Below are 111390 nucleotides of genomic sequence, written 5' to 3'. Positions count from 1 at the left end.
GAGCACGTAGAGGTACATTTCGTTCTTGCGGGGGCTGCGATAGATCGAGCAGATGTGTTTCAAGGCTGTTCTCCGGCAGTCGCCAGGCTGTCGAGCAGGGCCTGGCCCAGCAATTCGCGGCGCCAGCCACGCAGCGAATCGGGCAATTGATAGGGTCCGTCAGGGAAGCCGCTCTTGATCAGCGCTTCCAGGGTTTTCTTGCGCAGCATCAGCTCCGGCACGATGTTCATGCGCTCGGCCGCCGCCTGGCCCACCGCCCGCAGGCGCTTGACCAGCGCACCGGCCTCGATCGGCAAGGGTTCGGGCACCGCGGGCGGCCACTGGTCCATCGGCAGGCTGGCCGCACGCTTGATCAGCCCGAGCAGGAACTCGCCATCCTGGCGCACGGTGCGCGGGTGCATGTCCTCGATACGGGCCAGGGTCACCAGGTTATCCGGCTGGCTCTTGGCCAAGGGCCACAGCGAGTGCTCGCGGATGATCCGGTTGCGCGGCAGATCGCGGGCACGGGCCTCACGCTCGCGCCAGGCGCAGAGTTCACGCAGTACCGCCAGTTGTGCCCGGGACAGTTTCCAGGCCAGCTTGGCGTCGCGATAGATCTCGTTGGGATCGACCTCACGGCGCAGGTTGGCGACCAGTTCGGCGCCATCTTCCAATACCCAGGCGTACTTGTCGTCCGACAGTTGCGGGCGCAACCGGTTGTAGACCTCGGCCAGATGCAGCGCATCTTCGGCGGCATAACTGACCTGGGTCTCCGACAGCGGGCGCTGCAGCCAGTCGGAACGGGTTTCGCCCTTGGGCAACTCGATACCGAGGACCTCCTGGACCAGCCGCGAATAACCCATGGAAAAACCGAGGTTCAGGTAACCGGCGGCCAGTTGGGTGTCGAACAGCGGTGCCGGCAGGCTGCCGGTCAGGCGCAGCAGGACTTCGAGGTCCTCGCTGCAGGCGTGCACGACCTTGACCACCGCCGGGTTGTCCAGCAGCGCAGCCAGCGGTTGCCAGTCGTCGATGGTCAGCGGGTCGATCAGGTAGGCGCGGGCGCCATCACCGATCTGGATCAGCCCGGCGATGGGGTAAAAGGTGTCGACCCGCATGAATTCGGTGTCGAGGGCAACGAAAGGTAGTTGCTGCCATTCAGTGCAATGCCGACCGAGGCTATCGTTGTCGCGAATCCAGTGAATATCGATGGCCACACGGCTCTCCCTTGAAGAATGGCGCGCAGTATATATCGCCGCAGGCGATTTCCGAGCATCCGCGCTGCAAGTGCGTAGGCGAATGCCCCGCTGCGGTGAAAGAATAGTCTTACTCGTCAAGTTCGCAGGGGCCGACAGGTGTCAGCTGTCCTTACGCAGGACATAGACCCGACGCATGGCATACCCCGGCAGGAGATCGCGGTGGCCGACGATCTCGAAGCCGGCCTCCTGAAACTCGGCCTCGATCTGCGTCTTGCCCACTATCGCTGGCTGGCCATCCTGGTCCGACGGAAGGAGCCGATTGCGACGGTGCCAGGCCATGAGGTTGCCGCTCAGGTACACGGAGATGATCACCGTGTCGCGAGTGACCCGGTGAAACTCGCCAAGGATCGCCAGCCGATGCTCCCGCTCGGCGACATGGGCGAAGAACGGCAGGCAGAAAATGCAGTCCACCGAGTTTTCCGGCAAGCCGATGACGAATGCCGAACTGTGGAAAATCCTGACTCGCTTGAACAGCTCGGGCGGATGATGAACCGCACAGTGGTCGAGCATTTCCCGCGACGAATCCGCCGCCAGGACCACCCGGTTGCCACGCTGCGCCAGCACCGGCCAGAAGCGGCCCGCACCACAGGGCAGGTCCAGCACCAGGCCCGGCTCACCCGCCAGTTTCAGCGCCTGGCGCACCAGGCACTCCTCGCGCCAATGCGCAAGGCGCGCCAACAGCCCCTGGGGTTGAGCATTGCGGCACACCTGGGCATGCTCGCGCGCATGCTGGCGGGCGAACTCAAGCTCGACGAGTGAAGGCGATGGCGCTGACATGTCTGACGGACTCTGCTGCATTGACCGACGATCGGAAGCGCTGCCGCAAGCATGAATACAACTCCCGACAGCACTTGAACCTTAGTCAGGTGCGCATCAACATTTCGTGAAAAAAACGCCGCCGCCGCATCAAGCCGGCCCATTCAGGCCTGGTGCAGATACCAGCGCCAGTCCTGCTCGCCGACTTCGCCCATGAACTGCCGGTACTCCGCGCGCTTGACCGCCAGGTAGACCCCGAGGAATTCGCTACCGAACGTATCGCGGGCCCAGGCGGACCCCTCCAGGGCCCTCAGGCTGGTCAGCCAGTCCGTGGGCAGGCGCTCGCCGGCCTGGGCATAACCGTTGCCCTCGACCGGTGCGCCGGGGTCCAGTTGCCCGACGATGCCGCGATGAATACCGGCCAGGATCGCCGCAGCCGCCAGGTACGGGTTGGCATCGGCACCACAGATCCGATGTTCGATATGCCGCGACGTTGCCGGCCCGCCCGGCACCCGCAGGCTCACGGTACGGTTGTCGACACCCCAGGTCGCCGCCAGCGGCGCATAGCTGTTGCTCTGGAAGCGTCGGTAGGAGTTGGCGTTGGGGCAGAACAGCAGCAACGAATCGAGCAGGGTCGCGAGCAGGCCACCCACCGCCTGCTTCAGCAATGGCGTCCCCTCGGCCGCCTCGCTGGCGAACAGGTTGCGCCCTTCGCTGTCGGCCAGGCTCACATGCATGTGCATGCCGGTACCGGCCAGGTCGTCGAAAGGCTTGGCCATGAAACAGGCGATCATCCCGTGCTTGTGCGCCACGCCCTTGACCAGCCGCTTGTAGCGCACCGCCTCGTCCATCGCCTGCAAGGCATCGGCACGGTGTTCCAGGGTGATTTCCACCTGGCCGGGCGCGTATTCGGAAATCGCCGTGCGTGCGGGAATGCCCTGGAGTTTGCAGGCCTCATAGAGGTCGGCGAGAAACGGCTCGATCTGTTCCAGCTCGCGCAAGCCATAGACCTGCGTGGCCCGTGGCCGCCCGCCATCGGCATCGCGGGCCGGCTGCGGGCGACCGTTGCCGTCGCGCTGCCGGTCGAGCAGATAGAACTCCAGCTCCGCCGCCATCACCGGATAGTAGCCCTCGGCCTGGAGCTGCCCAACCACCCTGGCGAGCAACTGACGGGGATCGGCCACCGCTGCCGGCAACCCCTCGGTCGGGTGCATGCCGACCTGCACGGCCGCCGTCGGTATCAACCGCCAGGGCATGCGCTGCAGGCTCCCGGCAATGGGATAGGCACGGCAATCGATATCGCCGACGTCCCAGACCAAGCCGGAGTTTTCCACATCGTCGCCATTGAGGGTCAGGCCGAGAATCGTGCTCGGCAACGGCCGGCCGCTGGCATATACCGCCAGCAACTCGTCCCGGTGCAACAGCTTGCCCCGGGGCACACCGTTATTGTCGACGATGAACAACTCGAACATTTCGATATCCGGGTTCCGTTCCAGGAACGACCGGGCTTCTTCAAGGGCAGCGAAGGACTGGCAGGCAACGACACTCATGGTTTTTCTCATATTCCGCGTCAGGCAGGCGCAGCAACGCCCACCACTTCGACCCGGGTGACCGACAAGGGCCAACCAGGGTCAGTGAAATGACTCAACGGGAATAGGCAACATCCGGTGGCCGCGCATGGCGACAGTGCCACAGCGCCCAGAAGGCCAGCTCGCAAGGCAGCGCGACCGCGCTGGGGATAGCCGCCATCGACGAACCAGCGGCATCGGGAGCAGGCGCCTGGGCGCCGCTCGACACGTCATGACTGATCTCGTTGATGCGCGCGTCCATGAGCCTGCCGCAATGAACAGAAGAGTTGCAGACTCACACGCCGGGATAAGCCGTTAAATGCAGTTTTTACAACGCTCGGTTACCCGGCGACTAAACATTGCCCCATCAGAGCAGAGCTTTCCTGTAGGACTCGCGATCCAGGTCCACCACCTCGACCGACAACTGCACCTCGACCGATGACGGCCAGTTGCCCAGCTCCTGCAAGCCGGCCAGCAGGCTCTCGGAGAGTTGCGCCTTCACCTGTGGCGAGCGACCGCTCAACAGCGCCAGCTTCACATGCACGAAGCCGCGCACGGTCAGGCCGGTACCCACGCGAAAGGTCTCCACCCGGGTCGCCCGACTCTTGATATCGAACTCCGCCGCGAACTGACCGGATGCCACCAGCACATGGTTGATCCGCAACAGGGCGTTATCGGGCTCGAAATCGGTCAGGTTCGAGGTGTACTCCAGGAAAACGTGAGGCATGCAATGGCTCCGAACGGTCGGGGGAAGGCGCAAGGTATAACACGCAACCTGTCGAAACGGTCAGAAAAACCTTATACGGGCGCCGCTGGCAGGCGGTCGCTCATGAATTTCTCCAGCCGCGAACGCAACCAGCGTTCGGCCGGGTCGGTGTCGACGATCCCCAGCCAGACCATCGACAGGTCCAGGGTGGGTGCCTTGAACGGCAGCGGTTCGGCGAACAGTGAACCCGAGGCGGCCATGGCCAGCGCCGTATAGTCCGGCAGGCCGGCGATCAGGTCGGTGCCCGCCAGCAGGGCCGGCAAGGCACTGTACTGCGGCACTGACAGCACCACGTGGCGCTTGCGGCCGATTTCCGCCAGCCACTCATCGGCCAGGCTGCTGACATTCGCCGTATGGGACACCAGCACATGCGGGCGGGCGCAGTATTCATCGAGGCTCATGGGCGTGGACGAGGCATCGGCACGCAGCAGCATCGGCTGGATATGCCGCAGCAACTTGCGCTTGGCATTGGCCGGCAGGCCGCGGGTCTGGCTGATGCCCACCGTGATGTCGCCGGAAGCGAGCAGGTCCGGGATACGCCAGTAGTCGACGTGCTGGACCACGATCATTACATTCGGCGCTTCCTGGCGCAGGGCGCGCAGCAGGTTGGGCAGCAGACCGAATTCGACGTCGTCCGACAGCCCGATGCGAAAGGTCATGGTGCTGCTGGCCGGATCGAAATCGTGGGTCAGGCTCAGGGCATTGGACAGCGAGTCAAGGGCCGGCGACAGGTACTGGATCAGTTCCTCGGCGCGGGCGGTCGGCTCCATGCGGTGGCCGACGCGGATGAACAGCGGATCGTTGAACATCGCCCGCAGGCGATTGAGCGCCGAACTGATGGTCGGCTGGCCAAGAAAGAGCTTTTCCGCCACCCGTGTCACATTGCGTTCCAGCATCAGGGCTTCGAACACCACCATCAGGTTGATGTCGGCCTTGCGCAGTTCGTTGCGATTCATCCGTTGCCCCTGCTCCCCCAAACCCTGCAAGTGTAGAAAGATGTGACCACTGGCGTCTACGTGGATTGTGCGGGGATGGGAAAACCTCAGGAAGTTCGGGACATGGCATCCTTGCGCAGGATGAACGCACTGAACTGAAGAAAGTCACCCAGATGCTGCGTAATGATCGAAACCGTAATCGGCAGTTGCAGCACCTGATAGTCGTGCACCGCAATATTCCTGAAGCCCACCATGTTTTTCAGCGTCTTCAGTTGGGCCTCGACCACCCATCCGCCCTGAAACAGCAGCTCGAAGACGTCCCGTGCACTTTGCGGCACACCAAGGCGCTCTCGACGGATAAGGTGATGCCCCATATCCAGCGCAGCCTCGCACGCCCGCTGGATGTTCAAGATGGCGGCGTCCTGGCGTGTAAAATCAGTGGCGAAGGTCGCCGGATCCTTCTCGTACTCCTCACGCACCCTGGCGACACAGCGCTCAATGCTCGCGGCCTTGTTGACCAATACATCATCGACCATAGATGACTCCATCCGTCTGGATATCACTCAGCAGCCCGGCCCTGGCAGTGTCCAGCGCCAGCTTTTCACTGAGTATGAAGCTCTCGAACAATCCCGCCTGCACATCCTTCGCCCACAAGCGTTGCCCCCGCACCAGTATCTGGTACTGCATCACGGTAGACGCCGCACGCAAATCGACAAGGTCCACCGGGCAACCGGCAATGTCCGCAAGATCGCCGGAAAGCTGCCATAACGACACAGGATCGGCTTGTCCGGGCAACAACAATGCTACATCCAGGTCGCTGCCGGGACCGGCCGTACCTTGCGCATGGCTACCGAAAAGGTAGACGGCCAGCAAGTCCGGCAGGCTGCGCTGTAGATGATTCAGCAAGGCTTGAGTATTCATGGGGCTATCCTAACCGCTGAAACGGGCTTCGGACCAACGATTTGCCACGATTCTGCGTGACATTGCGTTCCAGCATCAGGGTTTCGAACACCACCATCAGGTTGATGTCGGCCTTGCGCAATTCGTTGCGATTCATCCGTTGCCCCTGCTCCCCCAAACCCTCCAAGTGCAGAAAGAGGTTACCTCTGGCGAGCCAGTTCAACAGGTTGCGAAATCGATGACATGTTCTATCAATCCACGATGAACAGTTTGGCGCCGCTGACGGTCGACGAGCGATGCGCTTCGGCCTGGTCGGCCACCTGGTAGCTCATGCCTGCGGTCAGCGTGAACACACGGCCATCTTCCAGTTCGGTGTCCAGTTGCCCTTCCAGGCAGAGCAGGATGTGGCCCTTGCGACACCAATGATCGGCCAGATACCCCGGACTGTACTCAACCAGCCGGACCCTTATGCCACCGAACTGGCAGGTGCGCCAATAGGCCGTGCCGGTTTCGCCCGGATGCGGAACGGGCTCGATCGTCGACCAGTCGGTCGTGCCAAATGGGATGCCGGTCAGTTCCATGATTGTTTCCCGTCGTTGAAGGAACTCGCACCGTACCGATGGGCCTGCGCGATCGATAGATACAGAGTGGGATGATTTTTTTCATACAGCGTGATCAGGGCTGAGGGCGGGAAATCAGTGACGGGGTCGCCGCATTCTGCTCGTACTGCTTGCGCATCCTGGCAACGAATGGAACATATAGAACGTAGCCGGTACTCGGACGTCACTCTGCAGAAGCCGGTATGCGATGTTGCAGAGCCTGCATGAACATGGTGACTTCCTTGAACGGCCTTGTCTTGACGGGTTACAAATGAAAAAGCCTACCAATCAATAAGACAAGTGCGTCTATTGCGTGGCAGATGCCTGACTATCAGACAGGCATTGCCGCCGCTAGCCTAGCCCCGCCACTACCGCGCCTCCTCCCTCCAGACAGCAGACGTCCTGCTGCGATACCAACAAAACACCTTGCCAAGATGCCAGCACTCAGTGGCTACCTCAGAGAATTGCGGTAGCGCATATAAAACACTACCCCACAAAATGTCTCTTTTAAGGTACAATCGTGATGTACGAAGTGGAACATCTATTGTCTGCCAATGGAGTGGACATTTACCAAGCCTGGCTCGATAGCGTGCGAGACATTCGAACCAAAGCAAGAATCACTGCCAGGGTCGACCGCGCCTCTCTCGGCCACTTTGGCATCACCGAGCCGGTTGGCGATGGTGTTTTTGAAATGAAGCTCGATTTTGGTCCCGGCTACCGCCTCTACTACGCATTGGAGGACCAAAAAGTCATTTTCCTGTTAGGTGGCGGGTCAAAGGACAGACAGCAAAACGACATCAATCAAGCCAAGGCGCTCTGGATAACTCACAAGGTGAAAAGAAAATGACAATTCGGACTCGCGCTCACGAAGATAGCGTTCTTGAAATGCTTCGAGACGACGAAACATTTGCCCTTGAGTATCTGTCTGTCGCGCTCGAAGAAATCGACGAGGTTGGCGGGGAAGACGCGTTCCTTATCGCCATCCGTCGCCTTGTAGAGGCGAGAGGTGGCATGAGCAACCTGTCTCAAAGCACCGGTTTGGCACGCCCGAATCTCTACAGGGCCCTGGCGACCGGTGGTGATCCGAGATTGTCGACTGTCTTGAAGGTATTGCAGGCCCTGGGAATCAGCATGTCCAAAGTGGTCTCCCACCGCACTCGCCCCGGAGCAGAAGAAGCTGCGCTTGAATAGGATGCATGGCGGGCACCAGGTGAATCCATGACAGCTCATGCCCCTAGCTGAAGGGCATAAACCTCGCATCCTTTGCACAACGAAAAGTCCTACAAAACAATAAGATCCACACTTCTATTGTGTAGCCGATGCCTGACTATTAGATTGGCATCGCCGCCACTAGCCTAGTCTCGCCACAGTCAATCCTGTGGTCGGGTGTGACAACCTGAAAGTGTTCGAGGCGCGGTATCGCGTCATGGCTGTTTAGCTGCCGCATCTTGGCGCCCGGCTAATACACCTATGGCGGACCGTGTGGGGCAGGCTTCGGCCTGGCCGGTTCCCTCGGACGCCGGTTTGTCACCCTCGCACGGTCTGCCTCCCTTATCCGCGTGACAACGGTGGGAGTAAGTTCCTTAATCGTCCGAGGAGACAAGGAGAATGGCCTACCCCCCTTTTACGCACGGGCACCGCCCCCTACGCCCAGCTTCGTTGCATCACGATCATGGAGACAGCGTCCATGATTGATCGCTCGCTACTGTCCCGCCTGCCGCCGTCCGACCTGATCCGGCTGGCCTCCCTGAATCCCCTGGAAGCCGCCGCACATTTCCGAGTCGCCGCCAGGTTCTGCCTGGACGGCGCCCGCTGCGTGGCCTTTCGTGACCCGGAACAGGAACGCCTGGCCCATCGCCTGATTGCCGACGGCATCGCGCTCTATACCCTGGCGCTTCAGCGACTGGAATCACCCCAGCCCCGCACCATCCAGGTACCCGCGACCCGCCGCGCCGCCAACGACACCCACGAACCACCGACGCCCTGGGACGACCACTACGCCCGGCAACTCGCCGAGGGGGCCCATGAAGCCGAACGCTGGTTGCAGCAGGCCGATGCCTCGCCACTCTGGGCAGAACTGGCCCGACGGCGCCGGCTTTATCTCACTGAGCAATGCAGAGAAGCTTTCGAGACAGGATTTTTGCGGCGGATTCAGGGCTATCTGAAGGCCTGAATTCAGCAACTACGAGGAGGCGGGAGATCTTTTGCACCGAGAATGAAAAAGCCCCTGAGTCTCGCGACTTCAGGGGCTTTTCATGTATGGCGGAGAGATAGGGATTCGAACCCTAGGTACCCGCGAAGGTACAACGGATTTCGAATCCGTCCCATTCGGCCACTCTGGCATCTCTCCAATGGCGCGCATCATACCAACACTTTTGCCGGAAGCGAACCCCCTGAAGCAAAAAAATTCCGTGCTATCAGATGCTTGCGTCGATTACAGCGGTACACCCAGGCGATGGGCGACTTCTTCGTAGGCTTCGATGACGTCACCGAGGCCCTGGCGGAAGCGGTCCTTGTCCATCTTCTTCTTGGTGTCCTTGTCCCACAGGCGGCAGCCGTCCGGGCTGAACTCGTCGCCCAGGACGATGGAACCGTCGCTGAACACGCCGAATTCCAGCTTGAAGTCGACTAGCAGCAGGCCGGCGTCATCGAACAGCTTGCTCAGGATCTCGTTGACCTTGAGCGACAGCTCCTTCATGCGCGCCAGTTGCTCGGCGGTGCCCCAGCCGAACGCCACGACGTGGGATTCGTTGATGAACGGATCGCCCTTGGCGTCGTCCTTCAGGAACAGTTCGAAGGTGTAGGGGTTGAGCTTCATGCCCTCTTCCACACCCAGGCGCTTGACCAGGCTGCCGGCCGCGTAGTTGCGCACCACGCACTCCACCGGAATCATGTCGAGCTTCTTCACCAGCGACTCGTTGTCGCCCAGCAGTTTGTCGAACTGGGTCGGAACGCCGGCCGCTTCGAGTTTCTGCATGATGAAGGCGTTGAACTTGTTGTTCACCATCCCCTTGCGATCGAGTTGTTCGATACGCTTGCCGTCGAACGCCGAGGTGTCGTTGCGAAACAGCAGGATCAAGCGGTCGGCGTCGTCGGTCTTGTAAACCGACTTGGCTTTGCCGCGGTAGAGTTCTTCACGTTTTTCCATGATGGGCTCCGCTTGTTAAGTTGTTGGGCCCGGCGATGTGTCGCCAGTCGAGCCCTGAATCTTGATCGGCCAGTTGCAGCCAGTCCGGGTCGCACCCGAGGGTGTCGACAAAACATTGCCGGGCCAGCTGCGGCAGGTTGTTCTTGCTGCTCAGGTGGGCCAGCACCAGGTGTTGCAAGCCCTGCCAGCCCAGCTCGGCCACCAGGCTTGCGGCCTGGTGGTTGTTCAAATGTCCTTCCGTACCGCCAACCCGCTGCTTGAGAAAATACGGGTAATGCCCCCGTGCAAGCAGGTCGCGGCAATGATTGGCCTCGATCATCAGCGCATCGAGACCGCTGTAGCTGTCCATGACGGTCGAGCAATACGAACCCAGGTCGGTCAGCAGGCCGAAACGCCGCTGGCCGTCGCTGAACACGTACTGCGTCGGTTCCTGGGCATCGTGGGCCACGGAAACGACGCCGATCGCCAACGAGCCGATCTGCAACGTATCGCCCCCGGCCACGAACCCCGCCGGGTCGACAGGCTTGCGCATCCCGCGCAAGGTGCCGCGACTGAGGTACACCGGTAGATTGTAGCGCCGGGACAGCAAACCCACGCCATGCACATGATCGGCATGCTCGTGGGTCACCAGGATCGCGCTCAGTTGCGCCGGGTTCACACCCAGGCGTGCCAGGCGCCGCTCGGTTTCCCGCAGGGAGAAACCACAATCGACCAGAACACAGGTATCACCACTGGCTATCAGCGTGCCGTTCCCTTGGCTACCACTGCCGAGAACGGCAAAACGCATCGTCTATCAGCCCAGGTTGTCCTGAATCACGCTCAGTACACGACGCGCGACATCAGCCGGCGCCACGGTGTTGATGTCCTTCTCGACGGTCACCTGCACGCTGTCGCCCACCTTGCTCAGGCGAACCTGGTAACGCTCGGCACGGGCTTCGATTTCTTCCTTGGCCGGCTTGCTGCCAAACAGTTTGCCGAAGAAGCCAGGCTCTTCGTTCTTGCGCTCGGCCTTTTCCGCCAGGTTGATGTAGTACAGGCCCAGGCTGCGGTTGATGTCTTCGACACGCCACTGGCCCTGCTCCAGGGCACGGCCGACGCTGGACCAGGCACGGTCGAGGTCTTCGCCGACGCTCAGTACCGGGTTGCCACTGCCGTCCTGGCTCAGGCTGACGCGGCTCGGGGTATCGAAGTCGCGGGCGGCCAGCAGGGAGACCGAACCGCCCTTCTCGGCGCTGCGGCTCATGCTCGAGAGCATTTCGTCGACCAGGGCCGAATCCACCCCGGTATTGACCGAACGCGCGGTGAAGTCGACGTTGGCCGTGCTGCCCACCGGGCGCTCGGCGCTGACCACGTAGATTTCGCTGGTGTTGCGCTGCACGCCTGGCTCGATACGGACCCGCACGCGGGTCTCGTTGCCGGCTGCGCCGCTGCTGCCCAGGCGCTTGGCCAGGCTCGCCGACAGTTCGTCGGAGTGCTGCCAGGCGGTGGTGAACTCACCGGTCTGCGGACGTTGCGAGTCGATACGGAAGCCGTTGTCCTGGAAGAACTGGGTAGCCACCGACCAGACCTCGGCCGGCGGATGCTGGCCCAGGATCCAGCTCGAGTCGCCGTTCTTCTGCAGGCTGTAGTCGCTGGCGCTGGCCGCGACCTGCAGCGGTTGCGGACGCGGAACCTCGTAAGGGCCCTTGACGGTTTCGCTGGCCACGTTGCGCGGGATCGGCAACAGCGGATCAAGGCGCTTGCTCGTGGAGACATCCGGCGGCAGCTGCATGGCTGGCGTCTGTTGCGCTTCCAGGTAATCGCTGCCACGGTCGCGGAAATAACCTTCCGGGCCCCAAAGCCAGCCGCAGCCACTGGTGCTGGAGATAATCAAGGCAAGTGCGGAAAGTCCGGCCAATCGCTTCATGCGGTGTGTTTCCTCAATTAAACCAGGACGCCGGACTGGCGCATGGCCTGCCGCAGCGGTTCGTGACAGGCGGCGCTGAGCCAGGTGAGCGGCAGACGGATACCGTCCGGCATCAGGCCCATCTCATGCAGCGCCCATTTCACGGGGATCGGGTTGGATTCGATGAACAGGGTCTTGTTCAGCGGCATCAGTTTCTGGTGGAGCGCGCGGGCGGTCTCGGCATCGCCACGCAGCGCGGCGGCGCACAGCTCGCTCATGTCGCGCGGGGCGACGTTGGCGGTCACCGAGATGTTGCCCTTGCCGCCGAGCAGCATCAGCTCGACCGCAGTGGCGTCGTCACCGGAGTAGACCAGGAAATCGCTGCTCACGCCGGCCAGGATGGCCTTGGCGCGGTCCAGGTCGCCAGTGGCTTCCTTGATGCCGATGATGTTCGGCACGCTCGACAGGCGGATCACGGTCTCGGCCTGCATGTCGCAAGCGGTACGGCCCGGTACGTTGTAGAGGATCTGCGGGATGTCGACCGCCTCGGCGATCGTGCGGAAATGCTGGTACAGGCCTTCCTGGGTCGGCTTGTTGTAGTACGGGGTCACCAGCAGGCACGCATCGGCGCCGGCACTCTTCGCGTTGGTGGTCAGCTCGATCGCTTCACGCGTGGAGTTGGCGCCCGTGCCGGCGATCACCGGAATGCGCCCGGCCACCTGGTCGACCACGCGACGAATGACTTCGATGTGCTCGTGCACGTCGAGGGTCGCCGACTCACCCGTGGTGCCGACCGCGACAATGGCATTGGTGCCGTTTTGCAGGTGGAAGTCCACCAGCTTGGTCAGGCTGTCCCAGTCAAGATTACCCTGTGCATCCATGGGTGTGACCAGTGCCACCATACTGCCCGCAATCATGCAACCGCTCCTGCCGGAAAAAGAGAGCGGTAATGGTACTGGCGCCATCAGCCTTGTACAAGCGAAGTACTCGCCATGAGCATTCCCCTTGGCGCCGGTTTTCGCTACCCTTCAGACTTTGATCGGTACTGAGTCAGTCATGTGCCGGGCTCCAGACTCCCTTTTCGCTGCCCGAAACCCGCTCCTGCCTTGCCGTCGCCCGCTCTCGCCCGTGCCTGAGGGGCCGATGCAGGGGGTTCGATGCGTTTCCCGACGGTCGAGAATCGTGCCGAGCAGGACCCGAACCATGACACCCCGACGTACCGACCGCTCATCGCTTTAGGAATGCTGCATGTCCACCCCCACTGTCCGCGAACAATTCCTTGTCATCAGTGCCCTCGGCGCCAATCCCATGGAGCTGACCAACGTCCTGTGCCGCGCCAGCCATGAAAACCGCTGCGCCGTGGTGACCTCGCGCCTGACCCGCCATGGCGAGTACAGCGCGCTGGTCCTGCAGATTTCCGGCAACTGGGACGCCCTGGCGCGCCTCGAGGCCGCCCTGCCGAACCTGGCGAAGAAGCACAACCTGACCCTCAACGTGGTGCGCAGCGGCGCCCTGGAGAACCGTCCCCAGGCCCTGCCCTACGTCGCCTATGTCAGCTCGGCCTACCGTTCGGACATCATCAACGAACTGTGCCAGTTCTTCATCGACCACAATGTCGAGCTGGAGAACCTGACCTGCGACACCTACCTGGCCCCGCACACCGGTGGGACCATGCTCAACGCCACCTTCACCGTGACCCTGCCGCCCGGCGTGCAGATCAGCTGGTTGCGCGACCAGTTCCTGGACTTCGCCGACGCGATGAACCTCGATGCGCTGATCGAACCCTGGCGCCCACAGAACCCCATGTAAGGAGCCCGCATGGCCGTCGTCCTCAATGAAGCCGTAACCGATTTCCAGGCCCCTGCCACCAGCGGCAAGACCGTCAGCCTGTCCGACTTGAAGGGCAAGCAGGTGGTGATCTATTTCTACCCCAAGGACAGCACTCCCGGCTGCACCACCGAGGGCCAGGGCTTTCGCGACCAGTACGCGGCGTTCCAGGCGGCCAACACCGAGGTTTTCGGTGTCTCGCGCGACAGCCTGAAGTCCCACGAGAACTTCAAGTGCAAGCAGGAGTTTCCCTTCGAGCTGATCAGCGACAAGGATGAAGCGGTCTGCCAGCTGTTCGACGTGATCAAGCTGAAGAAGCTCTATGGCAAGGAATACCTGGGTGTCGACCGCAGTACCTTCCTGATCGATGCGAAAGGCGTGCTGCGCCAGGAATGGCGTGGCGTGAAGGTACCCGGCCACGTCGATGCGGTGCTGGCAGCGGCACAGGCGCTGGACAAGGCCTGACCGGTTGGGCCGCTAGAAGCTTCGCGGGCAAGTCGGATCGCCGCACCGCCTGCTCCTACAGGTTGAATGTTGTGATCGACACCGAACTGTAGGAGCAGGGCTTGCCCGCGAAGAGGCCCGCAAGACCGCCAAACGCTTCGCGGGCAAGCCCGCTCCCACAAAAAAGCCAATCCCCCTACAGCAACGGCGCCACCACCGGTTCCTTGCGCGGCCAGGCATCCAGTACGGCCTTGAACAGCGTCGCCAGCGGAATGGCGAAAAACACGCCCCAGAAACCCCACAGCCCACCAAACAACAGCACCGCGCAGATGATCGCCACCGGGTGCAGGTTCACCGCGCCGGAAAACAGCAGCGGCACCAGCACGTTGCCGTCGAGCGTCTGGATGATCCCGTAGACCGCCATCAGGTAGATGAACTGGTCGCTCCAGCCCCACTGGAACAAGGCGATCAGCGTCACCGGCACGGTCACCACCACCGCGCCGACATACGGCACCACCACCGACAGTCCCACCAGCAGCGCAAGCAGGGCCGCGTAGTTGAGGCCCAGCGCAACGAAGGCGATGTAGGTGACCCCGCCGCAGATGATGATCTCGATCACCTTGCCACGGATGTAGTTGGCGATCTGCCGGTTCATTTCCTCCGCCACCCGGGTGATCAGCGCACGCTCGCGCGGCAGGTAGCCACGTACCCAGTCGCGGATCTTCGCCCGGTCCTTGAGGAAGAAAAACACCAGGATCGGCACCAGCACCAGGTAGATCATCATGTTGACCAGCAACGGCAGGCTCGACAACGAGAAGGTCAGCGCCCACTGGCCGAACTTGCCGATTTCGCCCCGCGCCACCTCGATCGCCTGCAGCACCTGCTCGTCGGACACCAGGTGTGGGTAACGCTCCGGCAGCAACAGCAGCAGCGATTGCCACTTGGCCAACATCCCCGGCAGCTCGTTGAACAGCGTGATCAACTGGTGCCAGAGCAGCGGCACCACCACCAGCATGAACAGCAGCAGGCCGCCCATGAACAGCGCGAACACCAGGCCGACCGCCGCCGCGCCGGGCAGGCGCAGGCGCTCCAGGCCAAACACCAGGCCCTGCATCAGGTAGGCCAGGACCATCCCGGCCAATACCGGGGCAAGCATCTTGCCGAGGGTCAGCACGGCAGTGAAAGCCAGGCACAGCAGGACTGCCAATACCACCGCTTCCTCATCGGAGAAATAGCGTTGGATCCAGTCTCGTAACACTTTGAACATCAATAATCCCTAACGATTTCAGTGCTGGAAATTCAGGCCTTGCGCAGCCAGTAGCGGTAGACCCCGGCCTCTTCCTCTTCGCGCAACAGCGCATGCCCGGCCAGCTTGGCGAAGGTACGAAAATCGCGTTGCGAGCCGGCATCGGTGGCGATGACCTTGAGTACCGCGCCACTGGCCAGGCGATTGAGCTCAAGCTTGGCCTTGAGCAGCGGCAGCGGGCAGTTCAGGCCGCTGGCATCCAGCTCGGCGTCGTACTCTACAGCGTCGGTCATTGCTTCACTCCTGGCGGCGCATCGGATTGGATGGTTGCAGCCGTCTAGGATACCCCAAGCGGTGCCACCTCTGGTCGTCGACGTGGTGTGCGGCTACAGTAAGGGTTTTGCCGAACCAGAGCCCCGTGCATGACATTTCTGCGCCCTACCCTGCTGACGCTCGCCTGCCTGCTCGCCTCCCCCGGCTACGCCGATGACCTGCCCTCGCTTGGAGACGCCAGCTCCGCCATCGTCTCGCCCCAGCAGGAGTACCAGCTGGGGCGCGCCTGGCTGAGCCTGCTGCGCAGCCAGGTCAAGCAACTGAACGATCCGCAGCTCAAGGACTACGTGGAAACCACGGTCTACAAGCTGGTCGAGACCAGCCAGGTACAGGACCGGCGCCTGGAGTTCATCCTGATCGACAGCAACCAGCTCAACGCCTTCGCCGCGCCGGGCGGGATCATCGGGATCAACGGCGGCCTGTTCCTAAATGCCCAGACCGAAGGCGAGTACGCCTCGGTACTGGCCCACGAACTGGCGCACTTGTCGCAACGCCACTTCGCCCGCGGCGTGGAAGCCCAGCAGCGCATGCAGTTGCCGATGATGGCGGCGCTGCTGACCGGAATCATCGTCGCCGCAGCCGGTGGTGGTGATGCCGGCATCGCGACGATTGCCGGAACCCAGGCCGCCGCCTTCCAGGAGAAGCAGCGCTTCTCCCGGCAGAACGAGCAGGAGGCCGACCGGATCGGCATTCTCAACCTGGAGAAGGCCGGCTACGACCCACGCAACATGCCGACCATGTTCGAACGTCTGATGCGCATCTACCGCTTCGATGCCAAGCCCCCGGAATTCCTGCTGACCCACCCGGTCACCGAGTCGCGGATCGCCGACACCCGCAACCGCGCCGAACAGGCCAAGCCCGGCGGCATCGAGGACAGCCTGCGCTATCAATTGATCCGTGCCCGCGTGATGCTCTCCTACGAGGACTCCCCGGGCCTGGCGGCCAAGCGTTTCCGGGCCCAGCTGGACGAGAACCCCAAGTCCGACATCGCCCGCTACGGCCTGGCCATTGCCCAGATCAAGGGCAGCCAGTTGAACGAGGCGAGGGAGAACCTCAAGTTGCTGCTGGCCAAGTCGCCCAACGAGATCATCTACAACCTGGCCCAGATAGAGCTCGACATCAGCAGCGGACGCCTTCCGGATGCAGTGCAACGGACCGACCGCATGCTGGCGCAGTACCCGGGCAACTACCCGCTGAGGCAGCTGCAGGTCGACCTGCTGGGCAAGCAGAACAAGCCGGCCGAAGCGGAAAAGGTCCTGGTCGATCTGCTCAAGACCCGTTCGGACGACCCGGACATCTGGTACCAGATCGCCGAAACCCGTGGCCAGTCCGGCAACATCATCGGCCTGCACCAGGCACGGGCCGAATACTTTGCACTGGTCGGTGACTACAAGCAGGCGATCCAACAGCTGGACTTCGCCAAGCGCCGGGCTCCGAATTTCCAGCTGGCGTCACGAATCGATGCACGACAGAAGGAAATGATCGACCAGGAGCGCCTGGTCAAGGACATGATGGGCGGCTGAGGCATCGCCCTCAAATGATCGTGCCCACGCTCCGCGTGGGAATGCAGCCCGTGACGCTCCGCGTCACCAGGGCGGACGCCGAGCGTCCTGGGAGGCGTTCCCACGCGGAGCGTGGGAACGATCGGTACAGGTTATTTTGCGTACGACACCGCCCACTCTAGGAGCTTGGCTTGTCGGGGCGCCGAACCGCCGCGAAGAGGCCGCCAAGCCTCACGCAAAGCCCGCACACCTCACAAAACCACTACGACTCAGGCGTTGCCGCTCAGCTTCATCCGCGCCGCCTGGGTGAAGTCCAGCATCCGCTTCAACGGTCGCACCGCCCGCGGAATGACCGACGGATCGACGAAAATCTCGTTACTGCCCTCACGCAGGCACTGCAGCGTACGCTCCAGGGTGTTCATCGCCATCCACGGGCAGTGCGCGCAGCTGCGGCAAGCCGCGCCGTTACCGGCCGTCGGCGCCTCGATGAACACCTTGTCCGGGCACAGCTGCTGCATCTTGTAGAAGATGCCGCGGTCGGTGGCGACGATGAAGGTCTTGTTCGGCAGGGTCTGCGCCGCCTTGATCAACTGGCTGGTGGAGCCGACCGCGTCGGCCAGGTCGATCACCGACTCGGGCGACTCCGGATGCACCAGGATCGCCGCATCGGGATACAGCGCCTTCATGTCCTCCAGCTGGCGGGACTTGAACTCCTCGTGAACGATGCAGGCACCGTCCCACAGCAGCATGTCGGCACCGGTCTGTTTCTGGATGTAGCGACCCAGGTGCTTGTCCGGCGCCCAGATGATCTTCTCGCCGTTGTCCATCAGGCTTTCGACGATTTCCAGCGCACAGCTGGAGGTCACCACCCAGTCCGCCCGCGCCTTGACCGCTGCCGAGGTGTTGGCATACACCACCACCGTGCGTTCCGGATGCTGGTCGCAGAAGGCGGAAAACTCGTCCACCGGGCAGCCGAGGTCCAGCGAGCAGGTTGCCTCCAGGGTCGGCATCAGGATGCGTTTTTCCGGGGTGAGGATCTTCGCCGTCTCGCCCATGAAACGCACGCCCGCCACCAGCACGGTCTTGGCCGGATGCGCGGCGCCGAAACGGGCCATTTCCAGGGAGTCGGAGACGCAACCACCGGTCTCCTCGGCCAGAGCCTGGATGATCGGGTCGCAATAGAAGTGGGCCACCAGCACCGCGTCCTGAGCCTTGAGCTCGGCGGCGATCTCGGCACGGAGCGTCGCCTCCTGCTCGGCACTCAACGGTTTGGGTTGCTTGGCGTCGAGATGGGCTTGAACCAGAAGGCGTTCGGAAATCTGCGTCATGTTCGCAAGACCTGCAGGCGCGTGAGCGCGAAAGTCGAGTATACCCCGGCCCCCGCCTCTTTCCGAAACGGGATATTAGGTGAAGCGCACAGCGACCGGGAGGGTGAATCCATCAGGCATGGAGTGCTTTTCAGCGCCGCAAGGCTACAGAATATCCAATGGATTCAAAAGATTATTCTGACCTTCGGACAGACAGGGGCAACTCGTTGGATAATCAGCCGATCGAACAAGACGTGGGACAACAACCGATGACCGCTGATGACTATCTGGTAATGAGCCGCACGGAGTGGGCCGGCCTGCGCGCCAGCACGCCGTTGACGCTGTCGGAAGACGACCTGGCGGCCCTGCGCGGAGTCAACGAGGACATTTCCCTCGAGGACGTTGCCAATGTCTACCTGCCGCTGTCGCGGCTGATCAGCCTGCATGTCGGCGCGGCCCGCAACCTGGCCGGGATCAAGGACACCTTTCTCGGCCGCGCCAGCCCGCGCGGCCCGTACATCCTGGCCATCGCCGGCAGTGTCGCGGTGGGCAAGAGCACCTTCGCCCGCGTGCTGCAGGCGCTGATGGCGCGCTGGCCGGACCACCCCAACGTGGCCCTGGTCACCACCGACGGCTTCCTCTACCCCAACAGCAAGCTGGTGGCCGACGGCATCATGCACCGCAAGGGCTTCCCGGAAAGCTACGATCGCCGGCAGATGGTCAAATTCCTCGCGGACATCAAGGCCGGCGAAGGCGAGGTGCGGGCGCCGGTCTACTCGCATATCAGCTATGACATCGTCGCGGACCAGTACCAGACGGTGAACTGCCCGGACATCCTGATCTTCGAGGGACTGAACGTCCTGCAGACCGACGGCAACGACGGGGCGCGACCGAACACCATCGTCTCCGACTTCTTCGACTTCTCGATCTACCTGGATGCCGACGAGCAGGATATCGAGCAGTGGTACGTCGACCGCTTCCTGCTGCTGCAGAAAACCGCGTTCCGGGCCCGCGGTGCATACTTCCGCAAACTGGCCGACCTGTCGCCCGAAGAAGCCCCGGAGGCCGCGCGGCAGATCTGGCACGACATCAACCGGGTCAACCTGCTGGAGAACATCCTGCCGACCCGCGAGCGGGCTGATCTGGTGGTGCGCAAGTCCCGCGATCATTCGGTCAGCGAGATCTGGCTGCGCTGACAGCCGCTCCCACAAGCACACCTATCAGGCTGGATGCGCAACCTGTGGGAGCTCACTGTCTTTAATTCCATCCCTGACCGCCTTCGGCGGTTCGCGGGCAAGCCACGCTCCTACAGTTCCGTGTCGAGCAGCACGGTCTGTGGGAGCCGGATTTATCCGCGAAACGCACTCAACGCTCCAGCGAAAGCGAGACCGTTGCGCCCTACAAGACAAACCGCGACACCGAAGCCCTCAGCCCCTGCGCCAGGCGCTCCAGCGATTGTACGTTGCTGTTGGCATGCGTCACCGACTCCGCCGTAGCCTCGACCATATTGGAAATGCGCTCGATGTTTTCCGCCACGCTGGCACTGGCCAGGCTCTGCTCGGTGGTGGAGGTGGCAACCTCGCGAACCTGAACCAGGGTGGCCGACGCCTCCCGGTTGATGTCACGCAAGGCATCCGCCGCCTTCTCGGCCAGTTGCACCCCTTGCATCACCTGCGGCGTGACCGCGTTCATGCTGACCACCACCGAACCGGTGTCATTTTGAATCGAGGTGATCATGCTGGTGATCTCCTCGGTCGCCAACGAGGTGCGTTGCGCCAGATTGCGCACTTCTTCGGCAACCACGGCGAAACCACGCCCCTGCTCGCCGGCACGGGCCGCCTCGATGGCCGCGTTGAGCGCCAGCAGGTTGGTCTGGCTGGCGATGTTCTGGATCACGCCGGCGATGCTGTCGATTTCATGCGTGCGCTTGACCAGCCCCTCGATCATCACCGAGGCATCCTCGACCTTGAGCGAGACATCCTGAATGGCCTTGGCCGCATCGTTGACCAGTTGTTCGCCATCGGCCGCCAGCTGGGTGGAGCTGGCCGAGTTCTTTTCGGTTTCCCCGGCGCTATAGGAAATGTGCTCGATCGTGACGGACATCTCCTCGATGGCCGCCGCAGTGGCGGTGGTCGCGTCGGACGTCTGCTGGGACGCCGAGTCGAGCTGACGCATCTGGCCTGACAGCCCCTCGGCGGCATGGCCCAGCTGTTCGGCGCCGTGCTGGATGGAGGTGATCATTTCCCGCAGATTGCTCTGCATCTGCGCCACCTGGGTGAGCAGGCTGCGCTGACCGGCGCGATGACTGATCGTCTGGCTCAGGTCGCCATTGGTGATACTGCCGACCACGCTGGCGGCGTAGGCCGGCTCGCCGCCAAGGCTGCTGTAGATGCTCCTGGAGATCCGCCAGGCGACGATCACCACGACGAGAATCACGATAATGCCGACGGCAATGAAGTTGAATGCCAGCTTCCAGTAGGCCTTGTCGATATCGGAGGTGAACATGCCGAAACCGACGAACCAGTTCCAGCCGTCGATACGGGTAATACCGTTGAGCTTCGGCGCCATGTCCCCGGTATCCGGGTTCTTGGTGAAGTCATCGTAGTAGTAGAACGGGCTATTGGCGGTGTTATCGATGTAGTTCTGGATGCTGGTCTTGCCGTTCGGCGCCTTGCCCAGGTCGATCTTGCCGACCTTGTCGGCGATGGCGTGCACCAGCCCCAGGCCCTCGATATTCCTCGCCCAAACGTAGGTGCTGGTGCCATAACGCATGTTCGAAAGTGCCTCGACCGCCTTGGCCTGGGCGTCGCCCCGACTGAGCTTGCCGCTTTTTTCCAGCGCCTGGTAATAGCCGACCTGCCTGGCCGCCATGGCCAGGACGGAGTGAATCTCGCTGCGCTTGTCCTCCTGCATGGTGGCATGCAGGGTGTTCAGAGCCAGGCCACCCACAATGGCGAGGCCGGCGATCGACGTCAGTACCAGGATAATCAAGCGATGGGAGAGCTTCACGTCCTACTCCGTTAAACACCCCAACCGGATTCCTTGAGGGGTGCTGGTTGTGTTTGTCAGATAATGGCTATCGGCCACCACCGGCAGGACTTGAGATTTTTGGATCCAAAAAAATGGATGGCTTGTTTGCGGACGCAAAGCCCAATCAGCGGACAATTCCCTTTCCCTCGCCTGAATGCTCCTGGAAAGTCCTTTCGGCTGGTACCTACCGGCTTCACTCACTAGCCTTCGCTTGTCGCTGCAAGATCAGCGCTCCAAGTGTGGAAACCTGAAACATCTCTGTAGGCGCAAGCGCCACATTGATCTAAAGACTAAAAATTTGTACATTTCAATCTATAGATCAAGAAATCGGAGTGCTAAACATGAGCCAAGCCACCACGGCCCCCTCCCCCTCCACAAAGGATGCCGGCGCAGTTGCGTTGCGCACCGCAGTCACGATCATGGAACGCTGGAAAGCGAGCCCCAGGGAGATCGAGAACACCCTTCGCATATCGCGCAGCACCTACTCGCGCGTCAAGGAACAAGGTCGCGCCGTGAGCCTGGACGATGACCAGATCGCCCGTATCAGCCTCATCCTGAACGTTCATGGTGCGCTTAGAACGATCTTCGACAACCCGGAAAACGTGTATGGCTTTCCACGGATGACCAACGACAACGATTTTTTTGAAGGCAGAACCCCACTGGAAATCATGGCCACCGGCTCGTTCATCAACCTGTACGAAACTTTCCGTCGAATTGACGCATTGCGAGGCGGCCAATGGTAAGCGCCGCTGATCTGAACGTGCTCCCCGGGGAGAGCAGCATCAAGTCGTATCGGCTGGTGAACTCCAAGTTTCCGCCTATCGCTCTGTTCGATGACGTGGCCAACGTTGACGAGTTCGATATCCTTTACCAAGTTCAGGCTTTGACGAATCCTCGCCTGCAGAACGAAGTAGGCGTCATCACGCTAATTGCGCTCAGCGAAATCCCTTTTGGCATCACCGGCTGTTCCTACGCCACCGCGCCATTTACGCACGTGAACCCTGATGGATCCCGCTTCAGCGATGGATCGTTCGGCATGCTGTACCTGGCTGACACCATGGATACGGCTATCGCCGAGGTTCGCCATCACCAAGAGGCGTACTGGAGCAAAGTGCAGGAACTGAACTACGAGCGCTTCGTCTTTCGTGGTCTTACTTGCCAATTCGATGAGGTGGGTGTACTGGACGCTACTGTGCTACCCATGACGGACCCAATTTACGCACCAGATGATTACAGCGCCTCCAGAGCGCTCGGCCGTGATGTGAAGAGGGCCAAAGCCTCAGGCCTGCGCTATCGCTCCGTTCGTTCGCCGGGCAATATCTGCTGGGCACTGACCACCCCTCGACACGTTGCCTCGATCACCCAATCGAGCCATTACGAAATGATCTGGAACAAGAAAATTACCAGCGTGAATAAACTCGTGTCCAGTACGTGATGCCGGATCTATTTCTTGACGCTCAATCTGTGTCCGAATGATCAGTAAGAAATAAATTCGTCACCTTTTCGTTTTCGCTCGTCCCCTTTTCGCTGTTCTAACTGAAAAATGGACGTCAGTGGCGCTGAGTTTTTTGCACCAGCACCAGAAAGCCCATACTTCGGAGGAACTCAGCCAGACACAATAAACCCCTTCCACCCCAACAACGCCTGCTCAAAGTCGTCAAGACTCATATCAACAAAATAATTTTCATCATAAAGAGAATATATCCTAACTCTCTCCACGCTAAGAATCGCACCCCAACAATCTCGCGCCCAGTCACCTTGCTTCGAGCCGCCATTTCGTATCTGCTGTATCAGTGAAAGACCATGATCAAGCCATGGGACAGTCTCAAAATACGGTATCCCACCGTCATCCATTAACAGGCATGCTAGCAAATCAATCCCAGCTTCATTACAGACATCGGAACTACAATGGGGAGCCATCCGCCCAAAATACTCCCCCCAAAAAAAATCTATCTTCATACTAAACCTACATCACTGGATAAACAGTTACATTGGGACTCAAACAACCTGTAACCTCCAGAAACGGGGACGCAGAAACGAGAAACGGGGACGGATTTATTTTTTCAGCAGGGTAAAAAATAAATCCGCCCCCGCTTCTCCAAACCAACTATTCATAGCGAAAATCAATAGAAAGCTTAGAACGCTCGACATTAAAGCTTAACTCACACCCCACCCAGACTGGAAAATCCCCAACCAACCCCTTTTCAGAGTATTCTTTCTTCAACAACAAACAATCAAACAAGTCACTATCAACCCTTGAGCTAGGAGGGCTAAACCAGTCCTTTTTCCCTTCTGCATCTATGTAATCGAACAAAAACTTGCAGTGATCATTTCCTTTCGAAATTTCAGCATCAACAACAACAAACTTTGCTTCATTAGGTGCAATTGAAAAAAGCATCTCACCTATTGCCAAATAAACTTCATCTCCGTTCATAAACTATGCCCCTCCAGGAGCATTAACAAAGGTTTCACGAACCTCTCGCCCACCATCAATCCGATAGTTTACATCAAATCGATCCAGAAACGGGGACGGATTTATTTTTTCAGCAGGGTAAAAATAAATCCATCCTCGTTTCTCGTGGCCAGCCAACGAATGTGGCTCTAGCGATGAAAGCCAATGTTGCCGTTATTCAAGCCGTGCGGTCTCAAGTGGATATCATCGAGGATCGCCTGCTGCATGAGGTTTCCTTACGTCCGGAGTTTTCGTCATTGAACACGATGCAGGGGATTGGCGAAGTTCTGGAAACCGTCATCATGCTGGAAACCGGAAGTATTGAGCGTTTGCCAGCGTTGGAAATTTTTCTTCTTATGCTCGATGCGTCAAAAGTGAGCATTACTCCAACGGCAAGAAAAAGAAGGGTGAAGGCAATGCCAAGAACGGCAACGCCTACTTGATCTGGGCCTTTATTGAAGCGGCTAATTTTGCCCAGCGATTCAGTGACGGCGCAAAACGCTTTTTCGAAAAATAAAAGGTCAGGACCAATTCCGTGCTCGCCACCAAGGCACTGGCTCACAAGCTGGCGCGGGCGAGTTACCGCATCCTGAAGGAGAAACAGCCTTTCGATGCCAAACGCTGTTTCGTCTAAAAGACAAGTTAAGGTGATGGCCGGCCAACCAAACGGGGGACTAGGCGTGAACCACAAAATCTGAGTGGAAGCCGGCTTTCACCGCCTGAGTGTGTTGTAACCCGGTCGTCTGCCAAGTGAGACCGTTGGGACTGGACGTACATTTGCACGAGCCATAGTTCTGCGACACGTTTTGGACATCTTGGCGGCACCAACGTTTCTCTGGAGCAGTTAGCTGCCAGGGCGGCGCGTGCAGTATCGCGACCGTTTGATCCAAATAGGTGTCAGGCACGACTCGGTCGTAGCCAATACTTGAGAAAACGGGTTCGATGGGTTCAACCGATCAGGTTGAGTTAAAGGACAAACCCTGCAGTTAAAAACAGCAGGGCGAGGTGGCTTTTGACCTTGACGCGAGACCGGCTAATGGGCGTCCCCGTTTCTCCTGAAGAGACTGAAGGGCTATTGGCGTGGCATCCTCAGCAGGGGGCGCATGGTCCATGCACACGGGGCAGCGAGTTTTTATTCATGAAGATCAAGAATGACTTTTCCGAAAATCCGTGAGAAACCTATTTTTATAAAGGTTCTCGGTATCGAGGGTCCTCCCGCATAACCCTTAAAACTTCAGACCACCCAAATAAAACTCCAGGAACGCGAGCCTCTGTAATAAGCTCCGCTCTTTCCGAAAGAGAAAAATCCTCCATTGCCTTCTCACAATACAAATAAAACAAATTAAAGCAATTCTCATCAACATAATCCAAGCTAATGAAGCTTTGCCCCTGCTCATCAAGCGGCGCGTAGATTGATTTCAGGCAAAACTGCTCATCATCCTTGAACAATTTTCTCGTCGCTTCAACAATACAATCAAAAACTCCGCCGGAAGCAGACCAGCCAGTACCCTCACCTATGGAAATATACATACCCATAACTCACCTCAAAATAAGTATCTTGCTCTGCTGCTCAGAAGTAAGATTTTTTATCCATGAATTTACCATGCTTTGGTTAGCAGAGGTTAAGTTCCTATAATCCAGCGGGACAATATCTGCCTTCCCAATATGATCATTTGGGAAGAAGCGGGAAGAAACGGGGACGGATTTATTTCCCAATAGAGTAAAAATAAGTCCACCCTGCTTCTCACGTCCCCGCTTCTCCTTTTCGAATACATCAGCATTTAAAATTCGTCACAACTTTTTTCTCCTCGCCGATAAGACATTACGAAAGACTTCCAATCTTCGCCACGCCCATCGGCACTTAACTTCAGTTTTTTTAGTAAATCATACAGAACCGCACCATTGAAATCAGTCTCCGCGTTTTCCGACTCAACACCGCCATTCTCCACAAGGAGTTCAGTTTCCACATAGCCCTCAAAAAACCTTGCTTCATAGCGAAAATAGTCATAGCCATTCACAATCCCGGACTCGACTAAAGAAAATATACCTTTAACCAACTCAAAATCTTTATCAATCATTCAATAATCCTTAGGATACTCTTTGCTTCATTTTAAAAAAATACGACCTGAATTTTACCATTCAACGTATAATTCAACTCCAAAGAATTAGACCTAATCGACCCCGGATCTTCTCGATTATATTTACGATTATTCTACCCACCACCTACTCAGGATTTTTTAAGCCACCCTAATTTTTATTTCATAAAAACCTTATAAGAAGAGTTATTAAAATCTCCATCTTGCGGAAACAAGTTATATTCATCACAAGTACCACCCTGGCTGCATACCTTGGCATGTCGACCAACTTCAGTATCTCGCCCTTTTTACCCATTGCGGTCCGCCTCGAACCCCTAGGTACTTTTACATTCTCTGGGGTAAACAAAAGCTCTTCCACCATACCCTAGAAACGGGGACGAATTTATTTTCTCAGCAGGGTAAAAAATAAATCCGCCCCGTTTCTCTAGTCCCCGTTTCTCGATTACTAAGTGGAGGGGCAGCCGGAGAGAATAAATTCTTTCCACTCCGACAAAGCGCTCTCAAAATTATCAATATTCATGTCTACAAAATAATTCTCGTCATAGTGAGAATATATTCTGACTCGATCCAAATTAAGATTTGCGCCCCAACAATCTCGCCCCCACTCCCCATCCCTAATTTCTCCTGAGCGCACCGAACTCACGACCAAAAGACCCTGATCAAGCCATGGGACAGTCTCAAGATACGGTATCCCACCGTCATCCATTAAGAGACACCCTAGCAAATCAACTCCTGCCGCATTACAAACATTTGAAACACAACGAGGAGCCAACTCATCAAAAGACTCTCCCCAAAAAAATATATCTTCATATTAAGCTTACATCAATGAATAAACATTTACATCTGAAGTCAAATAACCTTTGTAGTGGTCAAAAATTCCCGGACACAGAATTGAGTTTTTCTTCCGCAACAGCCGGCGGTACGAAACCGTTGCGCTGATGCGGCCTCGTCCAGTTGTACCGCTACATGAGATAGCAGCCGATGTCCTGCACGGCCAACGCTGTCGTCATGTAACCCACCGTCGGCGCCCACTCCGTTTTCAAGCTACGAAACAGCCGCTCCATGGGGGCGTTGTCGTAGCAATTTCTGCGTCGGCTCATGCTTTGGGTTATTCGATAGCGCCAGAGCCGCTGGCGAAAACTGCGGCTGCCATATTGGCTACCCTGGACGCCCTTCTAAGTGTCAAGCGGATACTGCGCTTTGGTTGATGATGCTATTTCGCCTCTGGATAATGCTGTAGACCTCCCGTGCGATGTAGCGCTTTAGGCAGGGGGTAGCTTCCAGCTTCGAATGTCCCTCTGCGAGACGTCGACTGACATAAGCCTGCGTTCGTGCATCAATACGACGCCGCCGGCGTCAGATGGGCGTAGATGCGGGCCTGAAGCTCCTGGATCGTCTGCTGCTCCGGTGTGAACGCCTTGGCAGTGGGCGTAACGCCTCCACGCTCCAGTTGCAACTGGGCGACCCAGCGGCGTAATAAGCTCTCATTCACGTCGAGGGATTTGGCGGCCTCAAGGCAACTGTGGACTTGGTCAAGCACCAGGTTGGCAGCCTCACGCTTGAAGGTCGGGGTGAAAGTAAGTCGTCGTCTGCTCATCGAACACCTCTGTATGGCGATTATTCTCGCCCAAAAAGGTGTCCGGGTTAGTAAACCACTACAGCCAGAACATGACGTTCGCCAGCAGGAAAGCGATCCCGCGTTTCGGCAATCCGAAGAAATGGTCACGGTTTTTCAGGGCCGCAGAAGGCTGCCCCGCCAGGAAGGCGAACTGACGAACGTCCATGTAGTGTCTCGATGCACGAAGGCGATTAGGAGTTCACAGCGCAGGACTCACCGTGAAGGTGAGCGAATGTCTGCGTGAGCGCTCGAAATAGAAGTGATATCAATATGATGTCGCGATAGTAGAGAGACGTATCTGTGGCGTCAACAAATCTTCAGCAATGTTTCGATACAGACACGTTTGGAATCGACACAGATCGATCGGGCTTGAGGCAATCGCCGAAACTGAACGTAAGGAGATATGAAGAGGCCATCGAAGGGCGATCGTGTCCCTAGAAGTGGTGTAACTGAACCAACCGAAGGCGCCCTGCGGGCGAAAGAGGTGGGTCATCGTGGTTCTTGGCTAACGTTGAGTTTGCGGACTTAACCTTCACCAGGAAACCACGATGACCAAGCCCACTATCGCATTGACCGAGTTGGTTGAGAAAGGGGCAGACGCTGATCTGCTCAAGCAAATGATCCAGTTTGTTGCCCAGCGCATGATGGAGTTCGACGTCGAGGGCTTGTGCGGCGCCGGTTTCGACGTCAAAAGCCCTGACCGAACAAACAGCCGCAACGGCTACCGCGATCGCCTCTGGCAAACTCGCGCTGGCGACGTTGACCTGAAGATCCCCAAGCTGCGCCAGGGCAGCTATTTTCCCGGTTTTCTCGAACCACGACGCACCGCCGAAAAGGCCATGGCAGCCGTGATCCAGGAAGCCTATATCCAGGGCGTTTCGACGCGCTCGGTCGACGAACTGGTCAAGGCCATGGGCATGTCCGGCATCTCGAAAAGCCAAGTATCCAGGCTCGCTGGCGAGATCGATGAGCGCGTCCACGCCTTCCTTGATCGACCGCTTGAGGGCGATTGGCCCTACCTGTGGATTGACGCTACCTACGTCAAGGTGCGGGAGGCCGGGCGCATCGTCTCGGTCGCCGTCATAATCGCTGTGGCCGTGAACACCAACGGCGGGCGCGAGGTGCTGGGTATGCGGGTTGGCCCGTCGGAAGCCGAACCGTTCTGGACGGACTTCCTGAGAAGCCTGATGCGACGCGGGCTGCGGGGTGTGAAACTGGTGATCTCTGACGCTCACGAAGGGCTCAAGGCCGCTGTTTCCAAGGTTTTCCACGCGACCTGGCAACGCTGTCGCGTTCACTTCATGCGCAATGCCATGGCCCATGTCGGCAAGGGCCAGCGCACCATGGTAGCGGCCTTGCTGCGCACGGTGTTTGCCCAGGACAGTCGAACCGAATGCCATCAGCAATGGCGGCTGGTGGCTGAACAACTTCGTGAGAAATACCCCAAGATCGCCACGCTCATGGACGGTTGCGAAGATGAAGTGCTGGCGCACATGGCCTTCCCGAAGGCACATCGACAGCAGTTGCACAGCACTAACCCGCTGGAACGGCTAAACGCTGAGATCAAGCGGCGTACCGAAGTGGTGGGCATCTTCCCCAACGATCCGGCGATTACACGGTTGGTTGGGGCGATGCTGCTGGAGCAGAACGACGAGTGGTGCCTGCAACGGCGCTATATGCAGTTGGAGGCCTTCGAGGCGGTCAGCGATAATCCGCAGGCCAAGCTGTCGGCCGTGATCAACTAAACGGCAAACTCAGTGGCCAGAGCGATGATGAGTTACACCACGTCCTGGGACACGATCCGAAGGGCTGCGAAAAGCAGCGCACCTGGCTTTTCCACAGACGAAAAAAAATCCGGAAATCCTCACTGTCGTGGGCCTTCCGGATTCTTCAAGTACTGCTGAATATGGTGGGTCGTGTAGGATTCGAACCTACGACCAATTGGTTAAAAGCCAACTGCTCTACCAACTGAGCTAACGACCCGCTGTGTGGTGGCGCGTATAATACTGATTTATAACGGGAATTCAACACCCTACACGAAAAAAATCAAAAATATTTCGTTGGGTCGTCGATTCCGGCCGCAGCGAAGCCCTCCGCACGCAGGCGGCAGCTGTCACATTTCCCACATGCAAAGCCGTCAGCATCCGCTTGGTAGCAGGATACTGTCAGCGAATAGTCGACACCCAGGCGCACACCTTCACGCACGATATCGGCCTTGCTCAGGTTCTGCAGCGGTGCCTGGATACGAAAACCATCACCCTCCACCCCTGCCTTGGTCGCCAGGTTGGCCAGGGTTTCGAATGCCTCGACGAACTCGGGACGGCAATCCGGGTAGCCGGAGTAGTCCACCGCGTTGACCCCGATGAAGATGTCCCGCGCGCCCAGCACTTCGGCCCAGCCCAGTGCCAGGGAGAGGAATACCGTGTTGCGTGCGGGCACATAGGTGACAGGAATCCCTTCGCCCGGCGTTTCCGGTACATCGATGGAGCTGTCGGTCAGCGCCGAACCGCCGATACCGTTCAGGTTCAGGCCGATCACCTTGTGCTCGATCGCGCCCAGGTCCCGGGCCACCCGTGCGGCGGCCTGCAGTTCGGCACGGTGGCGCTGGCCGTAGTCGAAGCTCATGGTGTAACAGCTGTAGCCCTGGGCACGCGCCATGGCCACCACGGTCGCCGAGTCGAGGCCGCCGGACAGCAGGATTACCGCTTTCTTTTCAGTGCTTGCTTGAGTGGTCATGTCAGCGCCCCGGCTCGTCATTCCAAAGATATTTGTGCAATTGCATCTGCAAGCGTACCGGCAGGTTGTCCGCAACGATCCAGTCCGCCAGCTCACGGGCAGGCAGATCATGGTGGCTCGGTGAGAACAGCACTTCTCCGGCGCGCTTCTCCAGACCGTACTGGATCAGCTTGGACACCGACCAGTCGTAGTCTTCGCGCGAACAGATGACGAATTTGACCTGATCGTTGGCGGTCAGTTGCTCGATGTTCTCGTAGCGGTTTCGGTGGACTTCCTTCGACCCCGGGGTCTTCAGGTCGACCACCCGGCTGACGCGGGTATCCACCGGCGAGATATCCATCGACCCACTGGTCTCGATGGACACCTCGTAACCGGCGTCACAGAGCCGCTTGAGCAGGGGAATGGCATTGGGCTGGGCCAACGGCTCGCCGCCCGTCACGCAGACGTAGCGCGGCCGGTAGCTGGCGACCTGTTCAAGGATGCTGTCCAGCGACATGAGGGTACCGCCGCTGAAGGCGTAGGCACTGTCGCAATACTGGCAGCGCAGGGGGCAACCCGTCAGGCGCACAAAGACCGTGGGCAGCCCAGCAGTCCGCGTTTCACCCTGTAACGAGTAAAAAACTTCGGTGATTCTCAATGTGTCTTGCATATCCGCCACGGGCGTAACAGCTAAACAGGCTGTCCGCCTCCGTCAGGCACCGCAATGAACCTGCAATCGCATAGTCCAGAACGGCGTGTTTCATAAAAAGGGCAACAATTCTAACGAAAAAACCCGCGACAAGCGCGGGTTTCTTGATTCGGGTCGACAACGCCTTACATGCGCTGCAGGTCCCGCTGGGCCAACTGGGCAGCCGAGGTGCCCGGATACTGGGAAACGACCTGCTGCAGGATGCCCTTGACCTTGTCGGTGTGACCCAGGCGACGCTCTACGTCAGCCAGCTTGTACAGCGAGTCAGGCACCTTGGCATGCTTGGGATACAACTGGCTGACCTTGGCAAAGGCCTGGCCGGCACCTTGCAGGTCGCCCTTGGCCAGGTTCACTTCACCCAACCAGTACTGGGCGTTGCCGGCGTACTGGCTGTTGGGGTACTTGCGCAGGAATGCGCCAAATGCCTGGCTGGCCTTGTCGAAGTCCTTGGCCTTGATCAGGTCGAAGGCAGCATCGTAGTAGAGCTTTTCCTTCGCCGGATCACCCGGCTCGCTGCTGGCCGCAGGGGCCTGGGCAGCCGGTGCTGCACCGGCGGCGGCATTCGTGTTGCCACCGCTGGAAGAATTATCAGGAGCCGCAGCCGCCGGAGCGACGCCACTGCCTATGCGCCGATCAAGATCCTGGTATCGCTCCAGGCTTTCCTGCTTCATGCGCGCTACATCATTTTGCAGAACTTCGATCACGCCCTGTTGCTGCGCAATCTGCTCCTGCATGCGTTGCAATTGGTTGAACAGTTCGCCCTGTGCCGAGACAGGAGCCGAAGCCCCTGACCCGGCATAGGCGCCGTTCGTACCGTAACCCGCTGGCGGATAACTTCCACCGCTATTGTTATAGCCGGAGTTGTCATCGACCACAGGAACCGCAGCAAATGCCGCAAGCGGCATGATGCTGAGAGCCAATACAGTTACAGCACGACGGCACGTTCGCATGACGAATTACTTACGCAGTTCGACGCGACGGTTTTGAGCCCAGGACTGCTCGTCGTGGCCAGTAGCGACTGGACGCTCTTTACCGTAGGAAACCAGCTCCAGTTGAGCTGGGGAAACACCTTGCAGAACCAGGTAGCGCTGAACGGCTTTCGCACGACGCTCGCCCAGTGCCATGTTGTACTCACGAGTACCACGTTCGTCGGTGTTGCCTTCCAGGACAACGCGGTTGCCGTTGGCTTTCAGGTCCTTGGCGTGAACGTCCAGAGCGCGCATGGCTTCTGGCTTCAGGTCCGAGCTGTCGTATTCGAAGTAGAAGGTGGTGATTGCGCGCAGAGCTGCTTCTTCGCTCAGGGAGCCGTCAACTGCACCGGTGTTTGCACCGTAGCCAGCGTTAGGATCAACAGCGCCTTGACCAGCGTTGTCGCCGCCTTTGGACGAGCAACCTACAGCTACAGCCATGGCCAGAGCCAGCGCAGCAAATTTACCAAACTTCAGCATTTCCATCGTGAAACTCCTAATGAACCCCAGTGTGTTAAGTAAAACGTATAGCGCCGCGTCAGTTCAGGTAAGGGGACCAGGAAGGTTCTCTGACTTCGCCTTGAGCGGTAGGAAGCGGGAGCCTTACGCGTCCGTTGATGGACACGAGCATCAAGACTCCCCGGCCCTGCTGGGCGGTGGCGTAGATTACCATGGTGCCGTTTGGCGCAACAGTAGCTGACTCATCAAGGTTGGTGTCTGTAAGGATTTTTACAGTACCGCGCTGCAAATCCTGAGCCGCCACCCGGAAGTTGGTGAAACCGTCCTGGCGATGGATCATCACCAGCGTCTTTTCATCAGCCGACAGTTTCGGGTTGGCGTTGTAGTTGCCGATGAACGTCACGCGCTCGGCACCACCACCATTGATGTTGGTCTTGTAGATCTGCGGCTTGCCGCCACGGTCGGAGGTGAAGTAGATGGTCGAGCCATCCTTGCCCCAGAACGGTTCGGTGTTGATGCCCTGGCCACTGGTCACGCGGCTGATCTGGCGCGAACCCAGGTTCATCACGTAGATGTCCGGGTTGCCGTCCTTGGACAGGACGAACGCCAGGCGGGTACCGTCCGGCGACCAGGCTGGCGCACCGTTCAGGCCTTCGAAGTTGGTCAGCTGTTCACGGCGACCGGTATCGATGTGCTGGATGAAGATGCGCGGACGCTTCTGCTCGAACGAGACATAGGCGATACGCTTGCCATCCGGCGCGAAACGCGGCGACAGGATCGGCTCGCGCGACTGCAGCAGGGTCACTGCACGAGCGCCGTCATAGTCGGAGCGCTGCAGGGTGTAGCGCGTGTTGTTCACCGAGAAGCGTTCGGCAGTCACGTACAGCATGCGGGTGGAGAACGCACCCTTGATGCCGGTGAGCTTTTCGAACGACTGGTCGGAGATGTAGTGCGCCATGTCGCGCAGTTGGTCGACGCTACCCGAGACGCTGCCGGTCAGCACTTGCTGCTCGGTGGCGACGTTGAACAGTGCGTACTGCACCTGCAGGCGGCCGCCGGCCGGCACGATGCTGCCAACCATGATGTACTGGGCGCCCAGGGCTTTCCAGTCACGATAGATGACTTCGCTGGCCTGGGTGGGCAGGCTGATCATGTTCTGGCGCGGGATCGGCGAGTAGTAACCGGAGTTACGCAGGTCGTCGCCGATGATCTGGGCCATGTCGTCGGGCAGCACGCTGCCGCCCTGGAAGCCGAACGGCACGACGGCGATCGGGGTCGCCCGATCGGTGCCGCTGGTGACCAGAATGTTCTTTTCATCTGCCACTGCCATCCCTGCCAGGCAGCAGATCAGGACAAGCATTCCTCGAAGAAGGTTTCTCACAAGGCTAGATCCTCAGGTGTAAATATCATCTTGAAGGAACGAGAGGGAGCCAGATCACTCGCTTTCATTCCCTGCATTTCCATCAGGCAATCAATACTCTTGACCACCACTACCGCCGATGCGTCGAACGGGTCATCGCTCCTGTCGCCAGAAGGCAACTCGGGAGCGATGCCCTTCGAAAAGCCCCTTACGGCGCCAGATCGTCAGGCGTGAAGGTCATCTTGAACGAGCGATATTGCGCAAAGTCGCTCGGTTTCATGCCCTGCATCTCCGTCAGGCGACCGATGTTCTTGACCGCTGCTACCGCAGAGGCGTCGAACGGACCATCACCGCTGCCCTTGACCACCGAAACCGTCGTCACGGTGCCGTCAGGCAACATGCCGATCTGCAGCGTCACCGCCATGCCCTTGCGTGCCGAAGGTGGACGCGTCCAGCCTTCCGCCGCCCGGATGCGAATCAGATCGTCGAAACTGCCCGCGGTGTCATCGCCCTGCTCATCCGCCAGGGCCTGCTGACGCTGCGGCGTGTCGGAAAGCAAGTCGGCCAGTGCCTGCGCCTTCTTCTCTTCAGCGGCCTTGCGTGCGGCGTCCTGCTTCTTCTTGGCCGCATCGGCTGCTGCTTTCTTCTTCGCGTCTTCGGCGATTTTCTTCTTCGCCTCTTCAGCTTCCGCTTTCTTCTTGGCGTCTTCCGCGGCTTTCTTCTTCGCGTCTTCGACTATCTTTTTCTTCGCTTCTTCAGCGGCCTTCTTCTTGGCCTCTTCTTCAGCGGCTTCCTTGGCTTCTTCCTCGGCCTTCTTCTTGGCTATGTCAGCCTGTTTTTTCTCTTCGGCCTTCTTGGCTTCGGCAGCCTTCTTCACGTCGTCGGCCTTCTTGGCTTCATCAGCCTTTTTCGCCTCTGCCGCCTTCTTGGCTTCTTCGGCCTTTTGAGCCGCCTCTTCTTTCTTTTGTTCCGCCGCCTTTATCTCTTCCTGCTCGACCTTCTTCTGCTCCAACTGCTCGACTTCGGTCTGGCGCGCGGCGGATTTCTTCGCCTCACCCGCAATCTTCTGATTGGTCTGGGTGGTTGCCTGGCTTTTCGATTTCAGTTGGTACAGGGTCGCCTGGACGAGCGGTTTGGCCGGGGGCAGTTCCGGAGTCATGGCAAAGCTGACGAACAGCAGGCCAAAGATCAGGACGTGCAGGCCAATCGCCCAGACGCTGGGCCAGAAGTAGCTTTCCGAGGCGGACGGCTCTCTCTGTTGGTGCATCAGGGCGCCTCGGTAATCAGACCGACGTTACCGACACCCGCTTTCTGCAGACCACCCATGGCACCCATCACGGCGCCATAGTCGACACTCTTGTCGCCACGAATGAAGACCTGGGTGTGCTTGCCGGCTTCGTTGCCGGCACGAATGATCTTGGTGACCGCATCGGTCATCTGCGGCAAGGTCATCGCCTTGTCCTGCTGCTTGTCGGTGTCGACTTCGCTGCCAAGGTTCCAGTAGTAGGTCTTGTCAGCCTTGATCGAAATGGTCAGGACCTGGGTGTTGTTGTCCTGCGGCAAGGCTTCACTGGAAACCTTGGGCAGATCGACCTTCACACCCTGGTTGAGCATGGGTGCGGTCACCATGAAGATAACCAGCAATACCAACATCACGTCGATGTATGGCACCACGTTCATCTCGGCGACCGGCTTGCGTTTGTGGCGAACTCGGGCCATGGGGATCTACCTGCTTACTCTTCGCTGGTATGCACTTTACGGTGCAGGATCGCCTGGAACTCATCGGCGAAGGTGTAGTAGCGACCGATCAGGTTTTCACCCCGGGCCGCGAAACGGTTGTAGGCGACAACGGCCGGGATCGCGGCGAACAGGCCGATCGCGGTGGCCACCAGGGCTTCGGCAATGCCGGGAGCCACGGTGGCGAGGGTCGCCTGCTGGACAGTGGCCAGGCCGCGGAAGGAGTTCATGATCCCCCACACGGTACCGAACAGACCGACGTACGGGCTGACCGAACCGACGGTAGCGAGGAACGGCAGGCTCTGTTCGAGCTTTTCCTCTTCACGGGAGATGGCTACGCGCATGGCACGGGCGACGCCTTCCATCACCGCTTCAGGCTCGACGCCTGGCTGCTGGCGCAGACGAGAGAATTCCTTGAAACCGGCACGGAAGATCTGCTCGACACCCGAATCCGGGTCCGGATTGCTGCCAGCCTGACGGTACAGCTTGGACAGGTCGATGCCCGACCAGAAGCGCTCCTCGAAGCTCTCCAGGGCACGACGACCGGCGCGCAGCAGATTGCTGCGCTGGAAAATCATGATCCACGAGGTGACTGAGGCAGCCACCAGAATCAGCATGACCAATTGCACCACGATGCTGGCATTGCTGACCAAACTCCACATGGAGGAATGGTCGACGACGTTAGCTTCCACGCTTTATCTCCTGCTCTAAGTGAGTACCCGCGCCGCTTGTGTCGGCAAAGGCCGATCGCAAGGCTTCTGGAATGGCCCGGGGTTTCAAACTGTCGGCGCGCACACAGGCCACCAGGAACTGCCCTTCGCAGAGCAGCGTTAAATCCGTTGCACGACGAACCTGCTGCTTGAAGCGCAGGCTCGCACGGTTCAGTTCAATGACATCCGCACTGACCAACAGCTCGTCGTCCAGTCGCGCCGGCACGTGGTAGCGCGCTTCGCTGGAATGCACGACGAACAACAGGTTCTCCCCCACCAGCTCGGACTGGGCAAAGCCCAGCTCCCGTAGCCGCTCGGTTCGAGCCCGCTCCATGAACTTTAGGTAATTGACGTAATACACGATGCCGCCGGCATCGGTGTCCTCGTAATAAACGCGACAGCGATGTGCGAACGACTGAAGCCCGTTTTGCGCGCGCATACTCTAGTGCTTACTCCTCAGGTTGCCAATCCGGCCAGGCAACTGTTTTTCATACTTATACGACTTTTCACATGAAGATTCGTGGCGCCAGCCCCTAGGACAGCAGTAACCACGAATAAATCAGTGCCAATCGCCCATTCAGCCATCCAATGCATCGAGAAACTCGTCTGCAACGGGTGTCTCGCCCAGTCGCGACGGCACGTTCAAACCGAAGTGCAGGTACGCATGCCGGGTTACGACCCGTCCACGGGGCGTACGCATGATGTAGCCCTGCTGGATCAGGTACGGCTCCAGCACATCCTCGATCGTGTGGCGCTCCTCGCCGATCGCCGCCGCCAGGCTGTCGACTCCCACCGGGCCACCGTCGAACTTCTCGATCATGGTCAGCAGCAGGCGCCGGTCCTGGTGATCGAAGCCGTGTTCGTCGACATCCAGCAGGTTCAGTGCCAGGTCCGCCACGCCCTTGGTGATATGCCCCTTGGCCCGCACCTCGGCAAAGTCGCGGACACGCCGCAACAGCCGGTTGGCGATCCGCGGCGTCCCCCGTGCACGCCGGGCGACCTCGAATGCGCCGTCGGCATCGAGCGGCAACCCCAGGATGCTCGCCGAGCGGCTGACGATCGTCGCCAGGTCCGCCGTGTTATAGAACTCGAGACGCTGGACGATACCGAAGCGGTCACGTAACGGGTTGGTCAGCATGCCGGCCCGGGTGGTCGCGCCGACCAGGGTGAACGGTGGCAGGTCCAGCTTGATCGAGCGCGCCGCCGGGCCCTCGCCGATCATGATGTCGAGCTGGAAGTCCTCCATTGCCGGGTACAGCACCTCCTCGACGACGGGCGACAGGCGGTGGATTTCGTCGATGAACAGCACATCGTGGGGTTCGAGGTTGGTCAGCAGCGCCGCAAGATCACCCGCGCGCTCGAGCACCGGCCCGGAAGTGCTCTTGATCGACACGCCCATTTCCTGGGCGATGATGTTGGCCAGGGTGGTCTTGCCCAGCCCTGGCGGACCGAAGATCAGCGTGTGGTCCAGCGATTCGCTGCGCGCCCGCGCCGCCTGGATGAACAGCTCCATCTGCTCCCGAACCGTGGGCTGGCCGATGTACTCGGCCAGGCTCAACGGGCGAATCGCCCGGTCCTGGACTTCCTCGCGGTCACGGCCGCTGGAAGCGGTTATCAAACGATCGGCTTCAATCACTTAAATCATTCCCCTCAGGGCGCGGCGAATCATCTCTTCGCTGCTCAGGCCTTTTTCCTTGATGGCGGAAACCGCCTTGCTCGCCTCCTGCGGCTTGTAGCCCAGGGAAATCAGCGCGCTGACCGCATCGGTCTCGGCACTGGCGACCGGCGCCGCCGGTGCACCATCGGGCTGGTTCGGCACCAGGGCGAAGATGCTCGGTACGGTTTCCCAGGCCTTGAAGCGATCCTTGAGCTCGACCAGCAGGCGCTCGGCGGTCTTCTTGCCGACGCCGGGCACCTTGACCAGCGCCGAAGCGTCCTGGGCTGCCACACAGCGCACCAGCTCATCGACCTCCAGGCTGGACATCAGTGCCAGCGCCAGCTTGGGCCCGACCCCATTGAGCCGGATCAGTTCGCGAAAGAAATCACGCTCGCGCTTGCCGACGAAGCCATAGAGTAACTGGGCATCCTCGCGCACGACCAAATGCGTGTGCAGCGTCAGCGGTTCGCCGACCGACGGCAGGCGGTAGAGCGTGGTCATCGGGACTTCCACCTCGTAGCCCAGGCCATTCACATCCAGGATAAGGTGCGGCGGCTGTTTTTCAGCCAGGGTGCCGCGCAAGCGTCCAATCACGTATCAGGTCCTTATGCCGGCCAGGCCGGTGGCTGATGAACAAGGCGATAGACCTGCCATCATCCGGCTAGAGGCTCTATCGACAAGCAAAATTGTTTAAGCTGATGATGCTATCAGAGACGCAGGCGACCGCCACGGGTCCGTGCCGCGCCCAAGCCGTGGGGCAGCAGGCTCGAACGGGTGTGGGCATGGCACAGGGCGATTGCCAGGGCGTCCGAGGCGTCGACCTGCGGCTTGCTGGTCAACTTGAGCAGGTGCATCACCATCAGCATCACCTGTTCCTTGTTGGCCCCACCGGTACCGGCCACCGCCTGCTTGACTTGGGTCGCGGTGTATTCGGCGATCTCCAGGTTCTCCTCGACGCCAGCGACGATCGCCGCGCCACGGGCCTGGCCAAGCTTGAGCGCCGAATCGGCGTTTTTCGCCATGAAGACCTTTTCGATCCCCATGGTCACCGGGCCGTACGTCTGGATCACCTCGCGCACGCTGCGGTAGACCACCCGCAAACGCTCGGGCAGCTCGCCGCTGCCGGTCCGGATGCAGCCCGAGGCCACATAGACACAACCACGCCCGGTATCACGTACCACACCGTAGCCGGTGATCCGCGAACCAGGGTCGATACCAAGAATAAGAGTCATAACGCCTGCGGTTTGATCGAGAAAGCCTGCCAATGACGCGCAGTATCTACTGTATATGCATGCAGGTCGATAGAGGACTGCCCGGAGGTCGGCGACTCCCTCCCGGACAGCGGGATGCAGCCCCTGCAAGGACAGGGGCCGCACCGATCAGCCGAGCTGTTCCAGCACTGCCTGGGGGATGTCGGCATTGGAGTAGACGTTTTGCACGTCATCCAGGTCTTCGAGCATGTCGATCAGCTTCAGGACCTTCTCCGCGCCCTCGAGGTCGAGTTCGGCACTGGTGGTCGGCAGCATGACGATTTCCGCGTCGCCCGCCTTGAAACCGGCTGCCTCCAGGGCGTTGCGCACGGCATAGAAGCCGGAGAACGAGGTAAAGACATCGATGGAGCCATCCTCGTTGGTCACCACGTCGTCGGCGTCGGCCTCCATCGCGGCTTCCATCAGCGAATCCTCATCGATGCCCGGCGCGAAGGAGATCTGCCCCTTGCGCTCGAACAGATAGGCCACCGAGCCGTCGGTACCGAGGTTGCCGCCACACTTGCTGAACGCATGACGCACGGCGGCGGCGGTACGGTTGCGGTTGTCGGTCATGCACTCGACCATCACCGCCACGCCGCCCGGGCCGTAGCCTTCGTAGCTCAGTTCGACCATGTCGTCGGTGTCGGCGTTGCCGGCACCGCGGGCCACCGCGCGATCAATGATGTCGCGGCTCATGTTGGCGCCCAGGGCCTTGTCCAGCGCCAGGCGCAGGCGTGGGTTGGAACCCGGGTCGCCACCGCCCTGACGGGCAGCGACGGTCAGTTCACGAATCCACTTGGTGAAGATCTTGCCCTTCTTGGCATCCTGACGTTCTTTGCGGTGCTTGATGTTCGCCCACTTGGAATGACCCGCCATAACTCGCTCCGATGCTCTTTGAAATATTGCCGTGAAACATTGCCCGCCGCGCCGTTGGCGCCGACCGGCAAACAGAAATTTCGAACCTTATAAAAGAAAGGGCGCATCCTAGGATGCGCCCGCAAGAGCCGGATTACTCGGCCTTGGGTGTTTCGCGCAGGCGAATGTGCAATTCGCGCAGGGCCTTGGCGTCCACCAGACCTGGAGCCTGGGTCATGACACAGGCCGCGCTCTGGGTTTTCGGGAAGGCGATCACTTCGCGGATCGACTGGGCGCCGGTCATCAGCATCACCAGGCGGTCCAGACCGAAGGCCAGGCCACCATGCGGTGGAGCACCGTACTTCAGGGCGTCGAGCAGGAAGCCGAACTTCTCTTCCTGTTCCGCTTCGTTGATGCCCAGCAGACGGAACACCGCCTGTTGCATTTCCTTGCGGTGGATACGGATCGAACCGCCACCCAGCTCGGTACCGTTCAGGACCATGTCGTAGGCACGCGACAGGGCGCCGGCCGGGTTGGCCTCCAGCTCTTCGGGAGTGCACTTGGGCGCGGTGAACGGGTGGTGCAACGCGGTGAAACTGCCGTCGTCGTTCTCTTCGAACATCGGGAAGTCGACGACCCACATCGGTGCCCACTCGCAAGTCAGCAACTTCAGGTCATGGCCGAGCTTGATACGCAGCGCGCCCAGGGCCTCGCTGACGATCTTGGCCTTGTCGGCGCCGAAGAACACGATGTCGCCATCGACCGCACCGACGCGATCGAGGATCACGTTCAGGTTCGCTTCCGGGATGTTCTTCACGATCGGCGATTGCAGGCCGTCAACACCGGCAGCGCGCTCGTTGACCTTGATGTACGCCAGGCCCTTGGCGCCGTAGATGCCGACGAACTTGGTGTAGTCGTCGATCTGCTTGCGCGGCATGCTCGCCCCGCCTGGAACGCGCAGTGCGGCGATACGGCACTTCGGATCGTTGGCCGGGCCGCTGAACACCTTGAACTCGACTTCCTTGAGCTGGTCGGCAACGTCGACCAGTTCCAGCGGGATACGCAGGTCTGGCTTGTCCGAACCGTAGCGACGCATGGCCTCTTCGAAGGTCATGTGCGGGAACTCGCCGAATTCCAGATCCAGCACTTCCTTGAACAGGTTGCGGATCATGCCTTCGGTCAGGCCCATGATGTCCTTTTCATCGAGGAAGCTGGTCTCGATGTCGATCTGGGTGAATTCCGGCTGGCGGTCGGCACGCAGGTCTTCGTCACGGAAGCACTTGGCGATCTGGTAGTAGCGGTCGAAGCCGGCCACCATCAGCAGCTGCTTGAACAGCTGTGGCGATTGCGGCAGGGCGAAGAAGCTGCCGGCGTGGGTACGGCTCGGCACCAGGTAGTCGCGGGCGCCTTCCGGGGTCGCACGGGTCAGGATCGGCGTCTCGACGTCGAGGAAGCCGTTTTCGTCGAGGAAGCGACGGATGCTGGTGGTCATGCGCGAACGCAGGCGCAGCTTCTCGGCCATTTCCGGACGACGCAGGTCGATGAAACGATAACGCAGGCGGGTTTCCTCGCCGACGTCGGAGTATTCGTTGAGCGGGAACGGCGGGGTTTCCGCTTCGTTCAGCACTTCCAGCTCGTAGCCCAGGACTTCGATCATGCCCGAAGCCATGTTGGCGTTGCCGGCACCGGCCGGACGCAGGCGCACCTTGCCGGTGATCTTCACCACGTACTCGCTGCGCACACGGTCAGCGGTGGCAAAGGTCTCGGCGCGATCCGGGTCGAAAACGACCTGGGCCAGGCCTTCGCGGTCACGGATATCGAGGAAAATCACCCCGCCATGGTCGCGACGACGGTGGACCCATCCGCAAAGGGTGACTTCCTGGCCTTCCAGGCTCTCGTTCAGTTGGCCGCAATAATGGCTGCGCATCATGGTCGTGGTTTCGCTTCTCGTAATTCGAATTCGGTGGAGGTCTGACACACCGTAGTGCCGGTGGCTTGCCAGAGCCCGCTCGTGTCGCTCATTTTCAGTCGGCTTTGTCGCCACCGGCCAGGTTTTTCTTGGCGCCGGTCTTGAAATCGGTCTCGTACCAACCGGTACCGCTGAGGCGGAAGCCCGGCATGGACAGCATCTTTTTCAGCTCTGGCGCCTGGCAGGCAGGGCAATCGACCAGAGGCGGGGCGCTGATTTTCTGAATGGCTTCCAGCTGATGACCGCAGGAAGCGCATTGGTAGTCGTACATGGGCATGGGGCGTCTCGACAATCAGATAACGACATCACTGCTGCCCGTGCCCAGAGTCGGGCCATGCAGCAAAGAGCGGGATTATATCTGTTAAATCGAGGCTTTGCAGCCGCAACACCGGCCATTGCGCTCCCTCCAGTCGCCTGCCTGCCACGACCGGCGGCTCGCGACCCAAGCGTGGCATGCTCAGCGCGAATGCTGCAAACCGCCCAGCGTCAGCAGGTGCACCATACAGACCACGCGGATCAGGCCACTGAAGTTCTTCACCCCGCCGTAACGCAGGTGCACTTCCATGTCGACATTCGACAGCAGCGCATTGACCGTGCACTGATGGACCCCGGCCATATCGGCCAGGACTTTCCAGTAGACCTCCTCCAGGCGCAGGCAGGTCGCGAATCCGTTCAGGCGAACGGATCGTGAAACCGGCTTGGCCAATCCGATATCAAATTCCAGCAACATGGGATCGGGCCGGGTCTTGCGCAGCAGACCGGACTCCCTCCCACACTGTTTCAACTGCACCATCTTCCTCGCACTCCGTCGCTGCACGCCCTTGAACAAGGGCGCTCTTGGAAAATCTCGCTTACATAAAACCGCAAGCAAAATTCCTTATCCAGCAGACCGGACCATGGCCTGCGTAGGATGAAGCGACCAGAAAACGAGGAACGCCGGCGCCCAGCGGCAGGAACGCAACCGGCGCACGCCACACGCAGGCAGCGCCGGGGACCGCACGAGCGGGTCGGCCGCCCGTGCGCAATCGCCCTAGCCTTCCAGCAGGGCGCGCAACATCCAGGCGGTTTTCTCATGCACCTGCATGCGCTGGGTCAGCAGGTCCGCAGTCGGCTCGTCGCTGACCTTGTCCAGCAGCGGAAAGATACCCCGCGCGGTACGGGTCACCGCTTCCTGCCCCTGCACCAGTTGCCGGATCATCTCCTCGGCGCTCGGCACACCCTCCTCTTCCTTGATGGAAGACAGCCGGGCATAGGTCGAATAGGTGCCGGGCGCCGGAAAACCGAGCGCGCGGATCCGTTCGGCGATCAGATCCACGGCCAGCGCCAGCTCGTTGTATTGCTCTTCAAACATCAAGTGCAGGGTCCGAAACATCGGGCCGCTGACGTTCCAGTGGAAGTTGTGGGTCTTCAGATAAAGCACATAGGTATCCGACAACAGGCGGGAAAGCCCCTCGACGATGGACTTGCGGTCTGCTTCGCTGATACCGATATCAATAGCCATATGCATCCCCTTGACGTGATTGAAGTCACACCCTGAAGGTGTAGGAGCACTCTAGCAAGAGTCGCCGCCCCGTGCAGCACCGGGGAAGTGCGTTCCAGAGCCCTCCCCGCACCCCGCCAATACCGCTCAAGCCGTTGATTTGAGAAGGTTCCGGCTTTGCTGTTAAATTGAGGGCGTGTCGTCGTGCCGCACCCCGGCACGACGCATAGGCTGGTAGAACACGTGCCCACCGCCTCACCTTTCTTTTGTCAGAAGCGAACCGTGGGCTGCCAGCTCTTCCTTGCGATCAATCTTGAGTGAGTCAATCAAATGTTGAAAATCGTCCACCTGCTAACGGGCGCCGTCGCCCTGCTGCTTTCCTTTATACCCAGCCTGCGATCCGAAGCGCTGCCTTACCTGCAACAACCCGATGCGCTGTACCTGGCATTCTTCGGCTTGCTCAACCTGATCCTCGCACCAGTGATCCCCTACTGGAACAAGGGTCCTCGCCATCAACTGCAAAACCTGGTCAGCGTCCTGCTGATCCTCGCAGTCGTCCTGCAGACCCTGGTGCTGCTCGCCCCGCTGTCGATGATCGCCGGCCAGCCTGCCGTACTGCTGAGCCTGGCAGCCGCGGTAGTTGCCGTCCTGCTGCACCTGGCGGTCAGCTTCTACAAGTCCTCGCCGTCCACCGCCTCGCACAACTACGACATGAGCAACCGTGATACCGGTACCGTGAAGTGGTTCAACACCTCCAAGGGCTTCGGCTTTATCTCGCGCGATTCCGGCGATGATATTTTCGTGCACTTTCGCGCCATTCGTGGCGAAGGCCACCGCGTCCTGGTCGAAGGCCAGCGCGTGGAGTTCTCGGTGATGAACCGGGACAAGGGCTTGCAGGCCGAAGACGTGGTTGCAGCATCGCCACGCCGCTGAGTCGTTTCCAGGCTCAAAAAAACCGCGAGGCCGTCACCCGGCTCGCGGTTTTTTCATGCCTGGCGATTTACCGGCCAGCTTCAGTAATGGGGCGGTGGCGCCTCATCTTCGGAAATGCCGAATTGCCCGACCATTTCCTCATGACGCTTGATCAGGGCGGCCATCTGCAACTGCAGACGCTCGACCTCGCGCTGCTGCCCCACCAGCACATCGTTCAGCGCCTGGATGGTGTCATCCTGAAAGGCCAGGCGGGTTTCCAGCTCGGTAACACGCTCTTCAAGGTTCATGGCTGCGCCTGTACATAGGAGAAACCCTCGGCCAACACCGCGCCCAGCCGCTCGCGAATCGCCGCGACCTGCGCCTCGGCATAGGGCTTGGCCGGATGCCTGCCCCAGACTGGCGCAGGCCAGGCCGCATCGCCCTGATGGCGAACAATGACATGCATGTGCAACTGGCTGACCACGTTACCCAGTGTCGCGACATTCATCTTGTCAGCCGCGAAAACCTGCTTGAGCACCTGCGCCAGGGCACTGGTCTCCTGCCACAACTGCGCCTGATCCGCCGCGTCCAGCTCGAATACCTCGCTGATATCCGCACGCCGTGGCACCAGGATGAACCAGGGGTAGTTCGAATCGTTGGACAACAGCAGGCGACACAACGGAAAGTCGCCCATCGGCAAGGTGTCTTGTTGAAGACGCGAATCGAGAACGAACACCGTAAACACTCCTGCTTAACTGAATGACCTGCCCGGAAGCGCAGCCCACCCACGACCACACCCGAAACAGAACGACGAGGATACCCGCCTTCGCGCATCAGTTCACCGTGCAGCTTCAACTGCCGCAAGCTAATGGGCTACCTGGCCCTCACGCCCCATTACGGACCAGGCCCGCACCGTTCTCGGCCAACCTTGTGGCCTGCGTGAAAAGTCGTGGCCGCATAATCAAAACGTCATCCTTTCCTGAAAAGCTGTGCCGAGCCGTCATGCCAGCCTTGTGCAACCTCTCGTCGGAAAGGTTGGCTGTACAACCGGCAACAGGCAATGGACATCGCTGCACCAAAACCACACAGAGCGACTATTCTTGGTGCACCTTTTATCCACCGGTTACTCACCCAAGGGTGTGAAGCGGTAACGTTTTTGGCTTTTTGCACGTAATCAATGGATTAGCAGCACAAGGGAAAGTAATACGTCAAGCACCATGCCACACGGTGCTGACCCCAGGTTTCATAAGGGTTTCAGCGTGACCGAACAGTCAGGGAAATATTTTCTGGCGATTTTTCAACTTTGTGCATGCTTGTTGCATTGAGTTACGTCACAGTCGCTACAGAGGGCCTGATCGGACGCTGAAGCTCCGCGACACGGTAACAACGCTGGACGGGACGACGCTTGAACATATGTGTTTTCTTTCTATGCTCAGGTGTTCGACAACCGCACTGAAGTTGTACAGTTAATAAAAAAGGCTGCGTATTTGCGACATGGAGCGAGCTTTTTGCGACACGCTCGTAAAGAAGCCGCAAGGATAGGTGAGCAAGTATCGCCAAGTTTGTCAGCGTGATATAAGTTTGCGCCGACACAAAAAGAAAGAGCCGCCCAGATAAAAATACAGGTGGGACGGCAGTACTCTTCCTAAAACCAAAGGAGCAAATCACGATGCGCGTGATGAAGTGGAGCATGATCGCCCTGGCTGTTTCGGCAGCAGGCACTCAACTGGCAATGGCCGAACCTTTCGTGACCGACCAGGCTGATGCCAAGGGTTTCGTTGAAGGCGCTTCGGCAGGTGTGGTTCTGAAGAACTACTACTTCAACCGTGACCGTAAAAACACCGCCCAGGACCAGGAAGACTGGACTCAAGGCTTCCTGGGCAAGTTCAGCTCGGGTTACACCCAGGGCACCGTTGGTGTAGCCGTTGAAGGCTACGGCAACGCAGGCTTCCTGCTCAGCGGCCAGGACAAAGAATCCGGCTCGGGCAATATCAGCCGCAGCATCGCTGATGCCAACGGCATTCGCGACAACAACAACAGCTTTGGCAAAGCGGGTGCGGCGATCAAATTCCGCATCTCCAAAACCGAGCTGAAAATCGGTGACTTCCAGCCAAGCACCGCCCCCGTGTTTGCAGTCGGCGGTTCCCGCCTGTTCCAACAAACCGCCAGCGGCCTGCAACTGCAGAGCAGCGAAGTCAAAGATCTCGATCTCGAAGCCGGTCACTTTACCGGTGGCAGCAGCCAGGACCAGACTCGTCACAACGGTGACTTGTTCGCAACCTACGCTGGCGTTGCAGCCAAGAGCATCGACTACGTCGGTGGCAAGTACGCAATCACTCCTGACCTGACTGCTTCGCTCTATGGCGCCAAGCTCGAGGACATCTGGAACCAGTACTACACCAACGTGAACTACACCCTGGGCCTGGGCTCGGATCAGTCCCTGAACTTCGACTTCAACCTGTATCGCACTACCGATACCGGCAAGAGCCTGGCAGGTGACATCAGCAACACCACCTACTCGTTCGCAACCGCCTACTCGTTCCTGAAGGCCCACACCATCACCCTGGCGTACCAGAAGGTTCACGGCGACACCCCGTTCGACTACATCGGCGTGGGTCAGAACAACCGTGGCGGCGACTCGATCTTCCTGGCCAACTCCATCCAGTACTCTGACTTCAACGGCCCAGGCGAGCGTTCGATCCAGGCTCGTTATGACATCAAGATGGCTGAGTATGGCGTCCCAGGCCTGAGCTTCATGGCTCGCTATGTTCACGGCCAAGGCATTGACGGCACCCACCTCGCCGACAACAGCCGGTACCGTGACAGCAACGGCAATCCTTTGTACGGCAGCGATGGCCGTCACCATGAAACCAACCTGGAAGCCAAGTACGTAGTCCAGGCTGGTCCTTTGAAAGACCTGTCGTTCCGCGCTCGCCAATCCTGGCACCGTGCTAACGCCGACGAAGGCGAAGGCAACATCAACGAGTTCCGCCTGATCACCGAGTACCCACTCGACCTGATGGCTATCGCCAAGAAGTAATTAGCGATACTCGCTTGAAGAAAGGCCCATCCCAGTGATGGGCCTTTTTTATTGTGCGAAGAACCCGCAAATCATTGCAAATTACTGAATAGCTAGCTAACAAAAAGAACCCATTGAATTCAAAGATAATTTCTACAAGTTGTACCAATCGGTACAAAGCCAAGACTATCAAAAACACTTCAAGTGTCGGACATCATTAAAATGCTAACAATAAAAAAGGGACCCTCTCGGGCCCCTCTCATTAATATCTGACCGCTCAGCCAGATAGGGACCGGTTTATTTAACCGGTGCGTCCTGCATTACCCGGATCACTCGCTGTGGAAACGGAATATCGATTCCGGCCTCCTTCAGACGATCACGGGCCAGTTCATTGAACTTGAACGTCAGGTCGCCGCAATCGGCAGTCTTCGCCCACACACGCAGGGAAACGGTGATGGAACTGTCACCCAGTGCCGAAACCACTGCGGCCGGAGCCGGATCAGGCAGGACTCGCTCATCCTTGGCCAGCTCCAGCAACACTTCACGCGCCTTCTGCAAGTCGGCCTCGTAGTCCACCCCTACATCGAACACCACCTTGCGCGTCGGCTGGCGGTTGATGTTGGTGATGATCCCGTTCGACAGGCTGCCGTTGGGCATGATGACCGTCTGGTTGTCGCCGGTACGCAGGATGGTATGGAAGATCTGGATATTGTCGACAGTACCGGTAACGCCCTGCGCGGTGATCGTGTCACCGATGCGGAACGGCCGGAACATCAGGATCAGCACGCCACCGGCGAAGTTCGCCAGGCTGCCCTGCAACGCCAGGCCGATAGCCAGGCCGGCCGCACCGATCGCCGCCACGAACGAGGTGGTCGCCACGCCGATCATCGACGCCACGCTGATGCTCAGCATGATCTTGAGGGCGATGTTCGACAGGCTGCTGATGAAGCCCTGCAACGCCAGGTCCGCATTGCGCAGCGCCAGCAGCTTGCCCAGCTTGGCGGTCAGCTTGTTGATCAGCCACCAGCCCACGGCCAGGGTGACGATCGCCAGCAGCACGCGACTACCGTATTCCATGATCATCGGAATCCAGGCCTGGGAGGCCTTGATGAGATGATCCATTTCTGCGTTCAGATCCATTGTTCTCTCCTGTTATCGTGCGATTGCCCGGCAAAACGATCGATCCCCGCAGGCTCAATCGTTTCTGCCGTGCCTGGGCCCTCCGACGCCGATAACTTCCAGAGGTTCCCTGGCGGACCGGATCAGTCGCGGAAGTTGTTGAATTGCAGCGGCAGGTCGAATTCCTTGGCGCGCAGGTTGGCAATGGCTTCCTGCAGGTCGTCACGCTTCTTGCCGGTCACGCGGACCTGCTCACCCTGGATGGCCGCCTGCACTTTCAGCTTGGAATCCTTGATGTGGGCGACGATCTTCTTCGCCATTTCCTTGTCGATGCCTTCCTTGAAAGTCGCGTCCTGCTTCATCAGCTTGCCGGAAGCGTAGGCATCCTTGACCTCGAGGCATTTCACGTCGATCTTGCGCTTGACCAGGGCCATGCGCAGGATCTCCAGCATCGCTTCCAGCTGGAACTCGGCTTCGGCCGTCATGCTGACGGTCTGTTCCTTGTCCTTGAACTCGAAGGAGCCCTTGCCCTTGAGGTCATAACGACGGTCCAGCTCCTTGACGGCGTTCTCGACGGCGTTGGTGACTTCGTGTTTGTCCAGTTCGGATACCACGTCGAACGACGGCATGCGATTTCTCCAAATTTAATCTTGGCGCGCCCAATACCGATGGAGCGCGCCGGGTTTGACGGTTAAAATCCGCCAGCATTATAACGGTTCTTCCAACCACTCATTCACTTAAGAGCCCCCCATGCCTAACCCGGATCTGAGCATTTTGCTGGTGAGTGATGGTCATCTGGTGAGCAGCGCCTTCGGCAGCAGCCTCCAGCGTGCGGGATACCAGGACATCCGCCAGGCCAACGACGCGGTCCTGGCGCTGGAGCAGATCGACCAGCGCGCGGCCAGCGTGGTGGTCTGCGTCGGCGAGGCCGGGCTGAAACTGGCGGAGAAGGTCAGGCAGCGCGACGAGATGAACGATCACTACACCTACATGTTGCTGATCAGTTCCGAAACGCCACTCAGCCTGCTCGACGATACGTCGGACAACGACATCGACGACCTGATCGCCCCCGAGGACATCGAACGCCTGCTGCTGACCCGGGTCCTGGCCGCTGATCGCCAATGCAGCACCCTGCAGCGGCTGCGCCAGGAAAACCGCCTGCTGCGCCAGAACATCGCCAGCCTCGAGCAGCGCAACCTCGTCGACTCCCTGACCGGCCTCGGCAACTCCCGCTACCTGCGCCAGAAGCTGACCGACAGCCTGCGCCAGGTCCAGGCGCGTGGCGGTGCCATCTGCTACCTGCTGATCGGGGTCCAGCAGGCCAGCGAACTGCAACGCGAGTACGGCAACGATTTCTACGACGAACTGCTGCAAGGCGTCGCCCGTCGCCTGCAACAGCTGGTCCGCCCGCTGGACGTGCTGGCCCGCCTGGACGACCAGCATTTCGTGCTGATGACCATGCCGCCCGACCTGCGCGATTGCGCCCCGAGCAGCTTCAAGCGCCTGTATGACGGCCTGAACCTCAAACCATTCATGACCAACGTCGGCCCCGTCGAATTGAAGGCGGGGATCAGCCTGGTGGGCCTGGACAGCAAGTGCCTGCCCCTGGACCAGCAGACCCTGTTCGACGAGGCCGCCCAGTTGCTGGCCCAGTCCTATGCCGACGGCGTGGTCAGCGCCAAGCGCCTGCCGGCCCGCGACTGATGAGCAGCACCTGGCATGTCCTCGGCGCCGGCAGCCTGGGCAGCCTGTGGGCGACACGACTGGCGCGCGCCGGACTGCCGGTCAGGCTGATCCTGCGCGACGCGGCCCGGCTGGCCGCCTATGAGGCCAGCGGCGGCCTGACCCTGGTCGAACAGGGCCAGGCCCACCGGTTCGCCATCCCCGCACAGACAGTTGATGCCGCCGAACCGATTACCCGCCTGCTGGTAGCCTGCAAGGCCTATGATGCGCATGCCGCTGTCGCCCAACTGCTGCCACGCCTGAGCGCGGATGCCGAACTGATCCTGCTGCAGAACGGTCTCGGTAGCCAGGATGCCGTCGCCGCACTGCTACCCTCTGCCCGTTGCATCTTCGCCTCCAGTACCGAAGGCGCATTCCGCGAGGCAGACTGGCGAGTCGTCTTCGCCGGCCATGGCTTCACCTGGCTGGGTGATGTTGCCCAACCATTGCCGCCGCCCTGGCTGGAGGACCTGGCCCAGGCGGGAATTCCCCACGAATGGAACACCCAGATCCTGACCCGGCTATGGCGCAAGCTGGCGCTCAACTGCGCCATCAACCCGTTGACGGTACTCTACGACTGCCGCAACGGCGGCCTGCTGGATCACCACTGTGAAGTGGCCACGCTCTGCGCCGAGTTGACCGAGCTGCTGCAATGCTGTGGCCAGCCGGCGGCCGCCGAAGAGTTGCACAACGAGGTGCAGCGAGTGATACAGGCTACGGCGGCGAACTACTCCTCCATGTACCAGGATGTCGCCCAGGGCCGGCGTACCGAGATCAGCTACCTGCTGGGCTACGCCTGCGCGGCGGCGGCTCGCCACCACCTGAGCCTGCCCCACCTCGAGCAGTTGCGCGAGCGCCTGGCCACACACCTGGCGAACCACGGCCTGCCAGTCGACTGATCGGCCTCGCACGCTCCTCCGGCAACCCCACCCCATCCTGTTCAAATCGCGCCCCTGGCAAAAGCCCGCGGCAAAAACCGACGGTTTGATACACTCAGTCACGGTCGGGCGCCGATCGAGGCCCGCCGTTTCTCTCACCTTGCCAGACAGGACCCGCGATGCCCCTGCGCCAGCGCCTAGAAAACCTCCCGGTCGGTCAGAAACTCCTCGCCGCGCTGCTGGTACTGCTGATTACCGTACTGCTGGTCGCCAACCTGACCTTCATCAGCGCCGCCTACTGGATCTCCCAGGAGAGCATGGCGCCCCAGGCGCTGCAGACCATTGGCCGGCTGGTATCGAACCCGAACCTGGCCAGCCAGGCCCTGGAGTCGCCGGACAATGCCGAGGCGCTGCTCAAGGAACTCAACACCTATTCACCCCTGCGCGCGGCCGCCATCTATGACGGCAGGGGCGACCGCCTGGCCCAGCTGCAACACAGCGACCGCCTGAAGCTGCCGGAGCGCTATCGCCATGTCGAGGCCTGGCGCCTGACCGAGTTCCGCAGCAACCAGGTCATCGACATGCCCCGCCCCGGACAGGCCCCCGGGCACCTGTTGCTGGTAGCCAGCAGCGAATTGCCGGTGGCCTTCTACACCGGGACCTTTACCGCCAGCCTGGGCATCCTGATCTTCAGCGTGCTGCTGTGGATGATCATCGCCCGGCAGATCAAGCGGCTGATCACCCAACCGATCCACGAACTCGAGGAGCTGTCGCGCCAGGTCACCCGCGAAGAAAACTATTCACTGCGCGCCTCGCGCGGCAACCACGACGAGATCGGTAGCCTTGCCGAAGCCTTCAACACCATGCTGTCGCGGATCGAAGCCCGCGAGCAACAGCTCAAGCGTGCCCGCGACGAGTCCCAGGCGGCCTACGACCAGGCCCAGGGCCTGGCCGAGGAAACCCGCCATACCAATCGCAAGCTCGAACTCGAAGTCCAGGTCCGCAGCAAGATCGAGAAGAAGCTCACGGGCTTTCAGAACTACCTCAACAGCATCATCGACTCCATGCCCTCGGCACTGATCGCCCTGGATGAACAGTTGTACGTCACCCAATGGAACCAGGAGGCCAGTGCCCTTTCCGGTACGCGCCTGGACGAAGCGCTGAACCAGCCGATCTTCCTCGCCTTCGAGCCGCTCAAACCCTTCCTGCCGCAGCTCAAGGACACCGTCGAGCAACACACCGTGGCGAAGATCGAGCGCGTCACCTGGGTCAAGGACGACGAGGCCCGTCACTATGCCCTGACCTTCTATCCGCTGATGGGCGGTGCCGGTCGTGGCGTGGTGATCCGAATCGACGACATCACCCAGCGCCTGTCCCTGGAAGAAATGATGGTGCAGTCGGAGAAAATGCTCTCGGTCGGCGGGCTGGCCGCCGGCATGGCCCACGAGATCAACAACCCCTTGGGCGCGATCCTGCACAACGTGCAGAACATTCGCCGACGACTGTCCTCGGAGCTGCCGAAGAACCTCGAGTACGCCGAGCAGGCGGGCATCGACCTGGGCACCGTCAACCAGTACCTCACCAGTCGCGAGGTGCCGCAGTTGCTCGACGGCATCCAGCAGGCCGGCGCGCGGGCAGCGAAGATCGTCACCCACATGCTCAGTTTCAGCCGGCGCAGCAAGCGGGAAATGGCGCCTTGCGACCTGCCGGCGCTGATCGACCAGGCAGTGGAGATCGCCGGTAACGACTTCGACCTGGCCATCGGTTTCGACTTCAAGGGCCAGGCCATCATCCGTCAGTTCGACCCGGCGCTCGGCCCGGTTCCCGGCACCGCCAACGAACTGGAGCAGGTGCTGCTGAACCTGCTGAAGAACGCCGCCCAGGCCATTCACCAGCGTGACGATGACCGCGAACCGGGGCGCATTACCCTGCGCACCCGACTGAATCCGCCGTGGGCGGAAATCCAGGTCGAGGACAACGGCATCGGCATGCCCGAGAACATCCGCAAGCGCACCTTCGAACCGTTCTTCACCACCAAGGAGATCGGCCAGGGGACCGGCCTTGGGCTGTCGGTGTCCTACTTCATCATCACCAACAACCACAAGGGCCAGATGGAAGTGCAATCGACGCCCGGCCAGGGGACCTGCTTCACCCTGCGCCTGCCGTTGGCGAGCAACCAGGCCCTTCTTCCCGAACTCAATAAAACGGAGTCGTAACCATGGGTTTTCGCCTGTCGAAGATTTACACAAGGACCGGTGACACCGGCGAAACCGGGCTGGGCGACGGTCGTCGCGTGCCCAAGGACCATCCACGGATCGAGGCCATCGGCGAGGTCGACAGCCTCAATAGCCAGCTCGGGCTGCTCCTGGCCGGATTGGCGGAACTGGTAGTGATCCACCCGGAGCTGGAAGAAGTGATCGAAGTGCTTTCGCCTTGCCAGCATCGGCTGTTCGACCTCGGCGGCGAGCTGGCGATGCCGGAGTACCAGGCACTGGATAAAAGCGAGATTGAGCGGCTTGAGAGCGTGATCGACCGCTGGAACGAGGAGCTCGGCCCTCTGGAGAACTTCATCCTGCCGGGCGGCTCGATGCTGATTGCCCAGGCCCATGTCTGTCGCAGCCAGGCACGCAGCGCCGAACGTCGCTGCCAGCAGCTCAATGCCCTGGAGCCGCTCGGCGGGGTAGGACTGGCCTACATCAACCGGCTATCGGATCTGTTTTTCGTGGCGGCCAGGCTGATTGCCCGGCGCGAGAAGATTGCCGAAATACTGTGGGAAGCGGCCAAGAAGCCAATCTCCCACTGATCTCTGGGCAGGTGAAAGAAGCCGCTCCTTGTGGCGAGCGGGCTTGCCCGCGCTGGGAAGCGAAGCCTCCCCAACACAGCAAACCCGTCTACCAGCAAGATCGGGGTTGCCGGCCTAACGACTGCTTCGCAGCCGAACGCGGCGGTGCGGCGTCCCGACAAGCCCGCTCGCCACAAGGGCTACCTGCCGAAAGGCGCCAGAGGCACTTGCAGGTTACTGCGGCCAGAACGCCCGAATACCCGCTACACCCTGGGCCCCGGTGTCCCAGGCTCGCGAAACATCAGCAGGTCCAACCCCGCCCAGCAGATACACCGGTCTGTTGAAACCGGTAATCAACTGCCCGGCCTGCTCCCAGCCGAGCGGCTGTGCATCCGGGTGGGTCTGGGTTGGCTGCACCGGCGACAAGGTGACGAAATCCACCCCCATCTGCTCGGCCAATGCCAACTCCTCGGCGTCATGGCAGGACGCAGCCAGCCGGCGCTCCTTGGGCAGCGGCCGTCCGGCAGCAGCGTACTTGCGCAGTTGTGCCGCGGTGATGTGCCAACCGGCCGAAGGGAAGTCCCCCAGCCATTCGAACGGGCCCTTGAGCATCAGTTGCGCCTTGCCAGCACACAATCCGACCGCATCGACCGCCAGGTCGCGGTACTTGGGATCGAAACCATTCGGTGCCCGCAGCTGGACCAGCTTGATGCCACCGGCAATCGCCTTCTGGATACCCTGCAACAACTGCGGGGTCTCCAACCCATCCGGAGTGATCAGGTACTCGCCCGGCAAGCGCGCAGCCGCGACGATCGGCTGGTTGGCCGCCGGAAACTCGTAGCTCGGCAGTTCCCGTGCCGTCACCCAGGCCAGGGGTTGGCCCTCGGCACCATGCGGTTCGCCGGTGAAGGCCGAGACCTCCCAGACATCCAGCAATACCTGCTTGTCCGGGTAGTCATGCTGCACCTTGATCAATGGACGAGCTTCGGTGACCACGATCCCCAGCTCTTCCTGCAGCTCACGGGCCAGGGCCACCCGGACCGCTTCGCCCTCCTCGACCTTGCCGCCGGGGAATTCCCACAGGCCGCCCTGGTGCTGGGAGTCGGCACGGCGGGCGATCAGGATCCGCCCATCATTGCCTCGGATAACGGCCGCAGCCACATGTACGCGTTTCACGCTGAAAACTCCTATCAATCTGCCGTTTAACGGGGGCGGAACCTAGACCCAGCGCGGGGTATTTGCATACGGTACTTGATGATCGTTCCCAGGCTCCGCGTGGGAACGCAGCCCGTGACGCTCTGCGTCACAAGAGCGGGCACCGAGCCCCCAGAGAGGCATTCCCACGCCAAGCGTGGGAACGATCGGTATCCGGCCGCTTGCGCACCCTCCACAAACCTCGCCGCAGGGTACTTACGTACGGTATTCCGCGTTGATCTTCACGTATTCGTGGGACAGATCGGTGGTCCAGATGGTTTCGCTGCAATCGCCACGCCCCAGTTCGATACGGATGGTGATCTCTTCACGAGACATCACCGCCGCACCCTGCTCCTCGGTGTAGGTTGCAGCACGGGCACCACGGCTGGCGATGCACACCTCGCCCAGGAACACGTCGATCTTGCTCACGTCCAGGTTCGGCACGCCGGCACGGCCGACCGCGGCCAGGATACGGCCCCAGTTCGGGTCGGAAGCGAACAGTGCGGTCTTGATCAGCGGCGAGTGGGCCACGGTGTAGCCAACATCCAGGCATTCCTGGTGCGTGCCGCCGCCGTTGACTTCAACGGTGACGAACTTGGTCGCGCCTTCACCGTCGCGCACGATGGCCTGGGCCACTTCCATGCAGACTTCGAATACCGCCTGCTTCAGCGCAGCGAACAGCGGGCCGCTGGCTTCGGTGATTTCCGGCAGGTTGGCCTGGCCGGTGGCGATCAGCATGCAGCAGTCGTTGGTCGAGGTATCGCCATCGATGGTGATGCGGTTGAACGACTTGTTGGCACCGTCGAGCATCAGGTTCTGCAGCACTTCGCGGGAAACCTTGGCGTCGGTGGCGATGTAGCCGAGCATGGTCGCCATGTTCGGCCGAATCATCCCGGCGCCCTTGCTGATGCCAGTGACGGTGACGGTCACGCCGTCGTGCTGGAACTGGCGGCTGGCGCCCTTGGGCAAGGTGTCGGTGGTCATGATCCCGGTAGCCGCGGCAGCCCAGTTGTCCACGGACAGGTCGTCCAGGGCAGCCTGCAATGCACCTTCGATCTTCTCGACCGGCAGCGGCTCACCGATCACGCCAGTGGAGTATGGCAACACGGCATTGGCATCGACGCCCGCCAGCTCGGCCAGCTTGGCGCAGGTGCGCGCGGCAGCGGCCAGGCCTGGTTCGCCGGTACCGGCGTTGGCATTGCCGGTGTTGGTCAGCAGGTAACGGACCGGGCCCTGCACACGCTGCTTGGCCAGAATCACCGGCGCCGCGCAGAAGGCGTTCAGGGTGAACACGCCGGCCACCGTGGAGCCCTCGGCGCAACGCATCACTACCACATCCTTGCGCCCGGGGCGCTTGATTCCGGCCGAGGCGATACCGAGTTCAAAACCGGCAACCGGGTGCAACGTTGGCAAAGGACCAAGACCAACAGCCATGAATGCGCTCCTCTCAAGGTGATATCCACTGTCGCCACAACGGACAGTGTTTCAAATGGAAAAACGCCGCGACGGCTGATGCCGGTCGCGGCGCGGGTGTTTCAGTGTCCGGCGGAAACCTTAGTTGATCTGGCCGTGACAGTGCTTGTACTTCTTGCCCGAACCGCAGTAGCACAGTTCGTTGCGACCCAGCTTCTGTTCGTTGCGTACCGGTGCGGTGGCCAGGGCGACATCGACCTCTTCACCCTGCTGCTCGGTTTCCGCTTCCAGGCCTGGGGCCTCGGCGTGCTGGAACTGCATGCGCTGGGCCAGGGCCTCGGCTTCGCGACGCAGGCGGGCTTCCTCTTCGGCCGGGTCTTCGCGACGCACCTGGACGTGGGACAGCACGCGGATCGAATCGCGCTTGATCGAATCCAGCAGTTCGGAGAACAGGGTGAACGACTCGCGCTTGTACTCCTGCTTCGGGTTCTTCTGCGCATAGCCACGCAGGTGAATACCGTGACGCAGGTGGTCCATGGTCGACAGGTGGTCTTTCCACAGGTCATCCAGCACGCGCAGGACAATCTGCTTCTCGAAGGTGCGCAGGGCTTCGGCGCTGGCCTGCTCTTCCTTCTCGTTGTAGGCCGCCAGCAGCTCGTTGAGCAGCTTCTCGCGCAGGGTTTCCTCGTAGAGGTGATCGTCTTCGTCGAGCCACTGCTGGATCGGCAGCTTCACGCCGAAATCGCTCTCGATAGCCGATTCCAGACCCGCCACATCCCACTGCTCCGGCAGCGACTGTGGAGGAATATGGGCGCTGACGGTGGCGTTGAGCACGTCCTGGCGGAAGTCGGCAATGGTTTCACCGATATTGTCGGCGGCCAGCAACGTGTTGCGCATGTGATAGATCACTTTACGCTGTTCGTTGTTGACGTCATCGAACTCGAGCAGTTGCTTGCGGATATCGAAGTTACGGCCTTCGACCTTGCGCTGGGCCTTCTCGATGGCGTTGGTCACCATGCGGTGCTCGATCGCCTCGCCCGGCTGCATGCCCAGGGCCTTCATGAAGTTCTTCACCCGGTCGGAGGCGAAGATACGCATCAGGCTGTCTTCCAGGGACAGGTAGAAACGGCTGGAACCGGCGTCGCCCTGGCGACCGGCACGACCACGCAGCTGGTTGTCGATACGACGCGATTCGTGACGCTCGGAAGCGATCACCTGCAGGCCTCCCGACTCCAGCACTTGCTGGTGGCGCTTCTGCCAATCGGCCTTGATCTGCGCGATCTGCTCCGGCGTCGGGTTCTCCAGGGAGGCGACTTCGACTTCCCAGTTACCGCCCAGCAGGATGTCGGTACCACGACCGGCCATGTTGGTGGCGATGGTCAGCGCCCCCGGACGACCGGCCTGGGCGATGATTTCCGCTTCCTTCTCGTGGAACTTGGCGTTCAGGACCTTGTGCTCGATGCCCTTCTGCTTGAGCAGGTTGGACATGTGCTCGGAGGTCTCGATGGTCGCGGTACCCACCAGCACCGGACGGCCCTGCTTGAGGGACTCCTCGATGTCAGCAATGATCGCCGCGTACTTCTCGTCGGCGGTCAGGAACACCAGGTCGTTGTAGTCCTTGCGCGCCAATGGCTTGTTCGGCGGGATGACCATCACCGACAGACCATAGATCTGGTGGAACTCGAACGCCTCGGTATCGGCGGTACCGGTCATGCCGGACAGCTTGGTGTAGAGACGGAAGTAGTTCTGGAAGGTGGTCGCGGCCAGAGTCTGGCTTTCGGCCTGGATATTCAGGTTTTCCTTGGCCTCGATGGCCTGGTGCAGGCCCTCGGACAGGCGACGGCCCGGCATGGTACGGCCGGTATGCTCGTCGACCAGGACCACCTGGCCGTCCTGCACGATGTACTCGACGTTGCGGTTGAACAGCTTGTGCGCACGCAGGCCGGCATAGACGTGCGTCAGCAGGCCGAGGTTGTGCGCCGAGTAGAGGCTCTCGCCTTCGGCCAGCAGGCCGACCTGGGTGAGCATCTCCTCGATGTATTGGTGACCGGCCTCGTTCAGCTCGACCTGGCGGGTCTTCTCGTCGATGGTGAAGTGACCCTCTTTGGTCACCACGCCCTCGACTTCCTCGACGTGCTGGGTCAGGCGCGGGATCAGCTTGTTGATCTCGGTGTACAGGCGCGAACTGTCTTCGGCCTGGCCGGAGATGATCAGCGGGGTACGGGCTTCGTCGATCAGGATGGAGTCGACTTCGTCGATCACGGCGAAGTTCAGCTCGCGCTGGAACTTCTCTTCCACGCTGAACGCCATGTTGTCGCGCAGGTAGTCGAAACCGAATTCGTTGTTGGTGCCGTAGGTGATGTCGGCAGCGTAGGCAGCGCGCTTCTCTTCCGGCGGCTGGAACGGCGTGACCACACCGACCGTCAGGCCGAGGAACTCATACAGCGGACGCATCCAGTTGGCGTCACGGCGGGCCAGGTAGTCGTTCACCGTCACCACGTGCACGCCCTTGCCGGACAGCGCGTTGAGGTAGACGCCCAGGGTTGCCACCAGGGTCTTGCCTTCACCGGTACGCATTTCGGCAATCTTGCCTTCGTGCAAGGTCATGCCGCCGATCAACTGCACGTCGAAGTGGCGCATGCCCATGACACGCTTGCCGGCTTCGCGGGCGACGGCGAAAGCTTCCGGCAGGATCTTGTCGAGGGTTTCACCTTGGGCTATGCGAGCCTTGAACTCTCCGGTCTTGGCGCGTAGCTGCTCGTCCGAAAGGGCCACCATTTGCTCTTCGAAGGCATTGACGATCTGTACCGTCTTGAGCATGCGCTTGACTTCACGCTCGTTCTTGCTTCCAAAAAGTTTCTTTAACAAAGGCGCAAACATATCGGCAGGTTCTTCCACACATAGGGATGGAGGGCGGCCCCAAGAGTCGCCCGAGCAGCCCTCATGGCCGCATGCGAACGAGTATTCTACCCGGAAACGGTGGTGAGAAAAGTGGCGTTATTCCACGATGCTGGCACAGCGCTTTTACGGGGCCACTCTAAAATAGGGTCTTTTTCCCGAACTTCAAGCCATCAAGCCCGGAACATGGGTGCAGACTTTAGGGGCAAAGCCGCCCCGCATCAATGGGGACCGGCTGTGGGGCCGGTTTCTGCTACCATGGCGGCTCTGTTACCTAAGGTGTCTGAATCATGGCATTTCGCCCTCTCCCGGCCCGGGCACCCGCCGTCCTGCTTCGCGAAGCCAAGCCGCTGAAGGCGATTTTCGGCCACGCCCAGCGCCTGGCCCACCTGCAACGACTGCTGGAAACCCAACTGCAGCCGGCTGCCCGCGAGCACTGCCACGTGGCTTCGTGGCGCGAGGGCACGCTGCTGCTGATCGTCACCGACGGGCACTGGGCGACCCGCCTGCGCTACCAGCAAAAGCGCCTGCAACGACAACTGCAGGCCTTCGATGTGTTCAGCGGCCTGATCCGCATCCTGTTCAAGGTGCAACCGCCGACCGTCCAGCAGGGGGCGAGTGGCCATACCCTGGACCTGTCCGCCAATGCGGCGCAAACCATCCAGGAAACGGCCGAGGGCATCAGCGACCCGAAACTGCGCGCCGCCCTCGAACGCCTGGCCAGCCACGCCCGTCCCAAGAGCTGACCCCCTCCTTTTCACGAGCGCATCGCCCGGCACCCGGGCGATGCGCTCTCGTGCGCCCGTGGTTAATCTTTGCGCCGCGCCAGTCGATACAAGGGAGGTAGCCCACAAGGCAATCAAAACAACAATAAGGTGCATCCCTTAAGAGGGACCCCTAAGGAGCCAAGCCATCATCAGCTTATGTCCCATGCTGCCCATCCCGTGCAGTCTCCGCGCACACGCCCGGACACCCAGAACCTTAGCGGACCTCGAACGCCATGAATAAAAGCCTCAAATTCAGTCACAAGATCCTGCTGGCCGCCTCGCTGATCGTCGTCGCCGCCTTTGCGCTCTTCACCCTCTACAACGACTATCTGCAACGCAATGCGATTCGCGACGATCTCGACAGCTACCTGCACGAAATGGGCAGCGTCACCGCCAACGAGATCCAGACCTGGCTGACCGGACGCGGCCTGCTGGTGGAAAACCTGGGGCAATCGGTCGCACTGAACAACGACCCGGCCAACGTCTCGAACCTGCTCGAACAGAAAGCCATTACCTCGACCTTCATGGGCGCCTACCTGGGCAACAAGGACGGCAGCTTCATCATCCGTCCGGACAGCAAGATGCCCGATGGCTACGACCCGCGTGCCCGCCCCTGGTACAAGACGGCCCAGAACAGCAGCGGCTCGGCCCTGACCGAGCCCTACATCGACCTGGCTTCCGGACAACTGGTGATCTCCATCGTCGCCAGCGTGCGCAAGGCCGGCCAGGAAATCGGCGTGGTCGGCGGCGACCTCAGCCTGAAGGCCATCGCCGACAGCCTCAATACCCTCAATCTCGACGGCAGCGGCTATGCCTTCCTGGTCAGCGCCGACGGCAAGATCCTGGTGCACCCCGACAAGGCCCTGGTGATGAAGACCCTCGCCGAGGCCTATCCTCGCGACACCCCGCGCATCGGCAACGAAATCAGCGAGGTCGAGGTCAACGGCAAGACCCGCATCGTCGCCTTCGCCCCGATCAAGGGGCTGTCCTCGGTCAACTGGTACGTCGGCCTGTCCGTGGACAAGGACAAGTCCTTCGCGATGCTGAGCAAGTTCCGCAACTCTGCAGTCATTGCGACCACCATCGCCGTACTGATCATCATCGCCCTGCTCGGCCTGCTGATTCGTGCGCTGATGCAACCCCTGCACACCATGACCCGTGCCATGCAGGACATCGCCGATGGCGAGGGCGACCTGACCCGGCGCCTGACCATCCACTCCCAGGACGAGTTCGGCATCCTCGGCACCGCCTTCAACCGTTTCGTCGAACGCATCCACGGTTCGATCCGCGAGGTGTCCTCGGCCACCGAGCACGTCAACGAAGTGGCCCTGCGGGTGGTCAGCGCCTCCAACTCGTCGATGCTCAACAGCGACGAGCAGGCCAGCCGCACCAACAGCGTCGCCGCGGCCATCAACCAGTTGGGCGCCGCCGCCCAGGAGATCGCCCGCAATGCCGCCCAGGCCTCGCACCAGGCCAGTGATGCGCGCGGCCTGGCCGAAGACGGCCAGCAGGTGGTGGAGCGCAGCATCAAGGCCATGCATCAATTGTCGGACATGCTCGCCACGTCAAGCGGCAACATCGAATCGCTCAACAGCAAGACGGTGAATATCGGACAGATTCTCGAAGTGATCACCAGCATTTCCCAGCAGACCAACCTGCTGGCGCTCAACGCGGCGATCGAGGCGGCACGGGCTGGTGAGGCCGGGCGCGGCTTCGCGGTGGTGGCGGACGAGGTACGCAACCTGGCCCATCGCACCCAGGAGTCGGCGCAGCAGGTCCAGACCATGATCGAGGAGTTGCAGGTCGGCGCCCGGGAATCGGTCGGCACCATGAGCCATAGCCAGCGCCACAGCCAGGAAAGCGTGGAAATCGCCAATCTGGCCGGTGAACGCCTGAACAGCGTCACCCAGCGCATCGGCGAAATCGATGGCATGAACCAGTCCGTCGCCACGGCGACCGAGGAGCAGACCTCGGTGGTCGAGTCGATCAACATGGACATCACCGAGATCAACACCCTCAATCAGGAAGGCGTGGAAAACCTGCAGTCCACCTTGCGGGCCTGTTCCGACCTGGAACAGCAGGCCGCCCGATTGAAGCAACTGGTCGGCAGCTTCAGGATCTGAAGCCCCTACTGCGGAGGAGTCTGCGACTCCTCCTGCACCTGCCGCCACAGCTCGGCGGCACCGGGAAACTCGGTGCCATCCTCGCTGCTCAACTCGTCAGGGTCATAACGGCTGAGGCAGCCCTCGCCGAGGGTCGGCGGGGCCTTGGAAGTCGCCTTGTCGAGTGGGTCAGCCATGATCGAACCTCCAGGCCCGCCAGCGGGCTGTCATGACAACTATCAGAACACCACGGTCTTGTTGCCGTGCACCAGCACGCGATCTTCCAGGTGGTAACGCAGGCCGCGGGCCAGCACCATCTTCTCGACGTCACGACCGAAACGCACCATGTCTTCGATGCTATCACTGTGGCTGACGCGGACCACGTCCTGTTCGATGATCGGGCCGGCATCCAGCTCTTCGGTCACGTAGTGGCAGGTCGCGCCGATCAGCTTCACCCCGCGCATGGAGGCCTGGTGGTAAGGCTTGGCGCCGACGAACGACGGCAGGAAGCTGTGGTGGATGTTGATCACCTGGTGTGCATATTCCTGGCACAGCTGTGGCGGCAGGATCTGCATGTAGCGCGCCAGCACCACCACGTCGGCCTCGTGATGCTTGACCAGGCGCGAGACTTCGGCGAATGCCGGGGTCTTGTCCTGCGGGTTCACCGGTACGTGGTAATAGGGAATGCCATGCCATTCGACCATGCTGCGCAGGTCGTCGTGGTTGGAAATCACACAGGCGATATCGCAGTCCAGCTCATCACTGTGCCAGCGGTGCAGCAGGTCGGCCAGGCAGTGGGATTCGCGACTGGCCATCAACACCACGCGCTTCTTCTGCTCGGTGTCGGTGATGCGCCAGGTCATCGAAAACTCTTCGGCGATCGGAGCAAAGGCTTCGCGGAAGGCCTCCAGGCCGAACGGCAGGCTGTCGGCACGAATTTCGTGACGCATGAAGAACCAGCCGCTCTGGTTATCAGAATGATGGCTCGCCTCGGTGATCCAGCCGTTGTAGGACGCCAGGAAATTACTGACTTTGGCAACGATGCCAACGCGGTCGGGGCAAGCGATCACCAGCCGGAAAGTGCGCATGGGGGAAAACTCCAGAACTTCGCAAAGTCGGCCATTCTAGCGATTGCGCGGCAAAACTGCAGTATTCCTTGCAAGCGCACGCCCGCCGGGCATTTGCCGAGTGCCTGGCGGGCGCAATCGCCAACGCGATGCGCCGCACTGCCGATAGTTCGCCGGCCAGATTCCGAGACTAGTTTCAGCCACATCCGGTGCAACATCTAAATCAGCGACATCGGCAATCGACAAAGTTTAAAGTATCAAATTCAACAAACATTCTCTTAATTGTTTACTTGGGCAAATTGTCTGACTACTATTACAGCACTGTCCCTGTCATACACGAATCACATAAGGTAGTCCTCATGTCCCTGATCAACAAATATCGCGCCACGGAAGAAGCTATCAAAGAACTGCAAGCCCAGATGGCTGCGATGGAAAAAGACGGCGCGCTGAAAAAGGAAATGGAATTCGAAGAGCAACTGCGTGCCCTGCTGGCCAAGTACGGCAAGTCGCTGCGTGACTGCCAACTGATCCTCGACCCGCACGCCAAGGAAAAAGCCCCACGTGGCGCCGCGGTAAAAACTACCGGCACCAAGCGTGCGCGCAAGGTCAAGCAGTACAAGAACCCGCACAACGGTGAAGTCATCGAAACCAAAGGTGGCAACCACAAGACTCTGAAAGAGTGGAAAGCCAAGTGGGGTGGTGACGTGGTTGAAAGCTGGGCCACTCTGCTGGGCTAAGCGAAGCCCCGTCGCAGAGCTCTGCACGCCTTCAGAAAAACGCCAGGTAACTGGCGTTTTTTTATTGTCGTTTTTCCCTTCCCACTCCATCAACCCAAGGCGATGTTAAAGCGGCTGCACAAATAACGTGCATGGCGCTGCCACTCCTCGAGCACTTGTGCCTGCTCGGGCGTAGCATTGCAAAGACTGCTCGTGAGTGCTTCCTGGAATTGCCCCAGGGTATTCGGGGCTCCCCAGCTCGACTCACTCAGGCGCTGCCGACAAAATGTCTGCCAGCGTTCTTGCTCTTCTTCACTCAAGCTCCCGGGAAAGTTACGCGCCCGATAACGGAAAAGTAACTCAGGCAAGCGCTCATCATCGAAAGGCCACTGCTCCCGGGCCAGTTCTTCAGGCCCACAATTGCGGACTTGTTCACATAAACGGCGATCCCGATCACCGAGGAAAGCATCGTATAACTGCTGCTCCGGATCCGCGCTGGGCGTGAAATCCTCGGCGGCATAAATCGCCTGGACTTTATCCCGCCAAACTTCCTGTGCGTCATTCAGCCGCAGGCGCCGCGCTTCATAAAGCGCCATGTCCAGTTGCAGGCGTTGCTGATCCGGTTCACGCAGAACATTCATTGGCGCCACTACCGGACAACGATTCACATGAATCAACTTGAGCGGCACCGGTAACTGGCCTTCGGCCATATCCTCGCGGCGGGTGTACAGATGCTGGCGCAATGATTCAGCATCCAGATCCAGCAAGGGCTGCGGGTCTTCATGCAGGTCGCAGACAATCAGCGCATTGCGGTTACGCGGATGCCAGGCCAGTGGCAGGACCACCCCCAGGTAGTTGCGGGCCGCAGAAAAACGCCCGGAGATATGCACCATCGGCTGCAACAGGCGAATCTGGTCGAGCACGCGTTGCTTGCTGCGCAGCTGGAACAGCCAGTCATACAACCGTGGTTGCTTCTCCCGGATCAGCCGGGCCAGGGCGATGGTCGCCCGCACGTCGGACAAGGCTTCGTGGGCATGACCGTGATCGATGCCGTTGGCAGCGGTCAACCGCTCGAGCCTGAGCGTCACCCGGCCGTCATCCTGTGGCCAGACGATTCCTTCCGGACGCAAGGCATAGGCGGCGCGCACCACGTCGATCAGGTCCCAGCGGCTGTTGCCCCCCTGCCACTCGCGGGCATAGGGGTCGAAGAAATTCCGGTACAGGCTGTAGCGGGTCACCTCATCGTCGAAGCGCAGGGTGTTGTAGCCGGCTCCGCAGGTCCCGGGTTGCGCCAGTTGGGCATGCACCCGCGTCATGAAGTCCGCCTCGTCCAGCCCCTGGCTGGCGAGCAGGCTCGGGGTGATGCCGGTGATCAGGCAGGCCGCCGGGTGGGGCAGGATGTCTTCGCTGGGCCGGCAATAGAGATTGACCGGTTCGTCGATCTCGTTGAGCTCGGCATCGGTACGGATGCCCGCCACCTGCAGGGCGCGGTCGCTGCGCGGATTGATCCCGGTGGTTTCGTAGTCGTACCAGAAGATGGAGGTCACGGTGGGTTCCTGAACAAAAGACCGGAGCAGTCTAGGCGCTTGACAGTGCCCCGGGCCAGACGCATGGCACAACTTATCCATACAACCGATTACAGGGTCGGGCAGCAAGAGTTCTGTTGCGCCGCCCGCCAGTGCTGGCTAGGATCGGCCAGATAACGAGCCTGACAAGGAATGCACCGCTGCCAACGCCACTGGATACCCGTCATCAGGTCGAGACCCCGGAGGGTATCGACCTGCCCCTGCGCCCGGCTGGCCTGCCGGTGCGGGCGGTCGCCTTCGCCATCGACCTGGGCGTGCGCGGGGTGATACTCGGGGTGCTGCTGTCGATCCTGGCGCTGCTGGACAAGCTGGGCGCCGGCCTCGGTTCGATCCTGCTGTTCCTGGTCAGTTGGTGGTACATGGTGCTGTTCGAAGTGCTCAACCAGGGCCGCTCGCCAGGCAAGCAACTGATGGGCTTGCGGGTCGTGCATGACGACGGTACGCCGATCGGCTGGTCCGCCTCGCTGACTCGCAACCTGCTGCGCTTCGTCGACATGCTGCCGTTCGGCTATTGCCTGGGGGCCCTCAGTTGCCTGCAGCATCCCACCTTCAAGCGCCTGGGCGACCTGGCCGGCGGCACCCTGGTGATCTACCGCGAACAGCCGTCGAAACGCCCCACCCTGCCAGACGCCCTGCCACGCACGCCGGCGTTCGCCCTACGCCTGAACGAACAGCGCGCCCTGCTGAGTTTTGCCGAACGCCAGGCTGAACTGTCCGCCGAGCGGGTCGACGAGCTGGCCAGTCTGCTCGCACCCGCCCTGCGGGTCCCGCCGTCGCTGGCGGTGAGCGAACTGAACGGTATCGCCCGCGGCCTGCTGGGGCCGACATGAAACAGGGTCTCTTCGAAAGCCGCCACCAGCAGCAATGGCAACGTTTCGCCGAGCTGCTCGAACAGCTTGAACGCGGCAAGGCCAAGGCCGAGGCGAGCGCGGAGTTTCCCGCAGCCTACCGCCGGTTGTGCCATCAACTGGCAATGGCCCAGGAACGCGGCTACAGCAGCCACCTGGTCGACCCACTGCAACAACTGGCCCTGCGCGGCCACCAGCAGCTCTACCGGCATCGCAGCCGACTGGGCAGCCAGTTGCTGGGGTTCATTCTCGCGGACTTCCCACGCCTGGTACGCCAGCAATGGCCCTTCGTCGCCGCCGCCAGCCTGTTGCTGTTCGGCAGCCTGCTGCTCACCGGGGTCCTGGTCTACCTGTTTCCCGACCTGATCTACAGCATCGTCAGCCCGCAACAGGTCGCCGACATGCAGAGCATGTACGACCCGGACTCCAGCCGGCTTGGCCGTACCGCCGCACGCGCTTCCAGCGAGGACTGGGCGATGTTCGGCTACTACATCATGAACAACATCGGCATCGCCTTCCAGACCTTTGCCAGCGGTCTGCTGTTCGGCCTCGGCAGCCTGTTTTTCCTGCTGTTCAACGGCCTGACGATCGGTGCGGTGGCCGGTCACCTGACGCAAATCGGTTTCGGCCAGACCTTCTGGTCGTTCGTCATCGGCCACGGCGCCTTCGAACTGACCGCCATCGCGCTGGCCGGTGCCGCCGGGCTGCAGCTGGGCTGGTCACTGGTGGCGCCAGGCCGCCTGCCGCGGGGCGAAGCCCTGCGCCTGGCGGCGAAAAGCAGTATCCGGATGATCGCCGGCGTCATTCTGTTCCTGCTGATCGCCGCCTTCATCGAAGCCTACTGGTCATCCATGACCCATCCGACGAACCTGGTCAAATACCTGGTAGGCGGTGGCCTGTGGCTGCTGGTGATTGGCTACCTGCTCTTCGCCGGACGGAGCCAGCATGCGCCTGACTGACGCCAGCGTCGCGATCCGCCCGCGCAGCACCTGGGAGGCCATGGACCTGGGCATCCTGCTCGCGCGACAGCACCGCAACCTGTTGATGAGCAGTTGGGCCATTCTCACCCTGCCGGCCTTTGCGCTGCTGAGCCTGCTGTTCTGGGAGCACCCATCGATCGCCATGCTGTTGTTCTGGTGGTTGAAGCCCGCCTTTGAGCGCCTGCCACTGCACATCCTGTCCAGGGCCCTGTTCGGCGATACGCCGAGTTTGAAACAGGCCCTGCGGGCCTGGCCGCGCCTGCTCAAGTCGCAACTGCTGGCCAGCCTGACCTGGCGTCGCCTGAGCATGAGCCGCAGCTTCACCCTGCCCGTGCAGCAGCTCGAAGGGCTCGATGGGCAGGCCCGCCAGGAACGCCTGCGGGTCCTGCTGCCACAGGCGGGCCGTGGCGCTCGCTGGCTGACGCTGATCGGCATCCACCTGGAAACCGTGCTGTGGATCGGCTGCATGGCGCTGTTCTATCTGCTCCTGCCCCGCCAGGTCGAACTCGACTGGGACTGGCAGAAGGTGGTGCTCGCCGCCCGGTACGACTGGTGGTGGCTGGAGCACCTGACCAACCTGTTCTACGCGCTGATCCTGATCGCCTGGGAGCCGGTCTATGTCGCCTGCGGCTTCAGTCTCTACCTCAACCGGCGCACCGTGCTGGAGGCCTGGGACATCGAGCTGGTCTTCCGCCAGTTGCGCCAGCGCCTGGCCCCGGTACTGGCAGGCCTGATGATCGGCGGCCTGCTGCTGGTCGGCGTTCCGGCACCGAGCCTGGCTGCCGAGCCTGCCGCACCGGATAGCCCGCGCCTGCTGCAACAGCCGCTGAGCAGCCAGCAGGCGCACAACTCGATCAATACACTGCTCGACGCACCACCGTTCAAGAACCGGGAAACCATCACTCGCTGGCGCCTGGCACAAGCGCCAGCCGAACAACAGCACGAGGCTGTTCCCGGTTGGCTGCAGAGGCTTCTCGGCCTGCTCGACAGCCATTCCTTCGGTCGACTCGCCGATGCCCTGTCGATATTGCTCTGGGGCATCGTACTCAGCCTGATTGCCTGGCTGGCCTGGCGCTACCGCGACTGGTTGCAGGCCTTCGTCAGCCGACGCCCGACCAAGCCGTCCAGATCGCGCGCCAAGGCCCCCGCCCAACTGTTCGGGCTCGACCTGGGGGTCGAGAGCCTGCCCGAGGATATCGCGGCAGACGCCGAAGCGCTTTGGTCCAGCCAGCCACGCGAAGCGATGAGCCTGCTCTATCGCGGCCTGCTGAGCCGCCTGCTGCATGATTTCCAACTGCCGTTGAAGAATGCCGATACCGAGGGCCAGGTGCTGGCGCGGGTCGCACAGCTGCAACACCCGGCACTCCAGGTCTTCAGCCAGCAACTCACCAGCCACTGGCAGAATCTCGCCTATGGCCATCGCCTGCCACCGCCACACCTGCAACGGGAACTGTGCAACGGCTGGCGCGAGCTGTTCGGCCCGCAGGTGCAGTCATGAAGCGCCGCTCGTGGCTACTTGGTACCGTGCTGGTCGGAGGCCTGCTGCTCGCCCTGGGCCTGTATGTCTTTCAACAGGCCGAATCCTACGAGGAGGTCATCGATCACGGCCCCTCGCCCGAGGCCCGCGCCTATCCCTACCTGGCAGCAGAGAACTTTCTGCGCCAACGTGGCCTGGCGGTCAGCCATGCCAACGACCTGCGCATCCTGCCGGAGCTGGAACCACGCCATCACACCCTGATGCTGCTGGGTGATCGCTCGGACATGACCCCGCGCCAGGCCGACCAGTTGCTCAATTGGGCACGTGCCGGTGGGCGCCTGCTGTTCGTCGCCGAAGCCCTGTGGGACCCGAAACGCGGGAGCAGTGGCGACCTGTTGCTGGACCGCGTGCAACTGCGCCAGTCCCTGAGCAGGAACCTCAAGGGCGACGGCCCGGAGCCCGAGGACGCGTACTACCCGAAACTCACCCGCATGTACCTGGAAGATGAAGACGCACCGGCCTACTTCAGCTTCGACACCGCCTTCCATCTGTCCGACCCGAAGAACCTGGTGCAGTCCTGGGCCAACAGTGCCACCTCGACCCATCTGATGCAGATGAACTACGGCCTGGGCTCGGTCACCGTGCTGACCGATGCCGACCTCTGGAACAACGCCAATATCGGTCGCTACGACAACGCCTGGCTGCTCTGGTACCTGGGCCAGGACAGCGCCGTCACCCTGCTGTTCAACACGGCCCATGACAGCCTGCTCAGCCTGTTGCTGCGCTACTTTCCCCAGGCGCTGGCAGCCCTCGCCGCGCTGATCGCCCTGTGGCTGTGGCATGTCGGCCTGCGCCACGGCCCTCTGCAGGCGCCTGCACCGAAAGCCCGCCGGCAGTTGCAGGAACACCTGCGTGCCAGTGCCGACTTCCTGTTGCGCCGCAGCGGCCAGGAGGCTTTGCTACGAGCCCTGCAACAGGACATCCTGCGTCGTGCTCGCCAGCGTCACCCCGGTTTTGAACGGTTGGCAGTCGCCGACCAGTGGCAGGTGCTCGCCCGCCTGACCCGCCAACCCACCAGCGCCATCAGCCAGGCCTTGCGCCCGCGACCGAAGCAGCGGCTTTCCAGCGCCGACTTCAGCCGCCAGGTCGCCCACCTGCAAACTCTCAGGAATGCCCTATGAGCGAACAACCCATGGAACCGTCGACGCCGGTCGATCCAGAAGCCCATGCCCTGCAGCAGCGGCACCGGGCCAGCCAACTGGTCCAGTCCGTGCGCCATGAGTTGCAAAAGGCCCTGATCGGCCAGGACGCGGTGATCGACGATGTGCTCACGGCACTGATCGCCGGTGGCCATGTGCTGCTCGAAGGCGTGCCGGGGCTCGGCAAGACCCTGCTGGTCCGCGCCTTGGCCCGCTGCTTCGGCGGCGAATTCGCCCGCATCCAGTTCACCCCGGACCTGATGCCCAGCGATGTCACCGGCCATGCCGTCTACGACCTGCAGACCGAGCAGTTCAAGCTGCGCAAGGGGCCGTTGTTCACCAACCTGCTGCTGGCGGACGAGATCAACCGGGCCCCGGCCAAGACCCAGGCGGCGCTGCTCGAAGCCATGCAGGAACGCCAGGTCACCCTGGAGGGACGTGCCCTGCCCATCGCCCAGCCGTTCATGGTCCTGGCGACGCAGAACCCGATCGAACAGGAAGGGACCTACCCACTGCCCGAGGCCGAGCTGGACCGCTTCATGCTCAAGCTGCGCATGGACTACCCCGACGCCACGCAAGAGCTGGAGATGGTCCGCCAGGTCACCCGCTCGACCCGGGCCGACATGCTCGACGTCCAGCCGTTGCGCACCGTGCTGCAAGCCAAGGATGTACTGGTGGTACAACGTATCGCCGGTGACCTGCCCCTGGACGAACAGGTCCTCGACTATGCCGTGCGCCTGGCCCGGGCCACCCGCAGCTGGCCCGGCCTGACCCTCGGCGCCGGCCCCCGGGCCTCGATCGCCCTGGTACGCGGCGCCCGTGCCCGGGCACTGTTGCGTGGCGGCGAGTTCGTGATCCCGGATGACGTGAAAGGCTGTGCACTGGCCGTGTTGCGCCACCGCGTGCGCCTCGCACCGGAACTGGACATAGAAGGCCTGTCGGTCGAGCAGGTGCTGCGGCAACTGCTCGACCAGGTCCCGGCGCCACGCCTGTGAGCAGGCCTTCGCGATGAAACCGTCACGGCTGCTGCTGACCTGGCTGGGTATCCTGTTCGGACTCGGGGTCCTGCTCGGCACGCTCAAGGCACTCGACGTCGAGTTGCCCGACAACCTCGACTCGATTGGCTGGGGGCTGCTGCTCGCCCTGTCGTTGCTGGCCCTGCTGGACGCGGCCCGGTTGCGGCGCCTGCCGTCACCCAGGCTGCAGCGCCAGGTGCCCGGCAGCCTGGCACTGGGCCGCTGGGGGGAAATCCGCCTCGAGTTGCAGCACGACTACCCCGAGGAACTGCGACTGCGGGTTTTCGACCATGTCCCCGAGGGCCTGGGCTTCGAACACCTGCCGCAGTCCATCGTCCTGCGGCCCGGGGAAAAAGGCGAACTGGGCTACCGCGTACGCCCCATCCGCCGCGGGCACTTCACCTTCGAACGTTGCGAGATCGAACTGCCAAGCCCGCTGGGGCTCTGGTCCGGGCGACGCTACCTGGCACTCGCCGACGCCACCCGGGTCTACCCGGACTTCGCCCGCCTCTACGGTGCCCGCCTGCTGGCCGTGGACAACTGGCTCAGCCAGCTCGGGGTCCGACAACGCCAGCGTCGCGGCCTGGGGCTGGAATTCAACCAGCTGCGCGAGTTTCGCGAAGGCGACAGCCTGCGCCAGATCGACTGGAAGGCCACCGCCCGGCAACGCACGCCGATTGCCCGCGAATACCAGGATGAACGCGACCAGCAGATCATCTTCATGCTCGATTGCGGACGGCGGATGCGCAGCCAGGACGGCGAACTGGCGCATTTCGACCACGCCCTCAATGCCTGCCTGCTGCTCAGCTATGTCGCCTTGCGCCAAGGCGACGCCGTGGGCCTGAGCACCTTTGCTGGAGAGCGGCCGCGCTTCCTCGCACCCGTCAAGGGCCAGGGCCAGCTCAACCTGCTGCTCAATACCGTCTACGACCTGGACAGCAGCCAGCAGCCGGCGGACTACCAGGCTGCAGTCAGCCAGGTCCTGGCCCGGCAGAAACGCCGCGCCCTGGTGGTACTGGTCACCAATCTGCGGGATGAGGACGACGAGGAACTGCTGACGGCGGTCAAGCGCCTGGGCCGCCAGCACCGGGTGCTGGTGGCCAGCCTGCGCGAGGAGATCCTCGACCAGTTGTGCCAGGCCCCGGTGCAGACCCTGGGCGAAGCACTCGCCTACTGTGGCACGGTCGACTACCTCAATGCCCGCGCCAACCTGCACGAACGGCTGAACGCCCATGGCGTCCCGGTGCTCGACGCTCGCCCGGGCGAACTCGGCGCCGAACTGGTCAGCCGCTACCTGAGCTGGAAGAAAGCGGGGACTCTCTGAACCCTAGGCCGAGGCCTCCAACGGGTAGAAACTGAAGTAGTGCTGCAGCGCCTCCACCAGTTTGTAATACGCCTCGGGGGGGGCATTCAGGACGAAACCGGAGTCGTAGTAACAGGGCATCGCCTCTTCATGTGACCACAGGCAACGGGCATTCAGGTCGATGAGTTGAACCGTGTCGTCGGGACCGGGAAGTTTCAGTTGCAGTTCAAAGTCCGCATTGACCAACAACGGCAACTGGCTGATCAACATCAGCCCCTTGTCGGAGACGTTGCCCAGATAGCCAATGGGCTGGTCGGTGAAGCGGTTGAACACCCTGAGGAAGTACGGCAACTGGTGCCGCTCGATTCGACGCTCGTTAGGCATGTTGATAATCGCTATACAAGACCATTCAGCATGGTCGCGCTAGTGCTTCGGAGCAGGGCCGAACGACCCGCTCTCCCTTGGCCTCGGCGCGACGACAGCCACTCGCTGCGTCGCGAACCTCTACCGAGCCATGGTTTTCAACTCAAATGAATTGATAAAACTGAAACCATACCTCCGAACTTTAGCTGAAAGCTGGCAGAGAGCCAGTTCATATTTCACCTGTCATCACAACGGGGCGGGACGTGGTTGCGCCGGTACGGCGGCATCGGTGTGCCCCAGCTGGCGCAAGGTTTCCAGGCGAGCCTGGGCGCGGTACGCATACTCGCTGTACGGGTACTGGGTAATGATGAAGCGATAGGTCTGCACCGCATCGACGAACAGTTTCTGGCGTTCCAGGCACTGGCCGCGCAGCATCGAGACTTCCGGCTGCACATACTGCCGGGTGCGGCTCTCGCGATCGACCTGGGACAACTGCAGCATCACGTCTTCACAGTTGCCACGGTCGTAGGACCGATAGGCATTGTTCAGGTGGCTGTTCATCGACCAGCGGGTGCAGCCGACGACACTGGCCGCCAAGGCTAAAACGAGCAAAATGCGCATGGGGTATCTCCTGTTCTTGGCAGTATATCGACCCCTTGGCGAAAATCTTCAGCATGTTCACCAAACAACATATCCGAAAAAAACTTCTTCGCTGAAAAGTAGTGCAAATGAACAATGACTACAGCACGGGACCATAGTAGCCTCTTGTTGCGCTTGAACTCAGGAGTCTCTGCATGTCCGTTCGTCGTACAAAAATCGTCGCCACACTGGGCCCGGCCAGCAACTCGCCGGAAGTTCTGGAACAGCTGATTCTGGCTGGCCTGGACGTCGCCCGCCTGAACTTCTCCCACGGCACCCCCGACGAGCACAAGGCTCGCGCCAAGCTGGTGCGCGACCTCGCTGCCAAGCATGGGCGCTTCGTCGCGCTCCTGGGTGACCTGCAGGGTCCCAAGATCCGTATCGCCAAATTCGCCAACAAGCGTATCGAACTCAAGATCGGTGACCACTTCACCTTCTCCACCAGCCATCCGCTGACCGAAGGCAACCAGCAGGTCGTCGGCATCGACTACCCGGACCTGGTCAAGGACTGCGGCGTGGGCGACGAACTGCTGCTCGACGACGGTCGCGTGGTCATGCGCGTCGACACCGCCACCGAGACCGAGCTGCGTTGCATCGTCACCGTGGGCGGCCCGCTGTCGGACCACAAGGGCATCAACCGTCGCGGCGGCGGCCTGACCGCCCCGGCCCTGACCGACAAGGACAAGGCCGACATCAAGCTGGCTGCCGAAATGGAAGTGGACTACCTCGCGGTGTCCTTCCCCCGTGACGCCGCCGACATGGAATACGCCCGCAAACTGCGCGACGAAGCCGGTGGTACCGCCTGGCTGGTGGCGAAGATCGAGCGCGCCGAAGCCGTGGCTGACGACGAGACCCTCGACGGCCTGATCCAGGCCAGCGACGCGGTCATGGTTGCCCGTGGCGACCTCGGCGTGGAAATCGGCGATGCCGAGCTGGTGGGTATCCAGAAGAAGATCATCCTGCACGCACGCCGCCACAACAAGGCGGTGATCGTCGCGACCCAGATGATGGAGTCGATGATCCAGAACCCGATGCCGACCCGCGCCGAAGTGTCCGACGTCTCCAACGCCGTGCTGGACTACACCGACGCCGTCATGCTGTCGGCCGAGAGTGCTGCCGGTGCCTACCCGCTCGAAGCGGTAGAGGCCATGGCGCGCATCTGTGCCGGTGCCGAGAAGCACCCGACCAGCAAGACCTCCAGCCATCGTATCGGCAAGGTCTTCGAGCGCTGCGACCAGAGCATCGCGCTGGCGGCCATGTACACCGCCAACCACTTCCCGGGCGTCAAGGCGATCATCGCCCTGACCGAAAGCGGCTACACGCCGTTGATCATGTCGCGGATCCGTTCGTCCGTACCGATCTACGCGTTCTCCCCGCACCGTGAAACCCAGGCCCGCGCGGCGCTGTTCCGTGGCGTCTACACCGTACCGTTCGATCCGGCCTCGTTGCCGCCCGAGCAGGTCAGCCAGGCTGCGGTCGACGAGCTGCTCAAGCGTGGCGTGGTCGAGCAAGGCGACTGGGTGATCCTGACCAAGGGCGACAGCTACCACACCATCGGTGGCACCAACGGCATGAAGATCCTGCATGTCGGTGACCCAATGGTCTGATTGACCTCTGCGCTGCACCAAAAGCCTCGCCGCAACCCGCAGCGAGGCTTTTTTACGCCTGGGAAACGACGCCTGCCGGGCAGCAGCGTTCTCAACGCCTGCTCAAGAACCCTGAAAGCGCAGCGATCGCTTCCGGCGAACGCAGGCGCTGGACGAACAGCTTGCCCTCGGCCTCCACCACCTGGCGCAGTTGCTCACGGTCCGGCGCCTTCATCAACGCCTTGCTGACCTGTACCGCCTCCGGCGCCAGTTGTTCGAAACGCAGGGCGGCTTCCCTGGCCTTGAGCAATGCCTCGGCTCCGCTCGGCAAAGCCGCCGTCGCCAATCCCCAGGCCGCTGCCTGTTCCCCACTGAAACCCTCACCCAGCAGCAGTAACCCGGCAGCCCTGGCGGGGCCGACCAGTCGTGGCAGCAACAGGCTGGAGCCGAACTCCGGACACAACCCGAGATTGACGAACGGCATGCGCAAACGGGCATCGGCACTGACGTAGACCAGGTCGCAATGCAGCAGCAACGTGGTGCCGATCCCCACCGCCGGCCCCGCCACGGCAGCGATCACCGGCTTGCGGCAATCGAGCAGGCTGCGCATGAAATGAAAGACCGGGCTGTCGAGATCACTGGGCGGCTCCTCGAGAAAGTCGGCGATGTCATTGCCACTGGTAAAGCACTCATCGCTGCCGCGAATCAGCACCGCCCTGACCGCCGGGTCCTCGTCGGCCAATTGCAACGCCTGGCCCAATTGGCTGTACATGGCGCGGGTCAGGGCATTTTTCTTGTCGGCACGGTTCAGGCGCAGGGTCAGCAGACCGCCTTCGCGCTCAATCACAATCGCGTCAGTCATCTCGGCTCTCTTGTCGGCTTTAGGGTTGTCGGCTCTGCACTCACACAGAGCGGATCGCGCAGGCAGGTGCTCAGCCGCGTGGCACGAACACATCCGCCAACAGCTGGTTGCGCGGCAGCCCGGCCAGGAACAGGCGCCGGGCAAAAGCCTCGACGCTGGTCGGGGCTCCACAGAGTAGGGCCAGGGTTTGCCGGGAGACAAGCCGCAGTTTGGCCAGAAACTCCGGCAGTTCGGCAGCACTGAGGCATTCAACCGTGAGATTCGGGTGGCGGGCCGCCAGCGCGGTCAACTCGGCAGTCAGGTAGTGTTCGCGGCTGTCATGGGCCAGGTGCACCAGGCGCACGGGCCCCTCATGTCCCTGGCGCAAGGCTTCGCGCAACACGCCCCACAAGGGCCCGAGCCCGGTACCGGCGGCCAGCAGCCAGAGAGGCCTGGCATGCCAGTCCGGATCATAGTGCAAGGCGCCACCACGCAGCTCTCCGAGACGAATCACCTCTCCCACGCTGAAGCCCCGGGCCGCGTCGCAAAACTCGCCGGGCAGGCGGCAATCGAGGTGGAACTCCAGATAGCGATCCTCCTGCGGCAGGCTTGCCAGCGAATAGGGCCGGGCAATGCCCTGCGCCGTCCACAACACCAGGTGCTGGCCGGCACGATAACGCAAGGCCCGCTCCGGTAGGACGCGCAGGCGCAGCACCGTCGGGCTCAACCAGTCAAGTTCGCAGACCTGGGCAGGGATGCCATCACGCAGTGGATCGAACACTGCCAGGCGCAGGTCCTCGTGCACCTGGCACTGACAGGCCAGGCGCCAGCCACGCTCGCGCTGCTCAAGAGTGAGCGCATCCGGTCGATCGTCTTGCGGCTCGCCCTGCAGGCAATGCACCAGGCAGGCATGGCAGCTCCCGGCCCGACAACTGTAGGGGACCCGGACACCGGCCTGGTTCAGGGCATCGAGCAGGTTGCTACCCGTGGCCACCGACCAGCTTCGCTCGCCAACCCGCAGCTCAGGCATCACTGAATTCCCAGGCGGCGCAGCAGCGATTGCGACCGTCCCGCTTGGCGCGGTAGAGCGCCTGGTCGGCACTCTGCAAGGCGTCATCGAGATCGTCGTCTTCGCAAACCAGGGTCATGCCCACCGAAAGGCTCAGGTTACCGACCGCCAGCCCGACCAGCTCGACCTGGGTGAACGCCAGCCGCAAGCGCTCGCAACAGGCCGTCAGGCGATCGGGATCGGCATTGGGCAGCAGCAGCACGAACTCCTCGCCACCGTAGCGGGCCAGCACATCGCCCTCGCGCACGCAGGCCCCGGCCACGCCGGCAAAGGCCTGCAAGACCTGGTCGCCTGCCGCATGCCCGTGCACATCATTGATACGCTTGAAGTGGTCGAGATCGATCAACGCCAGGCCATGGATCGTGCCCGGCTCCATCAGTTCCAGTTCACGCGACGCCAGCCGCAGGAAGTGCCTGCGGTTATAGAGGCCGGTCAGCTCGTCGGTGGCCACCAGGTCTTCCAGTTGGCGCATCATGCCGCGCAAGGTGTCCTGGTGCGCCTGCAGGGCGAACCGTCGCTGGCGCATGCGCAGGCGCGAGGCCTGTACGTAGCTCGCATACAGGCACAGCCAGGCCAGCACCACGAACAACACGCCCACCTGCAGGGCCGCCAGACCCGGATCGGGCAAGCGGAACTGGTAACCCTCCCACAGATTGAGCGCGGCAAAGCTGAAGAACACCAACACCGCACAGCGCACGAACTTGCGGCGCGGCAGGTGAAACAGCCCGAACAATAGAATCAGCGGATAGAACACCAGAAAGGTGCCCCGGGCCTGCTCAAGGCTGGCCATCATCCAGGTTTGCCAGGCCAGCCCCAGCAGCACCTGGAACTCGGTCAGGCTGGGGTCGCGAAAACGCAGGTTGCGGCCGCTGAGGAACAACCAGCCGAGCACGGCCTGGCTGGCGACCACCAAGCCGGTAGTGACCAGGCCCTGGGCCAGGCTGGCCCGATGGTAACCGGTAAAAATCGCCGCCCAGAACAACATCAATGCCAGTCCGTAGGTACCGGCAGCCAGGGCGAAACGCTTGCGTAAAAGACTCTGTATGGCTTTATGGGTCAATCTATGACTCACCGTGCGCTGAGGGCTCATGGGACTTCCTTCCCGTACAGGCCACTTGCCACTCTAGTGATCCGGATCAAAAATAACCATTCAATTTTCACAACTGTACAGCCTCCGCTGTATCAGGACGCAAGAACGGTGCCGAGAACCACCCGACCATGGTTTGACCACTGACGGATGTGCCCGGCCGCTGGGCGGGTTATACTGCCGCGCCGTTTTTGTGCCGGCCCCGCGTGCCCGGCCTGCCTCAAAAGATGTTTTCGACAGACCAGATGCAAAAAGGTCGCAAACACCTTACTTAAATGTTCCCGTCTTTATAGAGGAGCGCGACCCATGACCGTGATCAAGCAAGACGACCTGATACAGAGCGTTGCTGACGCCCTTCAGTTCATTTCCTACTACCACCCCGTGGATTTCATCCAGGCCATGCACGAGGCCTACCTGCGGGAAGAGTCGCCAGCCGCCCGTGACTCCATGGCGCAGATCCTGATCAACTCGCGCATGTGCGCCACCGGCCACCGGCCGATCTGCCAGGACACCGGTATCGTCACCGTGTTTGTCCGCGTCGGCATGGACGTGCGCTGGGATGGCGCCACCATGAGCCTGGACGACATGATCAACGAAGGTGTGCGTCGCGCCTACAACCTGCCGGACAACGTCCTGCGCGCCTCGATCCTGGCCGACCCGGCCGGCAGCCGCAAGAACACCAAGGACAACACCCCCGCGGTCATCCACTACTCCATCGTTCCGGGCAACACCGTTGAAGTGGACGTGGCAGCCAAGGGCGGCGGTTCCGAGAACAAATCGAAGATGGCCATGCTCAACCCGTCCGACTCGATCGTCGACTGGGTGCTCAAGACCGTTCCGACCATGGGTGCCGGCTGGTGCCCACCGGGCATGCTCGGCATCGGCATCGGCGGTACCGCCGAGAAGGCCGCCGTCATGGCCAAGGAAGTGTTGATGGAATCCATCGACATCCATGAGCTCAAGGCCCGTGGCCCGCAGAACCGTATCGAGGAACTGCGCCTGGAGCTGTTCGAGAAGGTCAACCAGCTGGGCATCGGTGCCCAGGGCCTGGGTGGCCTGACCACCGTGCTCGATGTGAAGATCATGGACTACCCGACCCACGCCGCTTCCCTGCCGGTGTGCATGATCCCCAACTGCGCCGCGACCCGTCACGCCCACTTCGTGCTCGACGGCTCCGGCCCGGCCGAACTGGAGGCGCCATCGCTGGACGCCTACCCGGAAATCGTCTGGGAAGCCGGTCCATCGGCCCGCCGCGTCAACCTCGACACCCTGACCCCGGAAGAAGTGCAGAGCTGGAAGCCGGGCGAAACCGTCCTGCTCAACGGCAAGATGCTCACCGGTCGCGACGCCGCGCACAAGCGCATGGTCGAAATGCTCAACAAGGGCGAAAGCCTGCCGGTCGACCTCAAGGGTCGCTTCATCTACTACGTCGGCCCGGTTGATCCGGTGCGTGAGGAAGTCGTCGGCCCAGCCGGTCCGACCACCGCCACCCGCATGGACAAGTTCACCCGCCAGATCCTCGAACAGACCGGCCTGCTGGGCATGATCGGCAAGTCCGAGCGTGGCCCGACCGCCATCGAGGCAATCAAGGAGCACAAGGCTGTCTACCTGATGGCCGTGGGCGGCGCTGCCTACCTGGTGGCCCAGGCGATCAAGAAGTCCAAGGTCGTCGCCTTTGCCGAACTGGGCATGGAAGCGATCTACGAGTTCGAGGTCAAGGACATGCCGGTGACCGTCGCGGTCGATACCAACGGCGAGTCGGTGCACATCACCGGCCCGGCAATCTGGCAGAAGAAGATCAGCGACAGCCTGGCAGTCGAAGTGCAGTAAGCACTTTCGCTGCAAGCAGACGTTGATGCGAAAACGGCCCGGTTGATCCGGGCCGTTTTTTTTGCCCGCAAGAACCTCAGTCGGACACCTGGGCAACCGCCTGCATCTTCTCGCGTAGCCACTTCAGGGCCTGGTCGCCTTCCCGGCGCGTGTGCCAGACGAAAATGAAATCGAACTCCGGAATCTCGAACGGCGGTGGCAACACCACCAGCCGCTGTTCGTCGATCGTCCGCAGGTTGCGCGCGGCCACGGTCAGCACCAGGTCGGTACCGACGATCAGCCGCGGTGCCACGCTCCAGTGCGGCAGGCTGATCGCCACCCGGCGTCGCTGGTGGATCGCGCTCAACGCCCGCTCGATTTCCGCCGTGCCGCTGCCACGCATCTCCAGCAGCACATGGGGCCTTGACAGATAGTCGGCCAGATCGAGCCCACCCTGCCCGGCCAGGCTCTGGCGGTCCACCAGGCAGGCATAGCGCTCGCGAAACAGATGGACACTGCGCAGTTGCGGCGACAGGTCGGGAAAGACCCCGGCCGCGGCGTCGATATCGCCATTGAGCAGCAATTCGAGCATGCCCTCGCGGCTCGCCTGGGTGATCTGCAGGTCGATCCCCGGTGCCTGGCTGCGCAGGATCGGCACCAGCCCCGGCAGCAGCATCGCGGCGCCATAATCCGACATCGCCAGTCGAAAGGTACGGTTGGCCGACGCCGGGTCGAATCCCGCCGGCGCCAGCAGGTCCTGCACCCGCTCCAGGGTCTCGCGCAGCGGCTGTGCCAGCTCCAGCGCCCGCGCCGTGGGCACCAGCGCACCACCGGCGCGCACCAGCAGCGGGTCGCCGAGCAGGTCGCGCAGCCGGGCCAGGGCATGGCTGACCGCTGGCTGGCTCAGGTGCAGACGCTCGGCGGCCCGGGTGACATGTCGTTCGGCAAGCAGCGCATCGAGAATCACCAGCAGGTTGAGATCGATACGACGAAGATCATTCATCTCATGCATGCTCTGAATACTTTCTTAGAATTTAAATTTCCACGACGAATACCCTAGCATTCTCTCGAAAGCAACCGCTCGATCCTGGTGATACCTGTTGGAGAATGCACATGAATAGCTTGAGTGGACTCGGACTGTTGGCGCTGGCTGCTATCGCGGGCGCCGTCGTGCCCTTCCAGGGTGCGATCAATGCCCATCTGGGACGGGGCCTCGGCCATCCGTTGTGGGCCACCCTGGCCTCGCTGCTGGTCAGCCTCGCGGTGCTGCTGCCGGTGATGCTCGCCCTGCGCCTGCCCTTGCCAAGCCTCGCCTTCGCTGCCAAGGCACCGGCCTGGGTCTGGCTCGGAGGGGTATTCGGGGTGTGTTTCGTGGCCCTGGCGGTGCTGCTGGTGCCACGGCTGGGGGCCGGCGGATTCATTGCCCTGGCGCTGGCCGGGCAAGTGATCGCCTCACTGGCCCTGGATCATTTCGGCCTGTTCGGACTGGCAGCGCGTCCTGTCGACGGCGTGCGCCTGATCGGAGCGCTGCTGCTGATTGCCGGCGTGCTGACGGTGCAACTCGGCCCGGGCGTCGTCGCCGGCACAGCGGCCAGCGCACGACTCCAGACTGACCGCTAGCGGCTAGAACGCATTACGGAAGATTTCCTCGATCTGCCGCTGATCCGCCGCACGCGGGTTGGTCAGGCCGCAGGCATCCTTGAGGGCATTGGCCGCCAACACCGGGATATCCTGCAACTTGGCCCCCAACTCGCGCAGGCCGGCAGGGATTTCCACATCCCTGGCCAGGCTGCGGATCGCCGTGATGGCGGCCTGGGCAGCCTCCTCCGGACTCAGGCCGGCGATATCGGTACCCAGCGCCCGGGCCACATCCGCCAGCCGCCGTGGGCAGACCGACGCATTGAACGTTTGCACGTGAGGCAGCAACACCGCGTTGCAGACCCCATGGGGCAGGTCATAGAAACCACCCAGTTGATGCGCCATGGCATGCACGTACCCCAGCGAGGCGTTGTTGAACGCCATCCCCGCGAGGAACTGCGCATAGGCCATGTTTTCCCGGGCCTTCAGGTCGCTGCCGTCACGTACCGCCAGCCGCAGGTTGGCGCTGATCAGCTCGATGGCCTTGATCGCGCAGGCATCGGTGATCGGCGAGGCTGCCGTCGAGACGTAGGCCTCGATCGCGTGGGTCAGGGCATCCATGCCGGTCGCCGCCGTCAGCCCCTTGGGCATGGCCACCATCAGGGCCGGGTCGTTGACCGACAGCAGCGGCGTGACATTGCGATCGACGATGGCCATTTTCACATGTCGCGATTCGTCGGTGATGATGCAGAAACGGGTCATCTCGCTGGCCGTACCGGCCGTGGTATTGATCGCCACCAGCGGCAACTGCGGCTTGGCCGAGCGATCGACACCTTCGTAGTCACGGATATGCCCACCGTTGGTGGCACACAGCGCGATGCCCTTGGCACAGTCATGGGGCGAACCACCGCCCAGCGACACCACGAAATCACACTTGCCGTCCTTCAGCGCAGCCAGGCCCTGCTCGACGTTGGCGATGCTCGGGTTGGGCTTGGCCCCATCGAAGATCAACGAATCGATATCGCGCAGCGCCAGCGCCTCGGCGATCCGCATCGCCACGCCGGCCTTCGCCAGCCCGGCATCGGTCACGATCAACGCCTTGCGAAAGCCATGATTGCGGATGGCGTCCATGGCCTCGTCCAGGCAATCGATACCCATGATGTTCACGGCGGGAATGAAAAATGTACTGCTCATGACGAACCCTCTCGGCGTTGACCGGGGCTGCCTGCCCCGCGATGAGCACAGCATCGACCGCCTGCTCCGGCCGGTTGTTGATCTGGCTCAACGCCGGGTCGTGATAAAGTCGCCGTCTGTCCACCTTCTGCCTTGAGACGACGAATAGCGATTATGGAATTCCAGGAATTTGACGCCGAACTTGAAGACTGGAACGCCGTGCGTACCGAGATCCCGTGCACCGGGCTGCTGATCGGCAACGGTGCGAGCCTGGCGGTGTGGCCGGGCTTTTCCTACGACTCACTGTTCGAGAACGCCCAGCGCACGAAAAATCGCCCACTGGGGCTGAGCGAACTGGCCGTGTTCAAGACCCTGGAGACGAGCAACTTCGAGCAGGTGCTCAGCGCGCTGAAGAACACCATCAAGGTCAACGCCGCCCTCTCAATCAGCTCGTCGTCACCGCGCAATCGCTACTTCGCGATCAAGGAAGCGTTGATCCACGCCGTGCGCGGCGTGCACATTCCCTGGAAGCGGGTGCGCCCCGAGAGCCTGGCGCGGATCAACGCCGAACTGGGCAACTACCGCACGCTCTACTCCACCAACTACGACCTGCTCAACTACTGGGCGATCATGCAGGCTCCTCAGCCATTCAAGGACCTGTTCTGGAACGGCGAAGCGACGTTCGACCTGGGCAATACCGAGACCCAGGGCACGCGCATCCTCTACCTGCACGGTGGCCTGCACCTGGTGAAGAACATCGATGGCAGCACACGCAAGCTGCTGTCCTCGGAAAGTACCCTGCTGGGCAGCTTCGCGGTCAACGCGCTGGGCGACGTGCCGCTGTTCGTCAGCGAGGGCAACGCCGAGGACAAGCTCAAGGCGATCCGCAACTCGGACTACCTGTCGTACTGCTACGGTCAGCTGTGCCAGCACCAGGGTGCCCTGTGTGTTTTCGGCCACAGCCTCGGCGAGCAGGACCAGCACATCGTCCAGGCCGTGCTCGATGCTGGCATCGAGACCCTGGTGATCTCGATCTATCCGCGCAGCAAGGCGTTCATCCAGCACCAGAAGCGTCACTACGCAAAGCTGTTCGTCGGCCATGACGTGAGCCTGCGTTTCTTCGATGCCAAGAGCCATCCGCTGGGTGATCCGGCGCTGCTGGTGGCTCCCGAGGGTGTCAGTTAGGACTGGGTACCCCGTGCGCGGCGATCCGAAGCCTCGGTCAATCCGGCTCCCACAAGCGCTCGCGCCGTGCATGAATCCTGCGAACGACGCTGACACTGTGGGAGCCGGAGTGACCGATGCGTCGGACCGCCGCGAAGAACGATAACGAGGTCTTTCTGAAAAGATGCGTCGCCTGTTTCGCGGATGAATCCGGCTCCCACGGTTCTGCGGCGCCTGAAGCACTTCCGCCGTTGGCGGTTCGCGGATAAACCGGGGCGCCGGACCGCCTGCTCCCACAGTTTGCGTCGATCACAAGATTTGTGTTCAGCACGGTACCGTGGGAGCCGGATTTATCCGCGAAGAGGGCAGGGAGTTCTCTACCGCTTATCGGCGGTGAGTTAAAGACAGTTGGCTCCCACAAGGTAAGAACCTGGCGCGGTCACCGTGGGAGACGGCCAGGCCTCAGAAATACCGGTTCGCCACCCGCCGCAAACCGAGGTTTTCCCTCAGGCTGCGCCCCTCGTATTCGCGGCGGAACAAGCCCACCCGCTGCAACTGCGGCACCACCTGTTCGACAAAATCATCGATCGCCCCCGGCAGATGGGTGAACAACACATTGAAGCCATCGGCGGCCCCGGCCTCGTACCAGGCGGCCAGTTCGTCAACGATCTGCGCCGGTGTGCCCACCAGCACCTTGTGCCCACTGGCCGATAGGCTGCGCAGCAGCTGGGCCACGGTCGGTCGCTCACGGCGGATCAGGTCGATGACCAGTTGCTGACGACTCTTGTGCCGCTCGGTCGACGGCACCTGCTCCGGCAGCGGCACCCGGGCATCGAGTGGCAGCGCCGAGAGATCGAAACCCAGCTCCAGCAGATAGGACAGCCCCTTGAGCTGCGCCTGTGGATCGAGCAGATCCTGCAGGGCCTGGTACTTTTCCTCGGCCTCGCTCAGAGTCCGCCCGACCGTCGGCGAGATACCGGGGAAAATCTTCAGCGCCTCCTCATCGCGTCCATGACGTGCCAAGCGCTCCTTGAGGTCAACGTAGAACGCCCGCCCCTGCTCCAGCGTCTGCTGGGCGGTGAACACCAATTCCGCCGTACGCGCCGCCAGCTCGCGCCCGGCCTCGGAGGAGCCGGCCTGGGCAATCACCGGCCACCCCTGCAACGGCCGTGGTGCATTCAACGGCCCCCGCACCTGGAAGTGCCGGCCCTGGTGATCGAGCACGCGCATCTTCGTCACATCGAGCCAGATCCCCGAGGCCTTGTCCCGCACAAAGGCATCATCGGCCCAACTGTCCCAGAGCCCGCTGACCACATCGAAGAATTCCTGCGCACGCTGGTAACGCTCGGCGTGCTCCAGGTGCTCGTCACGGTTGAAGTTCTCGCCACCAATCAGCGCCGTCACCAGGTTCCAGCCGGCACGACCGCCGGACAGATGATCCAGTGACGCAAAGGTCCGCGCGAGGTTGTACGGTGCGTTGTAGCTGGTGTTGGCCGTGGCGACCAGGCCGATATGCCGGGTCGTCATCGCCAGCGCCGGCAACAGGGTCAGCGGGTCCCAGCGCAAACTGTGGGCACTGCGGGCCAGGACCTGCGGGTCGAGGCTACCGACCGCCACGTTGTCGTTGAGGAACAGCGCATCGAAGCGCCCGCGCTCCAGCGCCCGGGCATACTCGACATAGCGCTGCACGTTCAGCGAGGCATCGGCATCCGCCGCGGGATGCCGCCAACTGGCACCGTGAGCCCCGGAGCCCGACAGAAACGCACCGAGGCGAATCTGCCCGGTGCGTCTAGCCACGGCTGGAACCCTCGGCCAGCGCCTGCGCCGCCGGTACCCGCAACAGGCCGGCGACCAGTGCCCAACCGGCCACCACCACCAACGCGAGGAACAGCATCACCGCCCGATAGCCGTGGATGAAGGCGCCTTGCACGTCATCCACCGGTTGCCCGGAGAAAGCGTGGTAGATGCCCACTCCGACCGCCAGGCCAAGGCCGCCGCCGATGTTGTGCAAGGTCATCAGCGACCCCATCGCCACCGACGAGACGTTCTGCGACACCGAGGAAATGCCCAGCACCGTCGACGGCCCGAGAATGCTGGCCCAGCCCAGGCCCATGATCACGAACGCCGCCAGCAGGTACGCCAGCGAAGTCTGTCGGTCGAAGCCGGCCTGCAACAGCGCCGAGAGCAGGAACAGCAACAGCCCGGCCTTGATCGGCAAGGCCGGACCCTTGCGGTCCACCAGCCGTCCCACCAGCGGCGACAGCACCGCCACCCCCAGGGTCGTTGGCAGCAGCAACAGCCCGCTGGCCTGCACGCTTTCACCCCGGACCAACGCCAGGTACAGCGGCATGACGAAGAAGGCCACGCAATAGAACACCGCCAGGCTGAAGCTGGCGACCACCCCGGCGACGAAGCGCCGGTTGGCGAACAACTGCAGGTCGATGATCGGCGCCGCCACGCGCTTCTCCACCGCAACGAAGGTTGCCAGGGCCACCACGGCCAGGGCGATCAGGCCCAGCGTCACTGGCGCCCCCCAGCCCCAGGCCGCCCCCTGGACGATCACCAGCACCAGGCTGGGCAGGCCGATCAGCAGCAACGCCGCGCCGAGCCAGTCGAGACGCGCACCCTCCTCCCGGGAACGGGACTCGTCGACGCTGAAACTGCTGATGCCGAGGCTCAGCAGGACGAAGGGTACGTTGATCAGGAAGATCCACTGCCAGCCGAAGGCGCTGGTAATCAACCCGCCCAGCACCGGCCCCACCGCCAGGCCGACGCCGTTGACCCCGAACAGGATGCCGAAGGCCTTGCCCTGTTCGGCACTGTCGAAGGTATTGGCGACGATCGCCCCGGAAGCGGTATAGAGCACCGCACAGGCGGCCCCCTGGAGAATCCGCGCGGCGATCAACAGGTCGATGCCGCTCGCCAGGCCGGCGCCCAGGGACGCCAGCCCGAACACACCCAGGCCGATGAACAGCACCCGCTTGCGCCCGTGCAGGTCGGCCAGCCGGCCTACCAGCACCATGAAACTCGACAGGGCCAGGATGAAACCGTTGATCACCCACTGCAGGCTGTCCACCGAAGCCTGCAGATCGGCCTGCAGGGCCGGCAGCGCGGTGTTGACGATGGTGAAATCGACGCAGCCGAGAAAACTGGCAATGCTCACCCCGAGCAATGCCCACCATTTGCGTTGCTGTTGCGCAAAAACGCCCATGGGGAAACTCCTTTTTTCAGTTGAATATCGAGGGACCGTGTTGATGCCTTCGCGGGCAAGCCCGGCTCCTACAGGTTCGCGGCGTACGCGAGGTTTGCGTACGCATTGGCCCTGTAGGAGCAGGGCTTGCCCGCGAAGAGGCCAGAACGGCCACACACAAGGATTCAGATGGCAATCGCGCTGCTGGACCAGTTCGGGTGCACGATTCCCGGCAAGGTGAACGGAATCGGAATCCCGCGCTTCTTGAATTTCAGCGGCAGCCAGCGCACCCGATCGGGGCTGTGCGGGGCGATCAGCAGGTCGCGGCTGGTGGCCATCGCCGCCGTCATCTGCTGCGGATACAGCACATAGTGATACCCCTCGTCCGCCCACAGCGGCAGGATGATCGGGATCTCTTCAAGGATGTATTCGCGGCACTGGGCCGCGGCCTTTTCAAGGTCGGCGTGTTCGTCACGCAAACGCAATCGCTCGGTGAACACGCCAATGGTCTCGTCGATGGCCGAGCGCAACTCCTCCCGGCTCCGATAGACCTCGTCCAGCTGCTGGCGCAGTTCGGCATAACGGTCACTGGCCAGTTCCTGGTTCCAGCGCGTGACGTGATACGGCACCCGCAGGCCATCGAGGATGCCCTGGTTGCGCGCCAGCCAGGCATCGCCATCGCGGATCGACGCCGACAGCGCCTCGCCCGGCGACTTGCCATGCTTGTTGTGGCGCTGCAGGGTGTCGGCCACCACCACCTTCACATGGCTGAAGCCGGACTGGTTGATCAGGTGGATGGTCGAGCGCAGCTTCTGGTCCTCGTGATACTCCTGGCCAACGCTGACCGCCAGCACCACGCGCTTGCCGTCGAACTCATGCTCTTCGCCGCCCTTGTTGAAATACGCCTTGAGGTTGATTTCTTGCACAGTGCTCATGGGATTAGCTCCAGTAGGCCAAAGGCTGGTTTTCGCCGTAGTAACCGATAAAGACGCCGAGGGTGATGCGGGTGCTGGTGGCCGAGGGGCGCACCGCATGGATCAGGCGCGGGTTGAGCAGGATCAGGTCACCGGGTTCCGGCTTGACCACGAAGTCCGGCGGCGGCAACAGATGGCGCTCGATGCCGTAGGCGCGTTCGCCCCGCAGGCGCCTGTACTCCTCCTCGTCCGGCTCGATCCCCCAGATCTCCAGCTCGCCGCCATCCTCGGGGATCTGCAGGTAGATGTTGGTGGACAACTGGCTCAGCAGCTGCCGACCGTGGCCCGGTGGCGTGTTGCGCTCCAGATCGTCGGTATGCGGGGTGAGATCGACACCCGAGCCCTGGAAGCGGGCAATGCCGACGAAGCACTTGCGCCCCTCCACCTGCAGCAGGTGCGCACCGCTGGGCCAGACCTCATCGAGCAGCAGGCGCAGCTCGTCGATCGGCGACGCCAGCGGCCGGAACAGGTTGCGGATCCTGCGGATATTCGGCAGGGCCAGCGCGTGATACTCGGTCCGGCTCGGCTCGTCGTCGATTTCGATATAGGCCTTGCCGACCCGCACGAACTCGTTCTGCCCGCTGAAGGCGCTCTTGAGGCCGGCGAGCTTGTCCCGGGCCAATTGCAGGGTGTCCGGCGGGCAGAAGCCCTTGAGCTGGACACCATAGGACCGTTTCTCCACGACATCGACGATATGTCGGGCCTCGAGTTGTTCGGCAGTGGTCACGGTAAACATGAAACCCCCTTCAATTCCCTGAAAGTGATGGACTGGCTACGGACGTGTTGAAGCGTTGATCGAAATGCTGCTCGGCCTCGAAGGCCGCCTGGATGACGCCCTCCTCCCGATACAGGTCGGCGGTGTGTTGCACGTCATCGATCACCGTCGGCCCGACATCGATCCGATGGGCCTGGGCGAAGCGATTGGAACGTTCATGGATCTCCAGTGGCAGGCCGCTGTAGCCGGCCTGGATCGCGGAAAAGGCGGCCTGGTGGGCATTGGCCCAGTCGTAGGCACGGGCCAGGCGCCGCAGGAAGTCAGCGATCTGCGCCGGCTTGTCGCGGATCGCCGTATCGTTGGCGACCAGCAGCATGTGCCCGGCGAACAGCCCGGTACCGCTGACCAGCACCCGCGTGCCACCCTCGAGCTGGACCATGCTGGTGTAGGGATCCCAGGTCGACCAGGCATCGGCCTGGCCGTTGGCGAGCAAGGTCCGCGACTCGCCCGGGGCGAGGAAAATGAACTGCGCATCGCCCGCGTGCAGCCCTGCCGAACGCAACGCCGCCAGGGCCAGGAAATGGCCGATGGAACCGCGGGTGGTGGTGATGCGACGGCCCTTGAGATCGGCGGCGCCCTGGAGCGGCGAGTCCTCCTTGACCACGATCGCCACCGCGGTCGGGGTGACATTGACCTTGATCACCCCGACGGTTTTCAACGGTGCGCCGGCGGCGGCGGCGAACACGAACGGCGCATCACCGAGACTGCCGATGTCCACCGCCCCGGCCGCGAGGGCCTCGGCGGTGGGCGCGGCGGCGGCGAACGAGGCGAACTCGATCGGGTACGGCAGCTTGTCCAGCTCGCCGGCCGCCTGCAGCAGAATCTTCAGCGACTGCTTCTGGCTGGAAACCCGCAGCGGCTCGGCGGCGTGGACGCTGGCACAGAGCATCAGCAGAGCCAGCCACGCCCACCCTTGTGAGAGCCGGCCGGGCGGCGCTCCTCTTGTTGGTGATGGAGGCCTCAGGTTTCGCCTGGCCCATTCGACCGCTATCGCCAGCAAGCCGGCTCCCACAGGTGCCATGCAGGCCACAGGAGGCACAGGAAGGGAGCAGGCGTTCGTGCGCAGGTTCATCGTTCAGAACGCCAGGCTGATGCGGCTGTAGTAGTACCCGCCACCCAGCCCGTACGGCGAGAACATGCCGTACTCGTAGGTGCCGGCCCAGGCCTTGAGGCCGATCTTGTCCGGGTACACGTCGAACAGGTTGTTCGCCCCCACCGCCACCGTCAGGTTCTGGTTCACGTCGTAGGCCACGTCCAGATCGGTGATCCACTTGGCGCTGTAGGTCCGGTCGTCGCGCGGGTTGTTCGCCCCCTCGGTGTACTCGCCGAAACGGGTCAGCTGCAGGTTGGTGGTCCAGTTGCCGAGCTTGTAGTTGCCGGACAGGATCCACTTGTCCTTGGGGGTCGCCTTGGTCAGGTCGATCTGTTGCTGGCGGTCGAACAGCACGTACTGCGAACCGAGGCTGGCCAGCGCCGCCGGGGTATCGGCGAGGCTGCGGATGGTGGTCTTGTTGCGGTTGTAGGCCACGCTCCATTTCGCCGCACCGTACTCGCCGAAGGACTGGCTGTAGTCCGCCACCACGTCGACGCCCTTGGTCCGGGTGTCGGCGGCGTTGGCGTAGTACTGCCCGGCCAGGTTTGGCGACAGGCCGTTGTTGACCAGGATCTGCGAGACCGCCGGACCGCTGAGGATGCCGGTCTGCAGGATGCGCTTGTCGATATCGATCAGGTAGAAGTCCGCCGTCAACCGCAGTCGTTCAGCCGGCTCGGCGGTCAGGCCGATGCTGTAGTTGCGCGAGGTCTCCGGCTCCAGGTCCTTGGCCCCCAGCGCGCGCCCCTCGGGCGAATCCGGGCGCATCTGCTTGGTCCGCACGTTGGTGGTGCTGCCGCTGGTGAACTGGGTCACGGTACTGGTGGTGGAGAACACGCTCTGGGCCAGCGACGGGGCGCGGAAACCGTTGCTGACCGCCGCCCGCACGGCGTAGCCCGGCAGGAATTCATAGCGGGTGGTGAGCTTGCCGCTGGCCGTCTCGCCAACCCCCAGGTTGTATTTCTCATAGCGCGCGGCGGCGCCGACGTACCACTTGGGCGTGATGTTCAGGCCCAGGTCGATATAGGCCGCGTCGCTGTGGCGCTGCAACGAATAGGCGTCTTCCGGCGTGGTGCCGTTGACCGAGAACAGGCCCGGGTCCGGCACCCGGCCGGCGAACGGACCGGTGGTCGGTACGTAGCTGCCGAAGTTGTAGGAATTCGGTTCGCCTTCTTCCAGGGCGTACTTCTCCCAGCGATGCTCGATGCCGAACGAGGTTTCCAGCGGACTGCTCCAGCCGATGTCCAGTGCCCGGCTGAAGTCGAAGTTGGTGGTCCACTGGTCGAAGATCAGGTTGCCCAGGTGGAAGTCGTGCTGGCTGTAGGGGCCGTTGGAGATGTTCAGGTTGTTGGCCGTGTCCAGCACCGCACGATCCTTGCCGTAGGTGCTGCTCAGGTCCCAGTCCCAGTTGCCCACCAGGCCCTTGGCGCCACCGGCGAACTGGAAGTCGACCTCGTGGATCTCGCGCCGCGCCTGGCCGCCGTTGGGGTACGGCGCGTCGGGAATGCCGGCCAGGCTGGTGATGTCGGTCGGCCGGCGGTGGCCGAGGTCCTTGTTGCTGTTGCGGTAGCTGAGGGTGGAAAACGAATACAGCTTGAGGTCGTTCTCCAATGGCAGTTCCAGGTTGTACGCCAGGCTGCTGGTGCGGTCGCGGCCCAGACCGTATTCGCCGCCCCAGCCGTGCCGGTTGCTTTCGCGCGGGTCGGGCGAACCGTCGGCCTGGTTGAAGTACAACTGGCCGCTGGCTGCGGCGGCACGCTCGTAAGGCTCCTGCAGCTTGCCATCGAAGGACAGGTTGAAGAACCCGCCGTTCTCGCCAAGCGTCGAGCCCCAGTTGACCGCCTCATGGCCGGTGGCGCCGTCACCGTCGTAGTACTGGCCCACGGTGGTATCGGACGTCAGCCCATCGGCGTTGCGTTTGAGGATGATGTTGATCACCCCGGCGATCGCGTCCGAACCGTACTGCGCCGCCGCGCCGTCGCGCAGCACTTCGATGCGTTCGATGGAGGCAGTGGGGATCAGGTCGAGGTCGACCGGTACCGAGGCGTTGCCGACCCGCGCCCCGTTGTTGATCAGCGCCGAGTTGTGCCGGCGCTTGCCGTTGACCAGGATCAGCACCTGATCGCCACCCAGGCCGCGCATGCTCACTCCACGGACCAGGAACGCGGTGCCGCCACCGTTGATGGTCGGGACGTTGAACGATGGCAAGAGGCGCCCGAGCATTTCCTTCAGGCCGTTCTGGCCGATGGTGCGCAGTTGCTCGCCACTGATCACATCGATCGGTGCCGGGCTGTCGGTGACCGTGCGCTGCTGGCTGCCACGCACCCCGGTGACGACCACGGTGTCGAGGGTCGGGTCCGCGGCGAACAGTGCCTGGGAAGTCGCCAGGCCGAGCACTGCAGCACTCAATGGCGCGGCAAAACGGGTGTTGCCAAAAGAACTGGAAACCATGACTCGAATATCCTTCCTGTGGATCGGCTCAGCGCGCCTTGGCGGCAACGGTTTCGACTTCGATCAGCGCACCGGGCAGCACCAGCCCGGCTACCTGCACCGTGGTACGGGCCGGCTTCAGCGGTTGCCTGTCGGTACCGAAGAATTCGCGGAAGGCGGTTTGCAGGCCGTCGAAATCCAGCTTGCCGCCCAGCGCCGGGTCGCCCACCAGGTAGATGCGCAACTGCACCACGTCGCCCAGACCCAGGCCCTGGCTGGCGAGGATCGCCTCGACCTTGCGCAGCACCGCGCGGGCCTGGGTCTCGGTGTTGCCGCTGGCGCGGACCTGGTCCTTGGCGGCCTTGGGATCGACCGGATCGGGCAGCAGCCCGGAGAGGTAGGCGACCTCGGCATTGGCCGGCAGGGTCACCGATTGCAGGATCGGCGAATTCGGATAGGTCGACGGCACCCGTTGGATCGAGGCGGCTTGCGAGCTGCTCGCGGCGAAAAGGATCCCCAACCCCAGCAAGGCTTTCTTGAACGACATAAGGACACTCCAAGGTATTGTTTTATGCCGGCCTCGGAGGTCCGCTACCCGGCAAATCGGTGTGGCTGTTTGAGTGAGAGCGCGGCTTTTTCAGGCCGTTTGCTTGAGCGGCGAGCTTTGTGCCCGCTCGAATAGATGACGGACCACCCGTCGTGCGGCGGCTGCCGCGGACTCCTGCCAGATCCCGATCCCCCCGTGGGCCAGGCCATCGCTGGTCAGGTAGACCCGGCCCTGGGCCTGGTTGAGCAGGCTGTAGTCCGGCTCGGCCACTTCATGGTTGATCCACGGCCCCAGGTTGTAGGGGATCCTGGCCCAGGCGATCGCCAGCGGTTTGCGCAGCTCCTGGCCATGCCCGGGGTGCAGCAGTTCCACGGCCTGGCGCGACAGTTCGATCTGCTCGGCGAGAGTCTTTTCGCCGAACCGGCGGGCCGTTTCGCCATTGTTGTAGGCCGCGACCAGCACGCCTTCAGCCTGGTTGAAACCACCGCTGGGGTACCACAGGCCGGAAGACTCCTGGTTGATGAAGGAGAGCCCGCCGTAGATCTGGTAGTCGCGCTCCCAAAAACGCCGGGATTGCCAGGCGACCTTGTTGGCGTAGCCGAACTGCACCGCGCCGATCGCCTGCTGCACCGGCTTGGCCAGGTTGTTCCGAACCTTGGCCAGCAACGGCAGCGGCAGGCTGCTGATCACGTAGTCGGCCTTCAGCGCCTGCTTGCGCCCACTGTGGCGGTCGAGATAACCGACCTCGACGAAGTCGGCCTGGTTGTCGATCGACAGGACCTCCGCGCCCAGCCGCAGTTGCGCCTTGAGGTGGCGTTCGAAGGCCTTGGCAATCCGGTCCATGCCGCCAACCGGCTGGAACATGGTCGGGGAAAATTCCGGGTACTCGTCGATCATCAGCGCGGTGGTCAGCGCCGGGTTGAGCAGGGTCTTGAGCGGCAGCGGGTCGCGCTTCTGCGCCAGCTGGTCGCCTGCCCCCGGCCAGACCTTGTAGCCGGAGCGGGCCGAGCCGAGGTATTCGAGCTTGTCCGAGAGATCGCCCCAGGTTTTCAGGAAGCTCAGCAGGCTCTCGCGATCGGCGGGGCTCAGTTCCTGGTCCAGCGCATGGCGATTGACCGCCTTGGCCAGCAGCTCGGAGAAATGCCCACGGCTGTCGTTGACCGCCTGGCGGATCTGAAGGGTCGGCGCGTTGAGATCGGGGCGGACCAGGGCATTGCGGCTGGTGTTGACCAGCACTTCCAGCTCGACACCCAGTTCGCGGCAATAGCCGAGCATCAGTTGATGGTGGCTGGGCAGGCGGCCTGGGCCGGCATTGAGGTAGAAACCCTGGTCGAAGTCGGCGACCTGCACGCTGCCATCGGTGTACTCGACCCGATCGCCCTGGCGCACGGTCCAGTTGCGGCCGCCGACACGATCGCGGGCTTCGAGCAGGGTCACCTTGAAACCGGCCTTGTTCAACTCGTAGGCACTGACCAGTCCACCGATACCGGCACCGATCACGATCACACTGGCGCCCCGGCCGACAGCGGCGGTCGGCAAGGCGGCGTAGTTCTCTTCACCGGCTGCGGCAGGACGGTCCACGCCGAGCAGGCCCATCACTGCCGTCGCCGCCTGCAGGCCACCTACGGCGGCGACCCGGGCGATCAGTTGTCTTCTGGTCAACGGCATGCAAGCGCTCCCTGCCTGTGTGGTGGATAGTTCATTCCGTTATAGCCCGCCGAAACATTCAGTTACTTCGGTCTATGGAAGCCATCCTAAGGAGCGCAACTTAATAAGAGAAATACATTTTAGGCATATGCAAATATTACTTTGTTTCATATTTTATGACGTAGATATTGCGAGAAATGCATAGAGTCATGACGGGGTCGACTGAGAAGAGCGGGCGCTCGACGACCTTCGTGGCGAACGGACCACTTGTGGCGAGCACGCGCGCCACAACAGTGGGCCCAGGCTAGCGCTCGCCGCATGCCTGGGCCTGCGTCAACACGCGCAGCAAATTTCCACCCCAGATATTCGCCAGGTCCCTTTCCCCATAGCCCGCCGCCAGCAACCTTGTGGCGAGCGGGCTTGCCCGCGCTGGGGCGCGAAGCGGCCCCAAAGGCGGCCGTCACAGCGAACCTGAAGGAATGAGGTGCCAGATCATGGGGCTGCTTCGCAGCCCAGCGCGGGCAAGCCCGCTCACCACAAGAGGTCCGCTTTCCACAAAGGGTGCCCTGACTAGTGCTCTGCGCGTGCCTGGGCCTGCGCCAATACCCGTAGCACATTCCCGCCCCAGATATTCGCCAGGTCCCGCTCTCCATAGCCCGCCGCCAGCAACCGCTCGGTGATCCTGGGCAACTGCGAGACATCCTCCAGCCCCTCGACCCCGCCACCACCGTCCCAGTCGGCACCGATGCCGACATGCTCCGGCCCGACCACCGCCAGGATGTGCAGCAGATGCTTCATGTAGTCATCGAGCGTCGCCTTAGGTTCGGGAAAGCGCGCCTCGACTTCGCGAATCCGGGCCGCCAGGTCCGCCACCTGCGCCGGCGTCATGCTCGCCGCCAGGCGGAACTCCTTGTACAGCGGCCCCAATGCCTTGCCACGCTCCGGGTCGGGCCGCTGCTCGATCAGGTCGCTGGGGAAGCTGTTCACCTGGATCACTCCGCCCTTGGCCGCCAGTGCCTTCAGGCGCCGGTCGTCCAGGTTGCGTGGATGCGCGGTGATTGCCCGGCTGGAGGAGTGCGAGGCGACGATCGGTGCCCTGGACAGTTCCAGCACCTGGTCGAACACCTGGTCCGAAGCATGTGACACATCCAGCAGGATCCCCAACCGGTTGGCCTCGGCCACCAGCGCCCGTCCCTGCGGACTCAGGCCATGCCATTGCGGCAGGGCGGTCGCCGAGTCGGCGAAGTCGTTGTTCGCCGAATGCACCAGGCCGAGCATGCTCAAGCCCAGGCGTCGGTAGGTCAGCAGGCGCCCGGGATCGGCGGCGAGCGGCTCGGCATTTTCCATGCTGATGAACACCACCCGCTGTCGCCTGGCAATGATCGCCGGAACATCCTCGGCCTTCACGGCCAGGGCGAACTGTCGTGGGTGGGCCGCGACCATGTCGCGGATCCGGGTGAGCACCGCCAGGCCGTGCTCGCTGGCGAGGGTACGACCTTCGGCCGTCAGCGGCCCCTGGGGCGTGAAGATGGCCCAGAAACCACCGTCCAGGCCGCCCTCCTCCATGCGCGGCAGGTCGACCTGGGACAGGTCGTCGCGGTAACGATGACGCTGGGTGATATCCCAACCGGGGCGAGCCAGTTGCATCGGCGTGTCGAGGTGGCTGTCGAGGACGGTGAGGCGCTGGTGCAGGGAGTCGGCGACCCCGGCTTGCGGCGCGAGCAGCAAGGCCAGAACAAGGGTTTTCTTCAACATCTGGATCGTCCATGAACATCGGTGCCTGGCACCTGTCTGGTATTTGGGAGACGGTTTTGTGGGAGCCTCACTCTGTGGAAGCCTCACTCTGTGGGAGCCTCACTCTGTGGGAGCCTCACTCTGTGGGAGCCTCACTCTGTGGGAGCCTCACTCTGTGGGAGCCGGATTTATCCGCGAAGCTTTTGGCGATTTCAGTGACTTCTTCGCGGATAAATCCGGCTCCCACAGCGTCCGGCCTCAATGAGCCTGGTCCCACAGCCTCCGGTTCTCACAGTGGCAAGGCAGATGGAGAGGAAATTGTCAGACAGGGCTCCAACTGAAGCTGCGATCCCACAAGCCACTCACATCCAGCTTCTGCGGCAGCACCCCGGCCTCGAAGAACAGGTCGGCGACATCCTGCTGCGAACGCACCGCCGCATCGTCCACCGGCTGCAGGATCCGCGGCCCACTCTGGGCCTTGTACTGCGCCAGGAACACTTCCCGGGGCATGCCGAGGATCTTCGAGCTTTTGGTCGCCCACTCCTCGGGATGCGCGGCAATCCATTGCCAGGATCGGTACTCGCGCAGAATGTAGTCGGTGATCGCCGCGTGCTTGAGCGGGTCGGCAATGCTGTTCTGGTTGGCCGCGATCACGTAGTTGCCCGACAGGTAGCCCTGCCCGGTCTTGAGCACGCGTGCGCCGCTGCGCAGCTCGGCCAGCTGGATGAAGTAGCCGAAGCTGACCCAGGCATCCACCGCGCCATTCTGGAACGCGGCGAAGCCATCCTGGGGCGTCAGTGCCATGGGCACGATGTCGTCGAAACCCAGCCCCTGTTCCTTCAGCGCCTTGAGCAGGAAGTAGTGGGAACTGGTCGAACGGATATAGGCAATGCGCTTGCCCTTGAGCTCGGCCACCGACTGCACTGTCGAGCCCTTGGGCACGATGAACGCCTGGTTGTTGACGTCACCGGTCAGCACCGCGATCAGCTTCACCGGCGCCTGGTTCCTGATACCGAAGATCGGCGGGATCTCGCTCATCGGCGAGACATCCAGGGTGCCGCTGACCAGCGCCTCGAAACTCAGGTTGCCGCCATTGAACTCGGCATACTTGACCTGGTACGGCGCCGGGCCGATACCGGCCTCGGGGAAAAACGACGGCGCCGCGCCCTTGTAGGTCGCGACATTCAGGGTCACCCCGCTGAGGTCCTGGGCCCGGCCCAGGCTCGGCAACACGGCGCCGAGCCCGGCCAGGGCCGAGAGTTGCAGAAAACGACGACGGTCCATCACGCTGACTCCTGTCACAGAAAGGCATCCGGCTCATTGCGCAGAACCCGGTCCCAGTAAGGTTGAAAACTGAACCAGCCACCGAACTCGGTGCCCACCTGGCGCGCGGTGTGGCGTGCCACCTCGGGCGGAATCGGCCTTGGCGTGCCGGCCGCTTCGGCCAGCAGTTGGGTGTGGGCGGCGTTGTCCATGGCGATGAAGCGCCAGACCGCCGCCTCGACCGTCTCGCCCACCGTCAACAGGCCATGGTTCTGCAGGATCAGCGCCTTGTGCTGACCGAGGGTACGGGCGATCCGCGAACCCTCGCTGTTTTCCAGCACCACGCCGGAGAAGTTGTCGAACAGCGCATGCTTCTCATAGAAGGCACAGGCGTCCTGGGTCAGCGGATCGAGCAGGCGGCCCAGGCTTGACCAGGCCTTGCCGTGCAACGAATGGGCATGCGCGGCCGCCACCACGTCCGGCCGGGCCTCGTGCAGGGCGGCATGGATGGCGAAGGCCGCCAGGTTCAACGCGCCGGCGCCTTCGACGATCTCGCCATGGGGATTGACCAGCAGCAGGTCGGACACCCGGATATGGCCGAAGTACACGCCTACCGGATTGACCCAGAAATGATCAGCGTGCTCTGGATCCCGCACGGTGATATGCCCGGCACCGCCCATGTCGAAACCGAGCCAGGCGAACACCCGGAACGCTGCGGCCAGGCTCTGCTTGCGGCGCAGGCGTTCCAGTTCGACGGTCGGTTGCTGCGGCGGATGTTCCCAGCGGAACACGGTGTGCCCGTCACGGGGCAAGCCGTAGGCGCTCGGTGGGTGTCTCGGCGATTCAGTAGCCACGTTCGGCCTCCACGCGGTTGTCCAGGGGCAGGCCGCTGGCCTCGCGCTCGATGTTGTTCTGCAACAGACGGGCGAGGTTCAGGTAGACCTGGGGTGAGTTGGCGCTGGTGTGCGGTGACAGGCGAACGCGGGGATGCCGATAGAACGCATGCCCGGCAGGCAACGGTTCCGGGTCACTGACATCCAGGCTGGCGAGGCTCAGTTGCCCACGCCCCAACGCCTCCAGCAGGGCCTCCTGGTCGATCAGGCTGCCACGGGCGATGTTGATCAGGTGCAGGCCGGAACGCGCCGAGCCGAGCACGTCACGGTCGATGATACCGCGCGTCGCGGCGGTGGCCGGCACCGCCAGCAGCAGGTGATCGGATCGGGCGAACAGTTCATGCAGATCGGCCACGCCCTGCACGCCAGGCACCTCGAGAGGTGCCGGCGAACGCCTCAGCGCCAGGACCTCCATGCCCAGTGCCAGCGCCTTGGGCGCCAGGGCCCGGGCGATGCTGCCGAAGCCGAACAGCCCGAGGGTACTGCCCGCGACCTGGGCCAGCGGCCGTTGCCGCCAGTTGGCGGCGTCGTCGATCCAGATCTGCGGCAGCTGCTTGGCCGCCGCGAAGATGGCGGCCAGGGCGAACTCGGCAATGCTCTCGGCGGTAACACCGCGGGCACTGGCCACCGGCAGGCTGTCGAACAGCCAGCGAGGGAAGTAGTCCAGCCCGGAAGTCGCCAACTGCACGAAGCGCAACCCGAACGGCCAGCCCTCGGGCGCCTGGGGCGCGTCGCGAAACTCGGCATGGGGCGCCGCTAGCAGCACCCGAACATCCGCTGGCAGTTCGCGCGGCAGGCCACGGGGCAGTTCCAGCACCTCCAGCCCCAGGCTGCGCAGGTGCGCATTGAAGGAAGCGTCCAACTGACTGGCGACGCGTGCCCCGCTCACGCCTGGCCTCCACGCGCGGGCAAGGCGAAGGCCGCACGGCCGACCGCAGCGAGAATCGCGTCGTTCTGCGGGGTATGAATCCGGCTGCACAACACATCGCGATAATGCCGCTCCAGCGGATTGCCGCGGGCCAGGCCGGGGTTGCCGATGGCCTCGATACCCAGCTCCACCGCGCTGATGGCATTGCCGGTCACCAGGTACTTGACCTGGGTCGCTTCACTCGCGGCAATCCGCCCTTCGGCGGCAGCGTCGAGCAAGACGCGGTTGGCCAGCAACAGCGCATCGATCCTGCCGATCAACTCATGGAAACGCGGCAGGCTCGACAGCGGCGCCCCCAGGTTGGCCGGGGTCCGCTCGCCGAGCCACACCACCAGCCAATCGCGGGCCGCGCGGGCCACGCCGTCATAGATCGACGACAGCAACACCGCCAGCCAGAGCACGCCGCTGCTGTCCAGTTCGGAGGGACGCGGGGTGCTGGCGGGCTGGATGTCCACGGCGAACTCGCTGGCGACGAAGACGTCCTCGAACACCACGTCATGGCTGCCGGTGGCACGCATGCCCAGGTGATCCCAGGTCTCCTCGATGCGGATACCCGGCGTATCGCGGTGCACCAGCCAGGTGCCGACCCGCGGCTCGGGTTCGTCACTGCGGGCCCAAACCGACAGCCAGGTCAGCCCGGGAATGCCGGTGGAGTAGATCTTGCGCCCCTCGAGCCGCCAGCCGCCCTCGACTCGCCGAGCGAGGGTACCGGGCAGACCACCGCGAGCCGGAGTACCGAGATCCGGCTCGACCCGCAGGGCATTGATCAGCGCGCCCTGCTCCACCGCCTCGCGGGCGACCCGCTGACGCAGGTGCAGCGGCCAGGCCTGGTTGCCCTGCAGGCGTGTGTGCTGCAGGTACTGCATCACCAGCACCAGCGCCGTCGACGGCTCGCCCCGGGCCACCGCGCCGATGACCCGTCGTGCCTGGGCCAGGGTCGCCTCGCTACCGCCCAACTGGCGCGGCACGGTCAGCGCCAGCAGGCCATGCTCCTGCAGGCGATGCAGGTTGGCATGGGGGAACTCGCTGTGCCGATCATAATAGGCAGCGGTACCGGCGAACTCCTGGCTGAGTTGCTCCAGCAAGTCGGTGAAGGCCGGTGAGTCGAGGTCGAGGTGCGGTCCGGCATGGGTCGGGCGCGATTGCACGGTGGTTGGACTCATCGATGGGCGATCCTGCTGAGAAAGTGAAGGCGACCGTCATCGACGGCGGCCACGGGTTGTTCGACGCCGAGCTGTTCCAGCAGGCGCGCGCGCAGTGCCTGGAACGTCGGGTTGGCCACCTGGCGCGGGCGCGGCAGGCGGATGGGAATCTGCTCGGCGATACGGCCGTTGGCCAGGACCACCACGCGGTCGGCCAGCAATACCGCCTCGTCGACATCATGGGTCACCAGCAGCACCGCCGGCTCATGGGCGCGCCACAGGTCGACGATCAATTGGTGCATGCGAATCCGCGTCAGCGCATCGAGGGCGGCGAAGGGTTCATCGAGCAGCAGCAGCTTCGGCTCGCGGACCAGCGCCCGGGCCAGCGCCACCCGTTGGGCTTCGCCGCCGGACAGGGTGTGTGGCCAGGCCCCGACCCGATGCGCCAGCCCGACTTCCGCCAGGGCCGCCAAGGCCCGGGCTTTCGGTTCAGCTCCCCGCAGGCCGAGGGCGACATTGCGCCAGGCGCGTTTCCACGGCATCAACCGGGGCTCCTGGAACACCGCCGCCAACGGCTCGGGCACGACCAGGCGACCCTCGTCGATACGATCCAGGCCGGCCAGGGCGCGGAGCAAGGTGGTCTTGCCCGAACCGCTGCTGCCCAGCAGGGCGACGAACTCGCCCGGAGCGATGTCCAGGTCAAGGGCATCGAGCACCGCCTGCCCGCCGAAACGGCGGCTGACCTGACGGCACTCGACGGCCGGACGCTGGGGACGCGAAAGAGGCAGGGTCATGATCAGCTCCTGATGAAGGATGGCCGCCAGGCCAGGGACAGGCGTTCGAGCAGGCGCACCAGGCCATCGATGCCCAGCCCCAGCACGCTGTAGATCAGCAGGCAGATCACGATCACATCGGTACGCATGAAGTCCCGGGCATCATTGACCAGGTAGCCGATGCCGGCGCTGGCGTTGATCTGCTCGACCACCACCAGGCCCAGCCAGCTCAAGCCGAAGGCGTAGCGCAGGCCGACGAAAAAGGACGGCAAGGCGCCGGGCAGGATCACGTGCCAGATCCGCTCGCGGCGGGACAGGCCCAGCAGGGTCGCCGCCTCGAGCAACTTGGGATCCAGGCCACGGATGCCGGAGAACAGGGTGAGGTAGATGGGGAACGTGGTGCCCAGGGCGATCAGGGCGATCTTCGGGGTCTCCCCCACGCCGAACCAGAGAATGAACAGCGGCACGATGGCGAGAAATGGCAGGGTACGCAGCATCTGCACCGGTGAGTCGATCAGCAGTTCGCCGCGCCGGGACAAGCCGGAGAGCAGGGCCAGGACGGTACCGATGCTGACACCGATGGCCAACCCGCCCAGGGCCCGCTGCAGGGAAACCGCCAGGTGGCGGCCCAACTCGCCGCTGCCGAGCATCTGCCACAGGGTGCCGCCGATGGTACTGGGCGCGGCGATGATCCGCCCTGGCAACAGCCCGCTGCGCGATGCCAGCTCCCAGAGCAACAGCAGCACCAGGGGACTGGCCAGGCGCAGTGCCGGTTCACGCCAGCCCCTCCAGCGGGCCAATGCACGCAGGCCGGTTCGAGGGGAGACAAGGTCTTGCGCGGGCATGCTGACGTCCTGTTCTGTAGCGCGTGGAGGACCATGCTAACTACATAAAAAACGTCCGTGAAATTCGCTTTTGTTCTAATCTAATATACAAAAATTGCATTTATAAAAATTACTATTATGCAAATAATGGATTAACCAAGGAATGAAAACGGCTTTTGTGGCGAGCGGGCTTGCCCGCGCTGGGTTGCGAAGCAGCCCTAAAAACAGCCACCGCGATGTGCCTGAAGAAACGAGGTGCCAGGATTCAGGGCTGCCCTGCAGCCCAGCGCGGGCAAGCCCGCTCGCCACAGAAGCCCGCCACAGCAAACTCACTCAGCGGCCACAGCCAGACGCTGCGTCCGAACTCAGGACTTGCCAACCCGCTGCGCCACCATCTCGCCGAACGTGCTCACCGGCTCCTGCAGGTTGCCGAGAAAACGCGGGTGGATCAGCCACAGGTCGATCACCGGCTTGAAGTCGGACACCGGCACGATCTCCAGTCTGTCGCGGTGGCTGCTGTTCTCCAGCAGCGGTGCCGGTACCAGCCCGTATCCCAGGCCATTGGCGATCAATCCCAGTTGCAGCTCGGTGCCGAAGGTTTCCAGGTTGATCTGCAACGACAGCCCCTGGGCACTCAGGGCGCGCTGCAGGCCGGCGCGGAAACCACAGCCATCGGGGTTGAGCACCCAGCCGCGCTGGTACAGGTCGGCCAGCTTGCACGAACGCCGGGTCACCTCGCCCTTCGCCGCGACCACCACCAGGTTCATGCTGCCCAGCGAGCGTCCGACCACGCCGTCGGGGAACACCTTGCCCGCCGGGAACAGTGCCGCCACCACGTCCAGCTCACCGTTCTCGATCTTGCCCAGCAAGTGGCTGCCCCAGCCGGTGGCGACCGAGGTCTGCAACTGCGGGTAGAGAGTCTTCAACTGGCTCAGGGCATCGAGCAGCACCACATCGCCGATGGTCTGCGGTACGCCGATACGCAGCGCACCGCTGGGCGCACCGTCATTGGCCACCAGTTCACTCAGGCCATCGAGCGCGCGCAGCACTTCCAGGCACTGTCCGTAGACCCGCAGGCCCATGCTGGTGGGCTTGAGCGGCTTGGTGTTGCGGTCGAGCAGTTCCACCCCCAGCGCTTCCTCGAAATTCTGCACACGCCGGGTGATGGCCGGCTGGGTCAGTTGCAGCGAATCGGCGGCCTGGCTGATGGTCTGGCAACGGATCACCGCCACGAATGCATTGATATCATCTATCTTCATTCTTTATTCGCATAATAAATAACTGGAAAAATGTCTGGAAAGAATAATACCTTTTAGCCCACTCGTGTAGTTCACGTCGTATCCGACTGTCCACGGAGGGACCGCAATGCCTCAACCAGCCCATCGCCTCACCCCCACCTCACCGACGCCGAACCTCGGGCGACTGCGCCATTTCATCGACCAGCTGGCAGCCCTGCTGGCGGCGGAGCCCGGTGAGGAACAGGTGCTCGAAGACGGCAGCCGCCTGCTGCAACAGTTGGTCGCCCATGACGACTGGCTGCCCGACGACTTCGCTCAACCCGACCCACAGCGCTACCAGCAATTCCTTCTGCATGCCGATTCGCGCCAGCAGTTTTCCATCGTCAGTTTTGTCTGGGGGCCGGGCCAGAGCACACCGATCCATGATCACCGGGTCTGGGGGCTGATCGGCATGCTGCGCGGTGCCGAATACTCCCAGGGGTTCGCTCGACAGGCTGATGGCAGCCTGCGCGAGACCGGCGACGCGATCCGCCTCGAACCGGGCCAGGTCGAGGCGGTCTCGCCGCGCGTTGGCGATATCCACCGGGTGTCCAATGCATTCGCCGACCGGGTGTCGATCAGCATCCACGTCTATGGCGGCAACATCGGGGCGGTGAAACGCGCGGTGTACCACCAGGACGGCAGTGAAAAACCGTTCATCTCCGGCTACTCCAACAGCCTGCTACCTAACCTCTGGGACCTGTCGAAGGAGCCCCTGCAATGACCGAGATCCGTACCCGCCGCTACCAGGACATTCGTCAGGCCCTGCTGGCCCGCCAGGAACTGGCGCTGCTCGACGTACGCGAAGAGGCACCGTTCGCCGAATCCCACCCGCTGTTCGCCGCCAACATCCCGCTGTCGAAACTGGAGCTGGAGGCCTATGCGCGGATTCCGCGCCGGGATACGCCGGTGACCGTCTACGACAATGGCGAGGGCCTGGCGCAACGGGCGGCTACAGTGCTGCAGGGCCTGGGCTACCACGACGTGGCCCTGCTCGAAGGTGGGCTGGCCGGCTGGCAGGCGGCCGGTGGCGAACTGTTCCAGGACGTCAACGTGCCCAGCAAGTCCTTCGGCGAACTGGTGGAGGCCGAACGCCACACGCCATCGCTGGCCGCCGAGGAGGTCCAGGCGCTGCTGGATGCCCAAGCCGACCTGGTGATACTCGACGCCCGGCGCTTCGACGAATACCAGACCATGAGCATCCCCAGTGGCATCAGCGTCCCCGGGGCCGAGCTGGTACTGCGGGTGCGCGAACTGGCGCCCGACCCGCACACCCGGGTCATCGTCAACTGTGCCGGGCGGACCCGCAGCATCATCGGCACCCAGTCGCTGGTCAACGCCGGTATCCCCAACCCGGTGGCGGCGCTGCGCAACGGCACTATCGGCTGGACCCTGGCCGGACAGGCGCTGGAACATGGCCAGGCGCGACGCTTTGCCGAGGTCGGCCCAGACAATCGGCAGGCCGCACAAAAGGCCGCCCGGGCGGTGGCCGACCGGGCCGACGTGGGCCGCACCAGCCTGGCCGAGCTGCACCAATGGCAAGCCGAAAGCGCTCGCACCACCTACCTGTTCGACGTGCGTACCCCGGAGGAATTCGAGGCTGGTCACCTGCCCGGCGCCCGCTCCACACCCGGCGGCCAGCTGGTGCAGGAGACCGATCATTTCGCCAGCGTCCGCGGCGCCCGCCTGGTACTGGTGGACGATGACGGTGTGCGGGCGAACATGAGCGCGTCATGGCTGGCGCAGATGGGCTGGCAGGTGAAAGTGCTGGACGGCCTGGCCGCGAGCGACTTCAGCGAACAGGGCGCCTGGCAGGCGCCATTGCCCGCCAGGCCGCAAGCCCAGGCCGTGGATGCCACGACCCTGGCCGGCTGGCTGCAGGAACCGGGAACCCAGGTGCTGGACTTCACCGCCAGCGCCAACCATGTGCAACGGCATATTCCCGGCGCCTGGTGGACGTTGCGCAGCCAACTCGCCGAGGCGCTGGCGATTGTTCCTCCGGCTCAACGTTATGTACTGACCTGCGGCAGCAGCCTGCTGGCCAACTTCGCCATCCCCGAAGTCCAGGCCCTGACCGGCAAACCGGTCTGGCTGCTCGCCGGAGGCACGGCCGCCTGGATTGCCGCCGGGTTGCCGGTGGAGGCCGGGGAACAACGCCTGGCCTCGCCGCGTATCGATCGCTACCGCCGTCCCTACGAGGGCACCGACAATCCGCGCGAAGCCATGCAGGGCTACCTGGACTGGGAATATGGCCTGGTGGCCCAGCTGGGCCGGGACGGTACCCATGGTTTCTTCGTGATCTGATCCTGGCAACCCTGGCGGACCAGACGGATGGCGCTGTTCGCGGGCAAGCCCGGCTCCTACAGGATTTATGCCGTACTCAGGATGTGCGTACGCCACCCCCCTGTAGGAGCCGGGCTTGCCCGCGAATGGCCTCAAGACTGACGAACAGTTTCATTTCAGACGAGACAAATAGCAATAATTCTCGATATCATTCGCGACCTCCAGCCCTGCCACCTGAAGTCGTGAAGGTTCCCCATGTCTCGTCCAAAGCCCGACCCGCTGTCGGCTGAAGCCTTTCGCGGGTTCTATGCGGACATCCTGCACTTCCTGCGCAAACGCACGAACAACGCCAGCGACGCGGCGGACATGACCCAGGACGTCTTCACTCAATGGCTGGACTACGACCAGCAGGCCAAGGTCGAGCAACCGCGGGCCTTCCTGTTCCAGATGGCACGCAATCTGCTGCGTGATCACTGGCGCAAGCAGAAGGTCCGTCAGGCGGTGCACAGCGAACAGGTCGATCCGGAACAGGAACCCGTGGCCGACGAGCGCAACGACCCACTGGCGGCCGCGCAGCGCCTGCAACGGCTCGAACAATTGAAAGAGGTGCTCGCCGAACTCTCGCCTCGGCGTCGAGAAGCCCTTATGCTTGCCCGTTTCGAGGGCTTGAGTCAGGCCCGGATCGCTGAACGCATGGGGATTTCCGTCAGCATGGTGGAAAAACATATCGCCTTTGCCTTGTTGCACTGCAAGCAGCGTCTGGAACAGGACCCTGGCAAGGAGCAGCCGGAATGACCCGCGCCACCGACATCGAGTTCGATGAAAACAGCATCGACGCCCAGGCCGCCAGCTGGTTCGCCCGCAATCGCGACGAGCAGGCCCCGGGGACCGACAAGGATTTCGAAGCGTGGCGGGCCACTCCGGCACATGCCAAGGCCTACGCCGAATTCGAGGCCCTGTGGGCCGACCTCGCCGAACTCCGGCAACTGAACAAACCGGTGCCCCTGGCATCACGCCGGCGAAACCCGTGGCGCCCGGCCCTCGCTGTGGCCGCCGCGCTGGTCTGTGCGGTGCTGACCACCAACGTCGGTGCCCCCAACAGCCCCTACCGGCATCAGGTCGCCGCCCATGCCGAAGGCACCCGCACGCTGAAACTGCCGGACGGCAGCACCCTCTACGTGAACGCCAATACGCGGCTGCGCATCAATTTCCGCAGCCTGCAACGGGACATCTACCTGGATCAGGGCCAGCTCTACCTGGAAGTCGCCGCCGACAAGGAACGCCCCCTCTGGGTGCACGCCGGCAACGCACGGGTGCGCGTGGTCGGCACCGCGTTCGATGTACGGCGCGGGCAGAAACAGCTGGTGGTCAGCGTCGCCCACGGCCAGGTCGCCTTCGAGCCGGAAGGCGATCCGGGCAACGCGACCCTGCTCGAAGCCCGCCAGCGCGGGACCTACGATTACGCCAAGGGCACCGTGCAGCAACAGGCAGTGAGTGCCGAGGAAGTCGCCGACTGGCGTAGCGGCCACCTGACCTTTCGTAACCGCGAACTGCTCAGCCTGGTCGATGAGTTGAACCTCTACCGCAGCAAGCCGGTGCAACTGGCGGAGGGGCCGCTGGCTCACTTCAAGGTCTCCGGCAGCCTCGACGCGCAGGACCCGGATGCCCTGCTCAACGCCCTGCCGGCGTTGATCCCGGTCCGGACCGTGGCACTGGACGACGGCCAGGTGCGGATCGAGAGCCGCAAATAGATATTCATGAGAATATTTTTCATTCGCAGGTGAGGTATTTTTTCACTGCCGCGTCTTCCTCCCCGATTGCGTTCTGAACGAACGCCTTTTTGGCCTTTGGCCACGTCGGGGGATTCCATGTTTCGCGCTGCTCACGAGCTGTTCCATCGCTGTTCCCGCCCAACCCTGGTCGCCGCCTGCCTGGTGGCCAGCCTTCAGGTCCAGGCAGCCGACAAGGTTGCCATGAGCCTGCCAGCGCAGTCGCTGGCGACCTCTCTCAGCCAGGTGGCGCAGAAAACCCAGATCCAGTTGCTGTTCGACGAGGACCAGTTGCACGGTATCCCGGCACGTGCGCTGGAAGGCCAGTTCACCGCACAGGAAGCCATCGCCCTGCTGCTCAAGGGCGGCGACTTCAAGCTGATCAAGGTCGGCAGCACCTTCGTGATCCGCAAGACCGATGCCGACCCGGCCCCCGAAAAGAGCGCCATCCAACTGGGCGCGATGAGCATTCTCGGCGACGGCCAGGAAGTCGACTCCAGCAGCGTCGGCCGTTCGACCCTGACCAGGAACGATATCGAGCGCGCCCAACCGAGCAACATTCCCTCTCTGCTCTCGACGCTGCCCGGTATCAGCATGGGCGGCTCGATGAAACCGGGTGGCCAGACCATCAACATCTGGGGCCTGGGCGATGCCGAGGACGTGCCGCTGACCGTCGACGGTGCTACCAAGAGCAGCTTCGAGCGCTACCAGCAGGGCACCATCTTCATCGAGCCGGAGCTGATCAAGAGCATCGAGGTGGAAAAGGGCCCGCACTCGCCCGAAACCGGCAACGGCGGTTTTGGCGGCACCGTACACATGGAAACCAAGGATGCTCCCGACCTGCTGGAAGACGGCCGCAACAGCGGCGCCATGGTCAAGTACAGCTACGCCAGCAACAACCATGAACAGACCTACAGCGGCGCGACCTATGGCCGTACCGATGACGGCAAGATCGATGGCCTGGTGTTCCTGACCCAGCGTGACGGTGGCGACATGAAGCTGGCCGAAGCCCCGCCCAACCCCAACAACCAGTATCCGGTCAATCCCAAGCGCATCCCCAACACCGCCCAGGACCTGGATGCAATGCTGCTCAAGCTGAACCTGAATCTCACCGACGAGCAGAGTCTCAAGCTGTCCTACTCGCGCTCCAACAGCGAGCGCTGGACACCGTTCTCCGCCCAGAGCTACCCGACGCCACCCACCGCCTCAAACATTCGCCTGTATGGTTACGAAGGTGCGTTGAAGCGCCTGCTGGCCAATCGTGAAACCATCGACACCACCTGGTCGGGCAAGTACGAATACAAGCCACTGGACAACCCGCTGGTGGACCTGAAGATCAAGTACTCCGAATCCAACACCGACCAGACCGACGAACGCAACGCCACCGCCTTCTTCAGCCTGGCCACCGGTGGGCGCAAGATGGACACCGACTACAAGGACCGCGAGCTGGAGATCAAGAACACCAGCCTGTTCGATACCGGCTCCCTGCAGCATGCCCTGACGGTCGGCACGCAGATCCGCAAGCACGCCCGCGAGACCGAGATGTGGATGCCCGGCAGCACCTACAACACCGCACGCTACAACTATGGGCACTTCCAGCCGGCCTTCATGCCGCACGGCAAGGTCGACGCCAACGCGTTCTTCATCGAGGACGCCGTGACCCTGGGCGACTTCACCCTGACCCCGTCGCTGCGCTATGACCACGTGCGCAACCGTGGCGAGGCCAACGACGCGCCCTACTACTCCAATCCCGACCCGGCCATCGGCCACGACTACAGCGACCGCACCTACACCGGCTGGTCGCCACGCCTGGCGGCCTTCTGGCGGGTGACGCCGACCCAGGGCCTGTACGCCAACTACAGCAAGACCTGGCGCGCCCCGGTTATCGACGAGCAATACGAAGTCCAGGGGCTGGGCAGCCGCACCGCCACCAGCGTCGACCTCGACCCGGAACGCATCACCGCGTTGCGGTTCGGCAGCATCAGCAACTTCTCCAAGCTGCTCACCGATAACGATGACCTGATGATCCGCACCACCTTCCTGCACAACCGGATCGAGGATGAAATCTTCAAGGCGACCGGCGTGGGCTGCGAAAACCAGGCGATCAATGGCGGCACCATCAGCACCGCCTGTCCGCCCGGCCCGATGTCCAACTACCGCAACGTCGGTGGCACGACCATCAAGGGCTTCGAGGTCGAGAGTTTCTACGACTCCAGCTACTTGTTCGGCCAGCTCTCCTATGCCTACCTGAGTGGCAAGCGCGACAACCCGTACACCAACCCCTGGGGACCATCGGTCTGGGCTCGGGACATCCCGCCGGCCAAGTGGGTGGTGCTGCTCGGCACCAAGATCCCGGCCCTGGATGCCCGCGTCGGCTGGCAGGGTGTCTACGTACGCAAGACCGACCGGCTACCCAGCGACAAGTACAGCAGCGGCCCGGGTACCAGCGTCGGCGATGCCTTCTACGACCAGTACGAGAACGACAGTTATGTGGTGCAGAGCCTGTTCGCCCAGTGGAAACCGCAGCAGCGCTACCTGAAGGGCACGGAAGTGAACCTGACGGTGGACAACCTGATGAACCGCAACTACCGCCCGGAACTGAGCGGCGACCGCGCCTACAGCGTGGGCCGCAACCTCAAGGTCAGCCTGACACGCTACTTCTGAGTACCTGGCAAAACACTGGCTGGGAAGACGAACGGCTGGCAGGACTCACTGTGGGAGCAGGATTTATCCGCGAAGAATTCACTGAAACCGCTAAAAGCTTCGCGGATAAATCCGGCTCCCACGGGTGTCAGTGTTCACACGACTTGCGGGCACCACTTTACTGCGTGGGAGCAGGATTTATCCGCGAATAGGCCTCCACAGCCGTCCATGAGTAGGGAGCTGAAGACAGTTGGCTTCCACGGAGACAGGGGCACCCCCGATCAGCCGGCGTTCGCCCGCACCACGCTCAACTCCCTGACCTGAGCCCGTTTCTGGCTCAGGTAACGGGTACACCCGACCCGCAGGAACGAGGCGAAGTTCACCACCTCGCCGCGGTAGTCCATCACCTCCTCGTACAGCCGGGTGATCATCTGGTTGGTGGTCACGCCCTCGCCCTCGGCCATCTCGCTGAGGATGTCCCAGAACTGGTTCTCCAGGCGCAGGGTGGTCACCACGCCACCGATGCGCAGTGATCGCGAACGCGACTCGTAGAGAATCGGATCGGCTTTGACGTAGAGCTCGCACATCGGCGCTGCCTCGCTTACAGGGTGATTTGGGTGCCCAGCAGGCCCAGGAAGGCCGCCAGCCAGCTCGGATGCGCCGGCCAGGCCGGAGCGGTGGCGAGATTGCCCTGGACGTGGGCCTTGTCGACCGCGATATCGATATAGCGACCACCGGCCAGGCGTACCTCCGGGGCACAGGCCGGGTAGGCACTGCACTCGCGACCTTCAAGGATACCCGCCGCCGCCAGCAATTGCGCGCCATGACACACCGCGGCGATCGGCTTGCCGGCCTGGTCGAAGGCCCGCACCAGTTGCAGCACCTTGTCGTTCAGACGCAGATACTCCGGCGCACGGCCACCCGGAATCAACAGACCGTCATAATTGGCGGCATCGACCTGGGCAAAGTCGAAATTCAATGCGAACAGGTGGCCGGGCTTCTCGCTGTAGGTCTGGTCGCCCTCGAAATCATGGATCGCGGTACGCACGGTCTGGCCGGCGGTCTTGTCCGGGCACACGGCATGCACCTGGTGACCGACCATCTGCAGGGCCTGGAACGGCACCATCACTTCGTAGTCCTCGACGTAATCGCCAACCAGCATCAGGATCTTTTTCGCGGCCATGGGGTGAACTCCTCTGGGTGAAGGCTTGGGCAGACAAGAGTAGTCAAGGTAGTCGTTGTACGGGGGGACAGGTAATCGCCGGCTACTACGACAACTGTACGGACAACTCTGCGCCTATCTGTAGCAGCCGCCCTGGCGGGCTTTATGGCTAGATGAACACTCGTTCTCCCACCTACTTCGGTTCTTCCCTATGTCTTCCCGT

Annotated in this window: 113 protein-coding genes, 2 tRNA genes and 6 pseudogenes (2 of these 121 cut by a window edge); 38 read left to right on the top strand and 83 right to left on the bottom strand. The window is 62.1% G+C overall.

The window, feature by feature from the left end:
• The 11 genes and pseudogenes from HU752_RS08525 to HU752_RS08480 form a co-directional block, all read right to left on the bottom strand.
• Positions 1 to 63, bottom strand: the 5' portion of a protein-coding gene (locus HU752_RS08525; protein WP_186677972.1) for a YcgL domain-containing protein. It extends 231 nt beyond the left edge of the window; 63 of the gene's 294 nt are visible here — the first part of the coding sequence; it begins with the start codon at positions 61 to 63; its stop codon lies beyond the left edge, outside the window.
• Positions 60 to 1193 carry a ribonuclease D gene (gene rnd / locus HU752_RS08520; protein ID WP_186677975.1) on the bottom strand — a complete coding sequence of 378 codons (1134 nt, stop codon included), beginning with the start codon at positions 1191 to 1193 and terminating at the stop codon, positions 60 to 62. Before rnd ends, HU752_RS08525 begins: the two co-directional genes overlap by 4 nt.
• A 141-nt stretch (positions 1194 to 1334) precedes the next feature.
• Positions 1335 to 2012 carry a class I SAM-dependent methyltransferase gene (locus HU752_RS08515; protein WP_186677978.1) on the bottom strand — a complete coding sequence of 226 codons (678 nt, stop codon included), beginning with the start codon at positions 2010 to 2012 and terminating at the stop codon, positions 1335 to 1337.
• Between the two features lie 143 nt (positions 2013 to 2155).
• A complete protein-coding gene (locus HU752_RS08510; RefSeq protein ID WP_186677981.1) occupies positions 2156 to 3541 on the bottom strand; it encodes a glutamine synthetase family protein in 1386 nt (461 codons plus the stop codon).
• A gap of 94 nt (positions 3542 to 3635) precedes the next feature.
• Complete coding sequence (locus HU752_RS08505; protein ID WP_186677984.1) at positions 3636 to 3821, bottom strand: hypothetical protein; 186 nt, start codon at positions 3819 to 3821, stop codon at positions 3636 to 3638.
• 105 nt (positions 3822 to 3926) lie between these two features.
• Positions 3927 to 4286 carry a 5-carboxymethyl-2-hydroxymuconate Delta-isomerase gene (locus HU752_RS08500; protein WP_186677987.1) on the bottom strand — a complete coding sequence of 120 codons (360 nt, stop codon included), beginning with the start codon at positions 4284 to 4286 and terminating at the stop codon, positions 3927 to 3929.
• Positions 4287 to 4357: 71 nt separating this feature from the next.
• Positions 4358 to 5281, bottom strand: a complete 924-nt coding sequence (locus HU752_RS08495) for a LysR family transcriptional regulator (RefSeq protein WP_186677990.1) — start codon at positions 5279 to 5281, stop codon at positions 4358 to 4360.
• An 86-nt stretch (positions 5282 to 5367) separates the two neighbouring features.
• Entirely contained in the window at positions 5368 to 5796 is a 429-nt protein-coding gene (gene hepT / locus HU752_RS08490) for a type VII toxin-antitoxin system HepT family RNase toxin (RefSeq protein ID WP_186677993.1), read from the bottom strand.
• Complete coding sequence (gene mntA / locus HU752_RS08485) at positions 5786 to 6181, bottom strand: type VII toxin-antitoxin system MntA family adenylyltransferase antitoxin (protein WP_186677996.1); 396 nt, start codon at positions 6179 to 6181, stop codon at positions 5786 to 5788. The genes hepT and mntA overlap by 11 nt, the downstream gene beginning before the upstream one ends.
• 22 nt (positions 6182 to 6203) lie before the next feature.
• Positions 6204 to 6317 (bottom strand): annotated as a pseudogene (locus HU752_RS31890) (LysR family transcriptional regulator); the annotation flags it as partial.
• A gap of 94 nt (positions 6318 to 6411) precedes the next feature.
• Positions 6412 to 6741 carry a DHCW motif cupin fold protein gene (locus HU752_RS08480; RefSeq protein WP_186677997.1) on the bottom strand — a complete coding sequence of 110 codons (330 nt, stop codon included), beginning with the start codon at positions 6739 to 6741 and terminating at the stop codon, positions 6412 to 6414.
• 541 nt (positions 6742 to 7282) lie between these two features.
• On the opposite strand from HU752_RS08480, the gene HU752_RS08475 reads away from it, so the two are divergent.
• From HU752_RS08475 to HU752_RS08465, 3 genes are all read left to right on the top strand, one after another.
• Positions 7283 to 7606 (top strand): type II toxin-antitoxin system RelE/ParE family toxin, encoded by a 324-nt coding sequence (locus HU752_RS08475; RefSeq protein ID WP_186678000.1) that lies wholly within the window; start codon positions 7283 to 7285, stop codon positions 7604 to 7606.
• Complete coding sequence (locus HU752_RS08470; protein WP_186678002.1) at positions 7603 to 7950, top strand: addiction module antidote protein; 348 nt, start codon at positions 7603 to 7605, stop codon at positions 7948 to 7950. Before HU752_RS08475 ends, HU752_RS08470 begins: the two co-directional genes overlap by 4 nt.
• Before the next feature lie 496 nt (positions 7951 to 8446).
• A complete protein-coding gene (locus HU752_RS08465) occupies positions 8447 to 8932 on the top strand; it encodes a LasR-specific antiactivator QslA (protein WP_186678005.1) in 486 nt (161 codons plus the stop codon).
• Positions 8933 to 9019: 87 nt separating this feature from the next.
• On the opposite strand, the gene HU752_RS08460 is transcribed toward HU752_RS08465, so the two are convergent.
• The 5 genes from HU752_RS08460 to dapA all read right to left on the bottom strand — a co-directional run bounded on the left by HU752_RS08460 (position 9020) and on the right by dapA (position 12709).
• A tRNA-Ser gene (locus tag HU752_RS08460) sits at positions 9020 to 9109 on the bottom strand.
• 84 nt (positions 9110 to 9193) lie between these two features.
• Positions 9194 to 9907, bottom strand: a complete 714-nt coding sequence (purC, locus tag HU752_RS08455) for a phosphoribosylaminoimidazolesuccinocarboxamide synthase (protein ID WP_010450180.1) — start codon at positions 9905 to 9907, stop codon at positions 9194 to 9196.
• Positions 9894 to 10694, bottom strand: coding sequence for an MBL fold metallo-hydrolase (locus HU752_RS08450; RefSeq protein ID WP_186678015.1), 801 nt, complete (start codon positions 10692 to 10694; stop codon positions 9894 to 9896). The genes purC and HU752_RS08450 overlap by 14 nt, the downstream gene beginning before the upstream one ends.
• Positions 10695 to 10700: 6 nt before the next feature.
• A complete protein-coding gene (gene bamC / locus HU752_RS08445; RefSeq protein WP_186678017.1) occupies positions 10701 to 11813 on the bottom strand; it encodes an NlpB/DapX family lipoprotein in 1113 nt (370 codons plus the stop codon).
• A gap of 17 nt (positions 11814 to 11830) precedes the next feature.
• A complete protein-coding gene (gene dapA / locus HU752_RS08440; RefSeq protein ID WP_186678019.1) occupies positions 11831 to 12709 on the bottom strand; it encodes a 4-hydroxy-tetrahydrodipicolinate synthase in 879 nt (292 codons plus the stop codon).
• A gap of 331 nt (positions 12710 to 13040) precedes the next feature.
• On the opposite strand from dapA, the gene HU752_RS08435 reads away from it, so the two are divergent.
• Positions 13041 to 13601 carry a glycine cleavage system transcriptional repressor gene (locus tag HU752_RS08435; protein ID WP_186678020.1) on the top strand — a complete coding sequence of 187 codons (561 nt, stop codon included), beginning with the start codon at positions 13041 to 13043 and terminating at the stop codon, positions 13599 to 13601.
• 9 nt (positions 13602 to 13610) lie between these two features.
• Positions 13611 to 14084 (top strand): peroxiredoxin, encoded by a 474-nt coding sequence (locus tag HU752_RS08430; protein WP_186678022.1) that lies wholly within the window; start codon positions 13611 to 13613, stop codon positions 14082 to 14084.
• 175 nt (positions 14085 to 14259) lie between these two features.
• On the opposite strand, the gene HU752_RS08425 is transcribed toward HU752_RS08430, so the two are convergent.
• Both HU752_RS08425 and HU752_RS08420 read right to left on the bottom strand, forming a co-directional pair.
• Positions 14260 to 15330 (bottom strand): AI-2E family transporter, encoded by a 1071-nt coding sequence (locus HU752_RS08425; RefSeq protein ID WP_186678024.1) that lies wholly within the window; start codon positions 15328 to 15330, stop codon positions 14260 to 14262.
• 32 nt (positions 15331 to 15362) lie between these two features.
• A complete protein-coding gene (locus HU752_RS08420; RefSeq protein WP_177088630.1) occupies positions 15363 to 15602 on the bottom strand; it encodes a sulfurtransferase TusA family protein in 240 nt (79 codons plus the stop codon).
• A gap of 129 nt (positions 15603 to 15731) precedes the next feature.
• On the opposite strand from HU752_RS08420, the gene HU752_RS08415 reads away from it, so the two are divergent.
• A complete protein-coding gene (locus tag HU752_RS08415; RefSeq protein WP_186678026.1) occupies positions 15732 to 17165 on the top strand; it encodes a M48 family metalloprotease in 1434 nt (477 codons plus the stop codon).
• Between the two features lie 248 nt (positions 17166 to 17413).
• Here HU752_RS08415 and nadA read toward each other — a convergent pair whose 3' ends face one another.
• Positions 17414 to 18472, bottom strand: a complete 1059-nt coding sequence (gene nadA, locus HU752_RS08410; RefSeq protein ID WP_017903387.1) for a quinolinate synthase NadA — start codon at positions 18470 to 18472, stop codon at positions 17414 to 17416.
• Positions 18473 to 18720: 248 nt separating this feature from the next.
• Between nadA and coaA the strand changes: the two genes are divergently transcribed.
• Positions 18721 to 19647: a type I pantothenate kinase gene (coaA, locus tag HU752_RS08405; protein ID WP_026145077.1), complete on the top strand. Its 927-nt coding sequence runs from the start codon at positions 18721 to 18723 to the stop codon at positions 19645 to 19647.
• 202 nt (positions 19648 to 19849) lie between these two features.
• Here the strand turns inward: coaA and HU752_RS08400 are convergent, their stop codons facing one another.
• Both HU752_RS08400 and HU752_RS32080 read right to left on the bottom strand, forming a co-directional pair.
• The gene (locus HU752_RS08400) at positions 19850 to 20920 is read right to left on the bottom strand and encodes a methyl-accepting chemotaxis protein (protein ID WP_437182360.1); all 1071 of its coding nucleotides are present in this window, start codon (positions 20918 to 20920) and stop codon (positions 19850 to 19852) included.
• Positions 20921 to 20926: 6 nt separating this feature from the next.
• Positions 20927 to 21364, bottom strand: a pseudogene (locus HU752_RS32080) (cache domain-containing protein); the annotation flags it as partial.
• A 458-nt stretch (positions 21365 to 21822) separates the two neighbouring features.
• On the opposite strand from HU752_RS32080, the gene HU752_RS08395 reads away from it, so the two are divergent.
• Together HU752_RS08395 and HU752_RS08390 are read left to right on the top strand one after the other, a co-directional pair.
• Positions 21823 to 22224, top strand: coding sequence for an antitoxin Xre-like helix-turn-helix domain-containing protein (locus HU752_RS08395; RefSeq protein ID WP_186678029.1), 402 nt, complete (start codon positions 21823 to 21825; stop codon positions 22222 to 22224).
• A complete protein-coding gene (locus HU752_RS08390; RefSeq protein WP_186678032.1) occupies positions 22218 to 22916 on the top strand; it encodes an RES family NAD+ phosphorylase in 699 nt (232 codons plus the stop codon). The genes HU752_RS08395 and HU752_RS08390 overlap by 7 nt, the downstream gene beginning before the upstream one ends.
• Positions 22917 to 23086: 170 nt before the next feature.
• Here HU752_RS08390 and HU752_RS08385 read toward each other — a convergent pair whose 3' ends face one another.
• Positions 23087 to 23440 (bottom strand): hypothetical protein, encoded by a 354-nt coding sequence (locus HU752_RS08385; protein ID WP_186678035.1) that lies wholly within the window; start codon positions 23438 to 23440, stop codon positions 23087 to 23089.
• 148 nt (positions 23441 to 23588) lie between these two features.
• Positions 23589 to 23915, bottom strand: coding sequence for a hypothetical protein (locus HU752_RS08380; RefSeq protein WP_186678038.1), 327 nt, complete (start codon positions 23913 to 23915; stop codon positions 23589 to 23591).
• A 173-nt stretch (positions 23916 to 24088) separates the two neighbouring features.
• Between HU752_RS08380 and HU752_RS31885 the strand changes: the two genes are divergently transcribed.
• Positions 24089 to 24376: a hypothetical protein gene (locus tag HU752_RS31885; protein WP_264083988.1), complete on the top strand. Its 288-nt coding sequence runs from the start codon at positions 24089 to 24091 to the stop codon at positions 24374 to 24376.
• Positions 24322 to 24450, top strand: a pseudogene (locus HU752_RS31695) (IS110 family RNA-guided transposase); the annotation flags it as partial. The gene HU752_RS31885 and the pseudogene HU752_RS31695, both read left to right, overlap by 55 nt.
• A gap of 668 nt (positions 24451 to 25118) precedes the next feature.
• Here HU752_RS31695 and HU752_RS08370 read toward each other — a convergent pair.
• From HU752_RS08370 to HU752_RS31880, 7 genes and pseudogenes are all read right to left on the bottom strand, one after another.
• Entirely contained in the window at positions 25119 to 25463 is a 345-nt protein-coding gene (locus HU752_RS08370; RefSeq protein ID WP_186678041.1) for a hypothetical protein, read from the bottom strand.
• A gap of 9 nt (positions 25464 to 25472) precedes the next feature.
• Positions 25473 to 25649, bottom strand: coding sequence for a hypothetical protein (locus HU752_RS31975; protein WP_186678044.1), 177 nt, complete (start codon positions 25647 to 25649; stop codon positions 25473 to 25475).
• A gap of 65 nt (positions 25650 to 25714) precedes the next feature.
• On the bottom strand, positions 25715 to 26011 hold the full coding sequence (locus HU752_RS08360; RefSeq protein WP_186678046.1) for a hypothetical protein: 297 nt from the start codon (positions 26009 to 26011) through the stop codon (positions 25715 to 25717).
• 887 nt (positions 26012 to 26898) lie between these two features.
• A pseudogene (locus HU752_RS08355) lies at positions 26899 to 27195 on the bottom strand (integrase core domain-containing protein); the annotation flags it as partial.
• Between the two features lie 16 nt (positions 27196 to 27211).
• Positions 27212 to 27379 (bottom strand): annotated as a pseudogene (locus HU752_RS31690) (IS110 family transposase); the annotation flags it as partial.
• Positions 27366 to 27626: a transposase gene (locus tag HU752_RS08350; protein ID WP_189656473.1), complete on the bottom strand. Its 261-nt coding sequence runs from the start codon at positions 27624 to 27626 to the stop codon at positions 27366 to 27368. The gene HU752_RS08350 and the pseudogene HU752_RS31690, both read right to left, overlap by 14 nt.
• A 58-nt stretch (positions 27627 to 27684) precedes the next feature.
• Complete coding sequence (locus HU752_RS31880) at positions 27685 to 27813, bottom strand: hypothetical protein (protein ID WP_264083987.1); 129 nt, start codon at positions 27811 to 27813, stop codon at positions 27685 to 27687.
• Positions 27814 to 28195: 382 nt separating this feature from the next.
• Between HU752_RS31880 and HU752_RS08345 the strand changes: the two genes are divergently transcribed.
• Complete coding sequence (locus tag HU752_RS08345) at positions 28196 to 29392, top strand: IS256 family transposase (protein WP_217838491.1); 1197 nt, start codon at positions 28196 to 28198, stop codon at positions 29390 to 29392.
• Between the two features lie 162 nt (positions 29393 to 29554).
• Here the strand turns inward: HU752_RS08345 and HU752_RS08340 are convergent.
• The 18 genes from HU752_RS08340 to HU752_RS08250 all read right to left on the bottom strand — a co-directional run bounded on the left by HU752_RS08340 (position 29555) and on the right by HU752_RS08250 (position 43537).
• A tRNA-Lys gene (locus HU752_RS08340) sits at positions 29555 to 29630 on the bottom strand.
• Positions 29631 to 29693: 63 nt separating this feature from the next.
• Positions 29694 to 30383 (bottom strand): 7-cyano-7-deazaguanine synthase QueC, encoded by a 690-nt coding sequence (queC, locus tag HU752_RS08335; protein ID WP_186684870.1) that lies wholly within the window; start codon positions 30381 to 30383, stop codon positions 29694 to 29696.
• 1 nt (position 30384) lies between these two features.
• Positions 30385 to 31032, bottom strand: a complete 648-nt coding sequence (gene queE / locus HU752_RS08330) for a 7-carboxy-7-deazaguanine synthase QueE (RefSeq protein WP_186684872.1) — start codon at positions 31030 to 31032, stop codon at positions 30385 to 30387.
• Positions 31033 to 31196: 164 nt separating this feature from the next.
• Positions 31197 to 32021 carry a tol-pal system protein YbgF gene (gene ybgF / locus HU752_RS08325; RefSeq protein ID WP_186684874.1) on the bottom strand — a complete coding sequence of 275 codons (825 nt, stop codon included), beginning with the start codon at positions 32019 to 32021 and terminating at the stop codon, positions 31197 to 31199.
• 6 nt (positions 32022 to 32027) lie between these two features.
• Entirely contained in the window at positions 32028 to 32525 is a 498-nt protein-coding gene (pal, locus tag HU752_RS08320; protein ID WP_010444246.1) for a peptidoglycan-associated lipoprotein Pal, read from the bottom strand.
• Positions 32526 to 32577: 52 nt separating this feature from the next.
• Positions 32578 to 33828: a Tol-Pal system beta propeller repeat protein TolB gene (gene tolB, locus HU752_RS08315; protein WP_437182335.1), complete on the bottom strand. Its 1251-nt coding sequence runs from the start codon at positions 33826 to 33828 to the stop codon at positions 32578 to 32580.
• 238 nt (positions 33829 to 34066) lie between these two features.
• Entirely contained in the window at positions 34067 to 35125 is a 1059-nt protein-coding gene (tolA, locus tag HU752_RS08305; RefSeq protein WP_186684878.1) for a cell envelope integrity protein TolA, read from the bottom strand.
• On the bottom strand, positions 35125 to 35577 hold the full coding sequence (tolR, locus tag HU752_RS08300; RefSeq protein WP_010444249.1) for a protein TolR: 453 nt from the start codon (positions 35575 to 35577) through the stop codon (positions 35125 to 35127). Before tolR ends, tolA begins: the two co-directional genes overlap by 1 nt.
• A gap of 14 nt (positions 35578 to 35591) precedes the next feature.
• Positions 35592 to 36287: a protein TolQ gene (gene tolQ, locus HU752_RS08295; protein WP_017906047.1), complete on the bottom strand. Its 696-nt coding sequence runs from the start codon at positions 36285 to 36287 to the stop codon at positions 35592 to 35594.
• Positions 36277 to 36744 (bottom strand): tol-pal system-associated acyl-CoA thioesterase, encoded by a 468-nt coding sequence (gene ybgC, locus HU752_RS08290; RefSeq protein ID WP_054056498.1) that lies wholly within the window; start codon positions 36742 to 36744, stop codon positions 36277 to 36279. Before ybgC ends, tolQ begins: the two co-directional genes overlap by 11 nt.
• 138 nt (positions 36745 to 36882) lie before the next feature.
• Positions 36883 to 37941 carry a Holliday junction branch migration DNA helicase RuvB gene (gene ruvB / locus HU752_RS08285; protein WP_186684880.1) on the bottom strand — a complete coding sequence of 353 codons (1059 nt, stop codon included), beginning with the start codon at positions 37939 to 37941 and terminating at the stop codon, positions 36883 to 36885.
• Positions 37942 to 38556 (bottom strand): Holliday junction branch migration protein RuvA, encoded by a 615-nt coding sequence (gene ruvA / locus HU752_RS08280; protein ID WP_186684882.1) that lies wholly within the window; start codon positions 38554 to 38556, stop codon positions 37942 to 37944.
• Between the two features lie 113 nt (positions 38557 to 38669).
• Positions 38670 to 39194: a crossover junction endodeoxyribonuclease RuvC gene (ruvC, locus tag HU752_RS08275; RefSeq protein ID WP_186684884.1), complete on the bottom strand. Its 525-nt coding sequence runs from the start codon at positions 39192 to 39194 to the stop codon at positions 38670 to 38672.
• 147 nt (positions 39195 to 39341) lie between these two features.
• Complete coding sequence (locus tag HU752_RS08270; RefSeq protein WP_186684892.1) at positions 39342 to 40088, bottom strand: YebC/PmpR family DNA-binding transcriptional regulator; 747 nt, start codon at positions 40086 to 40088, stop codon at positions 39342 to 39344.
• A gap of 133 nt (positions 40089 to 40221) precedes the next feature.
• Positions 40222 to 41997 carry an aspartate--tRNA ligase gene (aspS, locus tag HU752_RS08265; RefSeq protein ID WP_186684894.1) on the bottom strand — a complete coding sequence of 592 codons (1776 nt, stop codon included), beginning with the start codon at positions 41995 to 41997 and terminating at the stop codon, positions 40222 to 40224.
• 94 nt (positions 41998 to 42091) lie between these two features.
• The gene (locus tag HU752_RS08260) at positions 42092 to 42313 is read right to left on the bottom strand and encodes an FmdB family zinc ribbon protein (RefSeq protein WP_026145498.1); all 222 of its coding nucleotides are present in this window, start codon (positions 42311 to 42313) and stop codon (positions 42092 to 42094) included.
• 180 nt (positions 42314 to 42493) lie between these two features.
• A complete protein-coding gene (locus HU752_RS08255; RefSeq protein WP_186684896.1) occupies positions 42494 to 42829 on the bottom strand; it encodes a ribbon-helix-helix domain-containing protein in 336 nt (111 codons plus the stop codon).
• Positions 42830 to 43066: 237 nt separating this feature from the next.
• The gene (locus tag HU752_RS08250; protein WP_186684898.1) at positions 43067 to 43537 is read right to left on the bottom strand and encodes a Dps family protein; all 471 of its coding nucleotides are present in this window, start codon (positions 43535 to 43537) and stop codon (positions 43067 to 43069) included.
• A 309-nt stretch (positions 43538 to 43846) separates the two neighbouring features.
• On the opposite strand from HU752_RS08250, the gene HU752_RS31945 reads away from it, so the two are divergent.
• Positions 43847 to 44449, top strand: coding sequence for a cold-shock protein (locus HU752_RS31945; RefSeq protein WP_186684900.1), 603 nt, complete (start codon positions 43847 to 43849; stop codon positions 44447 to 44449).
• An 80-nt stretch (positions 44450 to 44529) separates the two neighbouring features.
• Here HU752_RS31945 and HU752_RS08240 read toward each other — a convergent pair whose 3' ends face one another.
• Both HU752_RS08240 and HU752_RS08235 read right to left on the bottom strand, forming a co-directional pair.
• Positions 44530 to 44736, bottom strand: a complete 207-nt coding sequence (locus HU752_RS08240) for a SlyX family protein (RefSeq protein WP_186684902.1) — start codon at positions 44734 to 44736, stop codon at positions 44530 to 44532.
• Complete coding sequence (locus HU752_RS08235; RefSeq protein WP_186684904.1) at positions 44733 to 45164, bottom strand: HIT family protein; 432 nt, start codon at positions 45162 to 45164, stop codon at positions 44733 to 44735. Before HU752_RS08235 ends, HU752_RS08240 begins: the two co-directional genes overlap by 4 nt.
• 933 nt (positions 45165 to 46097) lie before the next feature.
• On the opposite strand from HU752_RS08235, the gene HU752_RS08230 reads away from it, so the two are divergent.
• Positions 46098 to 47468: an OprD family porin gene (locus HU752_RS08230; RefSeq protein WP_186684906.1), complete on the top strand. Its 1371-nt coding sequence runs from the start codon at positions 46098 to 46100 to the stop codon at positions 47466 to 47468.
• A 276-nt stretch (positions 47469 to 47744) separates the two neighbouring features.
• Here the strand turns inward: HU752_RS08230 and HU752_RS08225 are convergent, their stop codons facing one another.
• Both HU752_RS08225 and HU752_RS08220 read right to left on the bottom strand, forming a co-directional pair.
• A complete protein-coding gene (locus HU752_RS08225) occupies positions 47745 to 48587 on the bottom strand; it encodes a mechanosensitive ion channel family protein (RefSeq protein ID WP_186684908.1) in 843 nt (280 codons plus the stop codon).
• Positions 48588 to 48709: 122 nt separating this feature from the next.
• Positions 48710 to 49195: a YajQ family cyclic di-GMP-binding protein gene (locus HU752_RS08220; protein WP_186684909.1), complete on the bottom strand. Its 486-nt coding sequence runs from the start codon at positions 49193 to 49195 to the stop codon at positions 48710 to 48712.
• A gap of 121 nt (positions 49196 to 49316) precedes the next feature.
• Here HU752_RS08220 and HU752_RS08215 point away from each other — a divergent pair, with 121 nt between their 5' ends.
• From HU752_RS08215 to HU752_RS08200, 4 genes are all read left to right on the top strand, one after another.
• Entirely contained in the window at positions 49317 to 50270 is a 954-nt protein-coding gene (locus tag HU752_RS08215) for a GGDEF domain-containing protein (protein WP_186684917.1), read from the top strand.
• Positions 50270 to 51187: a putative 2-dehydropantoate 2-reductase gene (locus HU752_RS08210; RefSeq protein ID WP_186684919.1), complete on the top strand. Its 918-nt coding sequence runs from the start codon at positions 50270 to 50272 to the stop codon at positions 51185 to 51187. The genes HU752_RS08215 and HU752_RS08210 overlap by 1 nt, the downstream gene beginning before the upstream one ends.
• A gap of 158 nt (positions 51188 to 51345) precedes the next feature.
• Positions 51346 to 53382, top strand: a complete 2037-nt coding sequence (locus HU752_RS08205; protein ID WP_186684927.1) for a sensor histidine kinase — start codon at positions 51346 to 51348, stop codon at positions 53380 to 53382.
• A gap of 2 nt (positions 53383 to 53384) precedes the next feature.
• Positions 53385 to 53969: a cob(I)yrinic acid a,c-diamide adenosyltransferase gene (locus tag HU752_RS08200; RefSeq protein WP_186684936.1), complete on the top strand. Its 585-nt coding sequence runs from the start codon at positions 53385 to 53387 to the stop codon at positions 53967 to 53969.
• A 213-nt stretch (positions 53970 to 54182) separates the two neighbouring features.
• On the opposite strand, the gene HU752_RS08195 is transcribed toward HU752_RS08200, so the two are convergent.
• From HU752_RS08195 to secA, 3 genes are all read right to left on the bottom strand, one after another.
• Positions 54183 to 55124 (bottom strand): Nudix family hydrolase, encoded by a 942-nt coding sequence (locus HU752_RS08195; RefSeq protein ID WP_186684938.1) that lies wholly within the window; start codon positions 55122 to 55124, stop codon positions 54183 to 54185.
• A 234-nt stretch (positions 55125 to 55358) separates the two neighbouring features.
• Positions 55359 to 56576: a bifunctional glutamate N-acetyltransferase/amino-acid acetyltransferase ArgJ gene (argJ, locus tag HU752_RS08190; RefSeq protein WP_186684940.1), complete on the bottom strand. Its 1218-nt coding sequence runs from the start codon at positions 56574 to 56576 to the stop codon at positions 55359 to 55361.
• Between the two features lie 120 nt (positions 56577 to 56696).
• The gene (gene secA / locus HU752_RS08185; RefSeq protein WP_186684942.1) at positions 56697 to 59435 is read right to left on the bottom strand and encodes a preprotein translocase subunit SecA; all 2739 of its coding nucleotides are present in this window, start codon (positions 59433 to 59435) and stop codon (positions 56697 to 56699) included.
• A 308-nt stretch (positions 59436 to 59743) separates the two neighbouring features.
• Between secA and HU752_RS08180 the strand changes: the two genes are divergently transcribed.
• The 3 genes and pseudogenes from HU752_RS08180 to HU752_RS32070 all read left to right on the top strand — a co-directional run bounded on the left by HU752_RS08180 (position 59744) and on the right by HU752_RS32070 (position 62343).
• Positions 59744 to 60199 (top strand): DUF721 domain-containing protein, encoded by a 456-nt coding sequence (locus tag HU752_RS08180; RefSeq protein WP_186684943.1) that lies wholly within the window; start codon positions 59744 to 59746, stop codon positions 60197 to 60199.
• A 254-nt stretch (positions 60200 to 60453) separates the two neighbouring features.
• Positions 60454 to 61485 (top strand): annotated as a pseudogene (locus HU752_RS32075) (HAMP domain-containing protein); the annotation flags it as partial.
• A gap of 93 nt (positions 61486 to 61578) precedes the next feature.
• On the top strand, positions 61579 to 62343 hold the full coding sequence (locus tag HU752_RS32070; protein WP_437182359.1) for a methyl-accepting chemotaxis protein: 765 nt from the start codon (positions 61579 to 61581) through the stop codon (positions 62341 to 62343).
• 5 nt (positions 62344 to 62348) lie between these two features.
• Here the strand turns inward: HU752_RS32070 and HU752_RS08170 are convergent, their stop codons facing one another.
• Positions 62349 to 62519: a hypothetical protein gene (locus HU752_RS08170; protein ID WP_186684947.1), complete on the bottom strand. Its 171-nt coding sequence runs from the start codon at positions 62517 to 62519 to the stop codon at positions 62349 to 62351.
• Positions 62520 to 62561: 42 nt separating this feature from the next.
• Positions 62562 to 63410: a formyltetrahydrofolate deformylase gene (gene purU, locus HU752_RS08165; RefSeq protein ID WP_186684955.1), complete on the bottom strand. Its 849-nt coding sequence runs from the start codon at positions 63408 to 63410 to the stop codon at positions 62562 to 62564.
• A 338-nt stretch (positions 63411 to 63748) separates the two neighbouring features.
• Here purU and mvaT point away from each other — a divergent pair, with 338 nt between their 5' ends.
• Entirely contained in the window at positions 63749 to 64126 is a 378-nt protein-coding gene (gene mvaT / locus HU752_RS08160) for a histone-like nucleoid-structuring protein MvaT (protein ID WP_017906019.1), read from the top strand.
• Between the two features lie 89 nt (positions 64127 to 64215).
• Here the strand turns inward: mvaT and sbcB are convergent, their stop codons facing one another.
• A complete protein-coding gene (gene sbcB / locus HU752_RS08155) occupies positions 64216 to 65652 on the bottom strand; it encodes an exodeoxyribonuclease I (RefSeq protein WP_186684957.1) in 1437 nt (478 codons plus the stop codon).
• Positions 65653 to 65795: 143 nt separating this feature from the next.
• Between sbcB and HU752_RS08150 the strand changes: the two genes are divergently transcribed.
• From HU752_RS08150 to HU752_RS08125, 6 genes are read left to right on the top strand one after another with little or no spacing between them, the layout of a single operon-like run.
• Positions 65796 to 66521, top strand: a complete 726-nt coding sequence (locus tag HU752_RS08150; protein WP_186685070.1) for an RDD family protein — start codon at positions 65796 to 65798, stop codon at positions 66519 to 66521.
• Positions 66518 to 67498 carry a stage II sporulation protein M gene (locus tag HU752_RS08145; protein WP_186684959.1) on the top strand — a complete coding sequence of 327 codons (981 nt, stop codon included), beginning with the start codon at positions 66518 to 66520 and terminating at the stop codon, positions 67496 to 67498. Before HU752_RS08150 ends, HU752_RS08145 begins: the two co-directional genes overlap by 4 nt.
• Positions 67485 to 69017, top strand: coding sequence for a DUF4129 domain-containing protein (locus tag HU752_RS08140; protein ID WP_186684961.1), 1533 nt, complete (start codon positions 67485 to 67487; stop codon positions 69015 to 69017). The genes HU752_RS08145 and HU752_RS08140 overlap by 14 nt, the downstream gene beginning before the upstream one ends.
• Positions 69014 to 70177: a DUF4350 domain-containing protein gene (locus HU752_RS08135; RefSeq protein WP_186684963.1), complete on the top strand. Its 1164-nt coding sequence runs from the start codon at positions 69014 to 69016 to the stop codon at positions 70175 to 70177. Before HU752_RS08140 ends, HU752_RS08135 begins: the two co-directional genes overlap by 4 nt.
• Positions 70174 to 71190: an AAA family ATPase gene (locus HU752_RS08130; RefSeq protein ID WP_186684965.1), complete on the top strand. Its 1017-nt coding sequence runs from the start codon at positions 70174 to 70176 to the stop codon at positions 71188 to 71190. The genes HU752_RS08135 and HU752_RS08130 overlap by 4 nt, the downstream gene beginning before the upstream one ends.
• Positions 71191 to 71203: 13 nt before the next feature.
• A complete protein-coding gene (locus HU752_RS08125; RefSeq protein ID WP_186684967.1) occupies positions 71204 to 72535 on the top strand; it encodes a DUF58 domain-containing protein in 1332 nt (443 codons plus the stop codon).
• Positions 72536 to 72538: 3 nt separating this feature from the next.
• Here HU752_RS08125 and HU752_RS08120 read toward each other — a convergent pair whose 3' ends face one another.
• The gene (locus HU752_RS08120; protein WP_186684969.1) at positions 72539 to 72898 is read right to left on the bottom strand and encodes a PilZ domain-containing protein; all 360 of its coding nucleotides are present in this window, start codon (positions 72896 to 72898) and stop codon (positions 72539 to 72541) included.
• Between the two features lie 225 nt (positions 72899 to 73123).
• Complete coding sequence (locus HU752_RS08115) at positions 73124 to 73498, bottom strand: tetratricopeptide repeat protein (RefSeq protein WP_186684975.1); 375 nt, start codon at positions 73496 to 73498, stop codon at positions 73124 to 73126.
• Positions 73499 to 73671: 173 nt separating this feature from the next.
• Here HU752_RS08115 and pyk point away from each other — a divergent pair, with 173 nt between their 5' ends.
• Complete coding sequence (pyk, locus tag HU752_RS08110; protein ID WP_186684983.1) at positions 73672 to 75123, top strand: pyruvate kinase; 1452 nt, start codon at positions 73672 to 73674, stop codon at positions 75121 to 75123.
• Positions 75124 to 75214: 91 nt separating this feature from the next.
• On the opposite strand, the gene HU752_RS08105 is transcribed toward pyk, so the two are convergent.
• From HU752_RS08105 to HU752_RS08095, 3 genes are all read right to left on the bottom strand, one after another.
• Positions 75215 to 75964, bottom strand: coding sequence for an enoyl-CoA hydratase-related protein (locus HU752_RS08105; protein WP_186684985.1), 750 nt, complete (start codon positions 75962 to 75964; stop codon positions 75215 to 75217).
• 70 nt (positions 75965 to 76034) lie between these two features.
• The gene (locus HU752_RS08100) at positions 76035 to 76973 is read right to left on the bottom strand and encodes an iron-sulfur-binding ferredoxin reductase (RefSeq protein ID WP_186684987.1); all 939 of its coding nucleotides are present in this window, start codon (positions 76971 to 76973) and stop codon (positions 76035 to 76037) included.
• Positions 76966 to 78072, bottom strand: coding sequence for a GGDEF domain-containing protein (locus HU752_RS08095; protein WP_186685072.1), 1107 nt, complete (start codon positions 78070 to 78072; stop codon positions 76966 to 76968). Before HU752_RS08095 ends, HU752_RS08100 begins: the two co-directional genes overlap by 8 nt.
• A 333-nt stretch (positions 78073 to 78405) precedes the next feature.
• Between HU752_RS08095 and HU752_RS08090 the strand changes: the two genes are divergently transcribed.
• Positions 78406 to 79929 carry a fumarate hydratase gene (locus HU752_RS08090; protein WP_186684989.1) on the top strand — a complete coding sequence of 508 codons (1524 nt, stop codon included), beginning with the start codon at positions 78406 to 78408 and terminating at the stop codon, positions 79927 to 79929.
• Positions 79930 to 80005: 76 nt separating this feature from the next.
• On the opposite strand, the gene HU752_RS08085 is transcribed toward HU752_RS08090, so the two are convergent.
• On the bottom strand, positions 80006 to 80920 hold the full coding sequence (locus tag HU752_RS08085) for a LysR family transcriptional regulator (protein ID WP_186684991.1): 915 nt from the start codon (positions 80918 to 80920) through the stop codon (positions 80006 to 80008).
• Between the two features lie 101 nt (positions 80921 to 81021).
• Between HU752_RS08085 and HU752_RS08080 the strand changes: the two genes are divergently transcribed.
• The gene (locus tag HU752_RS08080) at positions 81022 to 81528 is read left to right on the top strand and encodes a DMT family transporter (RefSeq protein WP_186684993.1); all 507 of its coding nucleotides are present in this window, start codon (positions 81022 to 81024) and stop codon (positions 81526 to 81528) included.
• A gap of 3 nt (positions 81529 to 81531) precedes the next feature.
• Here HU752_RS08080 and yiaY read toward each other — a convergent pair whose 3' ends face one another.
• Positions 81532 to 82680 carry an L-threonine dehydrogenase gene (gene yiaY / locus HU752_RS08075; protein WP_186684995.1) on the bottom strand — a complete coding sequence of 383 codons (1149 nt, stop codon included), beginning with the start codon at positions 82678 to 82680 and terminating at the stop codon, positions 81532 to 81534.
• A gap of 150 nt (positions 82681 to 82830) precedes the next feature.
• Here yiaY and HU752_RS08070 point away from each other — a divergent pair, with 150 nt between their 5' ends.
• Positions 82831 to 83844, top strand: coding sequence for a DUF4917 family protein (locus HU752_RS08070; protein WP_186685074.1), 1014 nt, complete (start codon positions 82831 to 82833; stop codon positions 83842 to 83844).
• Positions 83845 to 84285: 441 nt separating this feature from the next.
• Here HU752_RS08070 and HU752_RS08065 read toward each other — a convergent pair whose 3' ends face one another.
• The 16 genes from HU752_RS08065 to HU752_RS07985 form a co-directional block, all read right to left on the bottom strand.
• Positions 84286 to 85620 carry an LLM class flavin-dependent oxidoreductase gene (locus tag HU752_RS08065; RefSeq protein ID WP_225920107.1) on the bottom strand — a complete coding sequence of 445 codons (1335 nt, stop codon included), beginning with the start codon at positions 85618 to 85620 and terminating at the stop codon, positions 84286 to 84288.
• Complete coding sequence (locus tag HU752_RS08060) at positions 85613 to 87034, bottom strand: MFS transporter (protein WP_186684997.1); 1422 nt, start codon at positions 87032 to 87034, stop codon at positions 85613 to 85615. The genes HU752_RS08065 and HU752_RS08060 overlap by 8 nt, the downstream gene beginning before the upstream one ends.
• A gap of 164 nt (positions 87035 to 87198) precedes the next feature.
• On the bottom strand, positions 87199 to 87948 hold the full coding sequence (locus HU752_RS08055) for a tRNA-dependent cyclodipeptide synthase (protein ID WP_186685006.1): 750 nt from the start codon (positions 87946 to 87948) through the stop codon (positions 87199 to 87201).
• 4 nt (positions 87949 to 87952) lie between these two features.
• Entirely contained in the window at positions 87953 to 88723 is a 771-nt protein-coding gene (locus HU752_RS08050) for a 2OG-Fe(II)-dependent halogenase WelO5 family protein (protein WP_186685008.1), read from the bottom strand.
• A gap of 10 nt (positions 88724 to 88733) precedes the next feature.
• The gene (locus HU752_RS08045; RefSeq protein ID WP_225920106.1) at positions 88734 to 89651 is read right to left on the bottom strand and encodes an aliphatic sulfonate ABC transporter substrate-binding protein; all 918 of its coding nucleotides are present in this window, start codon (positions 89649 to 89651) and stop codon (positions 88734 to 88736) included.
• A gap of 186 nt (positions 89652 to 89837) precedes the next feature.
• Positions 89838 to 92303: a TonB-dependent receptor plug domain-containing protein gene (locus tag HU752_RS08040; protein ID WP_186685010.1), complete on the bottom strand. Its 2466-nt coding sequence runs from the start codon at positions 92301 to 92303 to the stop codon at positions 89838 to 89840.
• A gap of 28 nt (positions 92304 to 92331) precedes the next feature.
• The gene (locus HU752_RS08035) at positions 92332 to 92829 is read right to left on the bottom strand and encodes a RidA family protein (protein WP_186685012.1); all 498 of its coding nucleotides are present in this window, start codon (positions 92827 to 92829) and stop codon (positions 92332 to 92334) included.
• 90 nt (positions 92830 to 92919) lie between these two features.
• Entirely contained in the window at positions 92920 to 94497 is a 1578-nt protein-coding gene (locus HU752_RS08030; protein ID WP_186685014.1) for a flavin monoamine oxidase family protein, read from the bottom strand.
• A 549-nt stretch (positions 94498 to 95046) separates the two neighbouring features.
• Positions 95047 to 96231 carry a dipeptidase gene (locus tag HU752_RS08020; RefSeq protein ID WP_186685018.1) on the bottom strand — a complete coding sequence of 395 codons (1185 nt, stop codon included), beginning with the start codon at positions 96229 to 96231 and terminating at the stop codon, positions 95047 to 95049.
• Positions 96232 to 96531: 300 nt separating this feature from the next.
• A complete protein-coding gene (locus HU752_RS08015; protein ID WP_186685020.1) occupies positions 96532 to 97494 on the bottom strand; it encodes an ABC transporter substrate-binding protein in 963 nt (320 codons plus the stop codon).
• Between the two features lie 14 nt (positions 97495 to 97508).
• A complete protein-coding gene (locus HU752_RS08010) occupies positions 97509 to 98327 on the bottom strand; it encodes a class II aldolase/adducin family protein (protein WP_186685021.1) in 819 nt (272 codons plus the stop codon).
• Positions 98317 to 99255, bottom strand: coding sequence for an NAD(P)-dependent oxidoreductase (locus HU752_RS08005; RefSeq protein WP_186685024.1), 939 nt, complete (start codon positions 99253 to 99255; stop codon positions 98317 to 98319). The genes HU752_RS08010 and HU752_RS08005 overlap by 11 nt, the downstream gene beginning before the upstream one ends.
• Entirely contained in the window at positions 99252 to 100457 is a 1206-nt protein-coding gene (locus HU752_RS08000; protein ID WP_186685026.1) for an acyl-CoA dehydrogenase family protein, read from the bottom strand. Before HU752_RS08000 ends, HU752_RS08005 begins: the two co-directional genes overlap by 4 nt.
• On the bottom strand, positions 100454 to 101230 hold the full coding sequence (locus HU752_RS07995; protein WP_186685028.1) for an ABC transporter ATP-binding protein: 777 nt from the start codon (positions 101228 to 101230) through the stop codon (positions 100454 to 100456). Before HU752_RS07995 ends, HU752_RS08000 begins: the two co-directional genes overlap by 4 nt.
• Before the next feature lie 2 nt (positions 101231 to 101232).
• The gene (locus HU752_RS07990; protein ID WP_186685030.1) at positions 101233 to 102054 is read right to left on the bottom strand and encodes an ABC transporter permease; all 822 of its coding nucleotides are present in this window, start codon (positions 102052 to 102054) and stop codon (positions 101233 to 101235) included.
• A gap of 344 nt (positions 102055 to 102398) precedes the next feature.
• Positions 102399 to 103292 carry a LysR family transcriptional regulator gene (locus HU752_RS07985; RefSeq protein ID WP_186685032.1) on the bottom strand — a complete coding sequence of 298 codons (894 nt, stop codon included), beginning with the start codon at positions 103290 to 103292 and terminating at the stop codon, positions 102399 to 102401.
• A 106-nt stretch (positions 103293 to 103398) separates the two neighbouring features.
• Between HU752_RS07985 and HU752_RS07980 the strand changes: the two genes are divergently transcribed.
• The 5 genes from HU752_RS07980 (at position 103399) to HU752_RS07960 (ending at position 110026) form a co-directional block, all read left to right on the top strand.
• Positions 103399 to 104034: a cysteine dioxygenase family protein gene (locus HU752_RS07980; RefSeq protein WP_186685034.1), complete on the top strand. Its 636-nt coding sequence runs from the start codon at positions 103399 to 103401 to the stop codon at positions 104032 to 104034.
• Positions 104031 to 105614, top strand: a complete 1584-nt coding sequence (locus tag HU752_RS07975) for a rhodanese-related sulfurtransferase (protein WP_186685036.1) — start codon at positions 104031 to 104033, stop codon at positions 105612 to 105614. Before HU752_RS07980 ends, HU752_RS07975 begins: the two co-directional genes overlap by 4 nt.
• Positions 105615 to 105848: 234 nt before the next feature.
• Positions 105849 to 106388 (top strand): RNA polymerase sigma factor, encoded by a 540-nt coding sequence (locus tag HU752_RS07970; RefSeq protein ID WP_186685038.1) that lies wholly within the window; start codon positions 105849 to 105851, stop codon positions 106386 to 106388.
• On the top strand, positions 106385 to 107344 hold the full coding sequence (locus HU752_RS07965) for a FecR family protein (RefSeq protein ID WP_186685040.1): 960 nt from the start codon (positions 106385 to 106387) through the stop codon (positions 107342 to 107344). Before HU752_RS07970 ends, HU752_RS07965 begins: the two co-directional genes overlap by 4 nt.
• A gap of 117 nt (positions 107345 to 107461) precedes the next feature.
• Positions 107462 to 110026: a TonB-dependent receptor gene (locus tag HU752_RS07960; RefSeq protein WP_186685042.1), complete on the top strand. Its 2565-nt coding sequence runs from the start codon at positions 107462 to 107464 to the stop codon at positions 110024 to 110026.
• A 260-nt stretch (positions 110027 to 110286) separates the two neighbouring features.
• Here the strand turns inward: HU752_RS07960 and HU752_RS07955 are convergent, their stop codons facing one another.
• Complete coding sequence (locus HU752_RS07955) at positions 110287 to 110592, bottom strand: ribbon-helix-helix domain-containing protein (RefSeq protein WP_017905997.1); 306 nt, start codon at positions 110590 to 110592, stop codon at positions 110287 to 110289.
• A 14-nt stretch (positions 110593 to 110606) separates the two neighbouring features.
• Positions 110607 to 111188 carry a DJ-1/PfpI family protein gene (locus HU752_RS07950; RefSeq protein WP_186685044.1) on the bottom strand — a complete coding sequence of 194 codons (582 nt, stop codon included), beginning with the start codon at positions 111186 to 111188 and terminating at the stop codon, positions 110607 to 110609.
• 190 nt (positions 111189 to 111378) lie between these two features.
• Here HU752_RS07950 and HU752_RS07945 point away from each other — a divergent pair, with 190 nt between their 5' ends.
• Positions 111379 to 111390: the start of a DMT family transporter gene (locus tag HU752_RS07945; protein ID WP_186685046.1), read on the top strand. Its footprint extends 915 nt past the window's final position; the window shows 12 of its 927 coding nt (coding positions 1–12); it begins with the start codon at positions 111379 to 111381; its stop codon lies off the right edge, out of view.

It is taken from the genome of Pseudomonas vanderleydeniana (assembly GCF_014268755.2).
Classification (GTDB): domain Bacteria; phylum Pseudomonadota; class Gammaproteobacteria; order Pseudomonadales; family Pseudomonadaceae; genus Aquipseudomonas; species Aquipseudomonas vanderleydeniana.
Note: the sequence above shows the minus strand (reverse complement) of the source record. Positions and strands in the feature narration are given on the sequence as shown.

Excerpts from the sequence above, each read along its gene's own strand:
- HU752_RS08515 (WP_186677978.1), bottom strand. The coding sequence starts at position 2,012 with ATGTCAGCGCCATCGCCTTCACTCGTCGAGCTTGAGTTCGCCCGCCAG.
- HU752_RS08510 (WP_186677981.1), bottom strand. The coding sequence starts at position 3,541 with ATGAGTGTCGTTGCCTGCCAGTCCTTCGCTGCCCTTGAAGAAGCCCGG.
- HU752_RS08505 (WP_186677984.1), bottom strand. The coding sequence starts at position 3,821 with ATGGACGCGCGCATCAACGAGATCAGTCATGACGTGTCGAGCGGCGCC.
- HU752_RS08500 (WP_186677987.1), bottom strand. The coding sequence starts at position 4,286 with ATGCCTCACGTTTTCCTGGAGTACACCTCGAACCTGACCGATTTCGAG.
- HU752_RS08495 (WP_186677990.1), bottom strand. The coding sequence starts at position 5,281 with ATGAATCGCAACGAACTGCGCAAGGCCGACATCAACCTGATGGTGGTG.
- hepT (WP_186677993.1), bottom strand. The coding sequence starts at position 5,796 with ATGGTCGATGATGTATTGGTCAACAAGGCCGCGAGCATTGAGCGCTGT.
- mntA (WP_186677996.1), bottom strand. The coding sequence starts at position 6,181 with ATGAATACTCAAGCCTTGCTGAATCATCTACAGCGCAGCCTGCCGGAC.
- HU752_RS08480 (WP_186677997.1), bottom strand. The coding sequence starts at position 6,741 with ATGGAACTGACCGGCATCCCATTTGGCACGACCGACTGGTCGACGATC.
- HU752_RS08475 (WP_186678000.1), top strand. The coding sequence starts at position 7,283 with ATGTACGAAGTGGAACATCTATTGTCTGCCAATGGAGTGGACATTTAC.
- HU752_RS08470 (WP_186678002.1), top strand. The coding sequence starts at position 7,603 with ATGACAATTCGGACTCGCGCTCACGAAGATAGCGTTCTTGAAATGCTT.
- HU752_RS08465 (WP_186678005.1), top strand. The coding sequence starts at position 8,447 with ATGATTGATCGCTCGCTACTGTCCCGCCTGCCGCCGTCCGACCTGATC.
- purC (WP_010450180.1), bottom strand. The coding sequence starts at position 9,907 with ATGGAAAAACGTGAAGAACTCTACCGCGGCAAAGCCAAGTCGGTTTAC.
- HU752_RS08450 (WP_186678015.1), bottom strand. The coding sequence starts at position 10,694 with ATGCGTTTTGCCGTTCTCGGCAGTGGTAGCCAAGGGAACGGCACGCTG.
- bamC (WP_186678017.1), bottom strand. The coding sequence starts at position 11,813 with ATGAAGCGATTGGCCGGACTTTCCGCACTTGCCTTGATTATCTCCAGC.
- dapA (WP_186678019.1), bottom strand. The coding sequence starts at position 12,709 with ATGATTGCGGGCAGTATGGTGGCACTGGTCACACCCATGGATGCACAG.
- HU752_RS08435 (WP_186678020.1), top strand. The coding sequence starts at position 13,041 with ATGTCCACCCCCACTGTCCGCGAACAATTCCTTGTCATCAGTGCCCTC.
- HU752_RS08430 (WP_186678022.1), top strand. The coding sequence starts at position 13,611 with ATGGCCGTCGTCCTCAATGAAGCCGTAACCGATTTCCAGGCCCCTGCC.
- HU752_RS08425 (WP_186678024.1), bottom strand. The coding sequence starts at position 15,330 with ATGTTCAAAGTGTTACGAGACTGGATCCAACGCTATTTCTCCGATGAG.
- HU752_RS08420 (WP_177088630.1), bottom strand. The coding sequence starts at position 15,602 with ATGACCGACGCTGTAGAGTACGACGCCGAGCTGGATGCCAGCGGCCTG.
- HU752_RS08415 (WP_186678026.1), top strand. The coding sequence starts at position 15,732 with ATGACATTTCTGCGCCCTACCCTGCTGACGCTCGCCTGCCTGCTCGCC.
- nadA (WP_017903387.1), bottom strand. The coding sequence starts at position 18,472 with ATGACGCAGATTTCCGAACGCCTTCTGGTTCAAGCCCATCTCGACGCC.
- coaA (WP_026145077.1), top strand. The coding sequence starts at position 18,721 with ATGACCGCTGATGACTATCTGGTAATGAGCCGCACGGAGTGGGCCGGC.
- HU752_RS08395 (WP_186678029.1), top strand. The coding sequence starts at position 21,823 with ATGAGCCAAGCCACCACGGCCCCCTCCCCCTCCACAAAGGATGCCGGC.
- HU752_RS08390 (WP_186678032.1), top strand. The coding sequence starts at position 22,218 with ATGGTAAGCGCCGCTGATCTGAACGTGCTCCCCGGGGAGAGCAGCATC.
- HU752_RS08385 (WP_186678035.1), bottom strand. The coding sequence starts at position 23,440 with ATGAAGATAGATTTTTTTTGGGGGGAGTATTTTGGGCGGATGGCTCCC.
- HU752_RS08380 (WP_186678038.1), bottom strand. The coding sequence starts at position 23,915 with ATGAACGGAGATGAAGTTTATTTGGCAATAGGTGAGATGCTTTTTTCA.
- HU752_RS31885 (WP_264083988.1), top strand. The coding sequence starts at position 24,089 with ATGAAAGCCAATGTTGCCGTTATTCAAGCCGTGCGGTCTCAAGTGGAT.
- HU752_RS08370 (WP_186678041.1), bottom strand. The coding sequence starts at position 25,463 with ATGTATATTTCCATAGGTGAGGGTACTGGCTGGTCTGCTTCCGGCGGA.
- HU752_RS08360 (WP_186678046.1), bottom strand. The coding sequence starts at position 26,011 with ATGATTGATAAAGATTTTGAGTTGGTTAAAGGTATATTTTCTTTAGTC.
- HU752_RS08350 (WP_189656473.1), bottom strand. The coding sequence starts at position 27,626 with ATGAGCAGACGACGACTTACTTTCACCCCGACCTTCAAGCGTGAGGCT.
- HU752_RS31880 (WP_264083987.1), bottom strand. The coding sequence starts at position 27,813 with ATGGACGTTCGTCAGTTCGCCTTCCTGGCGGGGCAGCCTTCTGCGGCC.
- HU752_RS08345 (WP_217838491.1), top strand. The coding sequence starts at position 28,196 with ATGACCAAGCCCACTATCGCATTGACCGAGTTGGTTGAGAAAGGGGCA.
- queC (WP_186684870.1), bottom strand. The coding sequence starts at position 30,383 with ATGACCACTCAAGCAAGCACTGAAAAGAAAGCGGTAATCCTGCTGTCC.
- queE (WP_186684872.1), bottom strand. The coding sequence starts at position 31,032 with ATGCAAGACACATTGAGAATCACCGAAGTTTTTTACTCGTTACAGGGT.
- ybgF (WP_186684874.1), bottom strand. The coding sequence starts at position 32,021 with ATGCGAACGTGCCGTCGTGCTGTAACTGTATTGGCTCTCAGCATCATG.
- pal (WP_010444246.1), bottom strand. The coding sequence starts at position 32,525 with ATGGAAATGCTGAAGTTTGGTAAATTTGCTGCGCTGGCTCTGGCCATG.
- tolB (WP_437182335.1), bottom strand. The coding sequence starts at position 33,828 with ATGGCAGTGGCAGATGAAAAGAACATTCTGGTCACCAGCGGCACCGAT.
- tolA (WP_186684878.1), bottom strand. The coding sequence starts at position 35,125 with ATGCACCAACAGAGAGAGCCGTCCGCCTCGGAAAGCTACTTCTGGCCC.
- tolR (WP_010444249.1), bottom strand. The coding sequence starts at position 35,577 with ATGGCCCGAGTTCGCCACAAACGCAAGCCGGTCGCCGAGATGAACGTG.
- ybgC (WP_054056498.1), bottom strand. The coding sequence starts at position 36,744 with ATGCGCGCGCAAAACGGGCTTCAGTCGTTCGCACATCGCTGTCGCGTT.
- ruvC (WP_186684884.1), bottom strand. The coding sequence starts at position 39,194 with ATGACTCTTATTCTTGGTATCGACCCTGGTTCGCGGATCACCGGCTAC.
- HU752_RS08270 (WP_186684892.1), bottom strand. The coding sequence starts at position 40,088 with ATGGCGGGTCATTCCAAGTGGGCGAACATCAAGCACCGCAAAGAACGT.
- aspS (WP_186684894.1), bottom strand. The coding sequence starts at position 41,997 with ATGATGCGCAGCCATTATTGCGGCCAACTGAACGAGAGCCTGGAAGGC.
- HU752_RS08260 (WP_026145498.1), bottom strand. The coding sequence starts at position 42,313 with ATGCCCATGTACGACTACCAATGCGCTTCCTGCGGTCATCAGCTGGAA.
- HU752_RS08255 (WP_186684896.1), bottom strand. The coding sequence starts at position 42,829 with ATGGTGCAGTTGAAACAGTGTGGGAGGGAGTCCGGTCTGCTGCGCAAG.
- HU752_RS08250 (WP_186684898.1), bottom strand. The coding sequence starts at position 43,537 with ATGGCTATTGATATCGGTATCAGCGAAGCAGACCGCAAGTCCATCGTC.
- HU752_RS31945 (WP_186684900.1), top strand. The coding sequence starts at position 43,847 with ATGTTGAAAATCGTCCACCTGCTAACGGGCGCCGTCGCCCTGCTGCTT.
- HU752_RS08240 (WP_186684902.1), bottom strand. The coding sequence starts at position 44,736 with ATGAACCTTGAAGAGCGTGTTACCGAGCTGGAAACCCGCCTGGCCTTT.
- HU752_RS08230 (WP_186684906.1), top strand. The coding sequence starts at position 46,098 with ATGCGCGTGATGAAGTGGAGCATGATCGCCCTGGCTGTTTCGGCAGCA.
- HU752_RS08225 (WP_186684908.1), bottom strand. The coding sequence starts at position 48,587 with ATGGATCTGAACGCAGAAATGGATCATCTCATCAAGGCCTCCCAGGCC.
- HU752_RS08220 (WP_186684909.1), bottom strand. The coding sequence starts at position 49,195 with ATGCCGTCGTTCGACGTGGTATCCGAACTGGACAAACACGAAGTCACC.
- HU752_RS08215 (WP_186684917.1), top strand. The coding sequence starts at position 49,317 with ATGCCTAACCCGGATCTGAGCATTTTGCTGGTGAGTGATGGTCATCTG.
- HU752_RS08210 (WP_186684919.1), top strand. The coding sequence starts at position 50,270 with ATGAGCAGCACCTGGCATGTCCTCGGCGCCGGCAGCCTGGGCAGCCTG.
- HU752_RS08205 (WP_186684927.1), top strand. The coding sequence starts at position 51,346 with ATGCCCCTGCGCCAGCGCCTAGAAAACCTCCCGGTCGGTCAGAAACTC.
- HU752_RS08200 (WP_186684936.1), top strand. The coding sequence starts at position 53,385 with ATGGGTTTTCGCCTGTCGAAGATTTACACAAGGACCGGTGACACCGGC.
- argJ (WP_186684940.1), bottom strand. The coding sequence starts at position 56,576 with ATGGCTGTTGGTCTTGGTCCTTTGCCAACGTTGCACCCGGTTGCCGGT.
- secA (WP_186684942.1), bottom strand. The coding sequence starts at position 59,435 with ATGTTTGCGCCTTTGTTAAAGAAACTTTTTGGAAGCAAGAACGAGCGT.
- HU752_RS08180 (WP_186684943.1), top strand. The coding sequence starts at position 59,744 with ATGGCATTTCGCCCTCTCCCGGCCCGGGCACCCGCCGTCCTGCTTCGC.
- HU752_RS32070 (WP_437182359.1), top strand. The coding sequence starts at position 61,579 with ATGCTCAACAGCGACGAGCAGGCCAGCCGCACCAACAGCGTCGCCGCG.
- HU752_RS08170 (WP_186684947.1), bottom strand. The coding sequence starts at position 62,519 with ATGGCTGACCCACTCGACAAGGCGACTTCCAAGGCCCCGCCGACCCTC.
- purU (WP_186684955.1), bottom strand. The coding sequence starts at position 63,410 with ATGCGCACTTTCCGGCTGGTGATCGCTTGCCCCGACCGCGTTGGCATC.
- mvaT (WP_017906019.1), top strand. The coding sequence starts at position 63,749 with ATGTCCCTGATCAACAAATATCGCGCCACGGAAGAAGCTATCAAAGAA.
- HU752_RS08145 (WP_186684959.1), top strand. The coding sequence starts at position 66,518 with ATGAAACAGGGTCTCTTCGAAAGCCGCCACCAGCAGCAATGGCAACGT.
- HU752_RS08140 (WP_186684961.1), top strand. The coding sequence starts at position 67,485 with ATGCGCCTGACTGACGCCAGCGTCGCGATCCGCCCGCGCAGCACCTGG.
- HU752_RS08135 (WP_186684963.1), top strand. The coding sequence starts at position 69,014 with ATGAAGCGCCGCTCGTGGCTACTTGGTACCGTGCTGGTCGGAGGCCTG.
- HU752_RS08130 (WP_186684965.1), top strand. The coding sequence starts at position 70,174 with ATGAGCGAACAACCCATGGAACCGTCGACGCCGGTCGATCCAGAAGCC.
- HU752_RS08125 (WP_186684967.1), top strand. The coding sequence starts at position 71,204 with ATGAAACCGTCACGGCTGCTGCTGACCTGGCTGGGTATCCTGTTCGGA.
- HU752_RS08120 (WP_186684969.1), bottom strand. The coding sequence starts at position 72,898 with ATGCCTAACGAGCGTCGAATCGAGCGGCACCAGTTGCCGTACTTCCTC.
- HU752_RS08115 (WP_186684975.1), bottom strand. The coding sequence starts at position 73,498 with ATGCGCATTTTGCTCGTTTTAGCCTTGGCGGCCAGTGTCGTCGGCTGC.
- pyk (WP_186684983.1), top strand. The coding sequence starts at position 73,672 with ATGTCCGTTCGTCGTACAAAAATCGTCGCCACACTGGGCCCGGCCAGC.
- HU752_RS08105 (WP_186684985.1), bottom strand. The coding sequence starts at position 75,964 with ATGACTGACGCGATTGTGATTGAGCGCGAAGGCGGTCTGCTGACCCTG.
- HU752_RS08100 (WP_186684987.1), bottom strand. The coding sequence starts at position 76,973 with ATGCCTGAGCTGCGGGTTGGCGAGCGAAGCTGGTCGGTGGCCACGGGT.
- HU752_RS08090 (WP_186684989.1), top strand. The coding sequence starts at position 78,406 with ATGACCGTGATCAAGCAAGACGACCTGATACAGAGCGTTGCTGACGCC.
- HU752_RS08085 (WP_186684991.1), bottom strand. The coding sequence starts at position 80,920 with ATGCATGAGATGAATGATCTTCGTCGTATCGATCTCAACCTGCTGGTG.
- HU752_RS08080 (WP_186684993.1), top strand. The coding sequence starts at position 81,022 with ATGAATAGCTTGAGTGGACTCGGACTGTTGGCGCTGGCTGCTATCGCG.
- yiaY (WP_186684995.1), bottom strand. The coding sequence starts at position 82,680 with ATGAGCAGTACATTTTTCATTCCCGCCGTGAACATCATGGGTATCGAT.
- HU752_RS08060 (WP_186684997.1), bottom strand. The coding sequence starts at position 87,034 with ATGGGCGTTTTTGCGCAACAGCAACGCAAATGGTGGGCATTGCTCGGG.
- HU752_RS08055 (WP_186685006.1), bottom strand. The coding sequence starts at position 87,948 with ATGAGCACTGTGCAAGAAATCAACCTCAAGGCGTATTTCAACAAGGGC.
- HU752_RS08050 (WP_186685008.1), bottom strand. The coding sequence starts at position 88,723 with ATGTTTACCGTGACCACTGCCGAACAACTCGAGGCCCGACATATCGTC.
- HU752_RS08045 (WP_225920106.1), bottom strand. The coding sequence starts at position 89,651 with ATGCTCTGTGCCAGCGTCCACGCCGCCGAGCCGCTGCGGGTTTCCAGC.
- HU752_RS08040 (WP_186685010.1), bottom strand. The coding sequence starts at position 92,303 with ATGGTTTCCAGTTCTTTTGGCAACACCCGTTTTGCCGCGCCATTGAGT.
- HU752_RS08035 (WP_186685012.1), bottom strand. The coding sequence starts at position 92,829 with ATGTCGTTCAAGAAAGCCTTGCTGGGGTTGGGGATCCTTTTCGCCGCG.
- HU752_RS08030 (WP_186685014.1), bottom strand. The coding sequence starts at position 94,497 with ATGCCGTTGACCAGAAGACAACTGATCGCCCGGGTCGCCGCCGTAGGT.
- HU752_RS08020 (WP_186685018.1), bottom strand. The coding sequence starts at position 96,231 with ATGTTGAAGAAAACCCTTGTTCTGGCCTTGCTGCTCGCGCCGCAAGCC.
- HU752_RS08015 (WP_186685020.1), bottom strand. The coding sequence starts at position 97,494 with ATGGACCGTCGTCGTTTTCTGCAACTCTCGGCCCTGGCCGGGCTCGGC.
- HU752_RS08000 (WP_186685026.1), bottom strand. The coding sequence starts at position 100,457 with ATGAGTCCAACCACCGTGCAATCGCGCCCGACCCATGCCGGACCGCAC.
- HU752_RS07995 (WP_186685028.1), bottom strand. The coding sequence starts at position 101,230 with ATGACCCTGCCTCTTTCGCGTCCCCAGCGTCCGGCCGTCGAGTGCCGT.
- HU752_RS07990 (WP_186685030.1), bottom strand. The coding sequence starts at position 102,054 with ATGCCCGCGCAAGACCTTGTCTCCCCTCGAACCGGCCTGCGTGCATTG.
- HU752_RS07985 (WP_186685032.1), bottom strand. The coding sequence starts at position 103,292 with ATGAAGATAGATGATATCAATGCATTCGTGGCGGTGATCCGTTGCCAG.
- HU752_RS07980 (WP_186685034.1), top strand. The coding sequence starts at position 103,399 with ATGCCTCAACCAGCCCATCGCCTCACCCCCACCTCACCGACGCCGAAC.
- HU752_RS07975 (WP_186685036.1), top strand. The coding sequence starts at position 104,031 with ATGACCGAGATCCGTACCCGCCGCTACCAGGACATTCGTCAGGCCCTG.
- HU752_RS07970 (WP_186685038.1), top strand. The coding sequence starts at position 105,849 with ATGTCTCGTCCAAAGCCCGACCCGCTGTCGGCTGAAGCCTTTCGCGGG.
- HU752_RS07965 (WP_186685040.1), top strand. The coding sequence starts at position 106,385 with ATGACCCGCGCCACCGACATCGAGTTCGATGAAAACAGCATCGACGCC.
- HU752_RS07960 (WP_186685042.1), top strand. The coding sequence starts at position 107,462 with ATGTTTCGCGCTGCTCACGAGCTGTTCCATCGCTGTTCCCGCCCAACC.
- HU752_RS07955 (WP_017905997.1), bottom strand. The coding sequence starts at position 110,592 with ATGTGCGAGCTCTACGTCAAAGCCGATCCGATTCTCTACGAGTCGCGT.
- HU752_RS07950 (WP_186685044.1), bottom strand. The coding sequence starts at position 111,188 with ATGGCCGCGAAAAAGATCCTGATGCTGGTTGGCGATTACGTCGAGGAC.